Origin of the sequence: Litchfieldia alkalitelluris, from assembly GCF_002153425.1 — a bacterium.
In the GTDB taxonomy this organism is placed as follows: domain Bacteria; phylum Bacillota; class Bacilli; order Bacillales; family Salisediminibacteriaceae; genus Evansella; species Evansella alkalicola.
Window position 1 is genome coordinate 2980305 of record NZ_KZ119600.1, and the last position, 115343, is coordinate 3095647.

At 34.8% G+C, this 115343-nt stretch carries 128 protein-coding genes, 1 tRNA gene and 1 other annotated feature (2 of these 130 cut by a window edge); of the genes, 44 read left to right on the top strand and 85 right to left on the bottom strand.

Going from position 1 to position 115343, the window contains the following annotated elements; all coding sequences use genetic code 11:
- On the bottom strand, positions 1-284 hold the beginning of the coding sequence (pdhA, locus tag BW724_RS14285; RefSeq protein ID WP_088075861.1) for a pyruvate dehydrogenase (acetyl-transferring) E1 component subunit alpha. It extends 805 nt beyond the left edge of the window; the window shows 284 of its 1089 coding nt (coding positions 1-284); it begins with the start codon at positions 282-284; its stop codon lies beyond the left edge, outside the window.
- Between the two features lie 492 nt (positions 285-776).
- On the bottom strand, positions 777-1430 hold the full coding sequence (locus tag BW724_RS14290; RefSeq protein ID WP_176371416.1) for a YkyA family protein: 654 nt from the start codon (positions 1428-1430) through the stop codon (positions 777-779).
- A gap of 174 nt (positions 1431-1604) precedes the next feature.
- Here BW724_RS14290 and BW724_RS14295 point away from each other — a divergent pair, with 174 nt between their 5' ends.
- A complete protein-coding gene (locus BW724_RS14295; RefSeq protein WP_088075863.1) occupies positions 1605-1802 on the top strand; it encodes a hypothetical protein in 198 nt (65 codons plus the stop codon).
- A 185-nt stretch (positions 1803-1987) separates the two neighbouring features.
- Positions 1988-2572, top strand: coding sequence for a peptide deformylase (gene def / locus BW724_RS14300; protein WP_088075864.1), 585 nt, complete (start codon positions 1988-1990; stop codon positions 2570-2572).
- A gap of 76 nt (positions 2573-2648) precedes the next feature.
- Here def and BW724_RS14305 read toward each other — a convergent pair whose 3' ends face one another.
- Complete coding sequence (locus BW724_RS14305; protein ID WP_088075865.1) at positions 2649-3425, bottom strand: Cof-type HAD-IIB family hydrolase; 777 nt, start codon at positions 3423-3425, stop codon at positions 2649-2651.
- A gap of 481 nt (positions 3426-3906) precedes the next feature.
- Here BW724_RS14305 and BW724_RS14310 point away from each other — a divergent pair, with 481 nt between their 5' ends.
- A complete protein-coding gene (locus BW724_RS14310; RefSeq protein WP_088075866.1) occupies positions 3907-4116 on the top strand; it encodes a DNA-dependent RNA polymerase subunit epsilon in 210 nt (69 codons plus the stop codon).
- 3 nt (positions 4117-4119) lie between these two features.
- Complete coding sequence (rnjA, locus tag BW724_RS14315; protein WP_088075867.1) at positions 4120-5784, top strand: ribonuclease J1; 1665 nt, start codon at positions 4120-4122, stop codon at positions 5782-5784.
- Positions 5785-5857: 73 nt separating this feature from the next.
- Here rnjA and BW724_RS14320 read toward each other — a convergent pair whose 3' ends face one another.
- The 3 genes from BW724_RS14320 to BW724_RS14330 form a co-directional block, all read right to left on the bottom strand.
- The gene (locus BW724_RS14320; protein WP_088075868.1) at positions 5858-6526 is read right to left on the bottom strand and encodes a potassium channel family protein; all 669 of its coding nucleotides are present in this window, start codon (positions 6524-6526) and stop codon (positions 5858-5860) included.
- Positions 6527-6660: 134 nt separating this feature from the next.
- Positions 6661-7107: a TlpA disulfide reductase family protein gene (locus BW724_RS14325; RefSeq protein ID WP_088075869.1), complete on the bottom strand. Its 447-nt coding sequence runs from the start codon at positions 7105-7107 to the stop codon at positions 6661-6663.
- A gap of 51 nt (positions 7108-7158) precedes the next feature.
- The gene (locus tag BW724_RS14330; RefSeq protein ID WP_088075870.1) at positions 7159-7710 is read right to left on the bottom strand and encodes a peroxiredoxin; all 552 of its coding nucleotides are present in this window, start codon (positions 7708-7710) and stop codon (positions 7159-7161) included.
- A 252-nt stretch (positions 7711-7962) separates the two neighbouring features.
- Between BW724_RS14330 and BW724_RS14335 the strand changes: the two genes are divergently transcribed.
- Positions 7963-8793 carry a mechanosensitive ion channel family protein gene (locus BW724_RS14335; RefSeq protein WP_088075871.1) on the top strand — a complete coding sequence of 277 codons (831 nt, stop codon included), beginning with the start codon at positions 7963-7965 and terminating at the stop codon, positions 8791-8793.
- 107 nt (positions 8794-8900) lie between these two features.
- Here the strand turns inward: BW724_RS14335 and BW724_RS14340 are convergent, their stop codons facing one another.
- From BW724_RS14340 to BW724_RS14365, 6 genes are all read right to left on the bottom strand, one after another.
- The gene (locus tag BW724_RS14340; RefSeq protein WP_088075872.1) at positions 8901-9155 is read right to left on the bottom strand and encodes a YkuS family protein; all 255 of its coding nucleotides are present in this window, start codon (positions 9153-9155) and stop codon (positions 8901-8903) included.
- Positions 9156-9331: 176 nt separating this feature from the next.
- On the bottom strand, positions 9332-10465 hold the full coding sequence (locus BW724_RS14345) for an N-acetyldiaminopimelate deacetylase (RefSeq protein WP_088075873.1): 1134 nt from the start codon (positions 10463-10465) through the stop codon (positions 9332-9334).
- A 2-nt stretch (positions 10466-10467) separates the two neighbouring features.
- Entirely contained in the window at positions 10468-11187 is a 720-nt protein-coding gene (gene dapD, locus BW724_RS14350) for a 2,3,4,5-tetrahydropyridine-2,6-dicarboxylate N-acetyltransferase (RefSeq protein WP_088075874.1), read from the bottom strand.
- Between the two features lie 121 nt (positions 11188-11308).
- The gene (locus tag BW724_RS14355) at positions 11309-11857 is read right to left on the bottom strand and encodes a hypothetical protein (protein ID WP_088075875.1); all 549 of its coding nucleotides are present in this window, start codon (positions 11855-11857) and stop codon (positions 11309-11311) included.
- 316 nt (positions 11858-12173) lie between these two features.
- Positions 12174-12410, bottom strand: coding sequence for a glutaredoxin family protein (locus BW724_RS14360; protein WP_088075876.1), 237 nt, complete (start codon positions 12408-12410; stop codon positions 12174-12176).
- Positions 12411-12474: 64 nt separating this feature from the next.
- The gene (locus BW724_RS14365) at positions 12475-13620 is read right to left on the bottom strand and encodes a mechanosensitive ion channel family protein (protein WP_088075877.1); all 1146 of its coding nucleotides are present in this window, start codon (positions 13618-13620) and stop codon (positions 12475-12477) included.
- Positions 13621-13965: 345 nt separating this feature from the next.
- On the opposite strand from BW724_RS14365, the gene BW724_RS14370 reads away from it, so the two are divergent.
- Positions 13966-14649 carry an ATP-binding cassette domain-containing protein gene (locus BW724_RS14370; RefSeq protein WP_088075878.1) on the top strand — a complete coding sequence of 228 codons (684 nt, stop codon included), beginning with the start codon at positions 13966-13968 and terminating at the stop codon, positions 14647-14649.
- 314 nt (positions 14650-14963) lie between these two features.
- Here BW724_RS14370 and BW724_RS14375 read toward each other — a convergent pair whose 3' ends face one another.
- Positions 14964-15608, bottom strand: a complete 645-nt coding sequence (locus BW724_RS14375; RefSeq protein WP_088075879.1) for a hypothetical protein — start codon at positions 15606-15608, stop codon at positions 14964-14966.
- A 131-nt stretch (positions 15609-15739) separates the two neighbouring features.
- On the opposite strand from BW724_RS14375, the gene BW724_RS14380 reads away from it, so the two are divergent.
- The 3 genes from BW724_RS14380 (at position 15740) to nfsA (ending at position 17570) form a co-directional block, all read left to right on the top strand.
- Positions 15740-16180: an Hsp20/alpha crystallin family protein gene (locus BW724_RS14380; RefSeq protein WP_088075880.1), complete on the top strand. Its 441-nt coding sequence runs from the start codon at positions 15740-15742 to the stop codon at positions 16178-16180.
- Positions 16181-16197: 17 nt separating this feature from the next.
- The gene (locus BW724_RS14385) at positions 16198-16611 is read left to right on the top strand and encodes a YppG family protein (RefSeq protein ID WP_088075881.1); all 414 of its coding nucleotides are present in this window, start codon (positions 16198-16200) and stop codon (positions 16609-16611) included.
- A gap of 209 nt (positions 16612-16820) precedes the next feature.
- Complete coding sequence (gene nfsA, locus BW724_RS14390) at positions 16821-17570, top strand: oxygen-insensitive NADPH nitroreductase (RefSeq protein ID WP_088075882.1); 750 nt, start codon at positions 16821-16823, stop codon at positions 17568-17570.
- Between the two features lie 137 nt (positions 17571-17707).
- Here the strand turns inward: nfsA and BW724_RS14395 are convergent, their stop codons facing one another.
- From BW724_RS14395 to BW724_RS14410, 4 genes are all read right to left on the bottom strand, one after another.
- The gene (locus tag BW724_RS14395) at positions 17708-17938 is read right to left on the bottom strand and encodes a hypothetical protein (protein ID WP_088075883.1); all 231 of its coding nucleotides are present in this window, start codon (positions 17936-17938) and stop codon (positions 17708-17710) included.
- Between the two features lie 91 nt (positions 17939-18029).
- Complete coding sequence (locus tag BW724_RS14400) at positions 18030-19193, bottom strand: MGDG synthase family glycosyltransferase (RefSeq protein WP_088075884.1); 1164 nt, start codon at positions 19191-19193, stop codon at positions 18030-18032.
- 110 nt (positions 19194-19303) lie between these two features.
- On the bottom strand, positions 19304-19735 hold the full coding sequence (locus BW724_RS14405) for a GNAT family N-acetyltransferase (RefSeq protein ID WP_417891407.1): 432 nt from the start codon (positions 19733-19735) through the stop codon (positions 19304-19306).
- Complete coding sequence (locus tag BW724_RS14410; RefSeq protein WP_088075885.1) at positions 19731-20246, bottom strand: YjcG family protein; 516 nt, start codon at positions 20244-20246, stop codon at positions 19731-19733. Before BW724_RS14410 ends, BW724_RS14405 begins: the two co-directional genes overlap by 5 nt.
- A gap of 257 nt (positions 20247-20503) precedes the next feature.
- On the opposite strand from BW724_RS14410, the gene BW724_RS14415 reads away from it, so the two are divergent.
- The 6 genes from BW724_RS14415 (at position 20504) to BW724_RS14435 (ending at position 23040) form a co-directional block, all read left to right on the top strand.
- Positions 20504-21064, top strand: a complete 561-nt coding sequence (locus BW724_RS14415; RefSeq protein ID WP_088075886.1) for a phosphatidylglycerophosphatase A family protein — start codon at positions 20504-20506, stop codon at positions 21062-21064.
- A 150-nt stretch (positions 21065-21214) separates the two neighbouring features.
- Entirely contained in the window at positions 21215-21421 is a 207-nt protein-coding gene (locus BW724_RS14420) for a hypothetical protein (RefSeq protein ID WP_088075887.1), read from the top strand.
- 94 nt (positions 21422-21515) lie between these two features.
- Positions 21516-21590, top strand: a tRNA-Val gene (locus tag BW724_RS14425).
- 114 nt (positions 21591-21704) lie between these two features.
- The gene (locus BW724_RS14430; protein ID WP_088075888.1) at positions 21705-22622 is read left to right on the top strand and encodes a tyrosine-type recombinase/integrase; all 918 of its coding nucleotides are present in this window, start codon (positions 21705-21707) and stop codon (positions 22620-22622) included.
- A 14-nt stretch (positions 22623-22636) separates the two neighbouring features.
- A complete protein-coding gene (locus tag BW724_RS23670) occupies positions 22637-22798 on the top strand; it encodes a hypothetical protein (RefSeq protein ID WP_176371417.1) in 162 nt (53 codons plus the stop codon).
- Positions 22799-22812: 14 nt separating this feature from the next.
- Positions 22813-23040 (top strand): hypothetical protein, encoded by a 228-nt coding sequence (locus tag BW724_RS14435; protein WP_088075889.1) that lies wholly within the window; start codon positions 22813-22815, stop codon positions 23038-23040.
- A gap of 167 nt (positions 23041-23207) precedes the next feature.
- Here BW724_RS14435 and BW724_RS14440 read toward each other — a convergent pair whose 3' ends face one another.
- From BW724_RS14440 to BW724_RS14515, 17 genes are all read right to left on the bottom strand, one after another.
- Positions 23208-23798, bottom strand: a complete 591-nt coding sequence (locus tag BW724_RS14440; RefSeq protein WP_088075890.1) for an Ig domain-containing protein — start codon at positions 23796-23798, stop codon at positions 23208-23210.
- A 12-nt stretch (positions 23799-23810) separates the two neighbouring features.
- On the bottom strand, positions 23811-24137 hold the full coding sequence (locus BW724_RS14445) for a DUF6706 family protein (RefSeq protein ID WP_088075891.1): 327 nt from the start codon (positions 24135-24137) through the stop codon (positions 23811-23813).
- 86 nt (positions 24138-24223) lie between these two features.
- A complete protein-coding gene (locus BW724_RS14450) occupies positions 24224-25057 on the bottom strand; it encodes a hypothetical protein (RefSeq protein WP_088075892.1) in 834 nt (277 codons plus the stop codon).
- Between the two features lie 207 nt (positions 25058-25264).
- Positions 25265-25645, bottom strand: a complete 381-nt coding sequence (locus BW724_RS14455; RefSeq protein ID WP_088075893.1) for a hypothetical protein — start codon at positions 25643-25645, stop codon at positions 25265-25267.
- 535 nt (positions 25646-26180) lie between these two features.
- A complete protein-coding gene (locus BW724_RS14460) occupies positions 26181-27503 on the bottom strand; it encodes a phage portal protein (RefSeq protein ID WP_088075894.1) in 1323 nt (440 codons plus the stop codon).
- A gap of 15 nt (positions 27504-27518) precedes the next feature.
- Entirely contained in the window at positions 27519-29150 is a 1632-nt protein-coding gene (locus BW724_RS14465) for a terminase large subunit domain-containing protein (protein WP_235848978.1), read from the bottom strand.
- A gap of 26 nt (positions 29151-29176) precedes the next feature.
- Positions 29177-29572 (bottom strand): hypothetical protein, encoded by a 396-nt coding sequence (locus tag BW724_RS14470; RefSeq protein ID WP_088075896.1) that lies wholly within the window; start codon positions 29570-29572, stop codon positions 29177-29179.
- 101 nt (positions 29573-29673) lie between these two features.
- Complete coding sequence (locus BW724_RS23675) at positions 29674-29832, bottom strand: hypothetical protein (RefSeq protein ID WP_176371418.1); 159 nt, start codon at positions 29830-29832, stop codon at positions 29674-29676.
- A gap of 169 nt (positions 29833-30001) precedes the next feature.
- Positions 30002-31459 carry a TOTE conflict system archaeo-eukaryotic primase domain-containing protein gene (locus BW724_RS14475; RefSeq protein WP_088075897.1) on the bottom strand — a complete coding sequence of 486 codons (1458 nt, stop codon included), beginning with the start codon at positions 31457-31459 and terminating at the stop codon, positions 30002-30004.
- Between the two features lie 21 nt (positions 31460-31480).
- Positions 31481-31663 carry a hypothetical protein gene (locus BW724_RS14480; RefSeq protein ID WP_088075898.1) on the bottom strand — a complete coding sequence of 61 codons (183 nt, stop codon included), beginning with the start codon at positions 31661-31663 and terminating at the stop codon, positions 31481-31483.
- Between the two features lie 11 nt (positions 31664-31674).
- Positions 31675-32505 (bottom strand): hypothetical protein, encoded by an 831-nt coding sequence (locus tag BW724_RS14485; protein ID WP_235848979.1) that lies wholly within the window; start codon positions 32503-32505, stop codon positions 31675-31677.
- 327 nt (positions 32506-32832) lie between these two features.
- Positions 32833-33690, bottom strand: coding sequence for an SU10 major capsid protein (locus BW724_RS14490; protein WP_088075899.1), 858 nt, complete (start codon positions 33688-33690; stop codon positions 32833-32835).
- A 27-nt stretch (positions 33691-33717) separates the two neighbouring features.
- Entirely contained in the window at positions 33718-34140 is a 423-nt protein-coding gene (locus tag BW724_RS14495; protein ID WP_088075900.1) for a hypothetical protein, read from the bottom strand.
- Positions 34141-34151: 11 nt separating this feature from the next.
- Entirely contained in the window at positions 34152-34430 is a 279-nt protein-coding gene (locus BW724_RS14500) for a hypothetical protein (protein WP_088075901.1), read from the bottom strand.
- Complete coding sequence (locus tag BW724_RS14505; protein ID WP_088075902.1) at positions 34427-35656, bottom strand: M26 family metallopeptidase; 1230 nt, start codon at positions 35654-35656, stop codon at positions 34427-34429. Before BW724_RS14505 ends, BW724_RS14500 begins: the two co-directional genes overlap by 4 nt.
- A gap of 10 nt (positions 35657-35666) precedes the next feature.
- A complete protein-coding gene (locus tag BW724_RS14510; protein WP_088075903.1) occupies positions 35667-36017 on the bottom strand; it encodes a hypothetical protein in 351 nt (116 codons plus the stop codon).
- On the bottom strand, positions 36017-36235 hold the full coding sequence (locus tag BW724_RS14515; protein WP_088075904.1) for a BhlA/UviB family holin-like peptide: 219 nt from the start codon (positions 36233-36235) through the stop codon (positions 36017-36019). The genes BW724_RS14510 and BW724_RS14515 overlap by 1 nt, the downstream gene beginning before the upstream one ends.
- A gap of 2277 nt (positions 36236-38512) precedes the next feature.
- On the opposite strand from BW724_RS14515, the gene hprK reads away from it, so the two are divergent.
- The 3 genes from hprK (at position 38513) to BW724_RS14530 (ending at position 42159) form a co-directional block, all read left to right on the top strand.
- On the top strand, positions 38513-39430 hold the full coding sequence (hprK, locus tag BW724_RS14520; RefSeq protein WP_088075905.1) for an HPr(Ser) kinase/phosphatase: 918 nt from the start codon (positions 38513-38515) through the stop codon (positions 39428-39430).
- Between the two features lie 132 nt (positions 39431-39562).
- A complete protein-coding gene (locus BW724_RS14525; RefSeq protein ID WP_235848980.1) occupies positions 39563-40786 on the top strand; it encodes an EAL domain-containing protein in 1224 nt (407 codons plus the stop codon).
- Positions 40787-40893: 107 nt separating this feature from the next.
- The gene (locus BW724_RS14530) at positions 40894-42159 is read left to right on the top strand and encodes an ATP-binding protein (RefSeq protein ID WP_088075907.1); all 1266 of its coding nucleotides are present in this window, start codon (positions 40894-40896) and stop codon (positions 42157-42159) included.
- A 100-nt stretch (positions 42160-42259) separates the two neighbouring features.
- On the opposite strand, the gene BW724_RS14535 is transcribed toward BW724_RS14530, so the two are convergent.
- The gene (locus BW724_RS14535) at positions 42260-43600 is read right to left on the bottom strand and encodes an L-lactate MFS transporter (RefSeq protein WP_088075908.1); all 1341 of its coding nucleotides are present in this window, start codon (positions 43598-43600) and stop codon (positions 42260-42262) included.
- A 49-nt stretch (positions 43601-43649) separates the two neighbouring features.
- Complete coding sequence (acsA, locus tag BW724_RS14540) at positions 43650-45356, bottom strand: acetate--CoA ligase (protein WP_088075909.1); 1707 nt, start codon at positions 45354-45356, stop codon at positions 43650-43652.
- Between the two features lie 267 nt (positions 45357-45623).
- Here acsA and BW724_RS14545 point away from each other — a divergent pair, with 267 nt between their 5' ends.
- Positions 45624-46286: a LytR/AlgR family response regulator transcription factor gene (locus tag BW724_RS14545; RefSeq protein ID WP_088075910.1), complete on the top strand. Its 663-nt coding sequence runs from the start codon at positions 45624-45626 to the stop codon at positions 46284-46286.
- Positions 46287-46403: 117 nt separating this feature from the next.
- On the opposite strand, the gene ilvA is transcribed toward BW724_RS14545, so the two are convergent.
- Positions 46404-47663, bottom strand: a complete 1260-nt coding sequence (gene ilvA, locus BW724_RS14550; protein WP_088075911.1) for a threonine ammonia-lyase IlvA — start codon at positions 47661-47663, stop codon at positions 46404-46406.
- A gap of 198 nt (positions 47664-47861) precedes the next feature.
- Between ilvA and BW724_RS14555 the strand changes: the two genes are divergently transcribed.
- Entirely contained in the window at positions 47862-48017 is a 156-nt protein-coding gene (locus BW724_RS14555; RefSeq protein ID WP_088075912.1) for a DUF1540 domain-containing protein, read from the top strand.
- 204 nt (positions 48018-48221) lie between these two features.
- Here BW724_RS14555 and BW724_RS14560 read toward each other — a convergent pair whose 3' ends face one another.
- Positions 48222-49457: a DUF438 domain-containing protein gene (locus BW724_RS14560; RefSeq protein WP_088075913.1), complete on the bottom strand. Its 1236-nt coding sequence runs from the start codon at positions 49455-49457 to the stop codon at positions 48222-48224.
- 274 nt (positions 49458-49731) lie between these two features.
- On the opposite strand from BW724_RS14560, the gene BW724_RS14565 reads away from it, so the two are divergent.
- The 4 genes from BW724_RS14565 (at position 49732) to BW724_RS14580 (ending at position 52388) form a co-directional block, all read left to right on the top strand.
- Positions 49732-50349, top strand: coding sequence for a trimeric intracellular cation channel family protein (locus tag BW724_RS14565; RefSeq protein ID WP_088075914.1), 618 nt, complete (start codon positions 49732-49734; stop codon positions 50347-50349).
- Positions 50350-50411: 62 nt separating this feature from the next.
- Complete coding sequence (locus BW724_RS14570; RefSeq protein ID WP_235848981.1) at positions 50412-51326, top strand: VanW family protein; 915 nt, start codon at positions 50412-50414, stop codon at positions 51324-51326.
- 125 nt (positions 51327-51451) lie between these two features.
- The gene (locus tag BW724_RS14575) at positions 51452-51586 is read left to right on the top strand and encodes a sporulation histidine kinase inhibitor Sda (protein ID WP_088075915.1); all 135 of its coding nucleotides are present in this window, start codon (positions 51452-51454) and stop codon (positions 51584-51586) included.
- A gap of 202 nt (positions 51587-51788) precedes the next feature.
- Entirely contained in the window at positions 51789-52388 is a 600-nt protein-coding gene (locus tag BW724_RS14580) for a hypothetical protein (RefSeq protein ID WP_088075916.1), read from the top strand.
- Positions 52389-52464: 76 nt separating this feature from the next.
- Here the strand turns inward: BW724_RS14580 and BW724_RS14585 are convergent, their stop codons facing one another.
- The 9 genes from BW724_RS14585 to BW724_RS14625 form a co-directional block, all read right to left on the bottom strand.
- Complete coding sequence (locus tag BW724_RS14585) at positions 52465-53646, bottom strand: MalY/PatB family protein (protein ID WP_088075917.1); 1182 nt, start codon at positions 53644-53646, stop codon at positions 52465-52467.
- Positions 53647-53792: 146 nt separating this feature from the next.
- A complete protein-coding gene (locus BW724_RS14590; RefSeq protein ID WP_088075918.1) occupies positions 53793-54407 on the bottom strand; it encodes a YpjP family protein in 615 nt (204 codons plus the stop codon).
- 149 nt (positions 54408-54556) lie between these two features.
- Positions 54557-55306 (bottom strand): sulfite exporter TauE/SafE family protein, encoded by a 750-nt coding sequence (locus tag BW724_RS14595; RefSeq protein ID WP_088075919.1) that lies wholly within the window; start codon positions 55304-55306, stop codon positions 54557-54559.
- Positions 55307-55384: 78 nt separating this feature from the next.
- Positions 55385-55837 carry a bactofilin family protein gene (locus BW724_RS14600; RefSeq protein WP_235848982.1) on the bottom strand — a complete coding sequence of 151 codons (453 nt, stop codon included), beginning with the start codon at positions 55835-55837 and terminating at the stop codon, positions 55385-55387.
- 2 nt (positions 55838-55839) lie between these two features.
- Positions 55840-56793 carry a M23 family metallopeptidase gene (locus BW724_RS14605; RefSeq protein ID WP_140354976.1) on the bottom strand — a complete coding sequence of 318 codons (954 nt, stop codon included), beginning with the start codon at positions 56791-56793 and terminating at the stop codon, positions 55840-55842.
- 278 nt (positions 56794-57071) lie between these two features.
- Positions 57072-59381 carry a transglutaminase-like domain-containing protein gene (locus BW724_RS14610; RefSeq protein WP_088075922.1) on the bottom strand — a complete coding sequence of 770 codons (2310 nt, stop codon included), beginning with the start codon at positions 59379-59381 and terminating at the stop codon, positions 57072-57074.
- Entirely contained in the window at positions 59378-60625 is a 1248-nt protein-coding gene (locus BW724_RS14615) for a DUF58 domain-containing protein (RefSeq protein WP_088075923.1), read from the bottom strand. Before BW724_RS14615 ends, BW724_RS14610 begins: the two co-directional genes overlap by 4 nt.
- Before the next feature lies 1 nt (position 60626).
- Positions 60627-61577: an AAA family ATPase gene (locus tag BW724_RS14620; protein WP_235848983.1), complete on the bottom strand. Its 951-nt coding sequence runs from the start codon at positions 61575-61577 to the stop codon at positions 60627-60629.
- Between the two features lie 239 nt (positions 61578-61816).
- The gene (locus BW724_RS14625) at positions 61817-62653 is read right to left on the bottom strand and encodes a CsxC family protein (RefSeq protein WP_088075925.1); all 837 of its coding nucleotides are present in this window, start codon (positions 62651-62653) and stop codon (positions 61817-61819) included.
- A gap of 530 nt (positions 62654-63183) precedes the next feature.
- On the opposite strand from BW724_RS14625, the gene BW724_RS14630 reads away from it, so the two are divergent.
- The 3 genes from BW724_RS14630 (at position 63184) to BW724_RS14640 (ending at position 64038) form a co-directional block, all read left to right on the top strand.
- Positions 63184-63288 carry a YjcZ family sporulation protein gene (locus BW724_RS14630; RefSeq protein WP_088075926.1) on the top strand — a complete coding sequence of 35 codons (105 nt, stop codon included), beginning with the start codon at positions 63184-63186 and terminating at the stop codon, positions 63286-63288.
- A 114-nt stretch (positions 63289-63402) separates the two neighbouring features.
- A complete protein-coding gene (locus BW724_RS14635) occupies positions 63403-63507 on the top strand; it encodes a YjcZ family sporulation protein (RefSeq protein ID WP_088075927.1) in 105 nt (34 codons plus the stop codon).
- Between the two features lie 324 nt (positions 63508-63831).
- Positions 63832-64038 (top strand): hypothetical protein, encoded by a 207-nt coding sequence (locus tag BW724_RS14640; RefSeq protein WP_088075928.1) that lies wholly within the window; start codon positions 63832-63834, stop codon positions 64036-64038.
- Between the two features lie 117 nt (positions 64039-64155).
- Here the strand turns inward: BW724_RS14640 and BW724_RS14645 are convergent, their stop codons facing one another.
- From BW724_RS14645 to BW724_RS14655, 3 genes are all read right to left on the bottom strand, one after another.
- A complete protein-coding gene (locus tag BW724_RS14645; protein ID WP_088075929.1) occupies positions 64156-64806 on the bottom strand; it encodes a glycoside hydrolase domain-containing protein in 651 nt (216 codons plus the stop codon).
- 130 nt (positions 64807-64936) lie between these two features.
- On the bottom strand, positions 64937-65290 hold the full coding sequence (locus BW724_RS14650) for a hypothetical protein (RefSeq protein ID WP_088075930.1): 354 nt from the start codon (positions 65288-65290) through the stop codon (positions 64937-64939).
- A 206-nt stretch (positions 65291-65496) separates the two neighbouring features.
- On the bottom strand, positions 65497-66003 hold the full coding sequence (locus BW724_RS14655; protein WP_088075931.1) for a DoxX family membrane protein: 507 nt from the start codon (positions 66001-66003) through the stop codon (positions 65497-65499).
- A 344-nt stretch (positions 66004-66347) separates the two neighbouring features.
- Between BW724_RS14655 and BW724_RS14660 the strand changes: the two genes are divergently transcribed.
- Positions 66348-67733: an MFS transporter gene (locus BW724_RS14660; RefSeq protein WP_088075932.1), complete on the top strand. Its 1386-nt coding sequence runs from the start codon at positions 66348-66350 to the stop codon at positions 67731-67733.
- A 106-nt stretch (positions 67734-67839) separates the two neighbouring features.
- Positions 67840-68526, top strand: a complete 687-nt coding sequence (locus BW724_RS14665; protein ID WP_088075933.1) for a hypothetical protein — start codon at positions 67840-67842, stop codon at positions 68524-68526.
- Here the strand turns inward: BW724_RS14665 and BW724_RS14670 are convergent.
- The 6 genes from BW724_RS14670 to BW724_RS14690 form a co-directional block, all read right to left on the bottom strand.
- The gene (locus BW724_RS14670; RefSeq protein WP_088075934.1) at positions 68498-68854 is read right to left on the bottom strand and encodes a Na-translocating system protein MpsC family protein; all 357 of its coding nucleotides are present in this window, start codon (positions 68852-68854) and stop codon (positions 68498-68500) included. The genes BW724_RS14665 and BW724_RS14670 overlap by 29 nt on opposite strands.
- Before the next feature lie 113 nt (positions 68855-68967).
- On the bottom strand, positions 68968-70179 hold the full coding sequence (locus tag BW724_RS14675) for an L-lactate MFS transporter (protein ID WP_088075935.1): 1212 nt from the start codon (positions 70177-70179) through the stop codon (positions 68968-68970).
- Between the two features lie 255 nt (positions 70180-70434).
- Positions 70435-70692, bottom strand: a complete 258-nt coding sequence (locus BW724_RS14680) for a hypothetical protein (protein WP_088075936.1) — start codon at positions 70690-70692, stop codon at positions 70435-70437.
- 109 nt (positions 70693-70801) lie between these two features.
- Complete coding sequence (locus tag BW724_RS24295) at positions 70802-70927, bottom strand: hypothetical protein (protein ID WP_268876154.1); 126 nt, start codon at positions 70925-70927, stop codon at positions 70802-70804.
- 63 nt (positions 70928-70990) lie between these two features.
- Positions 70991-72082 carry a D-alanine--D-alanine ligase gene (gene ddlA / locus BW724_RS14685; RefSeq protein ID WP_328588719.1) on the bottom strand — a complete coding sequence of 364 codons (1092 nt, stop codon included), beginning with the start codon at positions 72080-72082 and terminating at the stop codon, positions 70991-70993.
- Between the two features lie 58 nt (positions 72083-72140).
- Positions 72141-73259 carry a UDP-N-acetylmuramoyl-tripeptide--D-alanyl-D-alanine ligase gene (locus BW724_RS14690; protein ID WP_088075938.1) on the bottom strand — a complete coding sequence of 373 codons (1119 nt, stop codon included), beginning with the start codon at positions 73257-73259 and terminating at the stop codon, positions 72141-72143.
- A gap of 241 nt (positions 73260-73500) precedes the next feature.
- Between BW724_RS14690 and BW724_RS14695 the strand changes: the two genes are divergently transcribed.
- The 3 genes from BW724_RS14695 to BW724_RS14705 all read left to right on the top strand — a co-directional run bounded on the left by BW724_RS14695 (position 73501) and on the right by BW724_RS14705 (position 76520).
- Positions 73501-74847, top strand: a complete 1347-nt coding sequence (locus BW724_RS14695; RefSeq protein ID WP_088075939.1) for a YheC/YheD family endospore coat-associated protein — start codon at positions 73501-73503, stop codon at positions 74845-74847.
- 56 nt (positions 74848-74903) lie between these two features.
- Positions 74904-75185, top strand: coding sequence for an acylphosphatase (locus BW724_RS14700; RefSeq protein ID WP_088075940.1), 282 nt, complete (start codon positions 74904-74906; stop codon positions 75183-75185).
- 180 nt (positions 75186-75365) lie between these two features.
- On the top strand, positions 75366-76520 hold the full coding sequence (locus BW724_RS14705) for a YheC/YheD family endospore coat-associated protein (RefSeq protein WP_176371419.1): 1155 nt from the start codon (positions 75366-75368) through the stop codon (positions 76518-76520).
- Positions 76521-76545: 25 nt separating this feature from the next.
- Here the strand turns inward: BW724_RS14705 and BW724_RS14710 are convergent, their stop codons facing one another.
- On the bottom strand, positions 76546-77658 hold the full coding sequence (locus tag BW724_RS14710) for a YheC/YheD family endospore coat-associated protein (RefSeq protein ID WP_088075942.1): 1113 nt from the start codon (positions 77656-77658) through the stop codon (positions 76546-76548).
- Positions 77659-77857: 199 nt separating this feature from the next.
- Complete coding sequence (locus tag BW724_RS14715; RefSeq protein ID WP_088075943.1) at positions 77858-78298, bottom strand: hypothetical protein; 441 nt, start codon at positions 78296-78298, stop codon at positions 77858-77860.
- A gap of 182 nt (positions 78299-78480) precedes the next feature.
- Here BW724_RS14715 and BW724_RS14720 point away from each other — a divergent pair, with 182 nt between their 5' ends.
- On the top strand, positions 78481-79161 hold the full coding sequence (locus tag BW724_RS14720; protein WP_088075944.1) for a BMQ_0737 family morphogenetic spore coat protein: 681 nt from the start codon (positions 78481-78483) through the stop codon (positions 79159-79161).
- Positions 79162-79343: 182 nt separating this feature from the next.
- Positions 79344-80015, top strand: a complete 672-nt coding sequence (locus BW724_RS14725; RefSeq protein WP_088075945.1) for a hypothetical protein — start codon at positions 79344-79346, stop codon at positions 80013-80015.
- Between the two features lie 32 nt (positions 80016-80047).
- Here the strand turns inward: BW724_RS14725 and BW724_RS14730 are convergent, their stop codons facing one another.
- Together BW724_RS14730 and fabI are read right to left on the bottom strand one after the other, a co-directional pair.
- Positions 80048-80401, bottom strand: coding sequence for a DUF1360 domain-containing protein (locus BW724_RS14730; RefSeq protein ID WP_088075946.1), 354 nt, complete (start codon positions 80399-80401; stop codon positions 80048-80050).
- A gap of 235 nt (positions 80402-80636) precedes the next feature.
- The gene (gene fabI, locus BW724_RS14735; protein ID WP_088075947.1) at positions 80637-81416 is read right to left on the bottom strand and encodes an enoyl-ACP reductase FabI; all 780 of its coding nucleotides are present in this window, start codon (positions 81414-81416) and stop codon (positions 80637-80639) included.
- 174 nt (positions 81417-81590) lie between these two features.
- Between fabI and prpE the strand changes: the two genes are divergently transcribed.
- Positions 81591-82334 (top strand): bis(5'-nucleosyl)-tetraphosphatase PrpE, encoded by a 744-nt coding sequence (gene prpE, locus BW724_RS14740; protein ID WP_176371420.1) that lies wholly within the window; start codon positions 81591-81593, stop codon positions 82332-82334.
- A gap of 67 nt (positions 82335-82401) precedes the next feature.
- Here the strand turns inward: prpE and BW724_RS14745 are convergent, their stop codons facing one another.
- The 4 genes from BW724_RS14745 to BW724_RS14760 all read right to left on the bottom strand — a co-directional run bounded on the left by BW724_RS14745 (position 82402) and on the right by BW724_RS14760 (position 85248).
- Positions 82402-83313, bottom strand: coding sequence for an RluA family pseudouridine synthase (locus BW724_RS14745; protein WP_088075949.1), 912 nt, complete (start codon positions 83311-83313; stop codon positions 82402-82404).
- Complete coding sequence (locus BW724_RS14750) at positions 83310-84104, bottom strand: NAD kinase (protein ID WP_088075950.1); 795 nt, start codon at positions 84102-84104, stop codon at positions 83310-83312. Before BW724_RS14750 ends, BW724_RS14745 begins: the two co-directional genes overlap by 4 nt.
- A 21-nt stretch (positions 84105-84125) precedes the next feature.
- Positions 84126-84764 (bottom strand): GTP diphosphokinase, encoded by a 639-nt coding sequence (locus BW724_RS14755; RefSeq protein WP_088075951.1) that lies wholly within the window; start codon positions 84762-84764, stop codon positions 84126-84128.
- A gap of 103 nt (positions 84765-84867) precedes the next feature.
- Complete coding sequence (locus BW724_RS14760) at positions 84868-85248, bottom strand: UPF0738 family protein (RefSeq protein WP_088075952.1); 381 nt, start codon at positions 85246-85248, stop codon at positions 84868-84870.
- A 199-nt stretch (positions 85249-85447) separates the two neighbouring features.
- On the opposite strand from BW724_RS14760, the gene BW724_RS14765 reads away from it, so the two are divergent.
- The 4 genes from BW724_RS14765 to BW724_RS14780 all read left to right on the top strand — a co-directional run bounded on the left by BW724_RS14765 (position 85448) and on the right by BW724_RS14780 (position 88355).
- A complete protein-coding gene (locus BW724_RS14765) occupies positions 85448-86032 on the top strand; it encodes a CYTH domain-containing protein (RefSeq protein WP_088075953.1) in 585 nt (194 codons plus the stop codon).
- Between the two features lie 23 nt (positions 86033-86055).
- The gene (locus BW724_RS24375) at positions 86056-86676 is read left to right on the top strand and encodes a lytic transglycosylase domain-containing protein (protein WP_088075954.1); all 621 of its coding nucleotides are present in this window, start codon (positions 86056-86058) and stop codon (positions 86674-86676) included.
- A gap of 339 nt (positions 86677-87015) precedes the next feature.
- Positions 87016-87399, top strand: coding sequence for a globin domain-containing protein (locus BW724_RS14775; RefSeq protein ID WP_088075955.1), 384 nt, complete (start codon positions 87016-87018; stop codon positions 87397-87399).
- A gap of 35 nt (positions 87400-87434) precedes the next feature.
- Positions 87435-88355 carry a ClpXP adapter SpxH family protein gene (locus BW724_RS14780; protein WP_088075956.1) on the top strand — a complete coding sequence of 307 codons (921 nt, stop codon included), beginning with the start codon at positions 87435-87437 and terminating at the stop codon, positions 88353-88355.
- Positions 88356-89812: 1457 nt separating this feature from the next.
- Here BW724_RS14780 and pepF read toward each other — a convergent pair.
- The 4 genes from pepF to mecA all read right to left on the bottom strand — a co-directional run bounded on the left by pepF (position 89813) and on the right by mecA (position 95342).
- Positions 89813-91624, bottom strand: coding sequence for an oligoendopeptidase F (pepF, locus tag BW724_RS14790; RefSeq protein WP_088075958.1), 1812 nt, complete (start codon positions 91622-91624; stop codon positions 89813-89815).
- A 57-nt stretch (positions 91625-91681) separates the two neighbouring features.
- Positions 91682-92923: a competence protein CoiA gene (locus BW724_RS14795; RefSeq protein WP_088075959.1), complete on the bottom strand. Its 1242-nt coding sequence runs from the start codon at positions 92921-92923 to the stop codon at positions 91682-91684.
- Positions 92924-93018: 95 nt separating this feature from the next.
- Complete coding sequence (gene cls, locus BW724_RS14800; RefSeq protein WP_088075960.1) at positions 93019-94530, bottom strand: cardiolipin synthase; 1512 nt, start codon at positions 94528-94530, stop codon at positions 93019-93021.
- A 155-nt stretch (positions 94531-94685) separates the two neighbouring features.
- Complete coding sequence (gene mecA, locus BW724_RS14805; protein ID WP_088075961.1) at positions 94686-95342, bottom strand: adaptor protein MecA; 657 nt, start codon at positions 95340-95342, stop codon at positions 94686-94688.
- A 312-nt stretch (positions 95343-95654) separates the two neighbouring features.
- On the opposite strand from mecA, the gene BW724_RS14810 reads away from it, so the two are divergent.
- A complete protein-coding gene (locus BW724_RS14810; protein WP_088075962.1) occupies positions 95655-96347 on the top strand; it encodes a TerC family protein in 693 nt (230 codons plus the stop codon).
- 288 nt (positions 96348-96635) lie between these two features.
- Here the strand turns inward: BW724_RS14810 and spxA are convergent, their stop codons facing one another.
- The 4 genes from spxA to BW724_RS14825 all read right to left on the bottom strand — a co-directional run bounded on the left by spxA (position 96636) and on the right by BW724_RS14825 (position 99668).
- Entirely contained in the window at positions 96636-97037 is a 402-nt protein-coding gene (gene spxA / locus BW724_RS14815; protein WP_088075963.1) for a transcriptional regulator SpxA, read from the bottom strand.
- A 478-nt stretch (positions 97038-97515) separates the two neighbouring features.
- Positions 97516-97644, bottom strand: a complete 129-nt coding sequence (locus BW724_RS24300) for a hypothetical protein (RefSeq protein WP_268876155.1) — start codon at positions 97642-97644, stop codon at positions 97516-97518.
- Positions 97645-97697: 53 nt separating this feature from the next.
- Positions 97698-98255, bottom strand: coding sequence for a GNAT family N-acetyltransferase (locus tag BW724_RS14820; protein WP_088075964.1), 558 nt, complete (start codon positions 98253-98255; stop codon positions 97698-97700).
- A gap of 261 nt (positions 98256-98516) precedes the next feature.
- Complete coding sequence (locus BW724_RS14825; RefSeq protein WP_088077948.1) at positions 98517-99668, bottom strand: putative glycoside hydrolase; 1152 nt, start codon at positions 99666-99668, stop codon at positions 98517-98519.
- Positions 99669-100191: 523 nt separating this feature from the next.
- Between BW724_RS14825 and BW724_RS14830 the strand changes: the two genes are divergently transcribed.
- Together BW724_RS14830 and BW724_RS14835 are read left to right on the top strand one after the other, a co-directional pair.
- Positions 100192-100755 carry an HD domain-containing protein gene (locus tag BW724_RS14830; RefSeq protein ID WP_088075965.1) on the top strand — a complete coding sequence of 188 codons (564 nt, stop codon included), beginning with the start codon at positions 100192-100194 and terminating at the stop codon, positions 100753-100755.
- A gap of 234 nt (positions 100756-100989) precedes the next feature.
- Entirely contained in the window at positions 100990-102000 is a 1011-nt protein-coding gene (locus tag BW724_RS14835; RefSeq protein WP_088075966.1) for a sodium:calcium antiporter, read from the top strand.
- 82 nt (positions 102001-102082) lie between these two features.
- Here the strand turns inward: BW724_RS14835 and BW724_RS14840 are convergent, their stop codons facing one another.
- Together BW724_RS14840 and BW724_RS14845 are read right to left on the bottom strand one after the other, a co-directional pair.
- Positions 102083-102643, bottom strand: a complete 561-nt coding sequence (locus BW724_RS14840; RefSeq protein ID WP_176371421.1) for a TlpA family protein disulfide reductase — start codon at positions 102641-102643, stop codon at positions 102083-102085.
- Positions 102644-102708: 65 nt separating this feature from the next.
- Positions 102709-103854 carry a dicarboxylate/amino acid:cation symporter gene (locus BW724_RS14845; protein WP_088075968.1) on the bottom strand — a complete coding sequence of 382 codons (1146 nt, stop codon included), beginning with the start codon at positions 103852-103854 and terminating at the stop codon, positions 102709-102711.
- A gap of 265 nt (positions 103855-104119) precedes the next feature.
- Positions 104120-104371 (top strand) — a binding site (T-box leader).
- Between the two features lie 62 nt (positions 104372-104433).
- On the opposite strand from BW724_RS14845, the gene trpS reads away from it, so the two are divergent.
- The gene (gene trpS, locus BW724_RS14850) at positions 104434-105420 is read left to right on the top strand and encodes a tryptophan--tRNA ligase (RefSeq protein ID WP_088075969.1); all 987 of its coding nucleotides are present in this window, start codon (positions 104434-104436) and stop codon (positions 105418-105420) included.
- Between the two features lie 130 nt (positions 105421-105550).
- Here the strand turns inward: trpS and BW724_RS14855 are convergent, their stop codons facing one another.
- The 3 genes from BW724_RS14855 to BW724_RS14865 all read right to left on the bottom strand — a co-directional run bounded on the left by BW724_RS14855 (position 105551) and on the right by BW724_RS14865 (position 107540).
- Complete coding sequence (locus tag BW724_RS14855; RefSeq protein WP_088075970.1) at positions 105551-106306, bottom strand: YjbA family protein; 756 nt, start codon at positions 106304-106306, stop codon at positions 105551-105553.
- Between the two features lie 89 nt (positions 106307-106395).
- Positions 106396-106605 (bottom strand): YuzI family membrane protein, encoded by a 210-nt coding sequence (locus BW724_RS14860; protein ID WP_088075971.1) that lies wholly within the window; start codon positions 106603-106605, stop codon positions 106396-106398.
- Between the two features lie 128 nt (positions 106606-106733).
- Entirely contained in the window at positions 106734-107540 is an 807-nt protein-coding gene (locus tag BW724_RS14865; protein ID WP_088075972.1) for a DUF2268 domain-containing putative Zn-dependent protease, read from the bottom strand.
- A 138-nt stretch (positions 107541-107678) separates the two neighbouring features.
- On the opposite strand from BW724_RS14865, the gene BW724_RS14870 reads away from it, so the two are divergent.
- Entirely contained in the window at positions 107679-108392 is a 714-nt protein-coding gene (locus tag BW724_RS14870) for a Crp/Fnr family transcriptional regulator (RefSeq protein WP_235848985.1), read from the top strand.
- On the opposite strand, the gene BW724_RS14875 is transcribed toward BW724_RS14870, so the two are convergent.
- The 8 genes from BW724_RS14875 to BW724_RS14910 all read right to left on the bottom strand — a co-directional run.
- Entirely contained in the window at positions 108389-109018 is a 630-nt protein-coding gene (locus tag BW724_RS14875; protein WP_088075974.1) for a response regulator transcription factor, read from the bottom strand. The two genes, BW724_RS14870 and BW724_RS14875, sit on opposite strands and share 4 nt — an antisense overlap.
- On the bottom strand, positions 109011-110186 hold the full coding sequence (locus tag BW724_RS14880) for a sensor histidine kinase (RefSeq protein WP_088075975.1): 1176 nt from the start codon (positions 110184-110186) through the stop codon (positions 109011-109013). The genes BW724_RS14875 and BW724_RS14880 overlap by 8 nt, the downstream gene beginning before the upstream one ends.
- The gene (liaF, locus tag BW724_RS14885; RefSeq protein ID WP_088075976.1) at positions 110179-111030 is read right to left on the bottom strand and encodes a cell wall-active antibiotics response protein LiaF; all 852 of its coding nucleotides are present in this window, start codon (positions 111028-111030) and stop codon (positions 110179-110181) included. Before liaF ends, BW724_RS14880 begins: the two co-directional genes overlap by 8 nt.
- Before the next feature lie 333 nt (positions 111031-111363).
- Positions 111364-112602 (bottom strand): beta-ketoacyl-ACP synthase II, encoded by a 1239-nt coding sequence (gene fabF, locus BW724_RS14890; RefSeq protein WP_088075977.1) that lies wholly within the window; start codon positions 112600-112602, stop codon positions 111364-111366.
- A gap of 40 nt (positions 112603-112642) precedes the next feature.
- A complete protein-coding gene (locus BW724_RS14895) occupies positions 112643-113578 on the bottom strand; it encodes a beta-ketoacyl-ACP synthase III (RefSeq protein WP_088075978.1) in 936 nt (311 codons plus the stop codon).
- Between the two features lie 119 nt (positions 113579-113697).
- Positions 113698-114087: a hypothetical protein gene (locus BW724_RS24120; protein ID WP_235848986.1), complete on the bottom strand. Its 390-nt coding sequence runs from the start codon at positions 114085-114087 to the stop codon at positions 113698-113700.
- A 72-nt stretch (positions 114088-114159) separates the two neighbouring features.
- Positions 114160-114486 (bottom strand): hypothetical protein, encoded by a 327-nt coding sequence (locus BW724_RS14905; protein WP_088075979.1) that lies wholly within the window; start codon positions 114484-114486, stop codon positions 114160-114162.
- 90 nt (positions 114487-114576) lie between these two features.
- On the bottom strand, positions 114577-115343 hold the 3' portion of the coding sequence (locus BW724_RS14910) for a BMP family ABC transporter substrate-binding protein (protein ID WP_088075980.1). Its footprint extends 184 nt past the window's final position; 767 of the gene's 951 nt are visible here — the last part of the coding sequence; its start codon lies off the right edge, out of view — the gene reads right to left on this strand; its stop codon occupies positions 114577-114579.

Here is a 115343-nt window from a genome sequence, read left to right on the forward strand (position 1 = left end):
CCTGGAAGGATCCAGTCTTGTTTTTCTAGGGCAAATTGAGATCCTAACATAGATGCTTCTTGCCCTGCTACAGGTGCATAGAAACCTAAACGTCCTTGACGGTTAAGTGAAATAGCACGTTGGTCCCAGATTCGTGTATAAACCATTCTTGTCATTAACTCTTTCAGTTCTTCATCTGAAAGTTTAGGCATTGCCTTCTTGTTAACAACTTCCCCTTCTTCATTCAGGATTTGAAATGTTTTGAATTGACTTTCAATATTTTTCAATTCTTTTGTCTTTTCCATGAATCAATTCACCTCTTCCTTTCTAGTCGCGAAGCTTATAAGTATAAAAATCATTTTGTATAATTCTATGCTCTTATTCACCATTGTTTAGGTTACCCATCTACATTAAAACAATGTGAATTATAACCATGAAAGAATATCACTTTTCATCTCATACCCTAAAGCTCGATTGAATAATCTTTTCTCTCTGTATCACTTTTTTAAAAAATAAATTAGTACAATGATTACCACGAATTTTAGTTTACATGAAACATTTACTAATAGTCAACGATTTTATACTTATTCTGTAGGTTTTTTAACACTGTCGCGTTGTTTATTTACGGATAGTATCACCAACCTGTTATAACCTTATTTTATGACTGTTATATATATTAGTGCAAGATTAATGCTCACAAATTAATCGAAACCAATTCCGTTTGTTTATACTTTAGAAAAAAGCATGCTGTTGCAAATGAAAAAAGCCCCTAAATTAATAGGGGCTTTTTTTTGGGTTTATTCAAATACTACATTAAGTTCTGCCATTTCATAGAAGCTTCGTTTATCTTCATTAAAATCATTTGTATATTGATTGAAGCTTTCGTTTAGTTCATTTATTTCCTTGTATGCTTCATTAACTAAATCGTGCTGTTCTTGTAAATCTTCAATTGTTGTATCTTCTTGAAAGTACATCTCATATAATTCAATATCTAAATCTATAGTCTTTACATATTGATTATAAAGCTCTTGGTATGTATTAAAACGCGCTTCCATAGTCTCAATCATTTTTTCACCATGAGCCTTTAGTTCTTCCTCTTCAATCTCTTCTAAAAAAGGAATAGCTAACTGGAATTCTTCAAAAGCTTCATCAATAATAGCTTTTTCTTCTTCCATAATTGCTCGTCTCTCTTCGGCAGACTCAATCGCTCCTTGAGCAATGCTTTCTAATTCTTCTAATTCATCGATATCTTGTAACGATTCATATTTTTCAAGCTCATTATTTTCCGCTTCAGTTAATGGTGCTTGCTTATCTTCCACAGCCTTTTCTATTTGAACTGCTTCTTCTAAATGCTCATACATAAACTCAACAGGGTTTTCCTCTTCTTCGTTACATGCTGCCAAAATTGATGTTAATAACAATGCTGCAAAAATCAGATAAATTTTCTTCAACTTTCTTTCCCCCTTAATAAGTCCATACAATAAACCGTTACTATCAAAATTAACCTAATTTAATGTTTTTTACAAGAGTTTATTTAATTAAATTAATAATGACTAGGTAAATATCCACTCCAAAAATAGTCAAATGCATATGATATAAATATACTGCTTAAAGGAGGCAATGCCATGTATAATTATAGTGGTTATTACACTCATTATCCACATGGTTATGGAGTACCCACCTACGGTTATGCAACACCTGCTTATAGCACTGGACCGTCATCAGCTTACGGTTATTATGCAGTAGGAGCTCTATCCTTGTTAGTCATACTTTTAATATTAATTGTAGTAGTTGGAGCAGGAACCCTTAGAAAAAGATATTAAGGCAGAGCAAGAAACGGGAGTAAAAAGCTCTCGTTTCTTAAGCGTGTATCGATTATAATAACATTATGCTTTAAAATAATTTAATTAACCCTTGTGTATAATATCATACCATGACTACTTATTTTAGAGAATTTTTTTAAATGAATCATTCATAAATTTTATTGTTGCTGGAAGGAGAATTTTTTATGCTTACCATGAAGGATATTATTAAAGAAGGTCACCCTACATTAAGGAAAGAAGCTGCTGCGGTAACACTACCTCCAACAGATGAGGATAAGAAAATCTTGAAGCAAATGATGGATTTTTTAGTACATAGCCAAGATCCAGAAATTGCTGAAGAGCATGATTTACGCCCAGGAGTTGGATTAGCAGCCCCACAAATAAATGTTAGTAAACAAATTATCGCAGTTAGGACTACTGACCATAATGATGAATTATTAGAAGTTGGTATGTTTAATCCAAAAATAATTAGTCATTCAGCTGAAACTACATTTCTTGAAAATGGTGAAGGTTGCCTATCCGTTGATCGTGAGGTAAATGGCATTGTTCCTAGGTATTCAAGAATTAAAGTGGAGGGTGTTACTTCAGAAGGGCAAACAATTACCCTACGCTTAAAAGGCTTCCCGGCCATTGTGTTCCAACATGAGATAGACCATCTAAAAGGGATTATGTTTTATGATCGAATTGAGGAAATAGAGGATTCATTTAAATATCCACTTCCACCGCGCGAAGTAATAAAAAGAAATGAATTTGAAGGGCCCATAGGTTAAAGGGCCCTTTATCCTTGCATTAAATTATCTTATGAAATGATTAACTACAAATTCATTGGCTACGGTGAAAATAGTTCTATTCTTTAATTAAATCCAATTTGAGTAGACCTTTATAGAGTCCGTCTTCTTCAACATCGTTAGTAACTATGTCTGCCGCTTCCTTTGCACCAATAACTGCATTCCCCATTGCCACTCCACAGCCCACATATTTTAACATTTCAATATCATTCCAACCGTCTCCAAATGCATAGCTATTCTCCTTTGGTATGCCCATAGCCTTCAACATCGCCTCAATTCCTTTTGCCTTTGAACCGCCAGAAGGTAAGATATCTATCGCTTTCTCATGCCAACGAACATAATCAAATTGAGAATGATCTTTATACCAAGGAGAGTCTTTTTCTTCAATAAATAGTAATGCTTGATAGACGTCATTTTCTAAATGAAAAGTTTTATTAAACGGTGGATGTTGCAAATCCATCCCACCGATACTTTCATGAATGAATGGGTGACTAGAATGATTTGCATAAATTTCTTTTTCGTTAAGAAAAACCATTGGTTGTTCTTTTTCATTGGCAAATTCAACAAATTTAGATAGTTCTTCAGAATTTAATGGATTTGTGAGTAAAGACTCTCCATTAAAAACGACATAAGATCCATTAAAGCTGACATAATTCATTAAATCTAATTCATTTAAAATATGACTAAACCAAATAGGTGGACGTCCTGTTGCAATGGCAACTTCTATCCCTCCCTCCTTAAGTTTTTTGATAGCATTTTTTGTACTAGAAGGTATGCGATTATTCCTATCTAATAGCGTTCCATCTATATCTAAAAAAACGATCTTTTTATCCATATTAAATCAACCTCTTTTTTATAAATTTCTTGCTACTATAAAAGTGGAATTAAGCTTACCTTATCTATATTTACATAGCCAAGTATTTATTGTCAAAATGATTTACCAACCTTTCCCTCTCAATGTTTTTTAGAAATTACAAATACTACTTATAAAAAAGAAAGCTTCATCCTTGAATTGCGTTGAAGGAGGGTTTAAAATGTTAAAAAGGTGGAGAGAACGTATATTAAAAAGATGCAGGGATTTACTCCCGAAAAACTTATATGCATAATGGAATAAATCCTTCTTTCTCTAAAATGAGAAAGAAGGATTATCATTTAGCATATTTTTTATGTATAATAAGAACGGCGAGTTTATACTTCGATTGGATCTGGGGAACATACATAGGAGAAACAAATTAATTATCGGTAATACCAATTTAACTAATCCTATCGTATAAATAAATAAATTATAATTAACAATTAAGGAGAGGATGTAAAAGATGATATTTAAAGTATTTTATCAGCAAAACACTACAGAGGTGCCTGTCAGGGAAAAGACAGAGACTCTATATGTGGAGGCTGAGTCAGTGGAAGAGGTACGTAAAAAATTAGCTGACAGAACGTATAACATCGAATTCATTACAGCAATTGAAGGACAAGTACTAGAATATGAACAACAAAACGAAAATTTCAAATTGGAGAATGTGTAAATTATGAAAGCAAAAAATCATCAAGCAGCAGTGTTCGCCCTCGGAGGTTTGGGTGAAGTCGGTAAAAATATGTATGGTGTTCAATTTCAGGATGAAATTATTATAATTGATGCCGGGATCAAATTTCCTGAAGATGAGTTATTAGGAATCGATTACGTTATTCCTGATTACACCTACTTAGTAAAGAATCAAGATAAAATTAAAGGTTTATTCATCACGCATGGTCACGAAGACCATATTGGTGGTGTCCCATATTTATTAAGGGAAATTAATATTCCTATTTATGGGGGAAAATTAGCATTAGCTCTTATTAGAAACAAGTTAGAAGAACATGGACTATTAAGGGGAGCGCAATTACGTGAGATTCATGAAGACGAGATAGTAAAGTTTCAAAAAACTTCAGTCTCCTTCTTTAAAACAACTCACAGTATACCTGACTCTTATGGTGTAGTCGTAAAAACTCCTGCTGGTAATATCGTTCATACTGGTGACTTTAAATTTGATTTCACCCCAGTCGGTGATCCAGCAAACTTAACAAAAATGGCGAAGATCGGTGAAGACGGTGTACTTTGTTTATTATCAGATAGTACTAACGCAGAAGTTCCTGGCTTTACGATGTCTGAGAGAAAAGTCGGAGAAAGTATTGACCAAATCTTCCGTTCTGTAGAAGGTCGTATTATCTTCGCAACTTTTGCTTCTAATATTTATCGTTTACAGCAGGCGGTTGAATCAGCTGTTAAATATCGAAGAAAAATTGCTGTTTTTGGTAGAAGCATGGAATCTGCCATTAATATCGGATTAGAATTAGGCTATATAAAAGCACCTAAAAGTACTTTTATTGATGCATCTCAATTAAATAAATTACCTGCGGATCAGGTTGCAATCTTATGTACTGGTAGCCAGGGAGAACCAATGGCAGCACTTTCTAGAATTGCCCATGGAACTCATCGTCAAATACAAATCATACCTGGGGACACAGTTGTGTTTTCATCTTCCCCTATTCCTGGTAATACTTTAAGCGTGAGCAAAATCATTAACCAACTTTTCCGTGCTGGTGCAGAAGTTATTCACGGTTCTTTAAATGATATTCATACATCAGGACATGGTGGACAAGAAGAACAAAAGTTGATGCTGCGTTTGATCAAACCAAAATATTTCATGCCGATACACGGTGAGTTTCGTATGCAAAAAATGCACGGTAAACTTGCTGAAGAATGTGGTGTAGCAAGTGAAAATATATTCTTAATGGACAATGGCGATGTACTTGCACTAGATAAAAGCGAAGGCAGTCTAGCAGGGAAAGTACCTTCTGGATCTGTATATGTTGATGGTAATGGCATCGGTGATATTGGTAACATCGTATTAAGAGATCGAAGAATACTTTCTGAAGAAGGACTTGTTGTCGTTGTCGTCAGTTTGAATATGAAAGAGTTCAAAGTCGCTGCTGGGCCTGATATTATCTCCCGTGGATTTGTATATATGAGAGAATCAGGTGATTTAATAAATGAAGCTCAAGCAAAACTTACAACGCACCTAGAAGGACTCATGGAGAAAAAGACATCTCAGTGGTCTGAAATTAAAACAGAAATTACAGATATGCTCGGACCATTTTTATATGAAAAAACAAAGCGTAAGCCAATGATTTTACCAATCATTATGGAAATCTAATAAAAAATAAAATGTCTCGTGGAAACTAATTCCATGAGACATTTTTTTATTTGGTTAAGGTGATTTTTTGTATTTAGTCCTCATCGTTAAATAAGTCTTGTTCTAAACGATTAAGATCATTATCTGCCCCGATAACTATGAGAATGTCCCCCTGTATAATCAATTCATCTGCTGTAGGCGACACATTAATCTCTTCTTTTCGCTTAATTGCCATGATGTTACAACCAAATTTAGCGCGAATGTTAAGATCTATTAGTGATTTCCCATTGACAGTTTCTCCAGCCATAAGTTCCACAATACTATACTCGTCCGAAAGCTCAAGATAATCGAGTACATTTTTTGAAACTATATTATGGGCTATCCTAACTCCCATGTCCCTCTCTGGATGAACTACTTTATGTGCACCAATCTTATTTAAAACTTTTTCATGATAATCATTTTGTGCCTTAACAGTAATATGGCGTACACCCTGTTCAACAAGCATCAGTGTCGTTAATATACTGGACTGGATGTTGTCACCAATTGCAACAATAACATGATCGAAATTTCTAATCCCTAGGCTTTTTAATGTATCTTCATCTGTTGAATCAGCAATTACTGCGTGTGTTGCTATGTTAGCATATTTATTTATTTTATCTTCACTTATATCTATCGCAAGTACTTCCATTCCTTGCTTCACAAGGGATTGACAGATGCTACCTCCAAATCTACCTAAACCAATTACTGCAAATTGTTTTTTCATTTGAGTGCCTCCAATAATGAAGTGAATACATAGTAATTTTAGCACAATAATTTTATTTGGCACTCTATTATTTTTAACGCAACTATGAAAATAGAAAAAACTGACCTTATAAAGCATAAGATCAGTTTAAGATTTTATTCTGTTATTCCCAGTACTCTTTTCACACGCTTTGTCAGCATTTTCATTCCACCACTACCTGCTTGAAAGTGCCGTAATTGACCTTGTTCATCAAAAACATAGTAACTAGGCACATATTGATTTTCAAAAGCATCTTTGAGGGTATGTTTACTATCTACATAGACTGGTTGGGTTATCCCATGCTCAGCTACTACTTTTTTTATTTCATTCATATCTAGATCCTTTTCAGATCTAGGCATATGTACAGCAATTACATTTAGTTTATCTTTATATTCATCACGAAATTCATTTATATTAGGCATAGCATCTTTACAGAGACCACAACTTATTGACCAAAAATGAAACAGTGTTGGTTTATCTCCAATCAATTCATCACGAGTCACTTCTCCATTTATCCATTCCGTAGCGCCATCTAATGAAGGCATAGGGCTTCTTAATTTCATTATCAACACCTCCTGTAATAAACATCTATAACTTGCAAAATTAATATAAATTTAAGGCTGTAACGTCTCTTGTCCAGGTTTCCAGTTAGCTGGGCATAGTCCTCCAGTTTGTAATGCCTGAAGCACTCGTAATGTCTCATCCACATCTCGACCAATATTATTATGATTTACAACGGAGTACATTAATTCTCCTTCAGGGCTGATAATAAATAAACCACGTAGGGCAATTCCTTCCTCTTCAATTAACACACCATAGTCACGGGATACGGAGTGATTCGTATCTGCTGCTAATGCATATTTAAGCTCTCCAAGTCCATTATCATCACGACTTGTATTAATCCATGCTTTGTGAGTATGAATTGTATCAGTAGATACACCGATAATTTCAGCATCTAAGTCTTCAAATTCATCATAACGGTCACTTAATGATGTAATCTCTGTAGGACAAACATGGGTAAAGTCCATTGGATAGAAAAATAAAACTGTCCACTTATCAGCTTTCATGATTTCTTCTAAACTAACTTTTCCAAATTCCTTATCAGGCATTACTGCTTCCATTTCAAATCTAGGTGCTTGTTTGGCAACCATACGCTTATCTGACATGAGATAACCCTCCTATTTTTTCCACTATCATAACAATGATATTATAAATTTCCCTAATCAATCAGTCAACGAATACTTGTGGTAATTTGTCGTTTTTTCACTAAGTAATTTGCCCTTTCCAGTCATCTTCTAAACATAAAAATCGAATATCGACGTATGATAACTTCTATGTGAATTCATTATAGTTTTACATGTAATACTTGTATGGTAAACTCTAATACCTAATATTAAATACAGATAGGAGTGCATATAATGAATGAATGGTTATCAACAATTGATTGTTCGGCATGGGTGTCAGCGGCACTCATTATTGCAATACAACTAATTATTATATTAATTGTATTTACAATAATTAAAGGAATAGGCAAAAGGATTATCTCTAGCTCTTTTGAAAAAATGAGTCAACAACGAAACATGTCTCCAGGACGAGCAAAAACATTAGAGAAGCTAGCAAATAATGCCTTCACTTATGTACTTTGGTTTATATTGGCTACCATTATAATTGGCTTATTTGATTATGATGTAACTGCATTAATTGCTGGTGCTGGTATCGTTGGTTTGGCAATTGGATTTGGCGCACAAGGATTAGTGAGTGATATCGTTACTGGTTTTTTCATTCTCCTAGAAAAACAACTAGAAGTTGAGGAATATATCACAGTTGCTGGGATAGATGGAATTGTGGAAGAAGTGGGGCTTCGTACAACAAAAATAAGAGGTTTTGACGGTACTGTTCATTTCATTCCAAACCGAAATATAGAGAGTGTCAGTAACCATTCACGCTCTAATATGAGGGCGTTAGTTGATATTAGTATCAGTTATGACGAAAATATTGATGAAGCAATAACAGTGCTACAAGATGCTTGTAATCAAGTAGCTATGAAGCTAGACACAATTACCGAAGGTCCTAATGTAATTGGTGTTCAAAGTCTTGGTGACAGTGATGTTGTTATTCGTATCATTGCTAAGACTGTTAACATGGAGCAGTGGGCCGTTGAAAGGGAACTTCGACAAGCAATGAAAGAGGCACTTGATAAGAATAATATTGAAATTCCATTCCCACATCAAGTATATATTCAGAAATAATTGTTGCCTGAAAGATGAGCTACAAAGCATTTACTCATGATTTCTATTTTCACGGGTAGACAATAAAAAAGGGCTTAGCATCATTTGATGTTAAGCCTCTTTATCGTTTATTGATTAGCTTGATTGATCTTTGATTCAACTTGTTCACAGATTTGATCTGCATTAAGACCTTGCGCACTAATAACAGATCCTTGTGTTATTGTATCTTGGATACCCATCATATTTTCATCTTGCCCCGTAATTACACAGCAATCACAGTCAGCTGCATCTTGCTCCTGTTGCAATTGAACAACTTGATGTCCTTTCGCTTCTAAAGCTTGCTGCACGTCAGTTAATGATTGTTCTACACCAATTTTAGCCATAGTATAGCCCTCCTTTATTCATTTACACTCTATAAGATGACCAAAATTTAAAGTACTATACTAAAATTTTTCCAATCATAACTATACAGTTGGTAAGTAAAATAATGTATAAATAAAAGAGACATAAAAAAATGTGCAAATCGATGGGGTTAGCACCTATTTACACACAAATTAGTTTATCTTTTTAAATAGTTAATCAGAAGTTTTATAGCAACGTCCACAGCTTCTTCTTTTGGATTCAATTTTGAAGAGTGTAACCCATGCTCACTTCCAACTCCTAGCCAAAACATGAAACCAGGTATTTCCTCTAAGAAGTAGCCGAAGTCTTCTCCAGTCATAGCTTTCGGACTTTCATAGTACTCTACATCATCAAGTCCCTTAACAAAATCAATGAAATCATTCGTCTCCTTCTCACTGTTAAAAACTTGACAGTAATTAGCACCATAATCTATGCTCGTCTGACAGTCAAAACTAGCTTCGATTCCCTTAGCCATTCCTTCAATACGCTCTTTCACCAAATTCATAGCCTCAATAGAAAGGGTACGGATTGTACCTTCTATACGAGCGTCTTCAGCGATGATATTCTGTTTCGTCCCACCAGAAATTTTCCCAATAGTTACTACTGCAGAATCAAGTGGCGATACATTACGAGAAACTATTGTATGCAGTTGTGTTATAAAGTGGCTTGCTGCAACAACCATATCATTCGCTTGATGTGGGTAAGCAGCGTGCCCCGCCTTTCCCTTTAGATCTATAAATAATTCACTCGTATTCGCAAACAGTAGACCTGTCTTCGTTCCAATCGTTCCTACAGGTAATTCTGGCGCAATATGGAGTGCAATCATCCGATCAGGCTTCCACTCTTTAAACTCTGCAGTCTCCAGCATAGGTTGTGCACCACCAGGTCCTTCTTCAGCAGGTTGAAACACAAATAGAAGATTATCCTTCGGTTGAGTTTCAGAAAAATAAGTCAACACTCCTAATGCAATACTCATGTGTAAATCGTGACCACAAGCATGCATCATTCCTTGGTGGCTTGATGAAAAAGGGAGCCCTGTTTCTTCCGTCATCGGTAAACCGTCCATATCTGTCCGGTAACCGACTGTTATTGCTGGTGCATAACCATGAACCTTCACTAAAATACCAGTCCGCCAAGTTTTCACTTCTAAATGATCCTGTGATAAGTCCCTAATATAATTTAAAAGATAGGTTTGTGTTTTCTCTTCTTGAAACCCTGGCTCTGGAATTTGATGGAGCTCACGACGAATGTGAATAAATGGGTCTGTATTAAAATCAATCCTAGTTCCCATTTTTACTCCTCGTTTAATTTACGAAGCTCTTGCTTAATCTCTGTCTTACCTTTCGTTTTCTCATCAATTTCCTTGATTACGCGAGCAGGAGTACCTGCAACAACAGTGTTTGGTGGTACATCTTCCGTAACAATCGCGCCTGCAGCGACTACTGCACCTTCACCAACTGTTACACCTTCAAGGATTACTGCATTTGCACCAACTACAACGCCATCTTCTACAATAACAGGTTTCGCAGATGGCGGCTCAATTACACCAGCTAATACTGAACCTGCACCAATATGACAGTTCTTACCTACAGTGGCTCGTCCACCCATTACTACGTTCATATCAATCATTGTACCTTCACCAATAACAGATCCAATGTTAATAGAAGCACCCATCATGATGACGGCATTATCCCCAATTGATACTTGATCACGAATAATTGCACCTGGCTCAATACGTGCTTTAATATTTTTCATATCTAATAAAGGAATAGCAGAATTACGACGATCATTTTCTACAACAAAGTCTTCAATCTTAGCTTCATTTGCTTGGATAGCGTCTTGAATTTCCTTCCATTCTCCAAATAATACCCCTGTATCACCTTGGATAAAGGATTTTGTTTTTGCTCCAAAATCTATACCCGCTAATTCTCCCTTTATATGTACCTTAACTGGAGTAGATTTTTCACTGTTTGAGATAAAGCTGATAATTTCGTTTGCATCCATCATTTTCATTGTTATATCCTCCTATACATAAATAAAATACATACTTATCATAGACATTCACTAACAAAAATGCAATGTTTAAGCAAAAATTAAAGGAAAACAAAAGCTGTCACCAAGTAGTGGTAACAGCTTAGTATGTTTCATCATAAAACAACGAATCTTCCATCAACCAGAGGTACATTGGGCCTTCTTCTTTTGTATCTCTCTCTATCATCAAATCGTACTCTTCCCAATCATATATTTCGTTCCATAATCCGTCCATTTCATTCAAACCAGTGTATTTTAAATCATGTTGTATCTCAGCTTCTACTTGTTGCCATTCTGCTAGGTCAAGGGCTTCACCTGGAAAAGCCATCGCATTTACCTTTTCAGAGTCGGGGTTTACAAAATAAGTTAAAATATCATAAGCAAAATAGTATCCACCGTTATACATCCCAGTTTCCAACGGTTCTCCTAGTTCTTGATAGAGCTCTTCTTCATGACTCCCAATCTGTATATTTTTACTGAGAAATAACTCAGTAATCATATGCATTGGAGCCTCTTTTTGAACAATTGATAAGTCCTCATTTTTTTCTTCTATCGTTGCTTTAGATAAGTGGGCATAGGATAGAGACCACACTACTGTTACAAGAAAGAACGTCGTTAATATAAAAATCCATTTTATTCTCCTCTGTTTCATCAGTGTATCTCCTCCTTTCTATTTCCCTTCCCATTCTTAAATATGATTAATCTTGTTATTCATATATATATATATGTATGTGACAACTTCTAAAAATAGACAAGCTACATGTATGATATTTATTTTTTTAGAGAAAATACAGTTATGGGATGTAGCAGATAATGCACAGTACAAGTCTTCTTTCAAGGCTTTACTTTACAGGTGAGATCCCTGTACATCCCGCCAGCACTTATCCCATTATTATATAAGACGTATAAACGAACAGAAAGTTTCACAAGAAAAACAGCTCACAGAATAATGTGAGCTGTTTTTTTGATTAACCCCTAACTTTATGAATTAACTCATCTAGTTTTTTCGGATCATATCCAACCACCATATCTCCCTCAAAATATACGGTTGGGGTACCCATTACATTTAAATCCTTCCATTCTCTAAAATTTGCAGGATCTTCAGAAACATTCTTTGTTTCAAAAGGTGCACCATTTTTCTCTAAGTGTTCAATAACCTTCTCACAGTATGAACATCCTTTACTAATATAAACTGACATCATCATCCCCGAACGCTCCCCTCAAAAATTGTAACTTAATTATATTTTTTATTAACTCCCCTGAAAAAAACTATAGACTGGAGTTATCTTTTGCTGCATCTACACTAGTAGACATTTTATCCATCTCTGCCTTTTCCATGTATATACTTCTGCTAGGAAATGCGACAGAAACTGCTTCTTCTTCTAAAATTCCCATTATCCGTAGGTTTATATCTTCTCTCACCCTTAAAAATTCTTCCCATTGGGTTGTTTTTGTGAAAAAGTATAGAAAAATGTCTAAACTGCTACTATTAAAAGCGTTGAATCTCACCATGATTAATTCTTGGTGTATTTCGTCATGATTTCTAAGCATATCATCTATTCTTTGTACACATCTTTCAATTTTTTCCTTTGGTGTGGTGTAAGTTATACCTAAATTAAAGGTAATTTGTCTCTTCCCCATTTGTGACCAGTTAGTAATTGCTTGGTTTGCTAAGGTGGAGTTAGGTACCGTCACCAATGCTTGAGCAAAAGTTCGGATTTTTGTACTTCGGAATGTAATATCCTCCACAGTCCCTTCCACAGTAGGCGTGCTGATCCAGTCACCTAGCGTAAATGGTTTTTCTGTAATAATAACGACTCCACCAAAGAAATTTCCAATTGAATCTTGAGCTGCTAGGGCAAAGGCTAGTCCACCTAAACCTAGTCCAGCAACAAATCCACTTACATCGTAATCCCACTCACTGGCAATGATACTAAGGGACATGGCAATAATTGCAAATCTCACAAGTTTGGAAATAAACGGCATCAGAATATCATCAAATTCTATATCAAACCTCTTGCCTACCTTCATAAAAATTTCTGATGTTGTGGAAGACAGGTTATATAATCCCCAAGCAAATTGTGTAATTATAAACGTTCTAAAGAGTCTCCCCATTATATCATCATAGGCATCTGGGAAAGGAAGATATAAATAGGCAACATAGAAGCCAATAATAACAAAGAATACCCTTATTGGCTTTTCAAATGCTAATAAAATATTTGTAATAACGTCCGTAGGAGCTTTTCTAGAGAATCTGAGAATTAATTTATATAAGTACTTTGTCAATATTTTTCTGAATACTAAAAAAATGAGTATGATTCCAATAGCAATCCCTATTTCTTCCCAACTTACTTTTTGCCAAGAACTGATAATAGTTGTAATTGCTTCAGGAGACTCTGGAATATTTTCAGGCATATGTAATTTTCCTTTCCATTTACTTTTAGAGTAATGTATAAAACATCATCTATCCTCTACAAATCCATATTAGTGAGGTGACTGCTTTTTCTACACCATACTTACTTAATCTTAACTTGAATTAGAAAATGTGTAAATGCTATACACGCACATCAAATAAGAAAAACTTTTTGCAGATTTCCCCTAATTTCCACTATGGTAACAGTGATAAGTTTTCTAAATTTAAAAAATTGTCAAACATCTTTATTGATAGCGGTTTCATTAACGTCTGATTAATGGTTTAATAATATATAAGAGTTATATTACGTATCAATTTTTAACCATTACTCTTTGGGGGTGACATCCATGTATGTTGTGGATCTAAAAAATGTGCTAAAACGTTTTCATGATGGAACGCAAATGAAGGTTTTATATGATAATATGAATTTCCATGTTTCAGAGGGGGAGCTTGCTGTCATCACTGGCAGGAAGGAATCAGGGAAATCAACATTGCTCAATATGATAGCTGCTATGACACCACCTAATAAAGGTAAAGTTAATGTGTTAGGTCAAGATTTGCTACAAATTAAGGAAAGGCATGAATGGCGTCTTAAAAATATTGGTTTTATTACGGACGAAGGATGCTTGATCCCATATTTAACTGTTAAGCAAAATCTGTTATTGGGTATTCCAACAGATGATAGGAATTTTATGAAGAAAGAACAGGAAGCTGAAAATATACTAGTTGAACTTGGCTTTACGGAGGAATCAATGAATGAATCGCTAGAAGGATTAAGTTCTAAAGAACAAATTTTAGCTACTGTCGCTCGTGTATTTATGACAAATCCGAGACTTATTTTAGCAGATGAACCAACAAAGGAATTAACAGGTAAAGAAGGAAAAGAAGTACTACAAAGATTATTAGATTTTGCTCGTAAACAAAAATCTACTGTAGTTGTTGTAAGTGATGATGAATCGATTATTTCTCAGGCTGATACTTATTTTATTCTCGAAGAGTGTCAACTACTGGAGAAAAACAAGGCTATATAAAGAAAACCCCCTTCTTGAGGATTGCGACCACAAAGAAGGGGCTTTTTTAAACTCTATTAATCAATTCCATAAACAATAGCTAAAATGGTTAAAATCGTATAGATTACTACAATACCTGCTGAGATGATTAATAGTACAAAAATAATTGCCTTTTGCAATTTTTCACCCATTATTCCCACTCCTCACACTGATTCCGTTAAACCAGTTTTTCCACAAATCACCTATACTAGACTTCCGATCTTCTTAACTTTATATTATCTATCATAAATTTATATTGCTAGAATTTTGCTTTATTAAAAGAAGTTAACATCATTTTACATGATTATTATGATAAGGAGGAATGCAGGTAGAAGGAGCAAGATGCTTCTCGCTAGCAACTTCCTTCGAAAACTCATACTAATGTCCTCTCTTCCTGCTCTTAAAGTTATGATGATATCTTCGAAGAATTGCTCTAATTCCCAATCCTTCTTACTGATTCGATACTCTAGTGTAACAGTTTGATCATTGGACAGAATACTATTTAGCCATTTAACCTTAATGACTCCCCTTTTATCAGCAAGCCTATATACAGGCTTATCTTCTGCCATTGTTCCATCATCAACCTTAAATTTGAAACCATTCATGTATAGAGCCTTTTCCAACTTTGTTAAAAAAACTTGTTTATTAATATTATGAATGGCAAATTCTCTCCTCTTCTTCCTTTTAGGGAAGAATAGAATCACACCAACAACTAGAAAAATGAATGTGAAGAAGGGGGGGATTGCTTCTTCACGAATTACTTCATAATAATAGTACAGAACCAATAGCCCACCCATTGCCCCTAGAAGTTCAAACATCATAAAATACTTTCTATAAACACCTTTACAAAAATATATTTGAAAGCTCTCCCCAATAGCTGCAAGATATAAAAATATGTAAGGAATTAATAACGTTAATAAATTTAAATCAAAGAAATTCATTAAAATACCCCCAACATTAAATTAATAAAACTAACTATTAATTTTTTCATTTTAATGATAAGTGCCTACTCCAACCTAATTCTTCATTCATAAGTTAGTATTGGAATGAATTGATTGCGAGGTGATGTCAGATGAGCAAAGAAAAAGACCGTTCACGTTCATTACAACCGTTTCATGAAAAACCTTTTGGAGAACTACTTCAGTCCCTTGACTCTTTCTTTCAAGATGCGTTTAAACAGTTAAATCTACAAGGGATGAAGATGATACCTATTTATCAATACGAAACTAATAATGAATACGTCATCGAAGCAGAGCTACCTGGTGTAAAAAAGGATCAAATATTTTTAGATATCTACCATAATTTCATTAAAATTGCAGTACAGTCTGACGAAATTGTAGAGGAAATAAATGATAATATAAAATCCATTAAAAAGCATGGTAAGTTTCAAAGGTCAGAAAGAGTCGTTCAACTCCCATTTCATGTTGATGAAAATGAAGTAAATGCTTCCCTAAAAGATGGTATATTAAAAATACGTATACCAAACAAACGCATGAGAATCGCAATAGAATAAAAGGAGGTTAATAAAAGATGTACTATTCCCCGTATCGCGGAGGAACTCCTTATCCTCCTGTTCATCATGGAATGTATCCTCCGCCACAATCTTTATATTGGCATCCGCCACAACAACCACAGCAGCAAGCACAACAGCAACAAGAATCTACCAGGAATGAACAACAGTCTGAAAAGAAAGATTCTGCCCAGACCAAGACATCACAACAGCCAAATCAGCAACAATATCCACATCATTTCCATGGTGGATACGTTGGACCAGGATATCCTCCCCCTTATTCAAGACCAGGACCAGGCTTCCTATCAGCTTTTAAAACAGAGGATGGAAAATTTGATTTCGACAAAGCTTCTAACACACTTGATCAAGTAGTAAATTTAGGAAACCAAATTAGTCCTATCGTAAAACAAGTAGGCGGATTATTCAAAAAGTAAGACTTTAAAATAATTGAAGGAAACGGAAAGGCTTCTATTGGCCTAACCGTTTTCTTTTTTGATGTCTCTATAAAACTATATTTTTGTTTATCTGTACGGAACTCCCTCTCCGTAGGCGGCTAAACCCTTCTTTAAAAGCACAACCTTTATAATTCAGCGTTTCTCTATGCTAAACTAGTATTATAACTAGTTTAAGGGAGGTCTTTATAATGAATAAGGTTATAAATACAATACTTAATCACCGTTCAATAAGAAATTTTAAAGATGAGCCACTTCAGGATGAACACATAAAGATCATTGTAGAGTCTGCTCAAATGGCTTCCACATCAAGCTACATACAAGCATACACCATTATAGGTGTAAAAGACCGTAAAACAAAGTCAAAATTGGCTAACCTAGCAGGGAATCAATCTTACGTAGAACAAAATGGTCACTTTTTTGTTTTCTGTGCAGATCTTCATCGCCACGCCTGTGCTGGAAAGATGGAAAATGTAGATGTGCAAATGTCCCTCCAAAGTACAGAGAAATTTATGGTCGCCATAATTGATGCGTCTTTAGCGGCACAAAATGCTGCTATTGCTGCAGAATCTCTAGGATTAGGAATTTGTTATATAGGTGGTATACGAAATAATTTGGAGAAGGTTTCAAATCTATTAAAACTGCCTAAATATGTCGTCCCCCTATTCGGATTAGCAGTTGGTGTTCCTGCTAGCAGTACCGAACAAAAGCCCCGATTACCTTTTGATCATATTTATCATGAGGAAGTTTATCAGCAAAATGAAACAGATTATATAGACCAACTGAATAAGTATAACAGTACGATATCGTCATATTACAATAAAAGAACCAATGGCAAACGTAAAGATAGATGGACTGAACAAATGGCTACTATGCTTTCAACTCCAAAACGAACAAACATGAAGGAGTTTTTGCAAGGTAAAGGCTACTTAAAGGACTAGAAAATGAAGATCAATAGGGGGTTGTAAAGATACCCCCTATAAAAAGAGAGAGTTTATCCCACCACTACGTAACAAAGAGGATGCTAGGTCATGAATACCTGGCACCCTCCTTTCTTATGAGCAATATATACTGTTATTTAATTTATGCTATATGCATTTAGTTCTGTATCCATTACTGGGAAAAGTGCTAGGATATTTTCGCGGTTAAATTTTCTATAGCCTTTTCGTAAATGACAGAATCCACCTAACCATTTCTCATCATACTTTTCAACAGAGACCATACGTTTTGTAACGATTCCCTTATTTGACTGATACATGATAATAACAGGACGTTTCATTTGTATAGCCCGTCGCAAAATACCCTCCATCACACCATCCCCCTCACTATATAAGAACAAACGTTCTAAATACATTATACGAACTAAAGTTCCTATTTTCAAGTGATACTACTCTTATTTTCTATGTGTTCCATTCTTTTTTTATAAGGGGGTAGCGTTGTTTTGTAATGGAACCATTTTTAGGATATGTTTTATTTGAATGTTGACAACATTCCAGCATTGCTGATACAACCCTTTTCCTAGCAGGGAAAATGTCAGAATCATGTTGAAGTTTTTCCTTTTGACCTCTAATAATTTCAGATATCTTGATCCCTTTGTGTAATACGGTAATATTATCGCGATTTTTTAAAACAGCTTGATTTATTTTTTCTTGTCCAGGCAATGGAGAGAGTATTCCTGTAGGAATATTCCATAATATTGCCTCTGCCATCGAAACACCCCCTGGTTTTGATATGAAAAAATCAGCTGATTTCACATACTCATGGTAATTAGAAGAAAATGGAAGGAGGTGAACGACAGAACCATTTTTTAATCGGAGTCTCTTTCTTTCCTGACATGCCTTTCCTTGAAACCAAATAATAAAGCTTGGAAGTCTATCTTTCTCTAGGAGTGTCAATACTTCCTTCTCTCTTATTAGACCTTCCCCTCCACCGGAAATAACGATAAACGGTTTATTATCAGGGATTGACAATTCCTTTCTAGTTATATCTTGAGCATTATCATTTTTTCTTTTATCCCAAATCTCCCTAGTTGGTATTCCATATGCAAAGAATTGGCAATTAGGGTATTTTCTTTTTAACCCGTCCATCTCTTTCTCTTGAGCAACAAAAGTTCCATCTAAGTTAGGAGAAATGGAGAGACTGTGCGTATTAAAATCAGTCAATACGGAAAAAATTTTTAAGTGATTTTGTTCCCTCAATACCTTCTTTTTCATATATAAGCAAAGTTGTGTAGCTAGGGGGTGAGTACCAATCATGACATCGTATCTCTCGGCTTTACAATGCTCAAATAACTCCTTCCACCACAGTGCTAATAGAGGCTGTAGAGCATAGGACGAGACCCTGTTATCTGTTAATCGATACGTCAAATCCCATATATAAGGAAGTGTATGAATACATTTATAATAAGTTTTTTTTATTCCACTTGAAGTTTTCTTTTCCATAAAAGACATAATATCAATAATTGTTGGTTGATACCCTAATCTCTCCCATTCCTCTTTTAATGCGATACTGACTTGATGATGTCCTTCTCCAATTGAAATTGTAAAAATTGCAATGCGTTCCATTTTTACCACTCCATCCTATTCATTCTTAGTATCACAGGATTTGTGGAAAAAAATACAAAAAGAAAACTTCCCTAAGTATAAAGACGCTTAAAGAAGTTTCCTAAGTCTAATTATATTCCCTTTGTCATTGTAACATGGGCAATTCCTGCATCATAGAAAACATCTGACACAGTTTCATACCCAAGCTTCAAATAGAATGGTTCTGCATGGGTCTGGGCATTGAGCTTTATTTGAGATACATGCTCCTTCGCCGTACTCTCCATCTTTGCCATAAGCTGTTCTCCTACCCCTTTTTTCCGCAAAGACTTAATTACACAAACTCTCTCAACTTTTGCATAGTCACCATCATACCTCAGTCTACCTGCACCAACTGGAGTATGATTATCATAAACGATAAAATGGGTAGCTTCCTTTTCACGTTCATCAATTTCAATTTCTTCAGGAACTTGTTGCTCCTCAATAAATACTTTCCGCCTTACTGAATATGCATCATTCATTTCCTCTTCTGATGTAACAACCTTCACGTCTAATTCCAAATTAATGATCCCTTCCTAATAAAAAAGTTTCATATGCTGTCCACGTTCCGTTTTCCAGTTGGTAAAGAAGGGAAAAACGGTCTACGGTTTCTTCATGACGAATGTCCTCTAGTTTTAATCTCCCATATACATCTGAGCACTCATCATTATCCAAATCTTGTCCAATTGTAATATGTGGAATGAACTGGTACTTCAATTCATGCTGTAACATTCCACTATTAAGTTTCTCATGTAAAGTTGTGAGCTCAGCGGTGTCCCTAACCTTCATATAAATCGTATTAGTAACTGGATAAAATGAGCTGAATTTGTATACTTCCAAAGTAAAAGGGCTCACTTCTTTTGCCACATTACGTATATGACTAACAATCTCCCCCACATTACCTTCGTCAGCTTCAAAGGCTTCCTTCAGCGTCAAATGAGGGGGAATCATCGAATAGCGAGAATCATACCGCTTTCGATATGAATTAGCAACATCCTGTAGTTTCTTCGATGGAAAAATAGCAATTCCGTATCTCATCTTTTCCCCTCCTTCAGTATCTTTTCAATATTTTAACACAATTTTGTCTATTACATGATTCATTCACATTTTTTTTTCAGTAAAAAAAATCAAAATCCTTCTTTAAAAAGTATACCGTGAATATTGGTTACTCTATGTCATTTCACAAATATTCACTCGTTTACACAAAAGGTACAAGTGCGACATCTGCTCATTTTCTATATTTATGTTAGAATACTAGTCATATAGTTTATATTCGTGAAGGAGTGAAATGAAACATGGGAGAGAAACAACCAGTCCACTGTAAAGTTGTAGAAAAGGCAGCACGAGAACTATTAGCAGAACGAGGAGTAACACTCGAAGCTATTGCAGAAATCGTTTTCGATATGCAGTATCAATATAATAAATCACTAACAATGGCAGATTGCATCGATAGTGTAGACAAGGTACTTCAAAAACGTGAAATACAACATGCTGTCCTCGTTGGGATCGAACTTGACAAACTAGCTGAAAAGAAAATGCTCTCTGAACCACTACAATCCATTATTGAGTCTGACGAAGGACTATTCGGTGTAGATGAAACCCTTGCACTAGGGTCAGTATTTGGTTATGGAAGTATTGCCGTAACAACGTTTGGCTATCTTGATAAAGAGAAAGTTGGTATTATAAAGGAATTAGATACAAAATCAGACGATTCTGTCAACACCTTCCTAGACGATTTGCTTTGCAGTATAGCAGCAAATGCTTCAAGTAGGCTTGCGCACCGCTTACGTGATCGGCAAGAACGTTTGAGAGAAGAAGAAATTGAACGCCGAGACCGTGAAGAACGTATTGGTTAGCACTATACTAATGGGTGCATTAAGCGTTGATTAAATTGTCATATTGAGGGGAGGTGAATAACATACCTCCCTGCTCTTTTGATTTCTTGATTAATTTTCCAGTAAATGATATATTTTTCTTCAGTGACGAAAAATATTGAGGTGAAAATAGTGGAAAACAAAAATCAAGCAGAGCCTTCACAGAAAAAGACACGATGGATCTATTTAAAAAAGGTATTTACCTCAAAATTTCAGGCTAATTGTTTAAAAGCAAAGCTAGAAGATAATTGGCAAAATGGCTATGAAATCCCACCATGGGTTGAAATTAGAAAACTTAAAAATGAACGCTATGTTGTCCGTTATACGTACGATGAATAAATGTTTTCCACACTACTTATTATTTCAAGAGTCTTGACATTATTTAATAATTCGTCTATATTATAATTTGTCGCTTATCATAAATGATTAAATCGAGCCGTTAGCTCAGCGGGAGAGCACTTGCTTGACAGGCAAGGGGTCGTTGGTTCAAATCCAATACGGCTCACCATACATATGTACCAACGGTTTCAGCCGTTAATGAACGAATAAAAAGAAAGTGGTTGCAGTCGCACCCTAATTCTTGAACAATAACCATTTCACAGAAAAATGTGAGGTGGTTTTTTTGTTGTTAAAATTTGCAATTGAAGATTTTCTGGATGATCGGGAGTTTAAGAATGTCACAAAGCCAACCCTAGACACGTACAAAGTTATTTTTAAACAATTTTCGCATTATGTATCTGAACAAGGTGTGGTTAATGTAGAGGACATCACACCAAATCTCATGAAAAAGTATTTTGTCTATTGTAGTAAAGAATTAGGTAACAATGTTGTATCTGTAAATGCAAAAATAAGAAGATTAAGAGCGTTCATGAATTACATGGTGGAAGAAGAAGTAATAAGTAAAAGTCCAATGGAAAAAATCCAACAAAGTAAAGAAGATATTAGAATTAATGTCTTTACGAACTACCACATCAAGCAAATGTTAAAATACTATCGTAAAATTCAGCAAAGAGAAAAAGAGTTTTGGGCATACCGTGACCACACTATTATACTTTTCCTTTTAGGAACTGGTGTGAGATTAAATGAAATGTGTAATACAAAATGGTCAGATATTGACTTTAAAGAACATCACTTAATTGTTTTTGGTAAAGCAAGAATGACACAAACTATTCCACTAGCAGAAAAACTTGTAAAAGAATTATCTGCATACAAACTATATTGTGAAACATATTTTGGAGAAGTTAATGAATATGTCTTTACGAATATAAGAAACAAACGAATGACTGATGAAGCAGTAAAGAATGTATTTAAACGATTGAAAACAATCATGAATTTTCGTGATGTGCGTTTATCGGCTCATACGTTCCGCCACACTTTCGCTCACAGGTGTTTAATGTCTGGAATGGATGTGTTTACACTACAAAAACTCATGAGACATAATAGTTTAAATACCACTCAAAAATATCTTGCTTTATGGGGTCATGATCTACGTAAACAATCTGAAAAGTACAATCCATTAAACACAATGGATATATTTTAAGGGAGGTCGAACCAATGAATAAATTTAGACCTTCCATCATCCACTATGCAAGTTATGTAGATATTACTAAGATACTAGATGAAATGATTCAAGATACCGATAATGAACAATTCATTACCATTCTTACTGAAAAGAAAGAAGAAGTTTCAGAACGATATAATAAAAATTTCAAATAAAGGGGTTTTATAAAATGAACAAATATGAAGTGTATTCCACTATCAGCCTTCCAGTCTCAATTGAGGTTAATGCAAACAGTAAAGAACATGCTATGATGATTGCACAATATAAGATGAATGAAATGATTGTAAAGGAAATTAAGGTACAAATTACAACATTGAACAATCAGAAAGTTAAACCAACTGTCCATGATTGGAACATAGATATTGATTGTACGCATGAAGAAGATGTAACTGCATAACCATTTTGGAGGACTGATTATAGTCCTCCTTTTTATTTCCTTCTCACGTTATTACAAATAGTGTTCTCACAATATTAGAGTTGTCGAGGGGTAATATACCTAAACTACCTCATATATCTTTTTTCGTACATTGTAACTTATGATATTCGCCTTAAAATTGATTCTAATTAAATTCTTTCAGCAGTCCATATGAGTAATCCTACTTTTGTCTTGTCTACGTCTATAATATTCCATTCAGAACCCATGACATTAAATGTATCATTAATACTAAAATCTCTAGTATCTTCATTATTTTGTACTGTAATTATCACTTGATTTTCTGGAATGTTAATTGCTTCATTACCTGTAATATCAAACTTACGATTATCTGCAATTACAGGAAAGTCAATCCATTCTGTCACCCTTTCCTCATATATTGGAAACCCTCTCCAATCATCACCAATGTAAACTAATTCTGTTCCACCAGGTATTTCAATTGTGTAATTACAATGTCTCATAATAGATTTATAAGTGACATTTCGCTTTGCTTCCGTTTCAGTGATAACCATAAATGGCTTATCATTGTATGTAACTAAATCTCCACGTTTAATAGTGTCTAATGTGGAAACCATACGATCATCATAGTCAATAATTCTATTCAAAAGTGGAGTAGTAATTAGTGCCTTTGAAGGATGGTTGTTAATTAGAATGTCAATTCCTGCTTGATCTAATAAGTATTGAAAGTCCTCTGCTGCTTCATTCCTATCAAATAAATTCAAGTAATGCACCTCCTATCCATTAAACAACATAAAGAAAGACGTATCCTCTTCACTTGTTTTCATTTGCCTAATCTTGCGTTCTAATTGGTCAATACGTGACTGGATATGTTCCGCAAAATCAGAAACAGTCATATCATCATACTTGTAACTTTTCATCAAGGATGGCTGGTTGGCAATTGATTCTAAAATAGATAAAGCAGATTGATAAATGGCTTTCTTAGATTCTGGATTGTATTCAGTATGTGGGGTTAAGTTTGATTCTAATAGGTAAACTTGTAATTCATTTTGTGAAAGGTTAATACCTTTAATCTCCATTTCAAGACGTTGTAAATTCGTCATTGTGTGACCTCCTTTATTAATTGAGTTTTACATAAAAATGAGTAAAAGAAAAACGCCTACTGAATAGTAAGCGTTATATTACTTATTTAATTACTCATAAAAGTTGCAAAATGTATAAATGCCATATTCCCTTGATTTGGTTTATAAACTTCACTAGGTACTGAAGCCATTGCCATAATTTCCACACTACCATATTCTAACAATTCATTATATAACTCTTGGTTCGCTTCCCTTGGAAAGTACAAATACCAGCCATCTGTGTAATTTCCTCCTTCTGGAGTTAATCTTACACTGAATGTATATTCTTGATTAGTAAATCCATAATTATAATAGTCACTTAATTCACCTATGCCTGTTATTATAAATCGTTCATCTAACATATTTGCCATGTTGTAACGTATATCATCTACCTCATACTCTATATTGTATTGTGTCATAAAGTTTTCTCTTTCTTCTTCTAACTGATTTTGATATCTGTTTTCTTCTTTTGAAATAAATGCTAAATCAATATTATCAATACTTAAATTTTTGGAACCATATATTTCTTTCATGTTCTCATATTCTGCTAGATAAGAGTCTGATAGTTCATTTTCACCTTCCAAAAATAAAATAGATTGTCCTAATGATTCTTTATAGTAATTAATAAAACCATCCAAAATATCAAAATCAGTTTCACTTAGTACCTCTCCACCATGATCATGGTTTATGGATATATAACTATCTATACTATAACGCATATCACTATCAATAATTTCTCCATTCTCCATCTTTTCATGAGTGTAGATTGTAAACTGCATTACATTGTCCCAAATTAAATCAGCAACATCATCTGGTTTTTCAACAATCGTTTCTGCTGCTTCTGAGCAACTAACTAAGAAAGTAACAGAAAACACCAATATTAATAATCCTTTTTTCAACATACACATATCCCCCATTCTCTTTTAATTGAATAAAATAAACTGAATAGTTTAATTTTACCATTAAAAAGGTACTAGGAGATCAAACTTTGGAAAATTTTATGAAGAAAGTGGTCGGAGGTAATATTTCTCACCCCTTTCAAAGAAGAGATTAAAACATAAAAAAGAAGCACCCATAATTGAGTGCTTAAAGTCAAAGAATATAAAATTTTATTTTTCTATTATGTTTTTGGCTTTTTGGAGGGAATCCTCGAAATAAATATCTATTAATTCTAAATCTTCCACTGTTGCACCATCATTTAGCATTATCACTCCTAAACAAATATCCTCAAATACCCGAAACAACTTTTCTTCATCCTCTGTTATATCATCAATTTCCTTACTAATTGACCTCATATCCTGTATTAATTCCAAATCGTACATCTCTTCTTCATAGTAAAAGTCGCTGACTGATTGGTAAACTTCACCTGCGATAACATAAACTTCCTCTCTAACATCGGCAGACGATTCAGTAGAACATGAAAATAGTAGTAAAAAATAAGAAATAACTAGTATTGTTTTAATGTGTTTTTTATCTAATAAATTTTCCATAGGAAATACACCCTTTCTTATTTAGTATGTAGGTATGTATTTCCATTTTATCATGAGTATTAGAGTAGGTGATCATAATTTGGAATATTTTTCATAATAATCAGTCCTATTAATCAGTAATTTTTTCGGGTGTGAAAAATTTGATATGCTAGGGGCGATTTCCAGCCATTAGGGGTATTAAACTTGTGTGATAAGTAACGTTATACCACAAGTTTGGATTGGTTTTAATTATATCAATATACCTAACTGGCTATTATCTAATAAATATCTCCTAATATCGCCACATTCTCCTAAATAACTGTAATGTATGGTAAATATTAGGTAAAGATTATTACGTAAAAAGATGATTATACGTAACGAAGTTGGTTTCCCTCTAAAATATCCATGAATTTCCAATCAAGTCCCATTTTCCACCGATCACCCCTAAAAAAATAGGATTGGAAAGCCACTAGATAACAGGCGAGAAATTGCACAAGGTTTCCCTATCTCACAATCCTCACACCTGTCAAGTGTTTTCACTTTACACTCATTCTTCCTAAACTTCTATACCATTTCCTTTTTCTACCTTTATCTTTTCCCCTTCTCCACTCAACTTTTTCAACTCCATCTGAACATCATTCGTATATGGACTATGATCTAATAAACTTTCGATACTAATTCCTTGCATATCTCGTAATGCTTTAAGGTTTTCAATGACCTCTTTATCATTACTAGGCATGTTATACCTAAATACAACGTCTAATGTATCAATATCCTCGTCACTGTAATTAATATCCTTATACGCTAATAGTGTACGTATCTTCTCAAAGCGTTCAAATATACCCTCACGCATAAACAGTTCATTCCATCCTGCCTTTACATCAGCCAATGAGAATAATAGTTTAATACTGACCTCACTTAGATTGGAAATGTCTGTCTTATTCATTGAAACTGCTGGTGTACTACTAATGTCCAGTAATGCTTGGAGTAGAGTTTTATAAAGTGTCTCAAAACTCTTTGAATCCATTTGATTACTTAACATCTTCATATCACCATATTCCTCTAAATTAATTCCTCCCCCTACTACATCCTTAGGAAGTCCATTCCCTTTCAATTGTTGACCTATCACTACTGGAATAGGGTTCATATATTTGTAGAATGAATCAGTGTACTTACTAATCAAATCCTCCATATTATCAAGGATAGGTATTAAATCATCTAAATCAGATTTACCTTCAACCTCACTCATTTCATTTTGGTTATGATAGATAATTGGTAAGCCACTTAAATTAATATGTTCACTACGTTTACGCAATCTGCCACCGTTATTGTCATATTTATAAACTGTATCATTTGTAAATACAGTATAATAGTCCACACCTTCAACGGTATATGATTCTATAAACGCTATTAAATTATTCTCATGGTCATATACAGGGAAACTATCAGCAGGGTCTATAATCTTAGATTTAATTTGTTTATTATCATCCATATAAACATACTCTGCAACTTGACCGTATTTAATCACCTTATCTAATATTTTCAAGTTTATCTTATCATATTTCCCCTTCTTCTGAATCCTTTGATATTCTTCTACTACACTTTCATTTCCTGTTAATGTAATAGGATTTTTTAGTAAATATGCTGACTGGAAATTTAAGATTGTTTTCGCATACTGTAATACAATCTTACGAGGATAAAACTCTTTTCCATTATACTTCTCTGGTTGTCTATGTATAATCTTATGATCACCATCTAAATATCCTTTTAACTTCATTACATTAAGTACTCTGGATTGGTTAGATACTGTACTAACTTCATCTATAAACCATTTATCACGGTTCTTGTGGACTTCTTTAATGTACTGATCAATGTTCATTATTGATTCTCCTTTCTAAATGTCTACATACCATCTATTGGCTTTCATTCCTTGTATGGCTAACGCATTGGCTATAACTAAATCATCATAATTATTTGTTCCTCTTTTGTTTCCTGTTTTACCGTTATTCTCAACAAATATTTGCATTTGAGATAGTGTCTCTTTACATTCAATATTGATAAGGCCTGTTTCAAACAGTTCTTTATAATCACTAATCAAAATGGCTTTAGTAGTTGTTGTTGTTGCAAATCCTAACTGCATTTTCTTCCTACCACGTTGGTCAAAGGTTCGCTGCTTATACAGATTCATATATTGATAGTCATTACGTAACCTCTCTAATAATGGCAATCCATAACTATTAGATTCCACTACAAGAAAGGCATAATTGAACCATCTTCCTAATAAATCAACTAACTCTGCAAATTTATAAACTGGTGTTTTATTATGATAAAAACTAGCCACCTGTTGACCATCTGAATCATAAAAAGAAATAGTGGAGTAGTCACCACCACTTCCACTAGATACGTCAATCCCACCATAATATTTCATTTTTGTTTTAGGTAAATGGAATATAGATAAACCTTTATTTACATACCGCCTTAACTGTTGAGGTAATTCATCTTCCATATCCTTATAATGCAAGGGTTCTAGTAAATGATTGATACGTTCTAATACTTTCGCTTGATCAAATACACTCTGACCAGTAGAAATAAATGATTCCATAGGATTAGAAGGGTATTCTTGTTGAAACTCTTGCAATTCCATATCCATTAATTTGTATTGTCGCCACATTAGAAAGCGTAAATTTGCACCATTTTCATGTAATGCTTTCTCTTCTGAAGTTAAATCTTTCGCTTGTAACCTAGAACCTTTATTTGTCTCTTTAAACCATTTTTCTGCTTCATCATGTTCTGTTTTGAATTGCTTTCTATACAAATCATGATAAAAAGGAATGAACATGGCTTTGTATTTTGAATGACCTTTCCACGCACTCATAAATACTTTGTGATAATGATTTCCTGTACCATTAGAAGTTGTCTCAATTGTTAATTGGCTATTTTGCCCTTTCATTAATGATTGTTCTGCTGAAAGTAATTGCATTTCCTGTCTACTGAAAAACGCATACTCTGACAAGTGAATATAACTGTATGTACTACCACGACCTATAGACTTATTTCCAGCCACACTACACGTTATACGGCTGCCATTATCAAAAAATAATTCGTCTCTGTTTTCACGTCTTACTTTTGGAAATAAGGAAGGATATTCAGTACGTGGGAGCCATTCATTCATTTGTTTTAGTTTCTCAAATAATGCTTTACTTGAATCTAATTTATACGAGACAATTAGAATATTTTCATTCTCATTTCTAACTGCCCTCCATAATGCTTTTGCTAATGTGAATGTACTAATACCACCTTGACGAGCCTTAGAAACAATAACGAATTTATTCTTATTCATTAATTCATCAAGTTCAACCTGTGCTTTGTTTAAGTCTAATTTCACTTTTTCATTTTCATTGTCTACTATGTAAATAAAATTCTTAGAGAATAGCCTAAAATCATCCATGATCATTTGTAATTTTTGTTTTTTTGAAAGTTTTTGTGCCATGATTAACCTCCTTCCCACAAGAAAAAGGAGTGCCATTATTGACACTCCTCTACACAAAACTATTAATCTAATTCAAGTCCGTCATCTTCTTCTATATCATCCACTTGTTTAAATACTTCCTCTGCATTTTTACGTTGGCTCTGTATATCCTTACTCAAAGTTAAAAATAATCTAACCGCTTTATCGTCACCTTGTTTGGCTTTATCACTAACAATCTTATAGATTTCCTCTATGTCATTAGTGATTTTCGTATCAAAATACAATGTCAGTAATGCTTTATATTGTGCTGACCGTTCCCACTTTAAAAAACCATTCATTGTTTTACGGTCTACTGATTCTAAAAACTCTTCTTCTGATTTTTTAGGTAATGTCTGATCAAAGCGAATATCATGTTTCCATTTAAAATATTCTGCATACCTATAATTCCCTAGTGTCTTTAATGCTTCATAAATTGTCATTTTCATTACCCTCCATACTAGCAGTAATTTTTCTATCCAGTTCCTCTAATCTTTTTAGATTATCGTTTAATTCTCTAAGGTTATTTTCTAATATTTCAATGTCAGTCATGCTTGATCACATCAGTTCTATTAGATATATTACCTGTTATTTCTAATATTTCATTTAGTAATTTATCCATTTCATTTAAAGACTTTTCCATTCTACTTAATCCCTCTTCATACTGCTTTACACTTTCAATCATGTTACTTATTTCTTTCATTGCTTATCACTCCTTGATTAATTTACAATTCCCCAGTAAAGGGGAGTTGTTGAATGTAGTTAAATTACATTTGTACGTTTTTACCTATAATAGGTATATATATATACAGTAGGTGTATTTCCTACGTAATACATTTCTTAAATGCTTTAAAAGAGAAGTATTGAAACAGTTAATTAACTATACTTTCAAATTGTCTACGTGGTAATAGTTCCTTTAATACATCAGTAGTAAATAAATTCACCATACAACTATTAAACGAATCCTTGTATTCTAATTCACTATCAATTTTAAATACATTTGAATCTGGCTTAGTTTGAATATTTACTTTGTATTTGTTCGGTTTCTTAGTTTCAAACGCACCATTTTTCTTTGTGACCATTTGATTCCTTGCAATAATCTCAATCAGTCCATTCGTTTCTAATTTGTTAATGATATTCCTTGCTGACTTTTCCACTAATCCACTTGCAGTAGCCATTTGATTAAAACTCATATAAAAAACGCCACTCGCATTTGAGTAGCGTTTAGAATGGATAAGGAGACAATAAGCAAGTAATTTTTCATTTTTACTTTTACATATATTCACCACTTGTACCATTTCATTATAAGAAACTTCTATTTCCTTTTGTTCCACTGTTAATTGAATGTCATTCAAGAAAATATACTCTACAATTTCCTCAATATCCTTTAACCAATCTTTCCTTTTCATAGAATATTTAGATTCATCTTGCCATTCCATCCAATTAATTAATTCTTGATTGACCTGTTCCCCACTTAATCCTAACCATTTGAAGTATTTAGCCAACTTAAACAAACTATTATGTCTTGTGCCTTGCATTGGTAAACCTTCACTTAATAGTTTCTCTATGGCTTCTATCGTTTCATCTTCATTGACATTTTGTTTGTATGAGGGAAGAGGTTCATATTTCTGTTCTATGTAGTCATCTGTATTATCAACCTCTATTACTTCCTCTTCTAAAAGTGAATCCTTTTCACGGTTCAGAATGTCATATATAGTGGCTGATTGTACCGGTTCAATGTTCAATATATAGTTATACGATCTGACTGGCTCTAACCCTTTATCATAATCAACATACCAGCACCGCTTATTACCCTTAGTTTTAAAATGTTTCCCTAGTGGAAGTTTTACCCCTTGTTCGGCAGTTGGTCTTAATTCCACATCACCATAGTCAATATCAATTAATTCTGCATGAGTTAATACAAGTGAATGAAATTCTTTTACTACGTAATTTTCAATTGGTTCTGAAAAGAAAACTTCCATATGATAACCCTTGTTACCGCTATGAGATATATGAATGTAATTTTTTGGAACACCTAATTCCATGAGTGCATGGTGAACTTTATACGTTACCCATTTTGCTTTGTGAATGTCCTTTATATCCACATCAAAACAGATAAATTTACTGGCTCTACGTGTAGCAAAAACACCTAGAGTACTTTTCCCCTCTAGGTGTCTATAAACTGTAAAATCAGTTAGATACTTTGCATTTTCATACTTCTTCTTATCAAAGGTTACATAGTTGCCTTTATCTGATAAGATAAGATATTTTGACCGCTTTATTATGTACAATTGATTAAACTTTTGAATAATATTTTGATTTTTAAACAATAGATTACCTCCTACACTTGATTAGTTTTGTGCTTTGTATTCATCCAATGCCTTTTGAAGTTCCTCACTTTTTGCGAAAAGTGTAAACATCTTTTTAGTTGTTGGATGAATTGCAGTAGTAATTGAATATATTCCTTTATCCTCCTTCAAGAACAGGCATAAATTTTTATTGTAGCAAAAGAACAGATTATCTTTTGTTATCATTTCGATTCCCCCTAGAAAGTTGTATATTTCACCTTGTTTTTACCTGTTACCGCTAATGACACCAGGTTGTTTATGTTTTCTTTTGAAATATTTGTATTAGCAAAGTGTGATTCAAACTGAAACTTTAATTTGTATTGTTCCGTTGGTAATTCCATTGGAACACCAAAACACCCCTGCAATTCTGCAAGGGGTAAAGTAGTTTGAAGAAAACCTTCGTTATTTAATTGTATATTTGCTTGTGTATCATACTGTTTTTGTAAATTGTAAAAGTCACTTATTTTATAATCATTTAATAGATCAATTAACTCTCCAAATCCCATAATATCCAAATAAGCGTTATGTGTATCTTTAAATCTATTGTCATAGTGTCCTTTAAATCCACTATCAATGGCTAACAGTAACATTTTACCTTCCTTTGTTTTGGGTAAAGGTAAATCATAATATGACCACATAGTTAGTACTGTTGACATAGCGTATTTCTTAAAATAATTTCCTTTATGTACATTAAGTAATGCGTTTATGTTGGCAGTTTTTGGATTTACATAGTCATCCTTATTAATCCTTACAACGTGGTTACACCATGACATTCCATTATGAATGGCTAGATCAATTCCTATTGCCTTTTTCTTGTTTGAATCATCCGCTACATATAGATTATCGAATGTGTAGAAGTAATTTATTTCATTTCCTTTTACTTCCCTTTCAATCATGCAACCTAACAAAGAATCCAAATCATCTGTAAGACATAATGTGTGTTGATTCTTAGTAAAATCACTACACCATTCTGGAAACAATTCTTTTAATTTTTTCTTCATAATTAGCGAAAGAGAAAACTCTCCCACTATCCTCTTAGTAAAAATCACTCCACAAAGTTGTGGAATGAACCTTTATTTTGACAACATTGTTTTGTCGTCTATAACCTCTACCCCTCAAATACAAAGGGTAGATTCCTCCTTTTAATCCGTGACCATATTTGTTTGAAGTTGTTCTCAAATTTTCTTCAAACGGTCATAATCTCAACCGCCAACTTTGGACTGTGAGATGACTAAAAAGAGGAAGTGGTCATGACGAATTTCTATTTTCTTTCACTTTTCCACCTCCATTTGATTAGATTTTTAGATTATAAAAAGAGGATTCACCAATGTTGGTGAATCCTCATAATAACGGTATTACTCTGTGATTGTGAAACTTGCTGCTGCTTTACGGTTCAATAGTTTCAATCCTAGTTGAGTTTCTAAGTAAATAGATTGTTTTGAACCACTTACTGGTTGTTTCGTACCACCAAAACCAATTAATTGTGGTAATTCTAAGTAATCACCATTCACTACGAATAATTTGTTTGCACCTACTTTTTCAGATAGTACAAAACGTACTTGTCCATATACAGATGAATACAACTCACTATCAAATCCTAACTCTTTATCCCTTGCCATGAAAACAACATCTTCAAAATCATTAATTTTCGTTTTCATACTTGCAGGTAGGAATACAGTCATATTGTCATTTGCACCAGCATGGTAAAGTGCTGATAATGTTTCCTCAAATGCAACTTTATCAAATGTAGAACCAATTAACTTGTGGTCAGTATGAATTTGTTCTAAGATACCACCAGTAGTGTAAATCTTGTTAGAATATCCTTTTGTACCATTAATTAATTTGTTCTCAATACGCATTTTGAGTGCTTTACTCTTGTTAGCCACTTCTTTAGCCAATAAATCATTAATTCCTACCGCTTCACTCGCTTGTGCAGTATTAGATACTGTTGCAGTAGCCGCAAAGATTTCAAGGTAGTTGTCTAGCATTTCTTGGCTATCTTCAACATATGCAGGAGCGTCTCCACCTTCTGTTTGTGTTACTGCTGATTCTTCATTAATGGATTCCTCAATCCAACTTACCTTTGGAGCAGTAGCCTTAACTCCTTTACCTAATAGGTATGTAGAGAATGGTGTAATGACTGGTGTAGTTTGAATTAATACATCCTTTAAATCTACTGATTGACCTTCTAAAAATTTATCATGTGTAAACATTTAACATTTCCCCTTTTTAATTTATTATTATTTTTGGCTAGAAAATAATGCTTTGATCATTCCTAGCGTGTCGCCTTTACCTTTGGCAGTTGAATATTCATCCGTGTTCTTATGATCTGTTGGCTGATAAGCACTATTGATTTTCATTTCATTAAGAATAGATTGAAACTTTTCAACTTGTGGCTTTAAATCTTCAACTTTTTGGACATTAAAAAAATCAGCGAACTTATCAAGTCCTACTGATTTCAACTCTAGTTCTATTTCCTTTTGAATTAATTCTTGGTGCTTTGTTTCCAGTGCTTTTTCTTCCTCTGACTTTTCAACTGGCTTATATTTAATGAGTTCATCCCTTTCAGAAACAATAGGATTTAACTCCTTTTCTTTCCATTCTGTTTTAGCGTTCTGAATGGCTTCGTCTAACTGCTCTTGTGTAAATGTCTTATTTTCCATTTAGATTCCTCCTAAACAAATTTTGGTTCGATTTTCCCTCTAGTAATAATTGGTTTATCATTATGCGTTCCCTTAAATTCAAAGATGATTACTTTTTCATTCTCTGGAACAACATAATCATAAAAATAAACACCAACATGTTCCCTATTGTCAGTGTCTAAGTTAATCTCTTCAATTTGACCAACCTTCTCATCATAAAATGTTAATACAATATTCTCTGGCTCTACTGCTTGACCATTCAGTGACTTAAAATGACATTTTAACCTTATAGTATCTCCTACTAGAATCATTTGATCACCTCCACATAGGAAGGGTTAATTTGCTCTGAAACGTAACTACTATTAGTCGTCACAAAATTGTAAGATGGATTAGATAGATAATACCCATATCCAATTACAACATCATTTCTCAATGGTGTAACTAAGGAAATTCCGCTAAAAATTGATTCTATGTTAGTGGTTAATCTTTGAATTGTTTTAGATTTACGTTCTACCATAGAATGAATTGGGTTTATACATGTAACTACATTGACTTGACCAGTTCTAACACTTCTGGTGGCTTTATCAATGCTTGTTTGTATTGGAAGTGTAAATGTATTCCCTTTACGTGTAACCCCCCTAGAAACAGTCACATGGAACGCACAATCATTTACAAAACTATTTACCTCTTGTACCTTATTGAAAGACTTATCTAAATTAGTATGAACATTGGAAACATAGGAGGTAACTCCAATTGTTTCAATCTTAGGTGGTTGCACTACATTAGCAAATACTTGTAATTGTGGATAGTCATTATCAATCTGCCATGTATTAATAAAATCCCAACTGCTGTAAGTAGATTGAGTTTTCATTTGTTGAGTTGTTCTACCTGTTCCACCTGCTGAAGTAGTTTGACCACTTGTTTCTGTATCCCAAAATGAATTACTTGTATTACCTGTAGATAGTCCAACTAATCCTCCTATGTCTTGATTTCCTGTAACTAGTCCATGGGAAAAGGAAGAATATATGTTTGAACTTGTTCCTAATAAACGTGCTGCTAAACCACCAACATATCTAGTACCATTTACTGTACAAGTAGAATATGAGTTTATAACCGTTCCATTGTAAACCATACTAACCAAACCGCCTATATGATTAGTACCACTTACATAACCAGTAGAGTAACAATTTTCTACGATTGCCCCACCTATTAAATATCCAAATGGAGATGAATATTGGTCATTACTTTGTAAATTACAATCGACTATTCCTAAATTACTAATTTTCCCTCCACTAACTGTTCCAAATAAACCACTCCGAGGACTAGAAGAAGTTAAATTAATAATTTTGTATCCATTTCCATTAAAGTCACCTGTAAAATATGGAACACCTGCTGAATAAGAGGTAAAATTTCCCCAATTACTCATATCAATATCACGAGTTAATTCATAATTTGCAGAAAGGTTGTTCCTTACATCATGTAAATCTTGTGGTGTGGATACTAAATAAGGATTACTTTGTGTTCCTGCACCTTGCATGGAACATCACCTACACTTTCGGTACTTCAATGGAGTGAATCACTGTTAATTCATCATCTTCTGATTCAATGGTGAATGGTGTAAATGATTCTACACTAATTGGATTTCCACCACTTGAAGTTTTGTAAATGGCAGATTGACCAAATGTAGTTTCTGATGCAATATCACTATCAGAACCTTTTACGACAACTTGTAACTTTAATACTTGATCACCTGTTGAATGTGTCCACTGTACTCTACTATCTGTAGGAGATAATCGTACAATAGAGTTTCCCTCATCATTTTGTAACTCAATATACTGCCAATTTGATTCAATGTAAGTTCGTAAATCTGAATAACCTTCTTGTAAAATTTCAGCCATTATCTAACCTCCTCCTTTAAATTTGCAATTTGAATTTCTAATCGTTCAAGTGATTGAACAATTCGATCCTGTGCTATGTTTTGTTTTTCAATTTGTTGTACTAACCTTTCTTCACGTTTTTTAGATTCTTCACGGGTATCGTAAAAAAGCCATACAAACAATACTGCAAAGAATCCTTGTGAAAGTATTAACTCAAATGGAATAGCGGTTATATCCACTGTCACCACCTCCGATACTTAAATTTCATTTATGTAATTTTAGTTTTGAACAAAATAAAAAGAGTGGCAGATGTCTACCACTCACAAATGGAGGTTAAAAATGAAAGTATTATAAAAATCCTTTCGTTTAGTCACCCATGTATTGGGAAACTAAAAGAAAGGTTCTTCTTCATTACTAGTCTTTTGCACAGAATTGTAATTATCTTACTCTCCGTTGGGGTTTGGAGTTTTCTGTTTTCGTTCCTTATTTTTCGGTATGTCTCCCTTGTAGGTTATTAACTTTTTCAGTAAAAGCCTATTAAATCAACGTTTTCAATTTATTGATCAAACTGGGAACATTGATAAACCTAGTGGTATCAAGGAGTTTTCTATTTCAAACATTATTTTCTATTTATACACGCTTTTATCAAAAATTTTACATAAATATAGTTTTTTACTTAGGGAATCTATGACCTCGCAAAACGCTACCCCTTCCCTTGTAGGTTATTAACGATTTTTAGGACTAAATGCCCCAAACTCTTATTTATCAAGGGTTTTAGCGCTTTATTGACGAACACTTGTTTTCACCACTGTCTCACAAACCCTTATATCAAGGTTTTCGACAATTTTCTAAACCCTTAACATTTCTTGATTTTCTCATACTTTCTCTTTTCCATTTGTATCATTACTAGTACGTTGCACAGAATGGCTGGAACGTATGGGAGAGTAAGAATAAATGGGCGTTTCTATTTTCCTAAACTCAAAGGGTACTAACTTTTCGTTCCCCCTTCCATATACCCACTTTGAGATCCCTTATGTATCAAGGGTTTAAGGGGTGTTTATCTGCAAATTTTCTCTGTTTTTAAGCATTTTTTGGCTTTTTACTCTCTATCATTACTAGTATTTTGCTTGAAAGTTCTGAAATGTTACTCTCCCTTGGGATTAAAGTAGGTTTCATTTTTCTCGCTTCTATCATAACTAGTATTTTACGCAAAAACTCGATATAACTACTCTCCGTTAGGATTCAATGGTGTTTCTAAAACTTCACATAATTAAATTTCTCTCCCACATCACTACTAGTGTTTTACACAAAATCATTCAATCTATTGTGGGAGTAGTGTTGTAAGTACTTTTCTATTTCAAACATTAACATTATCTATCATTACTAGTAATTTACATAAAATTCCCCTGTCCCTACTCTCACTTGAGGTTTGGGATTTTAAAACTTTCTTAACATTTCAACCTTTCCATATGGAGAGTTAAGGAATCCTATTATATCAAGGGTTGTAAGGTCGTTTTTGCAACAAAAATAGTGTAAAATGGACAATTTTTCTTTCTTCTTCATTACTAGTAATTTACGCAAAAACGTTGAATCACTATTCCCTACTGGGATTGAACGGTGTTTCTAAACATGGACATTATGTATTTCCTCCTTGTATTCTCCGTGTAATTTTAGTAGAATATATTAGTTTCTCTACCATAGTAACAGAGAAACTAAAAATTGTCCTAGTCTTACTCTCCGTTGAGGTTCGGGTATGTTTCTAAGTGTCCACATTTTGATTTTCTCTATATATTCTCTGTTTTTCTGTTTTATAGTCTCTTCTGATTGTTTGCCAGCACTCTTTGCAATACATGGTTCGATTGCTAGTTGCTTTAATTAACACCTCACAATTCTCACACTTCTTAGCCTTATTTTCACCATGATAATAATCATAATAAAAGCCAATAACTGTGAAGTTATCACCCTTACACTTATATAGTAGATAACTCTGTTAATTATTGCAGTTTTTCGGCACAATCACATTTTCGACATTGACTTCTAAAACCACCCCTACACTTATATAGTAGGTAACTTGGTTAATTATTGCAGTTTTTCCTTAAATTGTCGCATTTTCTCTTCTATAACCTATAGTACTTTGAAACACATGAAAATTTCACTTTTTCGCTAAAACCTCACATTTTACTTGACGATAACGAACAACCCCTTTACAATAAAATTGTAATAAAAATTAGTGTCATGGTTATTGTTTGATTCGTAAATTAATAGCAATAAACCGTTGTATATATGTGTTTGTCAAACTTGACAGGCAAGGGGTCGTTGGTTCAAATCCAATACGGCTCACCATCTAATACATAGTAACCACCTTTGTAAATAAAGGTGGTTTTTTTATTTCTTTTAATAACTCTTAACTGAAATACTAGTTCTCAAAATCTTCAAAATTAACATTACTAGTTTATGGTATGTTAGTAATTGGATATATTTATAAATTAATATATAAGGATCAAGGATGGTGAAAAATGAAACAAATTACTGTAGAAGACATTGTCAATCAATTTTCATTACAGGTTTTGGCAGGGGCAGAATATCTTCGAAAAGCTATTACGAAGCCACGTGTACATCGACCTGGTTTGGAATTTGTAGGGTATTTTGACTTTTTTCCAACCGAACGTGTGCAAGTACTTGGTACTAAAGAAGTAACTTATTTACATAAATTAAGCCACGAAGAACGTAAAACGAGAATTGGTAACATTGTGCATTATCACCCACCTTGTTTTATCGTTAAGGGAAAAGAAGAAGAGCTGACTTATTTAAAACAGCATTGTACATCTGAAGGGATCCCGTTATTAATTACGAAACATGAGCAAAGGACGTCAGAACTTATAGCAAAACTAGAATCATACTTAGCTAATGAACTAGCACCAGAGTTATCCATTCATGGTGTATGTGTTAATGTATCTGGCATAGGAATTTTATTGCGTGGAAAGTCCGGTGTCGGAAAAAGCGAGACAGCACATACTTTAATTGGACGTGGTCATCGTCTTATTGCAGACGATGTTGTCGTTCTAAAAAAAATTAGCCCTACGACACTGCTAGGTACTCACGATGAAAATACGAAAGAATTTCTAGCTCTGAGGAGTATTGGATTATTAAATGTAGTCCGTCTTTATGGACAAAAGGCCTTTCAAGAAAAAACACAGATTGTCCTTGATATCACATTGAAGAAGTGGGAGAAGGATGAGCTTAATAATGAGCTTGACCATGAAGCACGCTTTACGGAATATATGGGAGTACAGATTCCTTCCATTGAAATTCAAGTTCAACCAGGGCGTGATGTTGCAGGTCTAATCGAAGCAGCTGTACAAAATTGGATATTAAAGCAGCAAGGATACAGCGCTGCCGAGGAATTTATGGAGCGGATCGAAAAAGATTACTAATCAAGAAAGGGAAAATTCTTTCTTCAATTAACATGCCTTTCTTCAGGTAGCTTTTATATGAAATAAAGTACCTACACATGGTCAATACTTCTAATTATTGCTATGCTATAATTATGATGTTCCATATGGGAGGTGCTTTTTTTGGATCCATTAGATATCCTACTCAATAAAGATCAGGTTGTTCCGTACTATCAACCTATTATAAGTGCTGATAAACAAATGGTGATTGGCTATGAAGTTTTTGCCAGAATGAATACTAAGGAAGGCCCCCTCAGTCTCGGGAGCTTCTTTCAAGACGAATCAATACCCCTGGAGTATCGTGACGAAATTGATGAATATGTATACACACTTGCCTTGGAACAATTCCTTCATAGCCCAGACCAATATATAGTTTTAAATACTAATATCCATTCTCTACTAAAAGACAACGGGGACCATCTTATGGAAAAACTCTTCACCTATCAAGGAAAGGGACTTTCATTGAATCGAGTTGTTCTTGAGATTAAAGAAAAGGATTATAATACTAACTTTACGGACATCAAACATCTCATTACATATATTCAAAGTACTGGTGTAAATATTGCTATTGGAGATGTTGGAATCTCACACACTAACCTAGAACGCTTGGCAACACTAAATCCGAATATTGTGAAAGTTAATCTTGGTTTTCTCGAAGGAGATACATTACCCGATCTATATCGCGATGTCCTACACTCATTGTCACTCTTAACAAGGAAATTAGGGTCGACTCTTTTATTTGAAGGTATTGATAAATATTCAAAGCTTAACTTCGCTTGGCGCAATGGAGCACGTTACTATCAAGGGTACTATTTGGCAAGTCCTAAACCTTCCTTTGTAGAAGCTGAATTTACTAAGGATACGCTGCAAAAGGAGTTTCATCTATTCATTGAACAAGAACGTAAAAAAATTAAGGCACAGCATGAATTAACTGAAAAGCTTAGCCTTGAACTGAAATCAGTATTAAAAAATATGAAAGCAAACAATAACTTAGATAACTTTTTATTATCTATTGCTAATGCCCTTTCTTCTTTCAGTTTTCGAGTATATATTTGTGACCATGATGGATTTCAGCAAACCTCCAATGCCATAAGGACAAATGAAGGCCTTTGGAAACTTGAGAAGAGTGGTTTTCAAAGAAATTGGAGTTGGAGGCCTTACTTTATTGAAAACATCGTAAAAATGGAATTTAAGAAAAGGGGAATCTTGTCTGATTTATATACAGATATAGAGAAAGATGAAATGATCCGGACATACTCCTATCCATTAGAGGATGGATTATTTTTATTTATTGATATCCCATACTCTTATTTATACGAGCAAGAAGGTTTACTATAAAATCAGTAAATTTGAGTTGTATATTGTTAATTTTTCTCTGATAATAGAAAATAAGGAAATAAATTGACTTTACACTATATCTTATATTAGTGGGAATAGGAGACTCGATGTTACAAGATTTGTTTGTTAATGGATTCTTCCTTTTACTATTTTGTTGTTTCATCCCTCTTATATTAATTTTCAGGAACGAAACGATACGTAAAAGGAAAATTCTCTTAACTACTACTACCTCAGCTGCAATAATTGCCTGTATCAGTTTTCCAATTCAAATGAGCAATGGTATTTTTTTCGATTTACGCCTTGTTGCTCAAATTTATGGTTCGTTATATGGTGGACCAATCGTAGCCATAGTCCTAACAATCGTTAACATTGGATATCGAAGCCTATTTGAAGGATCTGGTGTTATTACTTCTTTAGTCATTGCACCACTTCATTTAATAGTTCTGATACTTATTCGCAAATGGTATTTAAGCTTATCCCTAACCTGGAAGCTTATTAATATCACTATATTAGGTTTAGGCTCTTCACTAATTACAATCTCTATCATCAATTACATGACACAAATGGCCACACCAACGGAAATAGTAATTTATTACAGTGCATTATTTATTTTTGCGTTGATCTTAGTTATTTTTTCTGTTGAAACAATTGAAAAACAATGGTTTATTCAAACAAAAGTCTTCCAATCGGAGAAAATGGAAACTGTAAGTCAGCTTGCTGCATCCATTTCACATGAAATCCGAAACCCATTAACATCAGTAAAAGGATTTCTTCAACTTTTACAAAAATCGGAATTAAAGGATAAGCAAAAAAAATATCTTGAAATATCATTAACAGAATTAGATCGTGCAGAAGAAGTGATTAGAGATTATCTTTCTTATGCAAAACCTGACTCCACCGGTCCTATGATGGTCTTGAATGTAAAAGAAGAAATAGATCGCATTATAAATATATTAAAGCCATTATCTAATCAAAATTCTATACATATTGAGACAGAGGTTAATACGCACTATATTAAAGGAAATCCTCAACATTTTAGACAATGCTTAGTGAATATTGGTAAAAATGCAATTGAATCGATGGAAACTCACTCGAAGGGGACCCTGAGTATAAGTACAGCAAGAGAAGAATCATTTGTCTATATTTCTATAAAAGATACTGGAATAGGGATGACAAAAAATCAAATCGCTCGTCTTGGAGAGCCTTACTATTCGACAAAAGGGGCAAAGGGGACTGGACTTGGTACAATGCTTGTGTACCGTTATATTCAAAAAATGGGTGGGAGTATTAAAGTTAATAGTAAAAAAGGACAAGGAACAGAATTTATTATTCGTCTACCATCAGCTGAAGCGATAAATAGCATACATAAATAAACGAAGGGAAAGAGTGCTCAAAGTAAATCCTTTTTGAGCACTCTTTTTATCATTACTATTAGTTCAAGTTTTCGTTTTTAAGTAGTCAATGCTACCTTTTTTACTGTCGTTGACCTTCTGTTGCATTAGTTCTAATAGTATTTAGCTTCGGACTATATTCTTTCTTTTGAGAAACAGGGGGAAGTCTATTACTATTCTGTGGTTGTTTTTCCTTTTGTACTTGCTTAATTTCTATTTGAAGATAAATAGAAACTATTAAGGCAAGCAAAATCAAAGCAAGGAAAACATAGAATACAGGGATATAACTTTGAGTCACTTCTCTTATTTGCGAGACTAACAACGGACCTAATATTCCGCCTAATGACCATGTTGTTAGAAGAAAACCATGTATTGCTCCAAGTTGCTTCGTTCCAAACAAATCTCCAATAAACGCAGGTAAATTTGAGAATCCACCTCCATAGCAGCTAACAACAAGGAAAACTAGTACTTGGAATAGTAAAATACTTGTAGTGTTTGGAAGAGTAATAAATGCCACTAACTGGAGTGCAAAAAAAGTTATAAAAACAGTTGGACGCCCAATATAATCTGATATAGCTGCCCATGCTAGTCTTCCGCCACCGTTAAAAATCCCCATTATCCCTACCATAGCAGCCGCTCCCGCGGCGGACATTCCAACAACTTCTTGTGCCATTGGCGATGCAACAGAAATCATCATAATACCAGCAGTCACATTAATAAGCATGATACTCCATAACATCCAAAAACGCTTTGTTCTTACTGCTTCTCGAGCTGTAAGTTGTGACAAGTCCTGCTTCATTACTTTTTTGCCAGAATCAATTGCTTTTTTCATTGCATCAGGCATCCAGCCGTTAGGAGGTGGAGCAATGTACAAAGCCCCTAAGAACATGAGTACAAAGTAACATAACCCTAAAAGATAGAATGTAATTGGAATAGTAAGGGATTCCATTAAAAAGGCTGCAACAGGTGCAGTAATCAGGGCCCCTGCACCGAACCCTAGAACAGCCATACCTGTTGCCAAACCTCTCCTATCTGGGAACCACTTAATGAGAGTAGAAACTGGTGCAATATAACCTAAACCCATACCTAATCCGCTAGCAACCCCATAAGTCAAAAGAAAAAGTAATAGAGAATCAACTGCAACTGCCACACCTGCACCTGCCTGACCAATCCCAAACAAGATTGCTGCTAATATTGCAGATTTACGTGGCCCGTTCTTCTCAACGAAAGTTCCAAAAAATGCTGCAGCGATCCCTGCCAGTGCCATCATAATTGTAAAAGAAAACGTAATACCAGTCACGGACCAACCCATTAAATCTCTAATGGGGTTTGTATAAACACTGTATGCGTAAGCTGCACCAATGGATAAATGGATTGAGATGGCAGATAATGCGATTAACCACCTGTTCTTATTAACCTCCATATTTCCCCTCCCTAGTTATATTAAGTTTCTACATACATTAATGCCCCTTTTACTTCTCCATTGTTGACAAATCTCCAGTTGGTAAATTCAATTCCCATGATTTTAAAACCCTTCGCATAATTTTGCCACTTCTTGTTTTAGGTAAAGCATCTTTAAATTCAATTTCCCTAGGTGCTGCATGACCAGCCAATCCCTTTTTCACAAAGTTCCTAATGTCCTCTTCCAGCTCTTTACTTAACTCGTAACCGTCCCTCAAGGATACAAATGCTTTAATAATTTCGCCTCTTATAGAATCAGGTTTACCGATAACACCTGCCTCAGCAACTGCTGGATGCTCTACTAGTTTACTTTCTATTTCAAATGGTCCTACTCTTTCACCAGCTGTCATAATTACATCATCTACTCTTCCTTGAAACCAAAAATACCCTTCTTCGTCCATATAAGCTGAATCTCCTGATACATACCAGTCTTGAAGAAAATAAGATTGGTACTTTTCAGGTCTATTCCAAATCGCCTTCATCATAGAAGGCCAACCTTTTTTAATAGCCAGATTTCCCATCCGATTAGGTGGTAATTTATTCCCCTTGTCGTCCACAATAGCAGCTTCCACCCCTGGGATTGGTTTTCCCATCGATCCAGGCTTTATCGTCATGGACGGATAGTTGCAAATGAGTTGTGCACCTGTTTCTGTCATCCACCATGTGTCATGGATTCTCAGATTCATTACTTCTTTACCCCATTTGACAACCTCGGGATTCAAAGGTTCCCCGACACTGAGCACGTGCCTTAAATTACTTAACTTATATTTCTCTAAGATCTTTTCACCTGCTCCCATTAGCATTCTAAATGCTGTTGGAGCGCTATACCATACTGTCACTTCATAGTTTTCTAACGTTTGATACCAATCATCTGGACTAAATCTACCTCCACGTACGACGTTCGTAACTCCCGCAAGCCAAGGGGCAAAGATACCATAAGATGTACCAGTAACCCATCCTGGATCTGCAGTACACCAGAAAACATCATCATCTTTTAAATCAAGAACCCATTTGGCAGTCTGATAATGCTGGATCATAGCATTGTGCGCATGTAAAACTCCCTTAGGCTTCCCTGTTGATCCAGAAGTATAGTGAAGAATCATTCCATCCTCTCGGTTAACCCACTCAATTTTTAGTGTTGTGCTAGCATTCTTGACCTGACGAAAGTAATCCACAATCATATCACTTTCCTCGACACCTTCTCCTACTATAATGATTTTCTTTAGTTCTGGAAGTTCTCCCACTGGAACACGGTCGACAAGTTCAGGTGTTGTTACAATCACTTTAGCTCCACTGTCTTCAAGACGATCCTTTATAGCTCCCTCCATAAAAGCTTCAAATAACGGACCAGCAATAGCACCAATTTTAATTGTTCCAAGAAGCATAAAGTAAAGTTCAGGAGAGCGTGGCATAAATATAAACACCCTATCCCCTTTCGTAACTCCTATATCCTTCAGTAAATTTCCAGCTTTATTTGATTCTTCTCTTAAATGTTGATAAGAATATTTTTCTTTTCTGTCTTTATCGGAGTAGTAAAGTGCTACCTTGTCTCCCTTATCTGATTCAGCGTGACGATCTACAGCTTCATACCCCATATTAATAAGTCCAGTTTTGTGCCAGCTAAATCTCTTCTCCACCTCTGACCAGTCAAATTCTCGATACTCGTTTTCATAATCCACTAAATTGTAATTTTCCTTTTTTGCATTGAGAGTTTTCATAAACTTCCAAATCCCTCCTTGAGTTAGTTGACTCTAGAAAATTTCTCCTCGAATTAAAACGCTTACATTTTGTTTTTGAAAAAGAATGACTTAGGACACATTTAAACGACCCTTTCGTTTCCACTATAAATATAGTTAAAAACTATTGTATAGGAGTATAATTCATTTGTGCTAATAAATTGACAGATCATCATATAACTGGATAAAATGAGAATATATTTGATTAATTAGAAAATTCCAAATAATAAAAGAAGTGAGGAGGATTTGGTGGAAAATGCTATTATACGTCAGTTTTCTAAATTCATTGAAGACTGGGTCCCAAAAGAGGCATCTATAGCAATTGCAGGTGGAAATAAATATATATCATACATACCGGGGAACCACGATATAAGAATTAAACGAGGCCAAACCATTCCATCTGGTAGTATTACGGAGCGTGTGTATTTACACAAACAAAAAATTGAATCTTTAGTTGATAAATCTGTTTTCGGAACCCCGTATTTTGGTGTTGGGTATCCTCTAGAAGAACCAGAAACTGGCTTCACAGGTGCATTAACTGTAATTCTACCTCCCGAGTATTCAATGGGAGCGAGTTCGACCATCTCTTTTATCGTTGGGAGACAAGATGATATTTGGATTCCATTATCAGTTGACCGAATTGTATATTTTGAAAGTTATCAAAAGAAAACATTCATCTATACGGAGGAGGGCTGCTACACTTCAAAATATCCACTAAAAACATTAGAGCAGCGTCTATCTGAAAACTTTATCCGCATCCACCGTTCTTATATTGTTAATATTGCATATATCAGCCAAATTTCTCGTAATATTTCTTCAAATCTTGAGGTAACTCTATATATGCAGGAGAATACTCTCCTCCCAATTAGTCAGAGCTACGTGCAGAAAGTGAGGAGTATGTTGGGCTTTTAATTTCAATTCAGTGTAGAACTTACGATCTAAAGCGAAGATAAGCAAAAAATAGTGTGCCCCTTCTAAATAGCCTTGGGACACACTATTTCTAATCAGTAAAACGCAAAGTGGATAGATTTAAATAAGTAAATTAAACAATTTCTGATCTTTATTTATTTCTGTATAGGAAAACCCTTTTTTCTCCATTCGTAAAATTAAAGGTTCATAATCCTCTTTATGCTTTAATTCAATGCCAACCAATACAGGCCCTTTATCACGATTATTTTTCTTCGTATATTCAAATCTCGTGATGTCATCCGTTTCACCAAGAACATCACTCATAAACTCCCTCAATGCCCCTGCACGCTGTGGAAAATTCACTATAAAGTAGTGTTTATAACCTTCATAAATTAATGACCTTTCCATCATCTCCTGCATGCGGTCAATATCATTATTTCCACCACTTACGATGCAGACTATATTTTTTCCTTTTATTTGATCTTTATAAAAGTCAAGGGCTGCTATAGGAAGGGCTCCTGCTGGTTCAGCTACGATAGCATTTTCATTATATAATCCTAAAAGAGTTGTACATACTTTTCCTTCTGGTACAAGAATGATATCATCAACGATTTCCTTTGTAATTTCAAACGTTATATTTCCCACCTGTTTAACGGATGCACCATCTACAAATTTATCTATCTTCTCTAGAGTTACTACTTCATTTTTGTCAAGTGAACTCTTCATTGCTGGTGCTCCAGCTGGTTCTACTCCAATAATTTTAGTCTCTGGACTAATACTCCTGAAATAGGAACCGACACCTGATACAAGACCACCACCACCTACTCCCATAAATACATGGGAAATTGGAGCATCAGTATCATCTAATATTTCCATTCCTATTGTTCCCTGACCAGATATTGTTTTATAATCATCAAAAGGATGAATGAAAGACATGGAGTTCTCTTCTCCATACTCCTTAGCCTTGTAGTAAGCATCATCAAAAGTATCTCCCGTAAGAATTACTTCTATGAATGGTCCACCGAAAAACTCCACTCTCGATACTTTTTGTCGAGGAGTAGTAGTTGGCATAAAAATGCTTCCCTTCACTCCTAAAGCTTTACAGGAATAGGCAACTCCTTGTGCATGATTTCCAGCACTTGCACATACTACGCCATTTTGTAATTCTTCTTTAGAAAGACTTTGCATTAAATTATATGCCCCTCTTATTTTAAATGACCTAACCACCTGCATGTCTTCACGCTTTAAATAAACATTACATTCATACCTCTCAGATAATATTTCATCTTTTTGCAGAGGTGTTTTAACCACTACTTCCTTCAATGCTTGATGCGCTTTTATGATGTCTTCAATTTGGATCTTTTTTTCAGTCATATTCATGCTTCAAAACCCTTCCTACTGTTTCTGCCTTTAGCGTATTAGATATATACTATCATAATCATAATATTTTAAAAATAAAAAATAATCCTATTTACTTAATTTTTGTTAAAAATTAAGTAATGTTACTTATACAAGGGAAATTTTTATAGGATAAATGGTGTTAAATTAGTTTATCCTTTAATTATGGGGGTGATTTTCATGGCAGTAGATGTACTATGTGAAGTTAACAACTGTAAGTTTTGGGCAGATGGAAATAAGTGTGCTGCTGACCGCATCTATGTAGTGAGTCATACTGGGAAAAAAGCCAAAAAGCAGGAAGAAACAGACTGCAAAACCTTTGATCCAGGGCTATAGATAGTAAGCGAAATCCCATTGGTCATCGACCACAAGATTAATTTTTTATTCTAATAGAGACTGGGACAGAAGTATTTTAACATATGAGAAATTTGAACATTCGCTTTTAGAGGAAAAGAAATTTCGTCTATTTCCTGTATTATAGTGAATCGTTCGCACCTCTCGTTAAAAAACTTTAGTTATGTCCCAGCCTCTTCCTTCATTTTATGACATCAATCTCTTTTCACCTGTAACACCTTGCAGTGGTTTAATATCTTGCTTCATTTCTAATGTTCCCCTATAGGCTCCTTGTTCATCACGGACAGCGAAATAGCGAATAAATACAAACTTCTCCTTAAATTGTATCCAGAAGTCTTCCATGTCCTTCCTGCCTGATTTAAAATCCTCAAGAAGTTCATCCACGATATGTGCACTCTTTGGTGGATGACAGTTCTGGACAGAACGACCTATCACTGACTTTGTACGGTGAAAAATGGGATCCTTCCCATGTGAGAAAAATCTTACGATATCATTCTCATCGATATACGTAATATCTATTGGAAGATGACTCATCATCAATTCCATTTGTTTAACAGATAGTAAACCTGTTTCCATTTTAATCATACCATCTTGTAGGAACGCATTTCCTTCTGTTAATGATTCTCTTTTAGGCTGCCATGGTTTCGGAGGTTCGATGAATGTATATCCAATAACATCACCCTCCCGCTCAATTTTCATCCACTCGTCTTCTGTTAAATGATCTAAAGACATTGGGAAAAGAATATTTTCTTCTTTAAAAATCATTTCACTCACTTCATCAATAATGTACTGAATATCTTGAATGAAAGTTTCTTGATTCCATGAATCCTCTTTAATAGTTTTCAAAGCTCCTTTAATAGCTCCACGAATCCTATCATCCACCCCCCACATTACTTTGGTAGGGCCAAAAATCCCGTATTTCTCTAAATAAGGAAATAGCAAATTTTCTTTTCTACTGTAGTGCAAATCAATATCTAGAAGACTTTTTAAATCATTCTCTATTTTTAATACGTTATCATCTGATGCATTTTTGATAAATTGCTCTAAATGGAGGCTCAATTTAAAATTAACTAGTCGATCAATTTCTTTGTTTTCTTGAATAAATGTATGAACTGGATGTCCTGGTTCTTCTGTTTTATCTTCTATACCATGAATTTCCTCAATGGATCCTTTAAATACTTCTGTATGGACTGAACATAATCGTTGGACTTCAGATACAGGTATACCCTCTTCTTCCATTAAAGCTTGTTCCATTTTAGATATTTCACTGACACTAATGTCCCCTACGGCTTCTTCAAACTTTGCTTTTACCTCTTCAACAGGCTTACCATCATGGAGCTCTTTCATAATTACTTTTAACATTTCCTGACGTTCTGAACTTTCCAATTTGTTTTTCTCACGATTATTGATCACTTCGCTCATGACTTATATACCCCTCTCTATATCACATATGGAATGTTTATTAGAACTTGATTCCGTAATTAAGAATGTTTCTCATTCTCATTTTATAGATTGGGGATATTACCAGCAGTGACTTAGGTCACATTAATGGTCTACATGGTAGACTAATCACTTCACTTCTATAGAAGTTCCTTAATCTTTTTATACAACACTTAACCGTTCTTTCTTGTCTGATATGTATTTTTGCTATATGATGTATTTTTACTAGTTACATAGATTAAGGAGAATTCTGATTATGCATTGGGAATTACTAAATATTATAGGAACAATTGCTTTTGCCATGAGTGGTTTAATAGTCGCTCTAGAAGAAAAATATGATTTAATGGGGGTCTATGTTTTAGGCTTTGCAGCAGCTTTTGGAGGTGGAGCAGTGAGAAACTTGCTCCTCGGTATTCCAGTATCAGCATTATGGGAGCAAGGACCACTCTTTATCATTGCATTTATCGTTATGACGATTGCTTTCTTTACACCCCGTTTATGGCATCACTATTGGAAAAAATGGGGTTTCTTTTTTGATGCTATTGGTTTATCTGCCTTTGCTATCCAAGGTGCTTTATTTGCAGTTGATATGGGCCACCCAACTAGTGCTGTAATTGCAGCAGCTGTTCTTACTGGGACAGGCGGAGGGATTATCCGTGATGTTCTTGCAGGTAGAAAGCCACTGGTATTAAGGAAGGAAATTTATATTGTATGGGCTGTTTTTGGTGGATTCTTTATTGGTATAGGACTTGTCAATTCTAGTTGGTCCCTAATCTTGTTATTTATTAGCATTATTCTTTTAAGGATGCTTTCTGTCAATTACAATTGGAAGCTTCCTGTTCATATTTCTCATGATAAATCTGCTTCATTATAAATTTGTATTATCTACATGAAAATTACCCTCCTAACTCATAATATTTTTTAGGAGGGTTTGTTTTGAAAAATATACTATTAATTCTTTCATTATTTGCTGTTCCACTTCAACACGACAATTTAATCCTTATGCACGATGAACAAATATTGGCAAGTGTAAACAAAGCTGCCTATTATTCCCCAATTTTTGGTGACATCCAGATAGACGATTCTGCTTTTGAGCAACTAAGTCTAAAGATATCTGAACAAGTTTATAAAGAACCAGTCAATGCATTCATTAATGATTATGAACAGATTGAGCCAGGTAAAACTGGTCATATACTCGATGAACAAACTTTTAAGAAGGAATTTCAAGCGTATTTCTATGAAGGTAAGCCCGTACAGATGACTATACCCACAATCCCTATCCATCCGAAAGTAGATAGTGAATTACTAGCAAACATTATGGTCAAAAAAATGAGTGACTACATAACTTACTTTAATAAAAATAATTACGAACGATCACACAACATCACCCTTGCTGCTGAGGCAATTAACAACACTGTAGTTTTTCCTAATGAAACTTTTTCGTTCAATGAAACTGTAGGTGAAAGAACCCTTGAAAAAGGCTACCTACCTGCACCAGTCATTGTAAAAGGGGAACTGTTTGATGGAATTGGTGGTGGAATATGTCAAGTCTCCTCCACTTTATTTAATGCTGTAGATCGTGCAGGGGTGGAAATGGTTCAAAGATATTCTCATAGTAGACGAGTACCATACGTCCCACCTGGAAGAGATGCAACCGTTAGCTGGTACGGACCCGACTTCACTTTCAAAAATATTCACAATCAACCCATATTAATTAGGGCAAAGGTTGCTGCTGGCAGGGTCTTTATCCAAGTTTTCTCATCTGACGTGGTGAACTTTGAACCTAGATTTGTTCCAGGTGCACCTAGTAAACTTCCTGAAGAAGTAAGAATTGATGTTCTAGGCGATTAAACTATCTATAAACTATAAAATAATCGTATTAAATAATTCATATAATGGTAACAATTGAGACCACTATAGAATAAGTTTTTTATTTAAAATAATATCTATACGATTTATTTTCTAGGAGTGATAAGATGGAGTCATTACATGACAATATGTTAATACAAGCTTATTTAGACGCTAAAGAGTTTCAATTATCTCCTGAATTTATAGAAATTATTAAAAGTGAAATTCATAAACGAAACCTCCACCACGTTTTTGAAATTTAATTAACTTATTATGAATAACATGAGGCTCTCCCCAATGGTCATTTGAAATATGATTTATGAGGGAGAGCCTCATTTAATTATTTTGATAGAAGTGCAAGTACTCCTTATTCTTTTTACTTTTAATACTTTTGTATAATAGGAAATTTGAATAAAAGAAAGTATGATAAAAATGATTGGCATAATCAATACGGAGGTGGTAAAAATGAGCGAGCATATTGAAGTTGAAGACAATGAGGAAGTTGTTGAGAATCCTGAGAAGAAAAGCACAGTCAGCTACTTTCAATATTTTATTGATTCACTAAAAAAGCCTGACAACATATTAGGCAACGAAGAAAAAGGACTACAGACTTATGGATTAATCAACCTTGGAGTACTAATTGGACTAATTATTCTGAGTAACTTTTTTTATAGAATAAAGCTATTTAGTAGCGTTAGTTGGCTAGATGTAGGCTTTACTACAAGCTTAACTATTGGTATTGCCTATGCCATACCAATAGGTGCTATTCTTTATATAATGAGCTGGTATGCTAATAATCATGGTAACAAACTAAATATTTCCTATTTTTTTGAAAAGTTAGGGGCTGCCATGTCCTTGCCTATTGCACTGATGATAATATCTATTCCAATAACTTTAATTACAATAAACCCTGGCACATGGATTCGGTCACTAGGTATTACATTTATATACATTGCTGTTTTTTGGATTAGTTATAAGTTTGCGAGTAAAGATAATATTAAAGTTGCTACTATATTTTTTGCCGGTTTTTATTTAACCTACAGAATAATAAATTTTATTTTCTAAATAAAAGTCATTGGGAGGGAGACAGTGTCAAAAATAAGCTGCCTCTCCTCTCAATATCTCCTATCAATAAAACAAATTATTTTCTAAACTCCTTAATTGCTTTTTCAATTCTTTGAAGTGCTTCCTCCAAAGTCGCCCTTCTACACGCCATATTCATGCGAATAAACCCTGCCCCTTCTTCACCGAATTCGAAACCATTATTCACTGCTACTTTCGCTTTTTTTAATAAGAAATGGAATAATTCCTCTTGATTTAACCCTAAGACTCTGCAATCAATCCAAACAAGATAAGTCCCTTGAGAGTTGACTAACTTCAGTTCCGGTATGTTTTTCGATAAATACTCTCTTAAATAATGAATATTTCCTTCAATGTAATTAAGACACTGTTCTAACCATGCCTCACCAATTTCATAAGCTGATTTAGCTGCTTCTAGAGAGATGGGGTTAGCCATTGCTTGATAGTTCTCTTCAAGCTTCTTCTGAAAAGTAGCTCTCATTTCTTCATCTTCAATTATTGTAAAGGACGTATTAAGACCTGCCATGTTAAATGATTTACTTGGAGAAAAACATAAGACTGATTTCTTACTCATTGTATCTGACACTTTCGAGAAAACTGTATGTTGATGATCCCGCAAAATAAGATCTGCATGAATTTCATCAGAAACAACCAATAACCTATATTTATCAACGATCTCTCCTAATCTTTGAAGCTCATCGAGAGACCATACTCTACCAACCGGGTTGTGAGGGTTACATAATAACAGCATTTTTGCATCTGTTTCTTCGATTTTTTTAACAAGATCATCAAAGTCCATTTCATATTTTCCATTTTTAAATTGAAGTGGATTTGTCACTAGCTCTCGACTAGTATTAGCTACAACTTTAGAGAATGGGCCATAAACTGGAGTTTGGATTATTACCCGATCTCCAGGATTAGTAAAAGCTTGAATAGATGCTTGAACAGCAGGCATGACACCAGGGCTGAAACAAACTGATTCTTGATTCACTTGCATCTGATGCCTTTTCGAAATCCACAGAGCAACTACTTCTTTAACCTCTTCTGTCAACATCGTGTATCCAAAAATACCTTCGTCCACACGTGCCTTCACCCTATCAATTATTTCAGGTGGTAGCTTGAAGTCCATTTCTGCTACCCAAAGCGGTATGATATCCTCTTCTTCGAAATGCTCGTTAGCCATTGACCATTTTGCAGTGTTTTTATATGTTGAGTGGTGTTCTTCATCAAAATTATAAGCCATATTAAAGTCACTCCTGATTATTTTTTTGTAAACTTGAAATTAGCATTAATGTAATTGTACTCTTTACAAGCTACTTGCTTTCCACAGGCGAAATAAAATAAAAAGAGTGGCCCTGTTTTGATCATTCATGAAGGGCTCACTCTTTCTTATGACATCCATTTTGGTGGAGTGTTTTTATCCCAGTAAACATCTCCAAGTTGATAATGCTCCTCAAAACCATCCTTTTCTAAATGGTAGTGAAAATTAAACCAATATCCATCCTTAGGTTTGTTATCACGTCTTACATGGAACATAGCAACATCTTTTTTAGCTTTATGATCATATAGGTTAAAAATTCTCTCCCCATACCCATTCGTTACTTGCTCTGTGATCTCGTAATAAGTAAATTCTTCCTCTCCTGCATCTTGAAGAATCATTTTCAAAACTTCTTCCATGTTTGGAAGAATAGTAGTTGTAATATCCGTTTCCACTTGTTTCAAAATTTTTGGACCTAGTTTATTCAAAGTTCTATCTTTTGCCTGTTCTGTAATCATACTTACTATATAATCACTATTTGTGTAATGCTCACTATCTTCTATAGATGATTCCGTATCCTCCTCAAAAATGGAAGGATTCTGATCTTCAATAGTACCATCTAATTCTTTATTCGTTTCTATCTCATTGGAATTCGCATTTGCTTCTAAATAAGTAGGGGGAATAAACATCCCTAACGTCATAAATGTAATTAAAATTACGGATATTTTTTGAAACCAAAGCTTCATCTATAAAACCCCTCGTTTCTTTGCCTATACTTTATTTTACCATCTCCAATATAAAAGTCTAGGAATCTATTTAAATAAATTTGTGTAAAATTATATGATTTCTACCCAGTAAAAACATAAATGATACTTTCTCAGCGGCTCAGGTTAGCTCATGGGAGAAGCAGTCTAATTCCACCCATTGCTGCTAGTATAAGGACAATAATGTTAAAGTGTTTTTGTGAAATGAGTGGCACCAGTTTTATACCAATAAAGGTTCCAATTAGAATAATAGGGACTAGCCAAAGGTTCAAAGTAAGTGTCTCCAAAGTAATCAGCCCTAATTGACTATACAGTGGAACTTTAATTAAATTGACTGAGAGGAAAAACCATGCTCCCGTCCCGATGAATGAGTTCTTTGGTAATCCAATCGCTAACAGAAAAATAGCCATTATTGGCCCTGCTGCATTCCCTATCATGGTAGTAAAACCTGCTAATGTTCCCATCACAATAATTAATGTTTTAGAATGAGGGAGTTTATTCCAAGCAGTTCCGAAACGTTCCTTGCAAAATTGTACAATAATTAAGGTTAAAATAATTAATCCTAGTATAACCTCAATAGGCCTACTTGCTTCAATTGCGAAAAGCAAAATATACCCAGCAGTAATTCCACCTAATACCCACGGAACTAAATACAATAAAGTTTTCCAATTAACACTTCGACGATAATAGGTAACAGCTATCAAATCAGCCGTAATTAACATTGGCAAAACGATCCCGATAGATTCTCGCGCTGGAAATACCGTTGCCATTGCAGCAACAACTAGTATTCCTAAAGTAGGTATTCCTGTTTTTGATATACCAATTAAGATAGCGCAAAAAAGTACAATAAGTATATTTAAAGTAGATAAATCAAAAAGCATCGTCTCTCTCCCTAAAAAGTAAAAAAGGCTGGACAAAAGGAAGCACATTAGTTTGTCTCAGCCTACCACTTTATATTATCAACTTGTTTTTTCGTCGTCTAATGCCTTTTCCACGTTTGAAATTTGTTTCACTGAATCTTGTTGTTTCATTACACTTTCCCCTTGGAAGTGCCCATTTTCTTCGATAATAATCGTTTTCATCACAGCAGAACCTACTAAAGAACCTGTTGCTAAGATTTGGATCTTATCTTCTGCCTCGACAGCACCATGAACTTTTCCTGCTATGAAGACATTTCTAGCTTTTAAACTGTTTTCAACATAACCGTCTTTTCCTATAGTGACATCACCAGAACAGATTACTTCACCAAATATTTTCCCGTCGATGCGTATACTTGATTCCACATTCACTTTACCTTCAATTTTCGTCTCTTCCCCAATAACCGTGGAAATTTCACTTAACTGCTTTTCATTCTTCTTGTTTGAAAACATAGCACGTACCAGCACTGCTGGTAGTCCACCTCCTGTATTCAAAATTAGTCTTCAGTATCCCGTTCATGAAAGGTCATATATAGATAAGGATCAATTTGCTCCCCATTTCGGAAGATTTCATAGTGTAAGTGAACGCCAGTACTTCTGCCAGTAGTTCCCATACCACCGATTTCATCTCCCTTTCTTACTTGATCTCCTACTTCAACGTAGATCTCATTTAAATGTGCATAAAGAGTTTCATAAGTATCGCTGTGTTTTACAATGACTGTAAGGCCATACCCTCCATTATTTCCAGCATGGACTACGGTACCATCTGCAGCTGTATAAATAGGTGTATTTAACGGAGCGGCAATATCTGTACCTGAATGAAACCTTGTCCACGCCGTAAAAGGATCACGTCGGTTTCCGTAATGAGAAGTAATCCTTCCCTCAGCAGCAGGAAATAGTGTTGGTGTAGTTCGAAGTTTTTCTTCATATTCTGTTATTCTATTTACTGTTTCTTCAAAGCTTTCAATTAGTTTAGGTAACTCGTTTTTCATTTCCCTCAAACCTGTTATATTGCCTTCATTCAAAGAACCATGATTTTCTGGAAATACTTTACCACCGCTAGGTAAATCTTCATATTCTTCCAAATCAGATGGCATTTCAAGTTCAAGATCATTTAGTCGAGATTCAAACACCTTAAACTCTTCAATCGTATTCTGAACTGCAAGGGCCTCTTCCTGTAAGCTTTCATATTCTTGTCTAATATCGGCAATTTCCTTATTCTTCTGGCCGATTCTATCTTCCTTTTCTTCTATAGTCTCAAAAAGTAGGTCTTTTTCTTGATTTAAGTAGTTTATATGTAATATTAATCCAGCTATTAAGAATGGTAATAGGATAATGAGTGCAAATATATAATGTACGAATCTCTTTGAAACCGATATGCGTTTTATTGAATCGTGAGGTCCAGAAGATAAAATAATGTTCCATCTTTTTAAATGATTTTTTTTACTCACTGGTATATGTCCTCGACCTATAGGGATCAAGGTCCTCCTTTCTACAAAATAAGTAACACACCTCTATTATTCTATCATTTATTAGGTTGTGATTTGCAAGTAAAAACTAGAATAAAAACTAGACTTGTCCCTTTTAGTCGCTTTTAGCATACTCATGCCTGTTTTATTCACAAAAAAATAGAGCTACTTGATAATAAAAGTCGCTCTATTCCCTCTTCCAATTTTTGTTACTCTGTTATACTTTAAAGTTAAATACTATCTATATCCTCTTACAGATGCTATTTTTTAAGTAATTTCTTCAATATGTCTAACTTTTCCTTAAAAGCTTCTTCATCCCTTTTATTTAAGGATACATCACTATACTTCGCACTTTCAAACATTATTAAAACATCTTTCAGTAGCTTAGATATGTTATTATCCTTATTTATTTTTGTCCAATCATGGAAGGCTTCCTTTAATGTTTGATTATCATAATACTTATACCCATGCCGTTTTGCATAGGAAAGGAACTTTTCCATTCTAAAAACGATATGTTGATTATAAGTATCTGGATTTTTTCTCCTCCAAATAAAAAGTCGTAACAATCCTTTTCTTCTAAGCAAAATGAAAGTAGTTAATATAATTAAAACACCTATTAAACCAGTAATCATAATTCTAGCTACTATTAGTAGATTTTCACTTATATTAAAGCCATCCTCTGTTCCACCTTCCTGTACCTCCCTATCTGCATCTCTATTCTCCGATTGGTTATCTCCATCATCTAAATAAATACTAGGGATAGAAAAAGCAGGAGTAGGTTCAAACGGAATCCAGCCATAGCCTTCAAAATAAACCTCAACCCAGGAATGAGCATTAGAGTTCCTAACTTCATAAACCCCATAGTCCCCTGGAGCTATATCCATATAAAGATAATCTTCCTCCCTTCTTGATCCTTGTGTGAACCCTTTGACCCACCTTGTTGGTATATCTAGTGTCCTCGTCATAACAACCATAGCCGTGGAAAAATAATCACAATAACCCTCTTTGACTTCAAATAAAAACCGCTCCACAAAATCAACACTTTCACTGTTATCCTCATCTGGCTCAGTTGTATATTCAAAATTCTCTCGTAGGTACGTCTCAATTGCCTTAACTTTATCGTAATCATTATCAGCATCTTCTACAACTTGCTCCACTAACTCTATTATTCTCGGTGATAATTCTGGTAGCTGTAAATATTTATCCCAATACTCTTCATGTTCAAATAAGTTATTTACTTCACGTAGCTTTTCTTCTTCTATCACAGGTACTTTAGAATAAATTGTAAAGTTTTTCGGAAAACTTCCAGGTGCCCCTACAAAATGCATTTCCTCAACATTTGGGAGCCAGAGAAAAGGTGATTCGTTATCAGCTTCACTTATTTCAGAGTACGGAAAATTGATAAGTTCCAAAACAGCATTGTCATGAGTATTCAAATTATCTTCTCTGTCCATGTCATTTAAAGATAAGGATTGGATAGCATAAGCTCCTAATATAACTTGACTTGAATAGGGAGAGTTTTCTGGAATGGAAAAGGTTTGACTAATATTTTTTGTTTTAAGCAAGGAATTGTCTATTGGTCTACTTTCGTTTTCTAACGTTGACACACCTTCTTCCTCTACAGAAAAAAAATTATATGCACTATAATGATAGTCAGGGTCTACTCCTTCCCACCCATTTCCCGTATAATGATAACGAACCTCTCCACGGTAATACGTAGGATCGGCTGTATCAACAGTCATGACCAGTGATTGATCAAAACGGAAGCCTCCTCCTAATTCACTATCGTCTCTCCCGTATCCTGAAACCTTCTCACCACTGTCAATCCCCAGTTCTCCTAATTGTTCAGGGAGTCTTATAGACGTTTCCTCCCCTTGATAATTCTTCCATGCTGTATAGGGATCTGTTAATAATGGGCGGATTGTGTCTGGTGTAAAAACGGTTACAATTAAAACCGCTGTGAAAAAGATGGTAATGGGTAGAATCACCGTTCCTGGATAATCCTTTAAATGATCATACCCTTCTGGACTTTTTTTCTTAAGCATAATAAAGTGATGGACAACTAGTAATGATAAACTAGCGCATATCATGATAACAATATGAGTTGTTAATTCATGACCACCATAGGTATCAACGGTTGTTAAGAATACTGTAGCTATTAACATGGTAATCATAGCTCTGTATTTGTGTTGGAACCAATAAATAAAAAATTCATAAATGAGCCATGTCCCCGTAGCAAACCAAATGTATGGAAATAAAATTGCCCCATCTAATATAAATGTCCAAAGAGACTCTCCAAGACCCCTCCAATAAAACGGGTCAGGCAACACTAATCTCCATTCAAGAAAATAACCCATAAATAAGAGAATAAATAAAGCTTGAACACACCTACGATAGAAAGGCTTCAACTGCAGAAACATATCAGTGATACAAATGACAATCAACGTTGTAAGAATGATTTGTTCTGTTACTGACAGCCAATAGTCAGTGAGCCAAATATAAAACGAATATAGGAACACCCCTGTTAAAAATATGACACTACGCTCCAGCCAGTCCTTTTGTTGTTTCAACGTGTCATACCCCTTTCTAACACAACAGGTAATTGTCCTAATGATTCAATATAGGAAAGATCAATACTTTCACTTTGTAAGAGCTGCTCCCATCTATCCAATTCCCACTTTGTTTTACCACCAATTAATAGATGGAATGTTTTCATTCCTCGTTTTTTTAACCATTTAAACCGCTGAAATAATTGATCACTTGTAAGAGGTGAGATGACAACAATACTTCCCCTGAAATTGTTCAAGCCATCATGAAGTAAAACATCATCTACCGTTCGTTCACCATTACATTCCACATGTAATAATCGATCTTCTATTTTCCTTACATAGGCCATTCCAGACTTAGGCTCCATATATTGATAATTTATTCCTGCAAAAAGGGAGCCTATTGGAATTTTCTCCTTCATTACATATTGAATAATTGATGCTGTAATAGAGACGGCTAATTCAAATTGCCCTCTATTGTGATATGCTCCCTTGTATTGATCGAGAACAATCAGCACTTTTGGAACGGATTCTTTAATGAATTCTTTGGACTTCCATGTACCAGTTCTTGCCGTAGCATTCCAATGTATTCGAGAAAGACGGTCTCCCATTCTATATTCTCTTACTCCATCAACCTCCTGAGTCTCTCTTTGATTGTGATGGAAGACATGTTGAATGGCAGCCTTCTTATTTGAGTTTATATAAGACCATTCTTTTATCCGTATCGTTTTCGGAAAGACTTTGAAAGAAAAGGGAAGATGAATGGTCTTGTTATGCTCAAAAAAATTTAACAGGTCTACTGTAGAGCATTCAGTAGTTGTATAGGAGTATACCCCCCGCTCTAGGTCAGGGATCGTATAGTTAATTTCACCGTTTCTGTAAAAATCAGGCACGAAGGAGGATTCACGAACAATTTCCCCCAAACGATTATGTGAAAAATGTTCTTTAATAAATACGTATGGAATGGGCCAAAAACCTGGTAGTTTAAAGGCAACCACCATTTGAAAAGAATCACCAGCTTCAAGACGTCCCTCTCTTTTTCTGTAAGATACTGATCTTTTCCCAATAATTTCTTTAATTCCACTCCATCTTGTCAATAGCAGCAAATAAGTAGAGATTATCGTCATAATTACAAACATGACAAGAGCTAATTTTCCTCCTGCGAACAATAGGAAAAGAAGGCTACTTAGCCAAGTTATAATTACCCCAATGAAAACTGGAAGTTGATTTTCTGGCAACCATCGATCTTTTATCTGCTGAAACATCATATCATTTCTCCATCCTCACAGGAGCCTTCGTATCGTCGATAATCATTTGACATATTGACTCAACAGTTTCCCCTGAGATTTGTGATTCAGGGTGAAGGATGATTCTGTGATTAAATACATAAGGCAGTATAAATTTCACGTCATCTGGTGTAACAAAATTCCTTCCTTCATAAAAGGCTAGTGATTTTATCCCATTCATCAAAGCCAAGGTTCCCCTTGGACTTACACCTAAAAAAATATGTTCATGATTTCTAGTTCGATTTGCTAGATTGATAATATAATTAACAATACTCTTCGAAACGAAAACTTCCTTTACTTCCTGTTGTATCTTAATTAAGGTTTTCACATCAGTAATTATTTCTACATCTTCCAATGGATCTTTTATTTGATTAATCAAAAGATCCTCCTCTTCACCTTTTGATGGGTAGTCCATATGAAACTTCATCATAAAACGATCCAATTGGGCTTCTGGAAGTAAGTAAGTCCCTTCAAACTCGATGGGATTTTGTGTAGCTAATACAAAAAATGGTTCAGAAATCTGGTGTATTTCACCATCTACTGTAACCTGCTTTTCCTCCATTGCCTCCAACAACGCCGATTGTGTTTTAGTGGAAGCACGATTGATTTCATCAACAAGTAGAAAATTTGTTAAAACTGGGCCAGGACGAAAAACAAACTCTTCATTTTTAGGATGGTAAATGGTAAAACCTGTTATATCTGTTGGCAATAAATCTGGATTACACTGAATCCTTCTATATGTACTTTCGATTGATTTTGCAAGGGCCTTAATAAGCATCGTCTTTCCAGTACCAGGTACCCCTTCCAATAATACATGTCCACCAGATAGTAAAGCCGTTATCAGTAATTTAATCTCAGTATTCTTACCAACAATTGCACGTGAAATATTATTCTCTAACTGCTCAAATAAACCAGTGTATTCATTAGTCACCATCATCAGTCCTCTCGATATCATTCGTGTTATATTTCTTCTATTAAATCCTATGATATCCTTGTTAATTTTATATGAATCTTAACATTTCATTTGTGTTAAATAGAAATGCGCAATCGTGCAGTCTGTAGCGAGTTCAATACAATTTTTATCTTTTCAAAATAGTGTTTCAAAAAAATAGAGAGACTGCCAGATAGACAGTCTCTATATATTAAATGTCCAAATTTCGAAACGTCATTGTCTTACCTTCTTTTCCTAGAAGCTACATCTATTTGCTGCTTTTGCAAAATCTTTATTCTTAGCTCAACTACCATCTTCTCTTCCATTGTTCTGAACGTACCTTCTTCAAAAGGTGCTTCAATTTCTTTTCCACCTTTAGAAATGACTCTTCCCATCTTCCTATCGAGAGACTCGTCATATTCAATAAAACGACTTGAGATTAATTGACATTTTGGTAGTTCATTAAATTCTTCCCCACTAATCTGGTCAAACTCTGAGAGATCAGCCGACAGCAGATCATCTTTTGAAGAAAAACCATCAGGAAGTGGCGATTTCGTAAAGAACGTAAATTCACTGTCTTGTGGGTGTGTTGAAAATATTGGTTTATTCTCATACTTTACTTCTACTACTTTTTCAAAGGGAACATCAATTGTTAATGAACGAATATCTGATACAACTTGTTTTTTTGATCCTTCCACTGGTGTAGCATATTGGATATTTTTTCTAATAAAACCTTTTAAAAATAGTTTTTTAGTTGGAAGCAATAGTCTACATTGCGTAACTTTAATGTTTTTCTTAATGTCTTTGATCTCTAATACGGGATCAGGAAAGTTAATTTTTGTTGTTAAGTCTATTTGAACATTCTCTTCTCCTAACACTACAGGAACTTTTACATGAGTGTCTTCATGATGGACTTTAGGTTTTGTGACTGGTTTCTTTAATGGTTTTTTAATAATCTCCTTTTCTATTTTCTCAGCTTTTGGTCGTTTCTTGCCCACTTTTCCTGCAAAAAATGGTGGTGGCGGAACACTTTTTCTTTTGTGCTTATCAAAGCAATGGTCACGCTTATACTTTGACATGATATCCTCCTTTCAACTATTAATAAATTTATTTAGTTTTGTTAGTATTCTATGAGACAACCGCTACATTGATTGGACAATCCTACTAATTCAATCGCCAATTTTTTCAGAGTTGGCATAGGGTTAGGACCTATAGACATTGTCCAAACTTTGTAACATTTTTCTACTATAAATGAATTTTTCCTACTTATAATAATAGTGGGAAGATCAATAATTTCTATACTAATGGAGATGAAATGAAATCATGTATATGGGACAACCACATAGCCATCATGGAGAAAGAATAAGCCACCCTCAAGGTAATACAGGATTGATTGATTACAATAAAAATCCATTTATTGTTATTTGGGAAGTAACTAGGGCGTGTGAACTTAAATGTCTTCACTGCAGAGCAGATGCGCAAACAAAGCCTTCATAAAGTTCCACATACTGCTAGTGCCTATTTTTTCGATTCACAATCATTCATCTAAACATATCCAACCCTCCTTTCATAACATGTTAGTAACCCTCAGAAGAAAGGGGGTGTTTTCATGACTTACGGTTACCATCACGGCGGATTTGCAGGAGGATTTGCCTTGGTACTAGTGCTGTTCATCCTACTTGTTATCATAGGAGCAGCAGTATGGGCTTGGTAATAACAACTCCAAAGGGCACCTTTCTTCAGGTGTCCTTATCTCATTTAAGAATCACAATTAACCATTTCTTTTCATAAAGTATAATGTACCTTCTTAAGAAAGGGGGATTAAATCATGACTTACTTTGGCCATACTGGCGGTTTCGCAGGTGGTTTCGCATTAGTGTTAGTCCTATTTATCCTGCTCGTAATTATCGGAGCAGCAGTTTGGGCTTACTAATCCAGTCCCCTCAATGAGAAAAGCTCCAACGCCTATGGGAACGAGTATTCTTATCATTTTAAATAAGGCTGGGACAAAAGTGTTCTAACTTATGAGAAACTCGAACATTTCGCTTCGGAAATATACTACGCTATTGTTAATAATGTTCGTATTTTCAGTTAAACACTCTAGTAATGTCCCAGCCTCTTCAAAATTTTTAAAAAATATGCAATCTTAGGTATACTCCCGTAGCTTTTTTTCCATTATATTGGTATAATTCAATTTAAGGTAAAGCGAGTGGGGTTTTGATTTAAAAGATCCTATCTTCTAAAGGAGGGCTTACTAATGATTATAGAAGAGCCCCATGAAGTGATGAAAGACCGCCTCCATGCTGTAGACATTTACTTATTAAATCAGGATCATGCAAAGTTGTTTGTTGTGGAAGGCGATGGACACGTGATCATCACGGACGAGGCAAATAAGAATTTCTTTATTATTCCAGAAAACATGATGGAGGATGCCGTTGGTTTGGGTTATACAATTGTTAAATAATCACAAGTTTTATTTCGGTTGTATATGTGAAATATTTCACATATATAACTTATTAACCCCCTCGACTATAAAAATGGTATCTCCAATGAGATACCATTTTTATTTGATACCTAATACTTAATATAATGATTCAAATAACCGCTGTTGTACTAATATTGTATCAATCGGACATTCTTCAGCATCTCTCCCATACTGCCAAGCCCAAACATTAGCTTCACAATTTGGAACTGCAGGGCTATAGGTGGGAAAATCTCTTTTAGTGCTTATACCTGACTCAGGTTCAGCACTCCAAAGGACAGTTTTTGAAAATACATCACGATTTCTTACAACAGCTTCACAATAGGCTTCATTAAAAGGTCCCTCTATTGGGTCAAAATAAATACCTGGTCGATAATCGCTATTAATCATTCGTTCTACCCAACCTAGAATCCAATCTGGGTCCACATCAAAAAAACGTTCCACATTCGCAAATATGAAAACACCCTTTGGTACACCTAACCTTTTTGCATTAAATAATGCGTTCTGTGCTGCTACTTTTCCAGCTTTTGCGCCTATTGCTTCTGTAAAATTATTATATATAGGTAAGATTTTCACCCCTTTACCTTTTAGGAAGTTTATTTCCTCTTTCGTCAACCCATCGCTAACATTTGGAATTGTATTTAAGTACCTCCCCCAGACGTCCGGTTGTCCAAAGTTATTTACGACACAATCATATAACTGTTGGTCAACCGCTGCCGCGGAGTCGACACCCCATATGACTTTTGGCATAGCCATCCCCTCCTTCGCATATTAGTATATGTCTGATATAGCAGGAAGAGTGAATAGCATTTCACTGAAAATTTAAACGAAAAAAGAAGTGCCCAACTGTTTCATAGTTGGCTACACTTCTAATCCATCATTAATACTCATCTTTAAACTTTTTTCTTGCATATACACGATGGATGATTGCGTTAATGAGAAATACTAATGTAATAACAGCAAAATATGCGTTCCATGATATGACATAATAAAAACTATAGTTTCTTAAGTTTTCAATATGTAAATTAGACGGATCCACAAATGGAAGAATTAATTGATAAATCCCAGTTGCAATTAGAAAGCTAAAAAGTACTTGACCAATTATATAAAAAGTCCCAATCCATTTTTTCATTCTGAACCGATCAATGATGATATAAAATAAATATCCAACACTAGCCATAATTAATAATATTAAAAAGACTAATGATATAATTAAAGTAGCTTCATTAATCAAATGTAATCCTCCCTTCTTAATTCTTCACCCCATGATAAAAACAATTATTTCCATTACAAGTCTATTATATTATATCTGAATACTTGTTGAAATAACTTATTTAAATATAACTTTCTGTTCTTTCTATAGCACAAACAATAAGATATCTCATTTAAAGGGATAAAAAAAGTGTCCCGATTATGGAACACTCTTTGTCTATTAATAAATTATGCTGCAGTAGTTTCAGCAGTATCTACTGTTTTAGCCTTGAAGATCTTCGCACGAAGGTAAGGAATGACGTAGTAATCTCCACCAATACGTCCTGCATTATATCCTGCTGCTAAGATGAAGATAGTTAATAAAATCATCCAAGGATTAGAAGATACTGTTCCAGCAAACATGAATGCAAAGTTCATCATAATTCCAAAGAATGCTGCAGCTGTTGTTAAGACACCTACTAATAATCCAAGGCCAACTAATAGCTCTCCCCAAGCGACCATAAAGCTAAATACGCCTGCGTTTGGTAATGCGAATGTTTCAATAAAAGCATGATATGTTGGATATTGACCTGCAACTGCTTCGTTTGCAACGACGCCATGTAAATAACCTTCTGCACTAAATCCTCCTGTTACTTTCCCCCAACCTGCTGTCATCCAAGACCATCCAAGATACACACGTAAGATTGTTAAAATACCCGCAGCGATTTTGTTATTTCTTAAAAATTCCATAAACATAATTAATTCCTCCTAAAATAATTTATAATTTCAATGTCAAAGGCAACAACGATAATGAAATAAACTTTCTTTTGAGTAACAACCCATTTTTCAAAACATATTTGTTATTTAGTGATCACTAACTCTCTCTTACACTTACAGTATATAATGAAAATAAGCCATTGGAGCGGTTCACCTGTGAACATATCGTTGCAAATCAGTGACGAAAACGTGACAAAAATCACACCTTGAATTTTAGTACTTTTCTTCTTCGTTGACAGATGTAAAATTTCTTGTTTAAGATAGATAGGGATATTTCTATTCCCGAAATATTTTCCTCTAATTAAATGAAAGAAGGTTTACGCATGGATACAACAAATCAAGAGATAAATGCCTCCCAAAAGAATAAGTTAACCCTTCTTCTTTGCATCATTTTAACTTTTACAGTCATGAATGGAACAATGTTTAATGTGGCCATTCCTGATATTGCAGAGGAGTTCCAACTTCTTCCGTCACAGGTGAGCTGGGTAATGACAGGGTATATATTAGTATTTGCCATTGGATCATTAATGTATGGGAAACTAGCTGATATTTATCCAATTAAGACACTTCTAACAATAGGAATTATATTGTTTGCCAGTGGAGCCACACTTGGATTTATTTCTCCAAACTATTCCACATTACTTGCAGCAAGAATATTACAGGCAATGGGAGGAGCAACCATCCCAGCATTATCCTTTATCATACCAGCTCGTTTCATGCCTAATGAGCGTGGGAGAGTTTTTGGAATTGTAGCTTCTACGGTTGCGTTTGCTTCAGGAGTAGGGCCTATTGCTGGTGGTTTAGTCGGAGGAGCCTTTAATTGGAGATTTTTGTTTATCTTTTCCATGATTTCCATTATTGCAATTCCGTTTCTAAGAAAATGGCTTCCAGATGAAGAGATTCGCCCTGGAAAAGTGGATATTATTGGAGCTATTATCATTGCTATTGCTATTTCCAGTACACTTATGTTTATTACAACACTAAGCATAATTCCTTTAGTTGTAGCCATTCTTTCCTTTGGATTATATACGTGGAGAGCCTTCACACATGATCAACCTTTTATTCAACCTGATATGTTGAAAAACAAGTATTACTCTACCACTATTCTGACTAGTTTTCTCGGTACAGTATGTATGTTTGGAATGATATTTGTTATACCAATCATGGCAAGGGATCTCTATTCACTGAGCACCGTTCAGATAGGCTTTCTGCTTTTCCCAGGTGCCATGGCAGCAGGGATCATTGGTCAATACGGTGGCAAACTTATTGATAAACACGGGAGTTATCCAATTTTGCGGGTAGCATTTTTGTTAGTAATCATAGGAAGCTTCCTTATTTCAACATTTATCGGTTTACCAGCTTGGGTAATTGCAGCATCAATTTTAATTCAATATATGGCTTTTCCATTAATTCAAAGCTCTACAGCGAACCTACTTACTGTCATTATTCCAAAAGAAAGAACTGGAGTTGGCATCGGTTTATTCAATTTAGTAAACTTCCTTGCAGGTGCTATAGCTAGTGCAATATTTGGTTCCATTTTAGACTTAGAGAATACTTCCATACAGCTAAACCCACTTGGTCAGAATGGGCCAAATATCATTTATTCAAACTTGTTTATTGGGTTAACTGTGTTATCAGTCATTGCTGTAACCATATTTTCATTAGTCTATAAAAACAACAAAGAAGTAAAAGCAGCTAGAAATAATTAACTAAAACGAATGTTTATTTAAGATCCTAATAAGAAAAGCCGGGCATTAAACCGCCCGGCTTTTGTTGTTCTTGGTCCTGATCATAACCTATAAAGATAACGGGCTCTTGAAACTCTTACCGTATTTACTCAAATTGCTTCGCCTAGTCAGTTCAGTCTCCATTTTGAAAAAAATGAAGACTCAAATTGCTTCGCCTCCTCATTTCAGTCCCCATTTTGAAAAAATGAAGACTCAAATCGCTTCCCTTCCTCATTTCAGTCTCCATTTTGAGAAAATGAAGACTCAAATTGCTTCGTCTCCACATTTCAGTCTCCATTTTGAGAAAATGAAGACTCAAATCGCTTTGCTTCCTCATTTCAGTCCCCATTCTGAAAAAATGAAGACTCAAATCGCTTCGCTACTCCAGTTCAATCTTCATTTTGAGAAAATGAAGACTCAAATTGCTTCGCTACTCCAGTTCAGTCTTCATTCTGAGAAAATGAAGACTCAAATCGCTTCCCTTCCTCAGTTCAGTCTTCATTTTGAGAAAATGAAGACTCAAATTGCTTCGCCTCCACATTTCAGTCTCCATTTTGAGAAAATGAAGACTCAAATCGCTTTGCTTCCTCATTTCAGTCCCCATTCTGAAAAAATGAAGACTCAAATCGCTTCGCTACTCCAGTTCATTCTTCATTTTGAGAAAATGAAGACTCAAATCGCTTTGCTTCCTCATTTCAGTCCCCATTCTGAAAAAATGAAGACTCAAATCGCTTCGCTACTCCAGTTCATTCTTGAAAAGGGTCCGATAACCTGAATACAATTATTCTTTCTCCTGTACTTGTACTTAGATCTGTATGAAAACATTTTACCTTATATCCCGTAATGGAATGTATTAATTTATTTAGATTTGAAACATCCGTCTCAACCAAATCACACCGTGTCTTTTTTACTGTAGATTTACCTTCTTTCGTCTGGCATAGGGCATATTCAGCAGGAGTTAATACTCCTTGAAGCGTCACAATAATCATGTCCCTTAAAATATCTGTTTTAACTGAAACAGATCCCCTTCCAAGATAATCCTTTTCCCACTGTGTTAGGGCTTTACTTATTTCAGCTTCTATTGATCCTTTAGTCCGTTTCATCCTATGCCCCTCCAATTTAAATACGTACCACTTTAAGGTTTTGGATACTGCTATGAAAAAATTCTATCGACAATTAATATAGAAGTCAACGTAGGATCATATTTTCACTGTTATTATGCAGATTGTTCTTTTGGTACAATATATACTGTCTCTTCCTTTTTAGCTATAGGGGTTGATATTAACTTAGCCAAAATCATTGCAATAAAGCATAGTAATGACGAAATAATAAACGCTTGAGTAAACGAAATAAAGTTAATAATAAAAGGCCCTACAAAAGCTGATATTCCATACGCCTGATAAAGCAGACTATAGTTACCACCAATATTTCTAGTCCCATAAAAATCTGCTGTAACTGAAGGAAAGAGTGCGAGAAAGCCACCGAAACAAAAGCCGATAATCGATACTATAGTGATAAATAGTAGGTAATTTATCGATCCAAACGCCATATAAAGCATAACCAATCCAGTTAAACCATAGATCACCATCAACGTATTCATTCTTCCAATCCGATCTGATACTTTCCCTAATACAATTCGCCCACCTGCATTAAATAATGCAATTACAGTTACTGCATTTGCTGCTTTTGTCATATCTAATTTTGCAATCTCTACACCAATATCCACTGCGTAGCTTATCACTAATAACCCCGTCATTGATCCGAATAAGAACATGATCCATAATAAATAAAATTGATAACTTGCCAACATTTCTCTTGTTGAATATTGCTTTGGTTTTATAAAATCACCGTTTTCCTCCAGTTGATTTTCTTCGGTTACAGGTGGGTTCTTCAAAAGCTGCGCCCCCGCAACTACAAATAATAAGTATATTAAGCCGACCCAGAAAAAGGACGAGGAAACACCTACACCTTCAATCAATCTAGTAATGATGGGCTGAAATATTAAGCCTCCTAGACCAAAACCCGCCACTGCAATTCCACTAATTAACCCTCTCTTATCTGGGAACCATTTCACACAGGCTGACAATGGACATACATAAGCCATACCTATTCCTATTCCACCGACAACTCCATAATATAAGTACAATTCAATTATGGTTGTTGCTTGACTTGCTAACATTAATCCAATTCCTAAGAACACACCACCGAGAGTAGCTACCAACCTTGGACCAATCCTATCCTGTAACCTACCTGCAAATATTGTTATAAATGCAAAGACAGCAATTGTAATGGAAAAAGTAATGACAACTTCTTCCCTTAGCCATCCAAAGGCCTCCATTAATGGTTGATTGAACAAGCTCCAAGCATATACTGCCCCAAGATTTATTTGAATAATTACTGCACCAAGTACGACAAACCAACGATTCATTCCCTTCTACCCCCATCTCCATAAAAAAAGACCGACGCAGATTAAATAATCACGTCGGTCTCTTATTTACTCACAAAAATGTGTTTAAATGAAGCAACCATTTCATATATTTGAAGATTAAAATAGAACATACTTAGTAAAAATGAGTTCCTCCAACCCCTGTTAATAACATTGGTGAAAGCTCTCCATACTATTTTTTAAATTATAATCGACTTAAAACGATACTGTCAACTAGGCATTTAGTATTTTACAACACTAAATAATCTCATCGACGTAATGTCCTTTTCCTGATAACTTGTTTTCATATATTCTTCCTAGTTGCATTTCCTTCATTTTATTTACTTGTTCAAATTCTAATTCCAAATTCCCTTTCGAATTTGGAAGCCCTTTTAATGAATCATTAAAAACAATGGGGTGCAATGGTGGTGTAGAAAAGCTTTTTTTGTTTTCTAAATGATGTCTATATCCATAAATCATCGTCTGCTCATCTCTAACTGGTGGAATGTAACCCATATAAGTCCCTCCATTCTACAAGAAAAGACAGAATTTTTAAAATATTGACCTCATTATAATTATATCCTAATTTCATTATGAAATAAATCATATTTAACTATTATTGTGCTTACCGATTTTTTATTCTTTTCCTTCCTCCACATCCGCAACCACCGGTTTTTTTCACATGACCTCCATCGCTTTTTCTTACACGTCGTTTAACTGGTACATATACTTTCGGACTTCTTTTTTTCATTAGACTAAACCTCCCCCATTTCTGTGCTATATAACAATATATGAGCAATGTAAATGATTGGCACTAAACAGAATGCCTACTTGCTCCCCTCTCAATTGCTAACCTAATTAAATCATCTATAAGATCCTTATAACATCTTCCACTAGCCTCCCATAGTTTTGGATACATACTTTGCTTTGTAAATCCTGGTAGGGTGTTTATTTCATTTATGATTAAATCGTTATCTTTTGTTAAGAAAAAGTCTATCCTTGCCAATCCTTCACACTGTATAGCCTCAAATGCTTTTATTGCTGTCAGCTTCATTTTTTTAACTACCGTATCCTCTAGTACTGCTGGAACAATTAATTGGCTGTCTTTTTCATCTATATATTTAGCTTCATAAGAATAAAATGAAGAATTGGTCATTACTTCACCAGGTAAAGAAGAGATTGGATAATTATTTCCTAACACTGCACATTCAATTTCTCGTCCATCTATTGCTTCCTCTACAATAATTTTATTGTCATAACTAAACGCTGCCTCAATTCCTAGATGAAACTCGTCTTCAGATTCAACTTTGCTAACACCTACAGAAGATCCTTGATTGGCTGGTTTTATAAACACTGGTAATCCTAATTGTTTTTTTATTTTCTTAAAATGGATATTATTTTCCTCATTCTTTGTAAAGGTAGTATAATTGGCTACTTTTAACCCTGCATGCAGTAATATTCGTTTTGTAAAATCTTTATCCATACATATTGCTGAGGCCAATACAGAGGAACCTACAAAGGGCATGTTGGTTATACGGAATAGTCCTTGCATACTCCCATCTTCTCCTCTCCCTCCATGAAGTAGAGGAAATATAACATCAATCTTTCCCAGAACCTTTCCACTAGGCAACTCTATAAATGGATAAATATGATTGCCTGGAATTAATGCAATCCTCTTGTCCGATTTTACTAACTCGATTGAATTTGGGTCATGGCTATTTTTTATACATGAATCCAAATTATCATAAAGGTACCATTTCCCTTCTTTATCAACACCAATTAAAACAACGTCGTATTTTCTTTTATCAATAGAATGAACAATACTCTTCACTGATTGCAAGGAAACTTGATGTTCTGTTGAGTTCCCCCCAAAGAGTATAGCCACTTTTTTCTTCAAAAAAAACACCTCCTGAAATACAACATTACAGTTACAGTAGATTTTCTGAGCATGTCTTCATAATGACTCATTTTCTTTTTTGATTACGGAGACTATAATTTGCAATATATTCAGATGTTTCTTTCATATACATGCGATGAGATCCTTTCACTAAGATGACTATATTTGGTGTAATATGATATTTTAACAATCGGTGTAATGAAGAACGGTTTTTAAATGAATGGATATTCCTTCTAGGAAAACCAGATGCAATTGCTCCCTTTTTTATCCCTTCTGCTTTTTCACCTAATGTAAATATCCTATGAACGCCTTTATTTGCTAAATATTTACCGACTTCAGAATGTCCTTTCTTAGTGTAGCTTCCTAGCTCAAGCATGCTTCCTATTACTGCAATTTTTTGCTTTCCTATACCTAGGTTTACGAGTACATCAGTTGCCGCTTTTACTGATTGTGGATTTGCGTTAAAAGTATCATCTATTAATGTAGAATTTTCTGGTAGATTAATGACTCTCAACCTACGACTCGGAGGTTTAAAATTTTTTAAACCTCTTCTAATTTCATGTGGAGAAAAACCTAGCTTTCGGGCTATTGCAACTGCAAATAATGCATTAATTACATTGTGTTCACCAAATGTGGGAATAAAAAAACTTTCTAATCTATTATTCAAGTAGACTTGAAAACTCATACCATTTCTCTCATATTTAATATTTCTTCCTTGATAATGTGCTTTATTTTTTATTCCGACTGTAACAAGATAACCTTTAAATAAGTGAGTTGTTAATAATTTTGAATTTGGATCATCGTTATTTAAAAGCAATATTCCCTTTGGATTCATATATTTAATCATCGCAGATTTTTTTTTAGCTGTTGCACTTATACTATTTCCAAGCCTCCCATAATGAGCAGTACCTACGTTAGTAATCACTCCAATTGTTGGCTTTATATGATTAAAGTGATATTTGCCGGCAGCCCTGCCTAAACCCATCTCTAAAATAACTGCTTTATGATATGGTCTAATTTTATTGACCATCTCCTTTGTATGCTTAGGCAGATTCCTATTTCCTGGTGTTTTCATTATTTTAGTCCACTTCGTTTTGAGAATAGAATTGATAAACGCTGTGGTAGTAGATTTCCCAGCGCTCCCCGTCACTCCGATGACAGGAATTCTCTGTTTATTCCTTGCCATAAGCTCTCCTCCTTATAAAACTTTCACTCCCATTTACGTGTATTTCATATTATTTTTGTAAGAAAAGCTTGTGCAACAAATTGCCTATTTTCTCCAAAAAAGGCTGATTACATATCTTTTTAATAGACATATGAATGAAAAAATACAATTGTTGCTTCTATTGTGAACAGTAATCCAAACGGAAGTATACTCGTCTTCATAGATTGGATAAACGAGTCGAAATTAGGAGGGCTATCATAAAATGAAGATAGAGTGGTTACAAACTTCAAAGAAGAATACGCTCTTTTTATCCGAACAAACAAGAAAAAACTATAATCTAAAAAAAGATAAAGTTACGCTTCATTATGGAGCATGGAAAAGGAGAATGTTTATTAAAACTAAAAATGACTTATCTAGAGGAACATTTGGAATTCCTAAGGGGTTATTTGATCATTACACTGTACCTTCAGACTTACAGTACCAAGTAATGAAGAAGGGAAATTCTATTTTTATTGGTCCAATCATTGCTTTTGTCCCAAAATTAAGTACTATAAAGAAACTGAAAACAAAGGATTTAAAAAAATTTAATAAAAGAATGACAAAATATCATGAAATTAAAGGTCTGGTTTTTATTTGTGGTTCAAACGATATTAACATAAAAAACCAATCAATTTCGGGCTACTACTACAATCCAAATGTAAAGAGTAAAGAATCCAGTTGGGTTTATGGGACTTTCCCTTATCCAAGTGCGGTATACACCAGAACACACTTGAAGAAAAAAGTTAAAAAAGAGCTTGTTAGAAAGATTGGTACTTCTATTTTTAATGATATTTTCAATAAATGGACATTTAGAAATATTGTCCACTCCAATAAAGAAACTAGAAAATTCTTACCACATACTGAGCAATTTACGGATGTTGGACAAGTAAAGAGATTGTTGAAAAGGTATAACACTATTTATCTGAAACCACGCTATGGCTCATTAGGTAAAGGCATTGTCATGATTCGAAGAAGGAAAAGGTCCTACGTATTGATGGACCCCTATAGAAAAAAAAGATCTTTTAGTAATTGGTCTCAACTTCATGATTTTTTAAAAAAGTTTTTGACAAAAAATTATATAATCCAACAAGGAGTCCCAACAAAATATCAAAAACGTAACGTTGATTTTCGTATTTATATGCAAAAAGACAAAAATAGAGAATGGCAAGTACAAGGGTTAGTTGCGAGAGTGGCAAAAAAAGGTAGTGTAATCACAAATAGCCACCATCGATATAAAGCCTTATATGGACATGAACTAATAAAAAAGATGTTTTCATTAAGTCAAGAAGAAACAAATAAAGTTATCACAGAAATAAATAACGCATCTATCAAAGTTTGTAAAGTAATTGATAAGAGTGACAAAAAAATTGGGGATGTTGCACTCGATTTAATCATAGATAAAAACCTAAAGATTTGGTTTCTTGAATTAAACCTCAGATACCAACATACCACATTCAACAACAACCAATTCCCAGATATATACAAAAAGATCATGCCAGTGCCACTTGAATACGCAAAAACCCTTTCTGGCTTTGATGAAAATAAAAATGATCGAACGATATTTGAATAGGATGTATCTATAATATCCATGTTGTTTACTATACCCTTAACGAAAGGAAGAAATATATGGAGACAAAACGGTTTATTGTTTACGGTAAAGTTCAAGGAGTTGGATTCAGAAAATTTACTAGAAAACATGCCCGCTTAAATAATATTGTAGGCTGGGTCAGAAACAATCCTGATGGAACTGTAGAAATTCTAGGAAGGGGCTCGGCTTCTAATATGCACAATTTTATCGAAAAAATTAAAAATGGACCAAAAAAAGCTATTATCAAGGATCTGAAATTCATTTCTCACACTAGTAAAACAAGTTTAAAAGAATTTATAATTCTTTATAATTCCAAATAAAATCTATTAAATTTAATGAGGCACTTATTTGAGCTGAATGGTGAAAAGTGTCTCTTCTTAAGGTGCTTTTCTGTTATTCATTCAAATGCTGTTGTAATTGTCTATACGCTCTAAGTCATGCATTCATATACTAATTTTGAAATAGGGATATCAAAACTACAAACAAAAAAGGTGATACTAATGGAGGAAAACACAAAAGAGCAAACTACAATTATTGGCGTTTTTTTGCCTAGTAATAGTATAAACAAAATAGAAAAAAATAAAGGGAGTTTACTTTGGAGGGAAATGGTGGAAGCAAATAAAAATTGGCAAACAACCCTTTATTTTTTTTGCGAGAAAGATATTGATTATAATACTAAGGAGATTAACGGGATCTATTTTGATACCCACCTAAACAAATGGACAAGAAACCAGTTTCCATATCCCAATATACTGTACCGCAGAGTAAGTACTTTAAATCAAGAGAAGTGTCAAAAGTTTTTGAAGCAGATAGAAGAAAGGAATATAATGATTATTAATTATGATAGAATTTTTAACAAATGGGACCTTCATCAGCAGTGTTCAAACAGCTCATTTTTCTCTAAATACTTGCCAGAGACCATTGATTACGAAAATAGGAAAAGTCTCTTGACGATGCTCAATAAATATAAAGAACTATATTTAAAGAAATACTGTAGTGGGCAAGGAAAAGATGTATTGAAGGTGATCAAGTTCTCTCCGAGCCATTATGAATGCCAATACTTCAGAACAAGATTAAGAATTAAAACATTTCGAAGTTTTTCATCACTAGTGAACTATGTAGAAAGTTTTTTTCAGAATAAAGAATTTATTATACAAGAAGCCATTCGTTTTCAAACATATAACGGACGGCCATTTGACATCAGAGCGGAATTACAACGGGATATTAATAATCAAATTAATATAACGGGCATTACAGTACGGGCTGGCAAAAAAAAATCACCTGTTACAACACATGGGAATAGTTACAAGTTAGAATCCTTCTTTATAAAGAAATTACACTATACAAAGAAAGAATTTATTCAATTAGAACAGGAAATGAATACATTCTTAAAAGATGTATATAAAAATATTGAGAAGATTTATGGATCTTGCGGAGAATTAGGAATTGACTTCGGAATTGATCAGGATCACAAACTATGGTTTATTGAAACGAACGCGCAAACGAAAAAAGTGTCATTACGTAAGGCTTATGGAAGTGGAAAAGTACGAGAAACTTACAACCACTTGCTTGGTTATGCAAAATTACTAACAGATAAGCCTGAATTATTTAACGAAGGAAATATGGTATCTTTAAATTCACAAAATGTTTCCTAATAGGAAAAGGCGGATTAATTTTTGATTAAATTAATCCGCCTTTATTATTTGCAATATATTTAGCATACTCTAAAAGTGCGACGTATGACATTCTCATTCCATCATCACCGAATGCCTTTTTAAGAGATACTTTTGCTGACATGGAATTGCACTCTATATACCATATATCCCCTTCTTGGTCTATTCCAAAATCTATCCCTATTTCACCACATTTACCGTATATACTTTCAATTGATTTGTACGTTGTCTCTAAAAATTCCTTAACTTTCTTTTCTAATAAAGAAAATTCCTGTTCATCGTATTTCATCAATGTCTTGAAAAAGTAATCATAAGGATAACTAAATGCATGTGTTGTAATTGGAGAACTCTCGCTTCCTGCACGAGCACTAATAGCAATAATTTCAATATTTCCTTTCCCGTTTCTCTGGACCTCCGCACGAAAATCAACTAACCTATTACCATAAGAAAGTAAATCAATTCCTGGCTGCATTAATATTTCATCAGTATAGAAATAATCATCTACTTTATTAAAAAGTTCCTTATACGTTCTAACATTTTTTCTTACAAGTTTTTTTGAATAATAACTATACTCAAACTTGTTAGAATTTATTTTTTTCACACGCATTATTTGCTTTCCACGAGCACTTTTATAAGCTTTTAGATAAACTGTTGTGTAATTTTTTAACATCTTTTTTATTCCAACTTTTGAATTGTAGCGTTTTGTAACTGGTAAATAGGGGGTCATGTCTTCCAATTGACTTAACCCTTGATAAACCTTCCATTTATTAAAGCTATTTTCATAATTCAATCGTTTCACTTTATGGTCCTTAAGCAACTTTTTTAGCCTAGAATATTTAGGTTTATTTAAACTAGCTGTTCGTCTATATATAACATGTGGGATTGGGAACTTTTTTTCTCCCCACCTACCAGTTTTATGATTATAAAAGACTCCTGTAATGTTTTTATTTATAAAATCAACCTTCTTTAAAGTAAAAAAGTATACTTGTATATCCACCTTCTTTAATGCACCAACTAGTGTTTGTTTTGAGAGTTTGTTTTGTTTTAGTTTTCTTAAATGTCTTGAATTAGTAAGAATACCTAAATACGTATTTTCCGAAGCTACCATGTCATTATTCATCTACCTTCCGTCTATTTTACTCAAAAGAAAATACTGGAAAACAGTTATAATTACTTCAATATCGTATTCAGTTGATTATCTATCTGTGAAAAGTATGCAGTAAATAGACATTACTATTGGTGACATAAGGTAAAGAATACCTTTGAAGCATGAAAAACACTAATGCCCTATTAAGGAAACATTAGTGTTTTAACTATTTTTAATTTTTCTTATATTTTCTTTGCTGTGCTTCCTTTTGAACATTCCGCGTAAACCAGTCAACTCCTTCATTATCTATTGTTGAATCCTCACTACTTAATACTTCACTATTGTTATCACTATGTTTATTATTTTCCTTAAGACTTTCTAACTCTTCATTCAATGCATCTCTCATTTTATTTACTTCATCAAGCTTTTCTATTAATTCTGCATTTTCCTTTTCTTTCCTGTCCTTCTCTTCATGTACCTCTTTAAAGCTCCTTTCTAACAATTTGTTCCTACTCTCTAAAACTTGATTTTTTTCTTTGAGTTCCTCTAATAATTGATAATGATAATTATTCTGGTAATCAGCGATTTTTTGACGACATTTAGATAATTCCGATTGTAGGTGGATCACCTTCTGTTGTAACTGTGTAGTTGTAAGTGATTTTTTTCTTTGCACTCATTTCCCCTCCCTGAAATAGATTAGATGATACTGTGACCGACACTATTATATGTTCCTTTTTGCCCAAAGTTGCTAACCTGAGCCCAACAATTGAAAAACAAAGTACAAATATTACACTTTTTCATATGATGAAGTAGTCCCGATAAAAGAATATTATTAATGAAAGGATGAATACAATAATGTCCAAATTAGAACGTCTTTGTGTAAGGGTTCCAAAAGTATACGATTGGGTCACGCGTCAAGTAGATAGAGAGCGTCAATTTGATAGTCTTGATAGGTTAGCCTTTGTATGTAACGATATTGAAGAAAACGATGAAGTTGATCCATGTGAATTCTTAAATGATGATGAAGATTTTATCGTAAATATAATTCCTACTGACGAAGATGGAGATGAAATTGACGCGTCCGAAATTGATTGTCGAGAAGTAGGTCCTAGACAAGACATTTTTGTAGAAGAACTAGGAGTAGAGCTACAACTCGTTAAGTTGAAACTAGAAGGATTCTATGTAGTCGAATTGAGAAACGAAGTAACTAATGAAGTTGTATGTGTGTCTAGCCCGATACCATTCTGTATCCCACAAAAGTTTTTATTATGTGCGCCTGAAGGAACTGAAATTAACTGTCATATCTTTGATTTCTTTGGAAATGGTGTACTTTGCTGCAGCAACGGTGAATTTGTCGAGTTAGCCGTAACAAAAACATTTTGTCTCTCAGTCCAAGCAGAGGCAGATGTAAAAGTAGAAATAGAAGGACGTCTTTGCAAACCTCGTGAGGATATGATAGAGCCTATATTCGAGGAGAAATGTCCAAAAATCACGTTCCCACCACAATGTCCAGAAATCTTTCCTCCTAAACACTAAGCTACGGGACTACAAAAATCAGATTGATGTTTTCATCAATCTGATTTTTTGTTTTTATATCCTTCTCAACACTGAGGATGGAAGCATAAATAATTACCAATTATAATCAAAATCTTATACTTACCCCCATATTATATGCATACATATTTGGTATAGCTATTCTAAAAGGGAGGGCAAAATAAATGTCAAACAAATATCAAAAGATAATAAAAAATAAAGATGATAAAATAACACAACTTAATCAAAAAGTACTACATTATCGTTCAGAGCTAGAAAAGTATAAAAGACAAATTATTAACCTCGCAAAACAGGGAAAACAATTAGAACCGGAAGAGACACTCGAAGAAAAAAGAGAAGATTTGTTTAAAGAGGAATTCGAAAAAAATGTATTACCCGTACAATCTTATTTTTCCTACTCATCGTTTTTCGAAGGTTCTGTAGAAGAGGAGAACAGAGTTGACATATTTGGAAATTTTGTTTTTCAAAACATATCTGATCAAGTGTTTATTGAGCCTGTTATTTGCTTTCGAGTAAAACCAATAGGCAAAGTAAATTTTGGGGGTAAAATTAGTGCAAAGCAGCCACTAACAGATGATTATTTAATTGAAGAAAATGAGGAATGGACTTATTCACAAAAAAATTGGAGAGAAACAGTGAATGGAAAAGGAGAGCATTGGATAAAGCCACTCCATTTTCAAGAATTGAAGCCCTTTGAGACTAGGAAGTTCTCAAACTTTAACATTTCAGTTGAACATTCACCTGAATACTCTCATTACTTAATAGAAGGTTTCTTTTATGCTCGTAATTACAAAAAGGGTATTCCAGCAGTAAATTCTATATCCTTATATCTTTAAAAAAAATGCCCACTGCTTAGGTATTTTTTGCATCATAATAGCCATTTCACAATGATTGACTCAATAATAGCAGCTAATCCTGCTGCTGCAAGAATAATGATGATAACGGAAAAAACATTAGGCACCAAAACATATCCAATCCATAAAATAATACTTGACCATATCCCCATACACCAATGACAAGTTATCAATTCACCTAACCATTTTCTCCAACCTTTTTCGTTAATCACAATTACAGTTTCTTCATTTCCATCTTCATCCACTTCCTGTTCATAGACAACAATTACTTTTCTAAAAAATTCTGTAATGCTGTCATATACGAAAAGATGGGTTAACCTAGCAACTGCTAAAGAGAATACTACAAAATGAAACATTCCAAATGTCATATAATGCATCTCCCCAATTAAGTCATTTACTCTTTCCATATATTCATATGAACAAAGAGAAGTATTGGGGAATATAATTTGAAATGTCTCAATAAAAAGAGCCTGGGCCATAAGTGTTTTAACATATGAATAATCCGAACATTGCTTCAAAAATATACTACGCTATTGTTAATATTGTTCGTATTTTCAGTTAAACACTTAGATATGTCCCAGGCTTTTTATCACTATTACAATTTTACATTAATCCAATTGTATTGTACCCACCATCCACATGTAATAATTCACCAGTGATACCACTTGCTAAATCACTCATTAAGAATAAAGCTGTGTTCCCCACTTCTTCTTGTGTGACAGTTCGTTTTAATGGTGCCTTTTCTTCCATTTCCTTTAAAACTTCGTTAAAGCCACCAATCCCTTTTGCCGCAAGTGTTCGAATTGGCCCTGCGGAAATAGCATTTACTCGAATGTTCTCTTTTCCAAGATCATTTGCCAAGTATTTTACACTTGCATCTAATGATGCCTTCGCAACACCCATGACATTATAATTCTTCACTACCTGCTCACCACCGAGATACGTCAACGTGACGATACTTGCCCCTTCAGTCATTAATGGACGTGCCGCTTTAACAACAGCAGTAAGGGAATATGCACTAATATTTTGTGCCAATAAAAATCCGTCGCGCGTTGTGTTTAAATATTCTCCAACAATTTCATCCCTATTTGCAAAGGCGATACAATGGGCAATCCCGTGAACCTGCCCAACTTCTTCCCCAATTTGTTTAAAGGCAGATTCAATATCTTCATCATTGGAAACATCACAAGGTAAAATGAGAGAATCCTTCCTCTCTAATGTATCAGCTAATTCCTTCACGTTTCTTTCAAAACGTTCACCTGCGTATGTAAATACTAATCTTGCACCTGCCTTAGAGAGAGATTCTGCTATCCCCCAAGCGATACTTCTTTTATTTGCTACGCCCATAATTACATAGGTCCGGTTTGATAAATCAATTTTCATGCTTAAAACCTCCCAATATCATATCAGTTGTTATTAGTACCTAGTGCTAATTTTAACTAGTTATATGTATTTAGTCAATGCTAGTTAACAATTCCATTAGAGAATTATTAAGAATTTCCAATTTTTTCGTGATGTTATATATTATATTTTAGGAAGACTATGCTTAGGGGGGATATGATGTACGATATAATTGGAGATATACATGGTTGCTTTCAAGAAATGAACGAGCTATTAGATAAATTAGGATACGAGCTTAATGACGGAGGTTTATCACATCCAGAGGGGCGTAAACCTGTCTTTCTTGGAGACTTAACAGATAGGGGACCTAACTCCATTGCTGTAATATATGCCGTTTGTCGTTGGGTGAAGGAAAGTAATGCACTATATTGTCCGGGAAATCATTGTGATAAACTATACCGTTATTTTCTTGGAAGGAACGTTGTAATTAGCCACGGACTTGAAACTACTGTAGCAGAATTAGAGGTACTAAACAGTAAAGAATTTAATCATATTTCATCACTTTTTAAGAATTTATACGAATCATCACCTCTATATTTAATGCTAGATCATAATAACCTCGTTGTAACCCATGCTGGAATTCGACCCAACGATATTGGTAAAACTAATAAGAGTGTAAAGACATTCGTTTTATATGGTGACATTACTGGTGAAAAGCACCCTGATGGGAAACCTGTACGTAGGGATTGGCCGAATAAGTATGACTATTCGGCAACAGTTGTTTATGGACATAGTCCTGTGAAAGAGCCACGAAAGGTTAAAAATACGATCAATATAGACACAGGGTGTGTCTTTGGTAATCAGTTAACAGCCTACCGTTGGCCAGAGAAAACTTTTGTATCCACGCCCTCTCACCAAGCCTTTGTAGAAGAAAAATTCCGCCCATTCGATCCATACTAGCATGTTCAAATGGGCGGAATTTGTTTAAAGTTTATTGTCATTTTTATCAGCATTGTCCCTCTAGCCTCTAGCTATTACATTGTGCAATATAACCCAACATATCAGTAGGAAGATTAGTTTCAAACGTAAAATACCTTTCGACAATTGGATGATAAATATCTAGCCTAGAAGCATGTAGCCCTTGACGGGAAAGGCCTTCCCTTATCCCCCCATATAGTGTGTCTGCTATCAGGGGGTGCCCTAAATGGCTCATGTGGACACGTATTTGATGCGTCCGACCTGTCTCTAATGTTAACTCCACTAGAGACGTATTATGATATACATTTATGATTTGAAAATGGGTTACTGCCCTTTGACCGTCTGGTCGTACTACTCGTTCTATAATACTCCCATCCTTCCTCCCTATAGGAGAATCAATTGTTCCAGATTCAACTGTCAACTGCCCATGAACAAGGGCTCTATAAGTTCGCTTAATTTCCCCTTTATTTTGCATTCGGACAAATTGATCGTGGGCATATCTGTGCTTAGCAATCATCAATAAACCAGAAGTATCTTTATCCAAACGATTAATTGCATGAAAGGTTGATGGTATTCCACACTGCTGGTAGTAAAACAAAACCGCACCTGCTAATGAATGTTCGTTATGAATAGATGGTACGGTTGGTAAATGCGGTGGTTTATTAACAATTAGAAGATGATTATCTTCATGAACTATGTCTAAATGTAGATAAAATGGCTGTATCACACCACTTACATTCTCTGCTGGGAAAGTAATTTTTACGATATCACCCTTTTTTAATAGATGCCTCACAGTAACTGGGGCATCATTCACCTCAATATTCCCACCGCCATACTTTATGTCTGCAAGAGTTTTTCTTGAAAGTTGTTTCCTAGCTCTTAAAAATTCCCTAAGAACTAATCCCTCCTCTGAATTAGATACAGTCCAGGTCATTGTCAGCAGTTTGTTTAGTGGTTTCATTCGGTAATAAAGGACTCCTTCACCCTTTTCCAGAATGGGAACGGACGGAATCTGGCAAAACGTATTTTTTCCTCTGCAACTCTACATTGAATAGATTCTACATTTTGCTGTAATAAAGTTAAATGATCAAGTGTTACCTGAAAATCAACAGAACTAACAGGCTTTAGCAAACATGTATGGTGCTGAGGTAAAACTAAGGGCGAACCTATGGTCCTATATACACGATTATTTATAGATGCCATCTCAGCTAATTGAAGGCAAGGAATAGATGGGTGTACAATCGCTCCACCTAGAGCTTTATTATAAGCTGTACTTCCGGAGGGTGTAGAAATACACAATCCATCACCCCTAAAGGTTTCAAACAAATTCCCTTTAATTTCAACGTCCATCACTAAAGAACCTTCCATACTCCTAACCGAACATTCATTTAAGGCTAAGAACCTTTCAGACTGCCTTTCACCATGATGCCTAATTATGACTTCTAACAGGGGGTATTCCACTACTTTAAACGGTGTTTCCGCAATATGTATGACAAGTTTTTCCACTTCTTCTGGCTGCCAGTCTGCATAAAAACCAAGATGTCCTGTATGTACTCCAACGAAAGAAGTATCTGAAAGCCTATGAGTATATTGATGGTATGCTTCTAATAACGTTCCATCTCCACCAACAGATATGACAACATCTGGCTCTTCGCTATTGTACGTTAATTGAAATTCCTCTAAATAGCGTTTTATTTTATTTGAAATTTTATTTGAATCAGCGTCACCACGGGAAAATACAGTAAAATTCATTTTAGTTTCCTTTCCAAAGCATTAAGTATCTCTACGCATAGAATTTTGTGTTCTAGAAATGATTTGTTGTGCATCTTGTACCTCACCACGGATTTGAGACATCTCTTCATCTAATCTGAATGCTGCCTCTGCAGCCCTTTCTAACCGTTGCTCAATTTCCTTTGGTATCTTCCCCTCATATTTATACTGCAAGGAATGCTCAATTGTAGCCCAAAAGTTCATAGCGAGTGTACGAATTTGTAATTCAACAAGGATATCCTTTTCCCCACCTTCAATCATTTGCACAGGGTACCTTAAAACACAATGATAGGAGCGATAGCCACTTCTCTTTTTATTTTTAATATAATTACGTTCTTCCACTATTTCAAAATCAGTTCGCGCCCGTACTAGCTCTAGTACTGTGTGAATATCACCTACAAACTGACACATCACTCTCACTCCAGCTAAGTCCTGCATTTTCTCCTCTAGCTCATTCAATGGAATATTTTTCCGCTTTGCTTTTTGTAAAATACTTGAAACAGGTTTTACTCTTCCTGTTACAAATTCTATTGGTGTATGCTTTGAAGATAGCTGATATTGTTCCCTGATGCCCCTCAACTTAATTTTCAACTCATCAACCGCTTGTTTATATGGGGACAGCATTGTATCCCAATCTATCATGGTTATCACCGCCAAGCTATAATAAAAGTGCCATCTGCTTTGTTTACACAAGGTACCGTAATCTCACCATATGCGACTTTACAAACGAGACTAATTGAGCAGTTTAATTAAAAACATCCTCCACTGCTTGCACCATTGAATCACCGTAATTACTATTCCCACGGATATTTTCTATTAGTGCATGTAGTTCACTCCAAAAATCTTCTAGTTCAAATTCAATCACATGATCTTCATTTACGAATGATACCCACATGGCGTTTGTTTCACGTCTTATTCTTTCTAATGTACCCCACACTGTTTTTGTAAAGCGTAGATGGGAATAGCCTTCTGGATGATCTAAAATATAAACAAACTCATGCCTCTCTGAATCAACTAAAATTTGGCTCGTAGGCTCTAAGCCTTCGACTTCATTCATATTTGTATATTTTACTAGTGCATAATTTACATTGTCTCTTATTTCTATGTCTTCTACAATCCACTGCATTCAAGAATCCTCCATCATATAATTTACGTTTAGTGTATCATATTAAGCTAATTTTACCATTAAAACCTAAACGATTGGTACATCTAACCAATTGTATTATAAGCGAGATATATGGGGTGTTCAAACATTTTCTTCTTATTGTAAATGCCCCGATCATATGGAATAATATAAGCTATGAATATATGGTGTAGGTGATATCATGCAACAAGAAGTAGAAATCGAATTTAAAAATCTATTAACCGAATCAGAATTTTACCAACTAAAGACCGAGTTTTCAATTGATCAAAAGGATTTTAAGAACCAAATCAATTATTATTTTGAGACACCTAATATGGAGTTAAAAAAACATTCTAGTGCACTACGAATTAGAAAAAAAGGGAATAATTTTGTACTTACATTAAAAGAGCCCCATCCTGATGGTTTATTAGAGACACATCAAAAATGCTCTGAAGAAGAAACTCTAACAGCAATAAACAATGGTGCCCTCCCAAGTGGAGATGTTGTTCTTCAAATTGAAAAGTTACTAAACAAAAGTAGCTTAACATTTAAATTTTTAGGTGAACTACAAACGGAGCGTGCTGAAGTCTCTCTGGAACAAGGGCTGCTCGTATTAGACAAAAGTAGTTATCTTGATGTTTCAGATTTTGAACTAGAATTTGAGTGTGGAGAGAGGAAAGCAGGGGAACAATTCTTTCATGAGCTACTAAGAAAATTTGATATTCCATTAAGAAAAACACCAAACAAGATAAAAAGATTTTATGATAGAAAAATGAATCTCCTATAAAACGAAATAATGGAGGAAACTTGATGAAAACGATTTGGACAAGTGATTATTATCAATGGCAAATACTCCGCTCATGGGGAGAAAAGCAGTCTGGAAGGCTCTCTTCACCATCATTACAAGTTGACAGTCCCTTCCAAAGCCTATTATATAAGAAACTTGAGCTTACACTTAATCAGCCCCTTCAGAACAAAAGTGTACAAAGTTCCGTACCTAGCTCTTCTGACTTAAAAAGTATCAGTCATCGTGATGAGGCATTCATGCCATATATTAAAGAAGCTTCTGAAAAATATGGAGTGGACCAACGATTAATATATGCTGTCATTCAGCACGAATCTGGCTTCAGGCCTCATGCTGTCAGTCACGCAGGAGCTAGGGGGTTAATGCAGCTCATGCCACAAACAGCTAGGGGACTAGGAGTAACAGATAGTTTTGACCCAAGACAAAATATAGAGGGTGGAACAAAATATTTAAGATCTATGCTAGATAGATATAATGGCGACACTTCCCTAGCATTGGCAGCTTACAATGCAGGACCTGGGAACGTGGATAAATATGGTGGAATCCCGCCATTTAAAGAGACAAGAAATTATGTACCAAAAGTCTTGAAGACATTTAACGAGTTAGCTAATACGGCATCTATATAACTTTTACAAGTTTAAGATAACCACAAGCGCCTCTGGTCACAAGGGCACAAACGAAGAGCCCCGCAGTGAATTGGTCTTGAAACTAGAATAAATATTTATCTAAATAAACATCGCCATTGGCGGTGTTTATTAATTTTTTTGTACTTAATACGACATTAATTGCATAAAATTACCATTACCACTGTGCATAACTTGTATCGATAATTCACATTTGTTGATGACAGGCAAGATGCTTGCTACAATAAGCATAACTTATAGAATATAAATGATAAAACTTCAGAAGATATTAAAAGAATTATAAATAAGTGCTTATTCTCTTTAAAACAAAAGGAGCATTGTATGAATGACGAAAATAAACAGACACCTTTCGACATGATTGGTGAGGAGACACTTAGTGAACTAGTGGATCGGTTTTATGAACTTGTGTCAGACGACCCAAACCTTTCCCCAATATTTCCGGACGACCTAACTGAAACTGCGCGTAAGCAAAAACAATTTTTAACACAGTTTCTTGGGGGGCCTTCCTTATATTCTAGGGAACATGGACATCCAATGCTTAGGGCAAGACATATGCCTTTTCCGATCACACCTACAAGGGCAGAATCATGGTTGAATTGTATGAAGTCAGCCTTAGATGAAACAGATGTTGATTTAGCGGTAAAAGAGTATATCTTTGAACGCTTGACCTATACAGCAAAACACATGATTAACACAAATGAATGACAACAAAAGCACTTTTAAGCAAGGAGGGATGGCCCATGTCACGAAAGGAAGAGACATTTGTATGCGATGATGAATTAGGACTATGCTGTCCTGAAGAACCATCTTCCTTTTATCTACCTGAAAGAGGAAAGAAGCCAATTGAAATTTATATCTTTATTGATCCATTATGTCCTGAGTGCTGGGCTTTGGAACCAATTATTAAAAAGTTACAAATGGAATATTCACCATATTTCACTTTAAAAACTTTTTTAGGAAATGAATTAAAATCACTTAATCAACCATGTGGTTCAAAAAATGGTTCACAATTAAAACAATTAGCTAAAACTTACAACGAAACTGCTAAAAGAACTGGAATGCCTTGCGATGGTGATGTGTGGACTGATAATACATTCACACCTTATAACGCTATTATTGGGGTAAAGGCTGCAGAGCTACAAGGGAAAGCGATTGGATTTAAATATCTTCGTAGGTTACGAGAAGCATTGTTCTTACACAAAAGGAACATAGCTTCTAATGAGGTTTTAATTGACTGCTCCAAAGAAGTAGAAGGTATGGATATTGAAGAATTCAAGAAAGATATCCATTCTCAAAGCGCAACAAAAGCTTTTCAGTCTGATGTAAAAACAACGAAAGAAATGGGTGTTACTTCAGTTCCTACATTAGTATTTTTTAATGACGATGTAGAAGAACCTGGGCTAAAAGTTACAGGATTATACGATTATCACGTTTATGTTAACATCATGGAAGATATGTTAGATAAGGAAATGGAGAAGTGTCCTCCACTACCTCTTGAAGCGTTTTTGAAGTTTTATTCTCTAGTAGCAGCTAAAGAAATTAGTGTAGTATTCGATTGGACGCTTGAAGAAGTGGAAAAACAGATGAAGAAATTACAAATTAAGAATGTAGTAAAAAAGGTTCCAGTAAAAAATGGGACGCTTTGGCAATATATTGAATAATTTCGCCTGATAGGAAGGCTGTCCGTAAAGCATTAACTTTTGGGCGGCTTTTTTTACTGGCAATCCATTTAAAGAGGTGCAAGAACGCTATAGACTAGACATTAAAAAGAGCAATAGTGAGAATCTCGCGTGAGATTGACTGCTTATCGAACGCGAAAATGAACAAAAGTGGGAAACTCGCGTGAGATACCTAGCTTATCGAACGCGAAAATCAACAAAAGCAAGAAACTCCCGTGAGATACCTAGCTTATCGAACGCGAAAATCAACAAAAGCAAGAATCTCCCGTGAGATAGAGCGCTAATCGAACGCGAAAATCAACAAAAGCAAGAAACTCGCGTGAGATACAAAGCTAATCGAACGCGAAAATCAACAAAAGTGAGAATCTCACGTGAGATAGAGCGCTAATCGAACGCGAAAATCAACAAAAACAAGAAACTCGCGTGAGATACAAAGCTAATCGAACGCGAAAATCAACAAAAGTGAGAATCTCACGTGAGATAGAGCGCTAATCGAACGCGAAAATGAGCAAAAGTGAGAATCTCGCGTGAGATACCTAGCTAATCGAACGTGAAAATCAACAAAAGCAAGAATCTCGCGTGAGATACCTAGCTTATCGAACGTGAAAATCAACAAAAGCAAGAATCTCGCGTGAGATACAAAGCTAATCGAACGCGAAAATCAACAAAAGTGAGAATCTCACGTGAGATAGAGCGCTAATCGAACGCGAAAATCAACAAAAACAAGAAACTCGCGTGAGATACAAAGCTAATCGAACGCGAAAATCAACAAAAGTGAGAATCTCACGTGAGATAGAGCGCTAATCGAACGCGAAAATGAGCAAAAGTGAGAATCTCACGTGAGATAGGCCCCTAATCGAACACGAAAGAGTATTTTATAATAAACAATGAAAAAAACCAGGTGGGGTAACCTGATTTTCTCAAGAAAACATTGTCATATTATTTATATAAGGGATTCGTCCAGGGGTTATGACGACCTTCACATAAGCTAAGGGGGAGTTATGTGATTCCCTTCACAACTATAATTTATCAAAATTAACGTTAGAACACAATATACTCGTGAATAAATTCACAGTTTTGACACACAGCTACTTCTTGTCCTAATTCATAAAATGAATGCATATAGTTGATTATAACCTTTTATTTTATTGAATGAGGAGGAAAAATCAATGCTGTTTTTTCTCATCACTACGGGCATTGCAATCATCATTTGTTTTTTACTTATGATACTAAGTCTTTTGAATATTTTCCCAAAAATAATAGCCATTCCTTTACTTTTCTGCACAATTACCTTGTTTGTTCACTTACTTAATGAACGCCATCGGTTTAAAGGCTTTAAGTCACGTACCTTGAGATAGATAAATAGAAAATAATCCGATTTAATAAACGTAAATGGGAGTATACTCTGCACCATTGGCAGCTGTATACTCCCTTATTATTTACTCTTCAAAAAGTAATGATTCGAGCTCTTCTAGTGTTTCTTCAAAGACAGATAGTGCTTGCTTTATTGGTTCTGGAGAAGTCATGTCGACACCCGCTTTTTTCAGAACATTAATTGGGTAATCTGAGCTTCCAGCTTTTAAGAAATCTATATACCTCTCGACTGCTGGCTCCCCTTCATCTAAAATTTGCTTTGCCAACGCCGTAGCTGCACTGTAACCAGTAGCGTACTGATAAACGTAAAAATTATAGTAGAAATGAGGAATCCTTGCCCACTCTAATGCAATTTCCTCATCCACTACGATATCATCTCCAAAGTACTTTTTATTTAAATCATAATAAAGCTCGCTTAAGTGATCAGCTGTCAATGGCTCTCCAGCTGCTGCTTTTTCATGAATAAGCTGTTCAAACTCTGCAAACATCGTTTGACGGAAAACAGTACCTCGGAAGCCTTCGAGAAAGTGGTTTAATAAATACAATCTTCTCTGCTTATCCTCTGTTGTTTTTAACATGTAATCATTCAACAAAGCTTCATTACAAGTCGATGCAACTTCTGCAACGAATATGGAATAATTTGCATATGGGTATGGTTGTGTTTCACGCGTATAATAACTATGAACAGAATGCCCAAATTCATGTGCTAGAGTAAAGAGGTTATTTACATTATCCTGCCAATTCATTAAAATATATGGTCTAGTTCCATACGCACCAGATGAATAGGCTCCGCTTCTCTTACCTACATTTTCCTCCACATCTACCCAACGATTATCAAATCCCTCTTGAATAATGGATACATACTCACTTCCAAGTGGCTTCACACCTTTTTTCACAAGCTCCTTTGCTTCATCGTATTTTATTTTCATATCAACTTCTTTTACTAGAGGAGTATAAAGATCATACATATGAAGTTCGTCTACCCCAAGTACTCGTTTACGTAATTTAACGTATTTGTGAAGTAAGTGCAAGTGATCGTTAACAGTAGATACTAATTGATCATACACCACTTCTGGAATATGATTTTTACTTAATGCTGCTTGACGAGCAGAATCATAGTTCCTTACATTTGCATTAAATATATTCTTCTTAACATTTCCACTAAGTGTGCTGGAAAAAGTATTTTTATACTTACCATACGTTTCATAAACAGCTTTAAAAGCATCTCTGCGAACAGTTACATCGTCACTCTCTAGGAAACGGATGTAACGGCCATGGGTAATTTCGACGTCATTTCCTTCTTCATCCTTCACTTCAGGAAACTTCATATCTGCATTATTTAACATGCCGAAAGTATTAGCAGAGTTTTCCGTTACCTCACTAGCTTGTGCTAGTAATGATTCTTCTTTTTCACTTAATACGTGTGGACGTTGATGATTCAGTTGTTCTAAAGCATGTTTATATAATTGAAGTTCAGGATACTCAGTTAAGAATTGTTTAATTTTCTCTTCAGGCACTGCCAAAAGTTCTGGAGTAATAAATGATGCGGCATTTGTAACCTGTGAAACAAGCTGGCTAGCCCTGTCATTGAAACCTTGATAAAAGGAGTTTGTTGTGTCCTGGTCATACCTCATATGACTATATGTATAAAGCTTACTTAGTTTTTTAGATATTTCATTTTGATATTGTAATGCTTCATACAATTTTTCTCCTGAAGAACCTAATTTACCGCGAAACTCCGTCAGTTTTGGGAACATCTCCTTCACTTCTGAAAATTCCTTTTCCCAATCATCATCTGTAGCATAAATATCTTCTAAATCCCATGTTAATTCTTTTGGTATTTCATCTCTTTTTGGTAATTTTGTTGTTCCTGCCATACTGGCACCTCCACATTTAATATAACAACCCATCTATAATAATTTCTCTTTTACATTTTAAACTCCTTTAATAACTTTTCGAAAACCTAAATAATTTTCCCTCCACTCCTCTTTTATTTTTTTCTGTACATAGACATCATCCATACATAGTGTATCCAACTGTTTATTAATATTTATATGATTTCTTATATAATATACACCTGCAAAATGCTTTTCCAGTACATGAAATTTGCACAAAATATCAAAGTACTCCTCTAATGCATGTCGTAGCATACTTTTTGGGTGCAATGGAAACGGGCGATATTGCATACACTTCAACTGTAAAAACATTTTATTTGTTAATGTGGAGAGACTTACGGAAGTGTTCAATTCAGAGGGATTAATGATAGTTAGGATAATCCACGATTGCCACCATTGGGGATGAGTTTGAAAGTATAAGTTACTTCTAAGTGGCAAACAAGCAAGGGCTGGAAAGTAATTGAGATTAACATGATATTGTTGAAATAGATTATGCAACGTCCACTCTGTCTTAGATAGTCTCATATATCCCCTTAGTCGTTTCTTTTTAGTATTTGATAACCATCTGGAAAAGCAAAGATCGTCATAGAATGATAAAGCAGGTGAGAAAGAAGCATCATCTTGGAGAAGTTCAACTGGTGGTACTGAAAGTGACATAGTTTTGGGAATCGCCATGGTTTTTTGAGGGCTAAGAGAGAAGAAGTCAGTGAGTTGAAGCCATAATTGTTTTTCAATATCTAAGTATAAAGCCACAGGGTTGGGCTTGAAACGTATGAGTATTTGATTAAGCTGTGAGGATGAAAATTCATAATATTGCTGACGAAGTTGTGATGTTAAGCCAATCCAGATCTGCTCATATCCAAGGTCTTCATACCCCTTTCGCCTTCGGAGGTAATCCTCATTAGATAAGGTAGATCTTTGTATTTCAAAAATAAAAGGTTCCTTATTCATTCGTACAAAGATATCTGCCCGCTGGTTAATCTCGGGTATGAAGAATTCTAGTTTTGGATCATATCCATGGCTAGATAACCAGTTAAATATCATATGTTTGGCCATACCGTGTTCTTTCGTTTCCCCTCCACTACTAGCTAGGCTACACTGACTATGTGGTAAGTGTGCAAAATGCCAAGCTTGATAATTTCCTAGCTTTAAAGTTACTTTTTCCTTACACTTTGGACAATAAAATACAGTTGCTTTCCTTTCTTGGAGCAAGTCATCACGATTCCACACCTCTCCAAAAAGATTAATAATTGTACCGTCTTTTTTTTCAGCAACAAACATATTAACACATCTCCTCTATTCAATTTTTGATTAGCTTGGGATTATTTTGTGTGAAAGAGGCTGTTACATGAAACAACCTCTTTAGTTTTTTGGTGCTATAAAAGGGGGGATAAAAGTCTTGAAGTAGATTCAATAAGTTTTTGAGTATATGACCTTTTCTTAAACGCCTCTTGTCTTATAATTGTTGAGTGCTCCATATCGTAAATGAAGTCACTTACTAGTTTTTCAACGCTTCTCGTCTGGTACAAAAATGCATTCACTTCAAAATTCAGATGGAAACTTCTCATATCCATATTAGCGGTTCCAATGGAGGCAATTTCATGATCTACAATAATAATCTTACCATGCATAAAGCCACGGTGGTATTCGTATATTTTTGCTCCAGCATCTAGAAGCTCTGGGAAGTAAGATCGTGAAGCATAAAATACAATTCTCTTATCTGGTCTACTTGGAACAAGAATTCGAACATCTACTCCACTGAGTGTCGCGATTTTTATTGCAGAGAGTATATCCTCATCAGGGATAAAGTATGGGGATGCGATCCATATAGACCGTTTTGCAGAAGTAATCATTGTAAAGAATAGCTTCTTTAGTACCTCCCATCTCGTATCAGGTCCACTTGCAATCATTTGAACCCCACCCGTATCCATTGATTCTGGGAGATTTGGGGATAAATACTTTTGATGGAAGGCGTTTTCGTTAGTAACGTAATACCAGTCTCTTAAAAAAATGAGTTGTAAGCTTCGAACTGCTTCTCCCTGTACAAGTAGATGTGTATCTCTCCAATGACCGAAATAACGGTCTTTCCCCAAATATTCATCCCCTATATTTAACCCACCTATGAATGCATACTTTGTATCTACTACGATAATTTTTCTATGGTTTCTGTAATTAATTTTATTGTTAAATATTGGTATTTTGACTGGGGAGAAGGCTGCTAGTTCAACACCTGATTCACCTAGCTCTTTAATATATGATTTACCGAGCTTCCAGCATCCAACGGCGTCATATAAAAATCGTACTTTGACACCTTCCTTTGCTTTATCGATTAAAATATTTTTTATTTCGTTACCTAACTCGTCATCACGTACAATGTAATACTCCATATGAATATGGTCCTTAGCTTCTTTTAAAGCTTGTTTAATATATGTAAAGGTTTCTTTACCGTCTGTAAGTACTTTCGTATCCGTCTGAAAAGATATAGGATTATTCGCTAATTTATGGGCAAGTCTAAATAGCTTTTGTTGATGATCAGGCATCTCACTAATCTTCCATTCATCTACTGGCCTACTGCCCTCGATTTGTTGAAAGGCCCGCTCGTCCTCAATAGCCTTCTTACTAAATAATCGTCTTTTTCTGTAATTTTGTCCAAACATTAAATAGAAGAAAAAGCCAACGATTGGAAACGTCCCCAATACCATAAGCCAAGTAACAGTCTTTGTTGGATTTCTATTTTCAAAGAAAATAACAATGGCTATGAAAAAAGCAGATAGGGAGAAAATAATACTTATACCACCTACAAACCAATTTTCATAAAACTCATTTGTTAAATATAAAATAGATCCAAAAATAGCAATGAAAACAATAACTTGTAAACGTTTTAACATAAGGTGTCTCCTTTATCATTCACCTAAGATTAACGACTATATATAAGGTATATAACCAAAACTAAAAACTGTCAAATTATTATGTGTTTTAGTTTTACTAGCTCGATAATACTGCGGTCATAAAAAATAAAAGCCGGTGATATCACCGGCTTTTATTAAGCAAACTTCTCTCGAATGCCTTTTAATGCATTACTTCCAATTATCTCAGTACCATACTCATTTATGCGATGAATAGTAATATCAGATTCAAAGCCGAACTCAAGCATACGGCTTAACATATTATCCTGTTCCTCATCACTAAATGTTTCGTCTAATGTAACATAAATATAGTAATTCCCTTCAAAACTATGGAGGCTTGTAACAACATCATCCTGAAAACTATGACTTAAGGAGATAACATCTTCAAAATCCTTAAAGCCAATGACAACACTCAATGAGTGATCCTTAACAAGGTCTTCTCCCTTATTTTTAGAAAATTGGCTGTCTAGCATATCAACGATATTATTGTCCACAGGCATCTCTTCCTTATCATCTTCATCCATAGGAATTTCAAGCTTCATATTACCGTCACTCATCTGCCCACGAGTTACAATGATCTCTAAACCTTTATCTAAAGCATGTACTTGAACCCATAGTGGTCCAGACATTTCAAAATTTTCTTTATCATTTGCTTCGCTCATCATTTCAAAGAATAATTCTTCACCGCGTTCTCGATTATACCAAATTTCGTCTTTTTCGAAACCGCGACGCTCCATATCATGATACGTAATATAAAACTTAATCGTAGTATCATTAATTCTTTCAATTTCCATTTGTTCTCATCCTTTCTTATTAAGTAATTAGTTATTGAGAACAATCTCGTTTCTCCATAGTATAACAAACAAGTACTTACGTAACTACCAAATGCTTTATTTTATTTTAGACGATTCCAGTAAGAAATGAAATAGTAATGCTCATCAATTTCTGGGATCCACCTCACTTGCAAATAATTTTAAATATATCATGCCATGAGTTGTTCTTAAAACTTGATAGCTTGTATATATATATAAAAGATTCCTTAGCTTTCATGAATCACTTTTAATTGTATTCTTAATTTTATTGGATTAGTAGGGGGGAATCAACTATTGAGCTCAGAATTTATAATATCACTTTTGACGATAATCGGAATCGACATAATCCTTGGTGGAGATAACGCTATTGTCGTAGCCCTTGCATGTAGAAAACTCCCACCACACTTAAGGAATAAGGCAATTGTAGCAGGTATTCTTCTTGCCATCGTTGCTAGGGCTGTATTAACCATTATAGCAGTTCAACTGCTCGCAATCCCATATTTAATGGGAATTGGCGGAATTTTACTCTTATGGATAGCTTTCCGGTTATTAACGAATACAGAGGAAGAGCACTCTATCACTGGAGAAGCAAAAATTAGTGATGCTATCAAAACAATCGTTGTAGCGGACGTAGTAATGGGATTTGATAATGTTATCGCAGTCGCTGGAGCTTCTCAAGGAAATATTGTCCTTGTATTTTTAGGGCTAATCATTTCCATTCCTATCATCATCTGGGGGAGTAAGATCATCTTATATTTGATGAACAAATTCTCATTTATCATTTATATTGGTGCTGGAATACTTGTTTATACAGCTGGAAAAATGATCACGCATGAAGAATCTGTAAAGGAAATGCTTAATCAAATTGGAGTAAACGTCTCACTCTTTACCTTATTATTAGTTATCTTAGTAATTTTAGGTGGTTGGATTTTTAATCAAATAAAGGGGATACAATGGTTCCACTCCAGAAATGGACGAACCAATTAAGAAAAGTGCAAACGCCTTGGTCATCGGCCGCAAAAACTGGACTGAACCGAGTGAGATAAAGGAAACACAGCGAACGGAGTGAGTTGATGTTGACTTATCGTAGACGAGGTGAGGGAAGTTTCTTAGGCCGATAGGCGTTGGAGCTAGACATAGTTTCGAAGAAACTACTTATTATTGAATGACTACATAGAAAAGCGCAAACGCCTTGGTCATCGGCCGCAAAATGAAGGCTTAAACTTTCTTTCCACTTAACAAAAGGTCTTCTGCAAATGCAGAAGACCTTTTGTTTTACTCGTTTACTAGCTTTTTTGCTGCTTCTTGTAATTGGAACGTCCTTACTCTTCTAGGTAAGAAACGGCGAATCTCAGCTTCGTTATATCCAACTTGTATACGTTTCTCATCCATAATAATAGGGCGTCTTAATAATCCAGGGTGATCACTAATTAATTTAAAGAGATCTTGTAATGGCATCGAATCTAACTCAACATCTAATTCTTGAAAAACCTTTGACCTCGTTGAAATAATCTCATCTGTCCCATCTTCTGTCATTCGTACAACCTCTTTTACCTCATCTACTGATAAAGGTTCAGAAAATAAGTTTCTTTCAACGAATTCAATATTGTTTTCTTGCAGCCAAGCTTTAGCCTTACGACATGAAGTACAACTCGGAGATGTAAAAAGCGTTACCATGAACCAATTCTCCTTTCTTTTATACAAACGTTTATGTTTAGTTACAGTAATATGAATACGATTTATAATACAATTTTTATTATACTATAATCATTATAATTTGGATAGAGTAAATTATAAATTCATTATACAAAATTTATGTATATATCTTTGAACATTTTTCTATACCCTTTATTTTGATAGATTAAACTACATATTTCAAAAAAATTCTAAAAGTAATTATACATGATGGAATAAGAAATTTTCATGAATCATATAGGTATTTGTACCTTCCATTTACTTTCCAAATAAAATTTTAATGATGATACTTCATGGATCATATTTAATTAATCTTGTATATTAATTATAAAACAGGTTAAAAAATGAGTAAATACTTATTATCAATTAAAACTTATAATTATCATTAAAGATAAGTATGGGCTAACAATACCGTAAAAAAGCTGCATTGCTCTGTATCTGCAATACAGCTTTTTTACTTTTATGCAATTGTCTTGGACTGGGAGACTGGTTGACGCTTTGGTACTTTATTCACTTCGTCCCATTTTCGTTTTAAAAGGTCTTTCCACAGTTCTTTTTTTAATTTTTTCCTCTTAGTACTTCCTTTCATACAAAACACGCTCCTTTCAGTGTTTTGATAAAAATGATGATGCAGGATTGGAATTAAGGTGATGTTTGATCCCTTTCTTCAAAGGTAAGAACCTTCTCTACATCTTCATAACATTGACCATAGAACTCCTGGTCTCTATACGTATGAATATTCTCATACGTGTGCTTCATTTTCTCATATATACTCGCTTCAGATTCATTTGTTGGAGACCAATATAATATCTCCAATTCATTAATCTCTCCAGTTGCTAATGATCTTCTGCGGTAACCAATTGATTCTGCATGCTTAAATCCTTCTCGCTTGTAAAACCGTTGTCTTTTTTGAGTATCTGTATCTGTATAATCAATTGGCTCAACTTCTAATATAATCGGTTTCCCTTTCTTTTTAAGGTTATTTAACAACTTTTTACCGAGTCCTTGTCCTCGTGCTTCTTTAGATACAAACAGATAATCAATAAATATAAAATCTTCCATCTCTACATACATCAAAACATGTAGGGGACTTTCATCCTTCTTATACTCCTTAATTTCTTTTAACAACTGTTCCATATGCTCTTTTGACTTCATTTCCTCAATAGGGAAATACTGATTTAATTTTTCGTACCAATTCATCAATAAACTCCACCTTCTAGGACATTAATCATCTTGTTATTATTTTTCCTTCAACCATTAACCACTTCTATTTATAGTATATGCGAATAATAATAAATGATAAACTTTCCTAGAGCCTGTTTTATCCATTAATGAAACGGTGTAGTGTTATTGACTTAAGTTAGCATAGATAAACAAAGAATCCCTTAAACATACTCGTTATACAGCTTACATAGCCTATTTCAAAAAAACGACTGGATTACAGGGCCCAGTCGTCGTTGTCTACTCTAATAAGTAATTTACTCCCTCAGTATAGCTGTTTCCTGCATTCCAAAGGAGGAATTCGTATATTTCATTCTCATAAAGTGCCCTAATTTGTGCTTCTACTTCATTAACACCATATACTTTGTAGTTCCCAGCACCTAAATAACTTGCAGTGAAATCCTGAATCCAAGGTCTTGAAGTTGGTGGATCGTCTAATGCACCTAAAACTTCATTTTCTACCTTTGCGTAGGCGTCAACTAATTCATAAGGATGTAGATCAGGTTTATCAATTCCGAAATATGGTGTCCAGTGACTCGGGTAAATCATTGAAGATATGACATCCACGTTTTCAGAAATACGAGTAAAGTTTTGCCCAATGCCAGGTGCCTCAGAAATGGTAGCAGCATAACCAAAAATATCAACGGAAACATCAACACCATAAGGCTGAAGTCTTTCCCGAGCATAAGCAACAAAGTCAGTTACTGCGTCCACTCGTTTTTGGACATTATCTTCTCCGTCTGTATATTTCCCTACTTCATAATCTAAAATTTCATCTCTACGCTCAAAACCTTCTGGGAACCGGACATAGTCAAATTGAATCTCCTGGAATCCCATTTGGGCAGCTTTTTCTGCAATTTGGATATTATATTCCCAAACTTCTTCAAGGAATGGATTTACAAATGCTTCTCCACGACGGTTTACCCAAACCTCTCCATTTTCCTTAAAGGATAACTCAGGCCTTTCCTTTGCTAACACAGAGTCCTTAAATACAACTACCCTTGCAATAGGGTATATTTCATTTTCTTCTAACGTTCTCATCATTTCTTCAGGGTCTTTAATCATTCTTTGCGATACATCATAAAAAGGTGAGTCTTCATCAGGTCGAAATGTTAAGTATCCATGATCGTCCTTCACGTCAATTACCATAGCATTTAACGCTGTTGTGTTTACTAACTCTAATAAAGTTTCAAATCGAGCTCCACCAGCTGAGTGCCCTGTTACAAATATCCCTCTCACTGCATCTGGATACTCAAAAGTATAACCAGAATTAAATGTATAGCGAGCAATCTCCTCAGGCCAGTCTTTTTCCATTAATTGAACATCTTTCAATACGTGGAAGCTTGCAAGTAATTGCTCTTCCCCTTCAGCGTGCGACTTGTCAGTAGCCATAAAAGTTACGATTAATAATGCAAATAAAAAACTAATGAATTGTTTACCCTTCCCCACAGCGTTCACACCTTTTCTTTTCTGTATTTCTTAAGTTGTTGACTTATTCACCGACAAACATCAAAAATGAATAAATATATATGTTTGTATCAATTATACAATGATATGGACGAATAACCAATCAAGAATTGAGAAGTTTTTTTCTTTTTTTCCTTTGTTTTTTTGTAAACTATTTACTTTTTTTGTTCTCCTTCTTTCAGCAAGGAAAACCTCTTTTTCTTTAACATGGCTTAAATTTTTCTAAGCATGTATTCCTTTTCTTCACAGAAATCACGCCTCAAACTTGACATAAGGTATATATGTATATACAATATTGAACAATATACTTTTTTAAATATCTTTTTTTAAAGGATAAGATTGATTGTAGGTAAGAGGGGAATTCACGGTAACCTTTTATTTCAAAACACACAATTTTATAGCATGATGCATATACCCTAGTGATAAATAAGAGAAAGGAGATATGATGATGGATCGGATCACTTTAGTCGATATATTTGAACACCCTATTACACAAAAGTATGTCAAACGAGCAGGACTTTCCCACGCAATCTCCACTGCATTTTATGCTTACGATTATGCAGTTGAATATAATGTGAACCCTGACTTAGCTGTAAAGGCAGCATTTCTGCATGATATTGGTCACTATACTTGGTACGAAAACGGAAAGTGGAATTACACTCTTTATAAAGAAAATGATATCCATGCAATTAAAGGGGCGGAACGTGCACATAAACTGCTAGTAAGGTTAGGGGAAAATCCAGTACACGCAAAAAAAATTGCACTAGCCATACTTCTTCACACAGATTCTTATTTACCTGGTGGACAGCTAGAGTTAGAACCCCTCCAAAAAGTAGTAGCATTAGCAGATAGTGCAGATGAAGAGCCTGGTGGCTTACACCATTATAAAAAAATGTCAGATATCACAGCCATAAAGAAGCTTAAGGAGCTCGACCACAAAATTGAGCATAATGAAACTTCTAATCACTCATTTCAAAAAAATGTCACTACTCCTCAACGTAGATTATCTTGACGTATTTTTATTAAGGTGATAGATTAATAGTATTAAATCACTGGAATACCTCATAAAAAGGGGAGTAGCGACCACTGGTTAATGAATCGTCAATTCAGCGTTAACATTACGCTCGGTTCATTAAGCTTTGCTTAATTAAAGCAGAGTACGCAAGACCTTTTTATGAAATGCCTCATAGAGGGGGGCATTTCATAAAGGGGTCTATTTTTGTGGTAAAAAAGGAGCAAATACTTTATGATGTATCTCATCTTTTTTGCAGCAGCAACCATCACAGTACTATGTGCTATCAAATTATCTGTTTATGCAGATGTGTTAAGTGAAAGAACGTCTCTCGGAGGAATGATGGTAGGTACATTACTTTTAGCTGGTGCTACATCACTACCAGAGGTAACAACAAGCGCTACAGCAGTTTTTGTTAATAATCCAGATATTGCGATCAGTAATGTATTAGGAAGTAATCTATTTAATTTAGTGATCCTTGCAATACTTGATGTTATTTACAGAAAAAAAGCAATGATGACCCAAATATACCAAGAACACCTTCATACTGGACTTGTAAGCTTAGGATTAACATCAATGGTATTAGTTGCTTTATTCATTAATACTGACATAGCCTTTTTAGGAATTGGCATTGAATCTTATCTTTTGATCATTTTTTATCTTTTTAGCTTAAAACTAATGGAAAATCCAGAGAATACTCTTACAAAAGTTGAGATTGCAGCTACGGATGAAGTTCAAGAAATAGATAATAAATATCAAACTAAATCTATTTCAGTAAAACATGCTATAGTTGGATTTATTATAGCGGCAGTTATTATTTTCATATCTGGTTCTCTTTTAACCATATCAGGAGATATGATTGCAACCTCCACAGGTTTAAGCTCTAGTTTTGTTGGAAGTATATTTATTGCAGGTGCAACCTCCTTACCTGAAGTCGTAACAGTAATAGTGGCTATACAACTTTTAAATTATAATCTTGCAGTTGGGAATATTTTAGGAAGCAATATATTTAATTTACTGATTCTATCGTTTACGGACATTCTATATCGAGATGGAAGTATCCTTTCTGCTGCAAGTCCTGTAACGATCGTGATTGCCGCAGCAGTAATCATGTTGAATATTATTTTTATTGGAAGTATCCTCTACTGGCAAACAAAAAAGAAGCCAACTAAAGGCTATATTTTACCATCTGTAATCATCATCATTCTATATTTAGCAGCGAGTTATATGATATTTATATCATAAAGATTATTTGGTCAAAAATTTAGGGCAGGCCTGTAAGGGGACTCCCCCCTTATATATGCCTGCCCAATCTTATTCAATTCCCTTAATTCATTTGAAAATAGTCATCATTTTCTAGTTTCTCCATTGGTATAATCCCATGGATTCGAGAGTATATAAGGCCTGATTCATCGATCAAAACATTGGTAGGTATTCCAAAAATTTGATAGAGATCTTTTACCTCCCCATCGGAATCAATTAAAACGAGAACTTCTTTGAATGGAATATTCTCAACGTAATGTTCAATATCTCCTCTGTTTCTCTCGTCTTTAGCGAGATTTACACCTACTATTTGTACATCATCTAACATACCTTTATTTTTTGCCCACTCCAACTGCTCCCATTGCTCCGAGCATACTTCACACCATGTTGTGAAAAAAAATAAAATAGTTTTACCTTCATGTATATTTTCTAAACTAACTTGTTCACCTGATAAAGCTTGAAGTGAAAAGTTTGGAGCTTTATCTCCAGGTTTTAACCCTTCCTCTACTTCAGTCACAGAACGCTGACTAATTGCTAGCTCATGTTCTGACTGCATGTAGAATGCCCCTGCAAAAAATAATATAAAAAACATAATGCCTAATTGCATTTTACCTTTAATAGACATGGACATCCCCCCTCATACAATCTATGAATAGCTATGTCAGGGAATGACCATTATTAATTATAATCCTAATCTTTTTTATCAGATGATTTATCAATTAATACAGAGAGTGCCCCATCACCAGTCACATTAGCTGCCGTACCGAAGCTGTCTTGAGCCATATAAAGGGCAATCATTAACCCAATGGCAACCTCTGTAAAACCAAGCATGGAGGTTAAAATCCCTAACGCAGCCATGATCGCTCCACCAGGAACACCAGGAGCAGCTATCATAATAACACCTAACATTAAAATAACAGGGATCATTTCTATGATGTTTGGAGGTGTTAGACCGCTTTGAATAGTCATAACAGCAATCGCACAAGTAACAATGGTAATAACACTACCTGATAAATGGATTGTAGCAAATAATGGAATACTAAAGTTTGCTACTTCTTCACGAACTTTATTTTCCTTAGCTTGTTTCAATGTTACAGGTATAGTTGCAGCACTGCTCATTGTTCCAATGGCCGTAAAGTAGGCAGGAAGCATCGTTTTAAGTAAAACAAATGGGTTTCTTCCAGACACTACCCCTGCTACGATATATTGAATGATGAGCCACACCCAGTGAGTTAATATTGCAACTAGTAAAACAATCCCAAAGACCCTTAGTGTATCAAAAACAGTTCCTTCTGAAGCAAGCTGGGCAAAAATACCAGCAATATAAAATGGTAAGAACGGTATAATTATTTTTTTAATAACTAACTCCACAATTGCCCGTCCTTCATCAAATACATTAATTAATACTTTACTCTGTAGCTTTGCCATACTTATCCCGAAAACAAACGCTAATACTAAGGCAGTAATAACACCCATTAATGGCGCTATCTCAAATGAAAAGTATCCTTCTAATGCTGTTCCCTCCCCCGGCGCTGTCCCGTCTGGAGATATAAACGGTATAACTGTAACAGCAACAAAAAATGCTAGGACACCTGCTAAAAAAGTCGATACATAAGCACTACCAACAGTTAGCCCAACTAATTTACCTGATTGTTTACCGAGCTTTGACACACCTGCTGCAATAAAGAACAAAATGATTAGTGGAATCATAAAATTAATAAATTGCCCAAAAACGTCTTTTACCGTAATTAATATTCTTGTCAATACTTCTACATTTAATAGACCAATAATAATACCTACAATAATACCAGTAACTAGCTTTAAGATGAGTTTCATAATCTTACCCTCCTTTGGTTGTTTTTATATAAAGGACATTTGTCCATAATATATAAATATAATCATGCTATTAAATGATAATATTCACAAGAGGTTTTTGTTATGTTGTAATATTAAAATTATTCAGACACAAATATTTTCGCCGTCCGTGGTGAAATTTTTAATTTTATGGATGTCTACCCTAAAAATATTATTTATAAATTTTGGAAAATCTCATTTGCATTAAGGAGATAAAGGGATTATAATGATAAAAAATCAAATTATTACTTTGGCGAGGATAAAGAGTAGTACTTCTCCTGTCACACTTTCAGAGAGTCTGTAATTGGTGGAAACAGATAGTGTAGCGAGAAGGAATGGACTTTTGAGCCATCGGGCTGAACAAACGATCTGTTTTCAGTAGGCCTCGACGTCTATCAAACGTTATCTTGATTACCCCATCCTATTCATTAGTGTGGGAATTAGAGTGATTTCTTTTTTGAAATAAACAGGGTGGCAACGCGGTCCATTCGTCCCTAAAACAGGTGACGAGTGGGCTTTTTTATATGCAAAAATAAGGAAGATAGAAAGGATGTTTAACTTATGAAAACAATTTTCTCTGGAATTCAACCTAGTGGAACGCTCACATTAGGAAATTATTTAGGTGCAATGAAGCATTTTGTGGAGCTTCAAAATGATAACAATTGTTACTTTTGTATTGTTGATCAACATGCCATTACAGTACCACAGGATCGATTAGAATTAAGGAAGAATATCCGCAGTCTAGCAGCTCTATATTTGGCAGTTGGAATCGATCCTGATAAGTCTACATTATTTATCCAATCAGAAGTTCCAGCACATGCGCAGCTAGGCTGGATTATGCAATGTACTAGCTATATTGGAGAATTAGAAAGAATGACCCAATTTAAAGATAAGTCTGAAGGGAAAGAAGCAGTTTCTTCTGCCCTTTTAACATATCCCCCCCTTATGGCTGCTGATATCCTTCTTTATAACACGGATATCGTGCCAGTTGGTGAAGATCAAAAGCAGCATTTAGAATTAACACGAGACCTAGCTGTAAGATTTAATAAAAAATATAATGACATTTTTACAATCCCTGAAGTGAAAATACCTAAAGTTGGTGCAAGAATTATGTCATTAACTGACCCATTAAAAAAGATGAGCAAATCAAATCCGAATCCGAAAAGTTTCATCTCCATGCTAGATGATGAGAAGCAGATAACTAAAAAAATTAAGAGTGCAGTTACAGATTCAGATAATGAAGTTCGTTATAATAAGGAAGAAAAACCAGGAGTTGCGAACTTATTATCCATTTACTCCCTATGTTCTGGTGAATCTATCGAAAGCTTGGAGAAGAAATATGTTGGTAAAGGTTACGGAGATTTCAAATCAGATGTGGCTGAAGCTGTGGTTAACGTATTAAAGCCTATACAGGAAAGGTATCATGAATTAATCAATTCTGAGGAATTAGATAAAATTCTAGACCATGGTGCAGAAAAGGCAAATAAATCTGCATTCAAAATGCTGAAAAAAGCCGAAAAGGCTATAGGATTAGGACGAAAACGATAGGAAATAGGCTGGGACAAAAGTCTTTAACTTACTTATGTCCCAGCCTAGTTTTAACAAAAGTTTGAATTTGTATCCCGATGTCCAATTAATTCATTGACTTGAGCCTAAATGCCCAAAATTGATTCCTACATTATCGAATCTTTTTAGCCGTATCATCTTGCTGTAATTCCCAAATCTTTTCAAAAAATGGTTGGCCTTTAATCATTGTATAACAGTATTCTTCATGTTTTTTGGACCAACCGTCCTTAATATCTTCAAACAAGCCATTCCAAGCTTCTTCAAAATCCATCGTTTGGATCTCAAGGTACTTATCTGGTGCCCATTCAGTATACCAGTAACGGATCTCTGCTACTTCTGCCTCTTGATACAATTGATCAACAGCCATAAAAAGAAGTTGTTTCAATTGTCTTTCTTTCCGAATAAGACCCTTCATTAAATTAGGATCAGGAGATAAAATATGATATTGTTTTTCACAATCTAAGTAATCCATATAATACTCGTGTGGATGCTCGTTTGCGACTAATTCCAGTAGTTGTTGTTCCTGTCTAGGAACTAGTCTACTTTTTCTCACTGGTGTATGATATCCGATTGTATCCACAACAAGAGTTCGTTTACCATCAGTTGCTAGGAAACAGTATTCTAGCTCTACTCTTTGACTTTTTCGACGAATATAGCTTTGTTTATAAACATCTGCTAGTAATTCTTCAGGTAATTCCTGAAGTGTATTCTCAATATAGTCAAATAGATTTTCATGTATTTTTACAACGGCAACCTGATCTAACAATTCAATTCTGTCTTCTTTTTTCCATTCAAAAAATTCGCACACATTATAACCATTTTCTTCCCCTTCAAACCAATTTACCCATACGTCCCGCATATGGAGCATAGTTTAAAACCCCCTTACACGTTGCTTTTTAACAACAGTATGGGCAGTAGAAAACCAGTTTATTCCACGAATACTATTTTTCTTTTAAATCAATTCTTTTTAAATGGCAAATAGATCATTCCCCATATTAAAATAATCCCAAGGAGAAAGAGGTAGAACTCTACTCGACTACTTAAAAAAATAATATAATCAATGACAGAGTAGCCTACAGTTAATAGGTTCAAATACGCAACAATACTTATTCCACCAGCAACTGCAAGCCCAAATCCTATAAATAATATAAAAAAACGGAATAACAAGAGTCCCACCCCCTTGTCCATGAAAGAACTATTTATTTTACCTTATGACAACTAATCATAAAAAAAGAACAACCATTTAGTATAAAACTTATTTTTCATTGTCCTATTACGTGGGTAATCATTAATTCTTATTTATGGAAAACTGAACCCTGATATATTTCTTCCGATGATAGTTGTAACAAATCATAAGGAAGGAGCGTTTTGTTTTTTTCCATAAATGACTCCACCATTTTTAGGCCAATGTTATATCCAATCCATTTCGGCAATCCAAATTTCCCACCATACATATATGAGAATTGATTGCTTCTGCCAGTAATGAAGCGCTTATTCTTAATGGTACGAATCCACCATTCATTCAATACCTTATCACTGTATAAATTAGTCCACGGTGCATAATAATCGTGTCCGTTTCTAGCCGAAGCCTCCCACTCTGCAAGGCCCTCCATTATAAGGGAGTCTAAAAGAGTAACTGATTCTTCATCTTTCTGATGAAAATAAAGCCAACAAACATGATGATATTCATGGGTGAACAATGCTTGAAGTTCTTTTAGAGAGATATCTTTATGAAAAAACAGAGCTATTCCATCGTTAAAAGATACGCCATTTTTCCCATTCATTTCTTCCATTAATGATCCATTACATATATTAATTGGAAACAAAAAAACATCAACATCAGGTCCTTTATATAACTTTCTTAGTCCCCCATATTCCTTGTCTAAGAACGAAAACTTTGAGGCTTTTAGTTCCTCTACCCAATCACTCCATTTCACTTTAAATCCTTCAATAGGCAACATTCCTTGGGAATATAAGAAACTGATCATTTCGTCTGGATTCCATTTAGAGAATAAACTCATTTTAGAACTGGTATAAGGTATTCCCCTACCGGTTTTATTCATTAACAGATTTATATACTCTTCTATATTAATAAGCGGCAACCAAGATCCCTCCTTTATATTTCTCGGTTCTCCAATTACTTCCACAAGTTTTGAGGAGTGATTTTGCTCACAATTGTAACCTTTATATTATGATATGCTTAAGTGTAGCAATGGGATTATGCTTAAGGGGGGATTAAAATGGGGAAAACATTAGCTGAGAAAGTTACATTTTTTAAACAGCTCTCAAAGGATAATCAAAAAAGTTTACTTTTGCACGGTACTGAGATTCAAGTGAGAGCAGGGCATACTCTGTTTTATGAAGGTGAAGAAGCGAAGTATATCTATTTAATTCGTAGAGGTCAAGTTCGTTTAAGTAAAATGACAATGGATGATAAAAAGTTCTTCTTACATTTAAAACAAGATGATGATATTGTAGGTGAATTCAGCTTGTTTAACGATATGAATGTAAGCATGACTGCTGATATCATAGTAGATTCAACACTTGTACGCTTTGATATTAAAGAATTGGAAGCTCTATTCACGCAGAATGGTGAGATTGCAGTAGCATTTATAAAACTTTTTGCTAGAAATACACAGGCAACGCAAGCTAAGTTTTCAGACTTGCTTTTATATGGGAAAACTGGTGCGTTCTATTCTATTCTCATAAGATTTGCTAACTCGTACGGGGTAAACCGCAAAGAAGGTATACTAATAGATATGAAATTGACTAACCAAGACTTAGCACATTTTATTGGAACAAGTCGAGAAACAGTGAACAGGATGCTGAATGATTTAAAAAGAGAGCAAATTGTGAAGGTACAAAGAGGCCATATAATTATCATGGATATTCAATATTTAAAAAGACATCTGCATTGTGGCAAATGTCCCCTTGAAATATGTACCATTTCTTAAGTTAATTTATGTTTATTAGCATAAATTGCAGCCTGCGTCCGATCTTCAAGCTCAAGTTTTGCCAGGATATGACTAACATGAGTCTTCACTGTTTTGATTCCAATAAAAAGGGTGCTTGCTATTTCCTTATTCGTCTTTCCTTGACCTATTAGTGCCAGTACTTCTTTTTCGCGATTTGTTAATTCATCATGCTTCGGTTTTGTATGCATTTGTTGAAACATTTTTTGTGTTACTTGTCCTTGGAAAGTAGGCTCTCCTACTTTGGCTTTTCTGATAGCATTAACGATTTCATTAGCGTTTGATGTTTTTAATAAATAACTAAAGGCCCCCGCTTCCATTACAGGAAATAACATTTCATCGTCCAGGTAACTTGTTAGTACTATAATTTTCGCCTGGTTTTTTTCTTTAGTTAAGATTTTTGTTGCTTCAATACCATCCATGCCACTCATTAACAAGTCCATTAATATAACATCTGGTTGATACTTCTCTGCTTTTTCGATAGCTTCTTTCCCATCTCTCGCTTCCCCAACGACTTCTATATCATCTTCCACACTTAAATATGTCACAAGTCCCATTCTGACCATATCGTGATCATCAACTACTAATACCCTAATTTGATTATTCATCTACCTCCGCCTCCCCACTTTTTTCAGAGTTTACTATAGGAATTCGTATTTCCAGCTTCGTCCCTTTATTAGGGTAAGATAAAATGGAGAAGTGACCCCCAAGCTCTACAATCCTTTCCTTCATTGAACGTAAACCATAACTCACGTTTTGTTTACTCTTGAGCTCCTCCATATCAAAGCCTACACCGTCATCTTCTAAGACCAATAAGAGACGATCACCTTTATTACTATATGAAAAATGTATTTTTTCTGGATTTCCGTGTCTTAAGGAATTTGATATTCCTTCTTGAAGGACTCGAAATAGTTGTTCTTCTACTCCAGGATCAAGAGGTGGGAAATGCTGAAGTTCCCAAACTACATCTAAATTTGGATGCTTTATCTTTAATTCGTTAAAAAGAGTGTCCATGGCCTGATTGAGACCTTTTCCATCTAACGTTACAGGTCGCAAATGCATAATTAAAGCACGAAGTTCTTGTTGAGAATGGTGAACCATTTTTTCAATTTGTTGAAATAATGGCTTAACCTTTTCAGGTTTTTTATCCAATAGTCTTGGCATTGCACCAAGGGACATGGATACTGCAAACAGCTCCTGACTTACAGCATCGTGTAAATCCCTTGCTAGTTTTCTTCTTTCCTCGAGGCTTGCAGCCCTCTCTGCCTCTGAGATAAGCTGTGCATTTTCATTTAATACTCGTCGCATAGAGACTATTTGCTGCTCCACATCATCGGTTAGGGCATTAAGCTGCTCAGATAGTTTGCCAAGCTCATCCCCTCTTTGTATACTTTCTATTTTACGGAGTGACCCCATTTGGAATTGCTTAATTTGATGAATGAGTTGAGTAATCGTCCTTTTTAACGAAGCACCATAGGAGTACGTAAAAAACCAGGCTGTCCCTAAATAAATAATGGCGATACTTAATAGAATTAATCCATAAATCACTGGTTGTGTGTTTAATTCACTTGAGATATATGGAGAACTTATATTGTCAGCAAAAAAAGAGTACATAATAAATAAAAGTATGATAGTGATTGTAAAAGCAATTACCGTTATCTTCACTTGCAGTCCCAACAATTCCCATAATATACCCTTTAAACCCCTGTTTCTTTTTTCACTTCCTTGTTTTATATCCTTCTTTTGATTCGATACATGATGGGATGTGTTAACCAACAGTCAACACCTCCACATCTCCAATATTTAAATTGACATACATAATAACTTTTTTATCTGCTTCATAAAAGTTAGGACTTGTATATGTTGCACTTCGACTTGTTCCAGAATAAGTATCATCAAATAGAGTCACTTCTCCAATTCGAACATCTGCAACTGCCTTAATCGCCATATCTTTAGGCACTAAAATTTCTACAGAGCCGACCCAACTACGTATATCAATGACATTCTCACCATCTTTTAATATCGCTTTCGTAAGATCAATTTCAACGCTTCCTACCCCCATTGATATATCGGCACCATCTACCTCAAAAGGAGTTCGACCTAATTGAATTTCCCCAACAACAGTATGGTGTTTTGTATTTGCTTTTCTTTTCTTCTTAATTTTTATTTTTTTCTCCTGCTTTTTATCATCGTACTTATTGTCATCATCGTCAAAATCATCCTTCTTCCCCTTATCGCCCATGTCCAGATGAATGACGACGTCTCCGTTTCGATCAAAGATCACCTTAAAACCTATATATATGAGGAGGATTGGCCAAGTCCAGCTCCACAAATCTCCAAAGCCAAATGAAAACCAACCTGCATTATTTCCTAATAATACTACTCCGATAGCAGTTAATAATATCCCAAAAACAACCTTACCTACGTGGAGTTTATCCCTTTTCAAGTTTTGGAAAAAGTAAATGATCCCCTCGAAGAGAACTTTTAGTCCAATTAGAATAATTAAAACTGGCCAAAAAGTTGAAAAAATACTACTTGCATTGGTTTCTATAAACCCAGTATTAGATAAGAAAAATATAATTCCTACAGCTAATATTAAAATTCCAAATACTTTTTTCATCGTCAGTAGCCCCTTTTCATGAAGGATGTTTTAGACATCCTCCTATCATTGTATCCTTAACCAGCTTGTACGCCAATAATAAATTCTTTGTGTAAACAAGAAAAAGGTAATATTTATAAAATCCTGTCCTCTGAATCAATCATAAAGGGAAAACACTTCTATTTGTACCTTCGATAGACTGTTCTCTCCTCCGTCTCAAGACTGATTTTTTGGCTACCGTTAAAATAGACATGATGATATTATTGAACTCGCTATAGGCTAACAACTTTCCGCGGGCGTTACTCTAATAAAATGAAAGAGCGTCCAAAATAGCTTCGGATGCTCTTATAGTTCTTATTGATATTTTTTAAAGACTAAAGCAACATTGTGGCCACCGAAGCCTAATGAGTTACTCATTACAGCATGAACGTCCTGTTTTCTTGCTTTATTTGGAACATAATCCAAATCACATTCAGGGTCTGGCGTTTCTAAGTTCATTGTTGGTGGAATAATCCCTTCTTGAATGGCCTTTACGGAAAAGATCGCTTCAACAGCACCGGCTGCACCTAATAGATGTCCAGTCATCGACTTCGTAGAACTGATAGCAAGGTTCTTTACATGATCTCCGAAAACAGTCTTTGCAGCTGCTGTCTCATATTTATCATTATATTCGGTACTCGTTCCATGGGCATTTAGATAAGTTATTTGTTCAGGAGTTAACTCCGCGTCCTTAATTGCCTCCCTCATGGCACGAACCCCACCCTCACCTTCAGGGGCAGGTGCAGTAACATGGTAAGCATCACCTGTAGCACCATAACCTACAATTTCAGCATAGATAGTAGCATTCCGAGCAAGAGCAGATTCCAATGATTCTAAGATTAAAATACCCGACCCCTCCCCCATCACAAAGCCATCACGATTTTGGTCAAAAGGACGACTGGCTGTCTTTGGATCTGGATTTGTTGATAGGGCCTTAGCTGAGCTAAATCCAGCAAAAGCCATTTCCGTAATCGGGGCTTCGGCTCCACCTGTAACCATAACATCAGCATCACCACGCTGGATGACTTTAAATGCGTCACCGATGGAATTCGCTCCTGATGCACACGCAGTTACTGTACAAGAATTAACCCCTTTTGCCCCTAGTGTAATAGAAACTTGTCCAGACGCCATATCCGGAATCATCATTGGTACAAAGAATGGGCTAACTCTACGGTGACCTCTTTTTTCATACATTCTAAATTGCTTTTCGAATGTTTCCATACCGCCGATTCCAGAACCGATCCATACACCAACGCGGTGAGCATTTTCATCATTTATCTCTAATTTTGCATCCTTTACAGCCATAATGGAAGCAGCTACTGCAAATTGAGTAAACCTATCCATTTTACGAGCATCCTTAGGGTCAATAAATGCAGCAGGGTCAAATTCAAGTGCTTCCGCTGCTACCTCAGTTGGAAATGTTCCAACTTCATATTTTTGTAGCTTGTCAATCCCTGATTCACCATTAACGACCTTCGTCCAAGTTGTATGAGCATCATTTGCTAGTGGTGTAACCGCTCCAATTCCAGTAACCACTACTCTATTTTTTTTCATCTAACATTTCTCCTTTCATTAATAAGGACTTCTAATGAACTTAACGTCCCCAACGCATGGCAATGGAACCCCAAACTAATCCAGCTCCAAAGCCAACTAATACGATTAAATCTCCATCTTTTATTTTACCATGTTCTAGATCATACATTAACGATAATGGAATTGATGCAGAGGATGTATTGCCATACAAGTCCACTGTTTTTGACATTTTCTCTACTGGTAAGTCTAGACGTTGCCTTGCAGATTCCATGATACGAATATTTGCTTGATGAGGAATAAGAAAATCTACGTCCTCCTTACTTAATCCTGCTTTTTCAACAGCCTTTAAAGAAGATTCTCCCATTTGCCTAACAGCAAACTTAAATACTTCTCTTCCGTTCATTTGTATAAATTCACCTGGCTGTTTAATATGTTCTCCACCACTTCCATCCGAACCTAAATCAAAAGATAATATGCCCCTATCTTCAGATACTCGACCCAGAACAGCTGCTCCTGAACCATCACCAAATAACACTGCCGTATTACGGTCATTCCAATCTACAATTTTTGAAAGCTTTTCAGTTCCTACTACAAGAACATTTTTATAAGTACCAGATTCAATAAACTGTTTTCCTGTAACCATTCCATAAATAAATCCTGCACAGGCTGCACTGATATCCATTGCTGCTGCCTTATGTGCACCTAATTGATGTTGCAGCATGGAGGAAACAGATGGGAAAGGCTGATCTGGCGTAACTGTAGCAACTATGATCATATCCAAATCTTCAGGAGATATATCAGCATCTTTTATCGCCTCTACTGCAGCTTTATAGGACATATGTGATGTATCCATATCCTCCTTTGCTATTCTTCTTTCTTTAATTCCTGTTCTAGTACGTATCCATTCGTCATTAGTATCAACTTTCTTTTCAAGATCTAAGTTTGTAACAATATTTTCAGGTACGTATTTACCTATACCAATAATTCCTGCACGCATTGTAAATCCTCCTCTAAATTCCCCCTGGTTTTTATACTTAATATTATGACCTAGTACTAAAAAAATTGCAATCCTAAATTAATAGAACTCCGCTTTGGCAAGCGGAGTTCATTTTTATTCTATCCATGCTGTGGACCATAATTTGGGCCGAAATTAGGACCATAGTTAGGACCATAATTTGGGCCGTAATCTGGACCAAAGCCAGGGCCATATTGTGGTCCAAAGTTTGGAGCATAATTAGGAACTGGAGGACCATATGGCGCTGGGCTAGGGTGAAATTGTGGTGGTTGATAATAGGGCTGTGGCGGCCGTGGTGGTGCTGGGTGATTAGTACCTGTAAAGGCCGTTGCAAGTAAACCTCCACCTGCAAGACCGGCTACAAATGGTAATACTGGTCCAAACCTACTATTTTCATGAGGGTGGCCATGTTGCCCATGTGGAGCCCCTTGTGCGTGGGAATGCCCTTGATGTCCTCTATGCCAACCATGCTGATACATCGGATGATGCATGATATAAACCTCCTTAAGATTAAACTAAGGCTTTCGTTCATATCATATGAGGACATCTATCCAGGTGTTCCATTAGTCGTTTAAGTTATCTTGAATCGAGTTCATGAGTTCTTGAAACATTTCCTCCACTCTCTTTTTCAGAGATTGCTCTTTATTATTTTTTGGTTCATGCTTTTGTAGTTCTTCGTAAGTTTGAAGAAAAGAATCAATATCCTTACTCCCAACTTGCGCAATCGCTAAATACGACAAAAAGGTTACATTCGGTCTATCCTCTTGATGAAATAATGGGGCAATTGGATCCAATAATTTCTTTGCCTTTTGATAATCCTTATCGTGAATGGCATTATATCCCTCTACAACTCTGTCAGCCATTTTTTGTATTGCTTTATTATTACTCATTGTCTGCACCCCTTGAATAAAGTGTTGCTTACTATCATGAAGATAAACAACAAAAAATGCAAATGAAAGCTTTCATTTGCATGCTAATAACTATTTAAGTTCATGTGGGAACTTGCCAGTTTCGATATATTCTTTTATAGCCTTCTCTATCCAGTCTCTTTTTTCATCAGGGACATTAATACCATACTCCCCTAAAGAAATCACTTCATCAGCAAAATCATAATAATGATTTCCACTTTCTAATTTTCCTTCTATAAAATCATTAACTACTTTTTCATAAAGCTTTTCTACATGCTGAACAGTACTAGTTAAAATAGTTTGTTCACCTAAGTCATAGTGGTCTCCAACATAGCCTATTGCAAATAATCCAGACCTCTTTACTTCTTCAACTACCTCAACGTGAAATCCATCTCCAGCAGGGTAAAACACATCTACCCCTTCTTCTTTCATTCTATGAAAATATTTAATGGCTTTCGTACTATCAACCCAACTTTCAACAAATTCCACAGTAACTGAGACTTCTTCCCTATTAAAAACAGCCCCATCTTTAAACCCCTGTACTTCAGGTTGAAAGGAAAAAGCAGCAATGATACCTAATTGATTTGTTTTCGTCATCTCACTAGATAATAATCCAGCAAAATATCCCATTGCATACCCTTCGAAATGAACACTAGTTACATTTTCACCTTCCACTTCCCCATTAAAACTAACAAAGTGAATGTGTGGATATTGATCCTTCAATTCCATAAAATAATCTGCGTAAAGGCTACTGTGTCCAAAAATGAGTGTAACTCCTTCTTCGTCCATTTCCTTTACTGAAGTAAAAATAGAATCTTCTGTATGTATATCTTCTTTAA

Bases quoted from the DNA above. Each gene is read 5' to 3' on its own strand.
- BW724_RS14295 (WP_088075863.1), top strand. From the start codon at position 1,605: ATGTATAATTATAGTGGTTATTACACTCATTATCCACATGGTTATGGA.
- def (WP_088075864.1), top strand. From the start codon at position 1,988: ATGCTTACCATGAAGGATATTATTAAAGAAGGTCACCCTACATTAAGG.
- BW724_RS14305 (WP_088075865.1), bottom strand. From the start codon at position 3,425: ATGGATAAAAAGATCGTTTTTTTAGATATAGATGGAACGCTATTAGAT.
- BW724_RS14310 (WP_088075866.1), top strand. From the start codon at position 3,907: ATGATATTTAAAGTATTTTATCAGCAAAACACTACAGAGGTGCCTGTC.
- rnjA (WP_088075867.1), top strand. From the start codon at position 4,120: ATGAAAGCAAAAAATCATCAAGCAGCAGTGTTCGCCCTCGGAGGTTTG.
- BW724_RS14320 (WP_088075868.1), bottom strand. From the start codon at position 6,526: ATGAAAAAACAATTTGCAGTAATTGGTTTAGGTAGATTTGGAGGTAGC.
- BW724_RS14325 (WP_088075869.1), bottom strand. From the start codon at position 7,107: ATGAAATTAAGAAGCCCTATGCCTTCATTAGATGGCGCTACGGAATGG.
- BW724_RS14330 (WP_088075870.1), bottom strand. From the start codon at position 7,710: ATGTCAGATAAGCGTATGGTTGCCAAACAAGCACCTAGATTTGAAATG.
- BW724_RS14335 (WP_088075871.1), top strand. From the start codon at position 7,963: ATGAATGAATGGTTATCAACAATTGATTGTTCGGCATGGGTGTCAGCG.
- BW724_RS14340 (WP_088075872.1), bottom strand. From the start codon at position 9,155: ATGGCTAAAATTGGTGTAGAACAATCATTAACTGACGTGCAGCAAGCT.
- BW724_RS14345 (WP_088075873.1), bottom strand. From the start codon at position 10,465: ATGGGAACTAGGATTGATTTTAATACAGACCCATTTATTCACATTCGT.
- dapD (WP_088075874.1), bottom strand. From the start codon at position 11,187: ATGAAAATGATGGATGCAAACGAAATTATCAGCTTTATCTCAAACAGT.
- BW724_RS14355 (WP_088075875.1), bottom strand. From the start codon at position 11,857: ATGAAACAGAGGAGAATAAAATGGATTTTTATATTAACGACGTTCTTT.
- BW724_RS14360 (WP_088075876.1), bottom strand. From the start codon at position 12,410: ATGATGATGTCAGTTTATATTAGTAAAGGATGTTCATACTGTGAGAAG.
- BW724_RS14365 (WP_088075877.1), bottom strand. From the start codon at position 13,620: ATGCCTGAAAATATTCCAGAGTCTCCTGAAGCAATTACAACTATTATC.
- BW724_RS14370 (WP_088075878.1), top strand. From the start codon at position 13,966: ATGTATGTTGTGGATCTAAAAAATGTGCTAAAACGTTTTCATGATGGA.
- BW724_RS14375 (WP_088075879.1), bottom strand. From the start codon at position 15,608: ATGAATTTCTTTGATTTAAATTTATTAACGTTATTAATTCCTTACATA.
- BW724_RS14380 (WP_088075880.1), top strand. From the start codon at position 15,740: ATGAGCAAAGAAAAAGACCGTTCACGTTCATTACAACCGTTTCATGAA.
- BW724_RS14385 (WP_088075881.1), top strand. From the start codon at position 16,198: ATGTACTATTCCCCGTATCGCGGAGGAACTCCTTATCCTCCTGTTCAT.
- nfsA (WP_088075882.1), top strand. From the start codon at position 16,821: ATGAATAAGGTTATAAATACAATACTTAATCACCGTTCAATAAGAAAT.
- BW724_RS14395 (WP_088075883.1), bottom strand. From the start codon at position 17,938: ATGGAGGGTATTTTGCGACGGGCTATACAAATGAAACGTCCTGTTATT.
- BW724_RS14400 (WP_088075884.1), bottom strand. From the start codon at position 19,193: ATGGAACGCATTGCAATTTTTACAATTTCAATTGGAGAAGGACATCAT.
- BW724_RS14410 (WP_088075885.1), bottom strand. From the start codon at position 20,246: ATGAGATACGGAATTGCTATTTTTCCATCGAAGAAACTACAGGATGTT.
- BW724_RS14415 (WP_088075886.1), top strand. From the start codon at position 20,504: ATGGGAGAGAAACAACCAGTCCACTGTAAAGTTGTAGAAAAGGCAGCA.
- BW724_RS23670 (WP_176371417.1), top strand. From the start codon at position 22,637: ATGAATAAATTTAGACCTTCCATCATCCACTATGCAAGTTATGTAGAT.
- BW724_RS14435 (WP_088075889.1), top strand. From the start codon at position 22,813: ATGAACAAATATGAAGTGTATTCCACTATCAGCCTTCCAGTCTCAATT.
- BW724_RS14445 (WP_088075891.1), bottom strand. From the start codon at position 24,137: ATGACGAATTTACAACGTCTTGAAATGGAGATTAAAGGTATTAACCTT.
- BW724_RS14450 (WP_088075892.1), bottom strand. From the start codon at position 25,057: ATGTTGAAAAAAGGATTATTAATATTGGTGTTTTCTGTTACTTTCTTA.
- BW724_RS14455 (WP_088075893.1), bottom strand. From the start codon at position 25,645: ATGGAAAATTTATTAGATAAAAAACACATTAAAACAATACTAGTTATT.
- BW724_RS14460 (WP_088075894.1), bottom strand. From the start codon at position 27,503: ATGAACATTGATCAGTACATTAAAGAAGTCCACAAGAACCGTGATAAA.
- BW724_RS14465 (WP_235848978.1), bottom strand. From the start codon at position 29,150: ATGGCACTCCTTTTTCTTGTGGGAAGGAGGTTAATCATGGCACAAAAA.
- BW724_RS14470 (WP_088075896.1), bottom strand. From the start codon at position 29,572: ATGACAATTTATGAAGCATTAAAGACACTAGGGAATTATAGGTATGCA.
- BW724_RS23675 (WP_176371418.1), bottom strand. From the start codon at position 29,832: ATGAAAGAAATAAGTAACATGATTGAAAGTGTAAAGCAGTATGAAGAG.
- BW724_RS14480 (WP_088075898.1), bottom strand. From the start codon at position 31,663: ATGATAACAAAAGATAATCTGTTCTTTTGCTACAATAAAAATTTATGC.
- BW724_RS14490 (WP_088075899.1), bottom strand. From the start codon at position 33,690: ATGTTTACACATGATAAATTTTTAGAAGGTCAATCAGTAGATTTAAAG.
- BW724_RS14495 (WP_088075900.1), bottom strand. From the start codon at position 34,140: ATGGAAAATAAGACATTTACACAAGAGCAGTTAGACGAAGCCATTCAG.
- BW724_RS14500 (WP_088075901.1), bottom strand. From the start codon at position 34,430: ATGATTCTAGTAGGAGATACTATAAGGTTAAAATGTCATTTTAAGTCA.
- BW724_RS14505 (WP_088075902.1), bottom strand. From the start codon at position 35,656: ATGCAAGGTGCAGGAACACAAAGTAATCCTTATTTAGTATCCACACCA.
- BW724_RS14510 (WP_088075903.1), bottom strand. From the start codon at position 36,017: ATGGCTGAAATTTTACAAGAAGGTTATTCAGATTTACGAACTTACATT.
- hprK (WP_088075905.1), top strand. From the start codon at position 38,513: ATGAAACAAATTACTGTAGAAGACATTGTCAATCAATTTTCATTACAG.
- BW724_RS14530 (WP_088075907.1), top strand. From the start codon at position 40,894: ATGTTACAAGATTTGTTTGTTAATGGATTCTTCCTTTTACTATTTTGT.
- BW724_RS14535 (WP_088075908.1), bottom strand. From the start codon at position 43,600: ATGGAGGTTAATAAGAACAGGTGGTTAATCGCATTATCTGCCATCTCA.
- acsA (WP_088075909.1), bottom strand. From the start codon at position 45,356: ATGAAAACTCTCAATGCAAAAAAGGAAAATTACAATTTAGTGGATTAT.
- ilvA (WP_088075911.1), bottom strand. From the start codon at position 47,663: ATGAATATGACTGAAAAAAAGATCCAAATTGAAGACATCATAAAAGCG.
- BW724_RS14555 (WP_088075912.1), top strand. From the start codon at position 47,862: ATGGCAGTAGATGTACTATGTGAAGTTAACAACTGTAAGTTTTGGGCA.
- BW724_RS14560 (WP_088075913.1), bottom strand. From the start codon at position 49,457: ATGAGCGAAGTGATCAATAATCGTGAGAAAAACAAATTGGAAAGTTCA.
- BW724_RS14565 (WP_088075914.1), top strand. From the start codon at position 49,732: ATGCATTGGGAATTACTAAATATTATAGGAACAATTGCTTTTGCCATG.
- BW724_RS14575 (WP_088075915.1), top strand. From the start codon at position 51,452: ATGGAGTCATTACATGACAATATGTTAATACAAGCTTATTTAGACGCT.
- BW724_RS14580 (WP_088075916.1), top strand. From the start codon at position 51,789: ATGAGCGAGCATATTGAAGTTGAAGACAATGAGGAAGTTGTTGAGAAT.
- BW724_RS14585 (WP_088075917.1), bottom strand. From the start codon at position 53,646: ATGGCTTATAATTTTGATGAAGAACACCACTCAACATATAAAAACACT.
- BW724_RS14590 (WP_088075918.1), bottom strand. From the start codon at position 54,407: ATGAAGCTTTGGTTTCAAAAAATATCCGTAATTTTAATTACATTTATG.
- BW724_RS14595 (WP_088075919.1), bottom strand. From the start codon at position 55,306: ATGCTTTTTGATTTATCTACTTTAAATATACTTATTGTACTTTTTTGC.
- BW724_RS14615 (WP_088075923.1), bottom strand. From the start codon at position 60,625: ATGATGTTTCAGCAGATAAAAGATCGATGGTTGCCAGAAAATCAACTT.
- BW724_RS14620 (WP_235848983.1), bottom strand. From the start codon at position 61,577: ATGGTGACTAATGAATACACTGGTTTATTTGAGCAGTTAGAGAATAAT.
- BW724_RS14625 (WP_088075925.1), bottom strand. From the start codon at position 62,653: ATGTCAAAGTATAAGCGTGACCATTGCTTTGATAAGCACAAAAGAAAA.
- BW724_RS14630 (WP_088075926.1), top strand. From the start codon at position 63,184: ATGACTTACGGTTACCATCACGGCGGATTTGCAGGAGGATTTGCCTTG.
- BW724_RS14635 (WP_088075927.1), top strand. From the start codon at position 63,403: ATGACTTACTTTGGCCATACTGGCGGTTTCGCAGGTGGTTTCGCATTA.
- BW724_RS14640 (WP_088075928.1), top strand. From the start codon at position 63,832: ATGATTATAGAAGAGCCCCATGAAGTGATGAAAGACCGCCTCCATGCT.
- BW724_RS14645 (WP_088075929.1), bottom strand. From the start codon at position 64,806: ATGCCAAAAGTCATATGGGGTGTCGACTCCGCGGCAGCGGTTGACCAA.
- BW724_RS14655 (WP_088075931.1), bottom strand. From the start codon at position 66,003: ATGTTTATGGAATTTTTAAGAAATAACAAAATCGCTGCGGGTATTTTA.
- BW724_RS14660 (WP_088075932.1), top strand. From the start codon at position 66,348: ATGGATACAACAAATCAAGAGATAAATGCCTCCCAAAAGAATAAGTTA.
- BW724_RS14670 (WP_088075934.1), bottom strand. From the start codon at position 68,854: ATGAAACGGACTAAAGGATCAATAGAAGCTGAAATAAGTAAAGCCCTA.
- BW724_RS14675 (WP_088075935.1), bottom strand. From the start codon at position 70,179: ATGAATCGTTGGTTTGTCGTACTTGGTGCAGTAATTATTCAAATAAAT.
- BW724_RS14680 (WP_088075936.1), bottom strand. From the start codon at position 70,692: ATGGGTTACATTCCACCAGTTAGAGATGAGCAGACGATGATTTATGGA.
- BW724_RS24295 (WP_268876154.1), bottom strand. From the start codon at position 70,927: ATGAAAAAAAGAAGTCCGAAAGTATATGTACCAGTTAAACGACGTGTA.
- BW724_RS14690 (WP_088075938.1), bottom strand. From the start codon at position 73,259: ATGGCAAGGAATAAACAGAGAATTCCTGTCATCGGAGTGACGGGGAGC.
- BW724_RS14695 (WP_088075939.1), top strand. From the start codon at position 73,501: ATGAAGATAGAGTGGTTACAAACTTCAAAGAAGAATACGCTCTTTTTA.
- BW724_RS14700 (WP_088075940.1), top strand. From the start codon at position 74,904: ATGGAGACAAAACGGTTTATTGTTTACGGTAAAGTTCAAGGAGTTGGA.
- BW724_RS14705 (WP_176371419.1), top strand. From the start codon at position 75,366: ATGGAGGAAAACACAAAAGAGCAAACTACAATTATTGGCGTTTTTTTG.
- BW724_RS14710 (WP_088075942.1), bottom strand. From the start codon at position 77,658: ATGAATAATGACATGGTAGCTTCGGAAAATACGTATTTAGGTATTCTT.
- BW724_RS14720 (WP_088075944.1), top strand. From the start codon at position 78,481: ATGTCCAAATTAGAACGTCTTTGTGTAAGGGTTCCAAAAGTATACGAT.
- BW724_RS14725 (WP_088075945.1), top strand. From the start codon at position 79,344: ATGTCAAACAAATATCAAAAGATAATAAAAAATAAAGATGATAAAATA.
- BW724_RS14730 (WP_088075946.1), bottom strand. From the start codon at position 80,401: ATGACATTTGGAATGTTTCATTTTGTAGTATTCTCTTTAGCAGTTGCT.
- fabI (WP_088075947.1), bottom strand. From the start codon at position 81,416: ATGAAAATTGATTTATCAAACCGGACCTATGTAATTATGGGCGTAGCA.
- prpE (WP_176371420.1), top strand. From the start codon at position 81,591: ATGATGTACGATATAATTGGAGATATACATGGTTGCTTTCAAGAAATG.
- BW724_RS14745 (WP_088075949.1), bottom strand. From the start codon at position 83,313: ATGAAACCACTAAACAAACTGCTGACAATGACCTGGACTGTATCTAAT.
- BW724_RS14750 (WP_088075950.1), bottom strand. From the start codon at position 84,104: ATGAATTTTACTGTATTTTCCCGTGGTGACGCTGATTCAAATAAAATT.
- BW724_RS14755 (WP_088075951.1), bottom strand. From the start codon at position 84,764: ATGATAGATTGGGATACAATGCTGTCCCCATATAAACAAGCGGTTGAT.
- BW724_RS14760 (WP_088075952.1), bottom strand. From the start codon at position 85,248: ATGCAGTGGATTGTAGAAGACATAGAAATAAGAGACAATGTAAATTAT.
- BW724_RS14765 (WP_088075953.1), top strand. From the start codon at position 85,448: ATGCAACAAGAAGTAGAAATCGAATTTAAAAATCTATTAACCGAATCA.
- BW724_RS24375 (WP_088075954.1), top strand. From the start codon at position 86,056: ATGAAAACGATTTGGACAAGTGATTATTATCAATGGCAAATACTCCGC.
- BW724_RS14775 (WP_088075955.1), top strand. From the start codon at position 87,016: ATGAATGACGAAAATAAACAGACACCTTTCGACATGATTGGTGAGGAG.
- BW724_RS14780 (WP_088075956.1), top strand. From the start codon at position 87,435: ATGTCACGAAAGGAAGAGACATTTGTATGCGATGATGAATTAGGACTA.
- pepF (WP_088075958.1), bottom strand. From the start codon at position 91,624: ATGGCAGGAACAACAAAATTACCAAAAAGAGATGAAATACCAAAAGAA.
- BW724_RS14795 (WP_088075959.1), bottom strand. From the start codon at position 92,923: ATGTTTGTTGCTGAAAAAAAAGACGGTACAATTATTAATCTTTTTGGA.
- cls (WP_088075960.1), bottom strand. From the start codon at position 94,530: ATGTTAAAACGTTTACAAGTTATTGTTTTCATTGCTATTTTTGGATCT.
- mecA (WP_088075961.1), bottom strand. From the start codon at position 95,342: ATGGAAATTGAAAGAATTAATGATACTACGATTAAGTTTTATATTACG.
- spxA (WP_088075963.1), bottom strand. From the start codon at position 97,037: ATGGTAACGCTTTTTACATCTCCGAGTTGTACTTCATGTCGTAAGGCT.
- BW724_RS24300 (WP_268876155.1), bottom strand. From the start codon at position 97,644: ATGAAAGGAAGTACTAAGAGGAAAAAATTAAAAAAAGAACTGTGGAAA.
- BW724_RS14820 (WP_088075964.1), bottom strand. From the start codon at position 98,255: ATGAATTGGTACGAAAAATTAAATCAGTATTTCCCTATTGAGGAAATG.
- BW724_RS14825 (WP_088077948.1), bottom strand. From the start codon at position 99,668: ATGGCTACTGACAAGTCGCACGCTGAAGGGGAAGAGCAATTACTTGCA.
- BW724_RS14830 (WP_088075965.1), top strand. From the start codon at position 100,192: ATGGATCGGATCACTTTAGTCGATATATTTGAACACCCTATTACACAA.
- BW724_RS14835 (WP_088075966.1), top strand. From the start codon at position 100,990: ATGATGTATCTCATCTTTTTTGCAGCAGCAACCATCACAGTACTATGT.
- BW724_RS14840 (WP_176371421.1), bottom strand. From the start codon at position 102,643: ATGTCTATTAAAGGTAAAATGCAATTAGGCATTATGTTTTTTATATTA.
- BW724_RS14845 (WP_088075968.1), bottom strand. From the start codon at position 103,854: ATGAAACTCATCTTAAAGCTAGTTACTGGTATTATTGTAGGTATTATT.
- trpS (WP_088075969.1), top strand. From the start codon at position 104,434: ATGAAAACAATTTTCTCTGGAATTCAACCTAGTGGAACGCTCACATTA.
- BW724_RS14855 (WP_088075970.1), bottom strand. From the start codon at position 106,306: ATGCTCCATATGCGGGACGTATGGGTAAATTGGTTTGAAGGGGAAGAA.
- BW724_RS14870 (WP_235848985.1), top strand. From the start codon at position 107,679: ATGGGGAAAACATTAGCTGAGAAAGTTACATTTTTTAAACAGCTCTCA.
- BW724_RS14875 (WP_088075974.1), bottom strand. From the start codon at position 109,018: ATGAATAATCAAATTAGGGTATTAGTAGTTGATGATCACGATATGGTC.
- liaF (WP_088075976.1), bottom strand. From the start codon at position 111,030: ATGAAAAAAGTATTTGGAATTTTAATATTAGCTGTAGGAATTATATTT.
- fabF (WP_088075977.1), bottom strand. From the start codon at position 112,602: ATGAAAAAAAATAGAGTAGTGGTTACTGGAATTGGAGCGGTTACACCA.
- BW724_RS14895 (WP_088075978.1), bottom strand. From the start codon at position 113,578: ATGCGTGCAGGAATTATTGGTATAGGTAAATACGTACCTGAAAATATT.
- BW724_RS24120 (WP_235848986.1), bottom strand. From the start codon at position 114,087: ATGCATCATCCGATGTATCAGCATGGTTGGCATAGAGGACATCAAGGG.
- BW724_RS14905 (WP_088075979.1), bottom strand. From the start codon at position 114,486: ATGAGTAATAATAAAGCAATACAAAAAATGGCTGACAGAGTTGTAGAG.